Origin of the sequence: Mycobacterium sp. 050128 (genome assembly GCF_036409155.1) — a bacterium.
Classification (GTDB): Bacteria; Actinomycetota; Actinomycetes; order Mycobacteriales; family Mycobacteriaceae; genus Mycobacterium.
In genome coordinates this window covers 282824-396660 of the sequence record NZ_JAZGLW010000004.1, presented here as the reverse complement: position 1 = coordinate 396660, position 113837 = coordinate 282824, and the positions used below count along the sequence as shown (strand labels likewise).

Sequence of the window (113837 nt, the reverse complement as noted above, 5' to 3'; positions counted from 1 at the left end):
CGGCACGGCGACCGTCCGCTGGCCCGCGCCGATTCTGGCCGCGACGCTGGCCGTCGCACTCGTCGGGCTACTCGCACTGCCGGGATACCGAGCCAGCTACGACGACCGCGCGTATCTGCCCGGAGCCATCCCGGCCAACCAGGGATTTGAAGCCGTCGCGCGGCATTTTTCGCAGGCACAGATGAAGCCCGAGGTCTTGATGATCGAGGCGGATCACGATATGCGAAATCCGGCCGATTTCCTGGTCCTGAACAAGCTGGCCAAGGCGATCCTTGCGGTGCCGGGAATTTGGCGGGTCAAAGCGATAACCCGGCCCAGTGGACTGCCACTGGAGCACGCCACCTTGCCATTTCAGATCAGCCTTCGAAATGCCGCGCTGCTGCAAACCATGAAGCAGCAGCAGGACCGCATGAAAGACCTGCTGGCGCAAGCCGATGACATCGCGAAAACGGTCGCCGTCACCCAGCGCCTGTATGACCTCATGCAACAGCTCGCCCACACGACGCATCAGCTCTCCGTCGCCACCCATGACACGGTGGCGATCACGGCGGAACTGCGCGACAACATTTCCGGGTTCGAGGACTTCTTCCGGCCGGTCCGCAGCTACTTCTACTGGGAGAAGCACTGCTTCGACATCCCCATCTGCTGGTCGGTGCGATCGCTGTTTGATTCGTTCGACGGTGTCGACGAGATCAGTGACGAACTCGCCGACCTGGCGGCGGACCTCGATCGCGTCGACGTGATCATGCCGCAGCTGAATGCCGAGTTGCCCGTGATGATTTCGACGATGCAGACGTTGCGAACCATGATGCTGACCATGCACAGCACCATGTCGGGAGTGCTCGCGCAGATGAACCAGCTGGGCGAGAACCCGACGGCCATGGGGCACGCTTTCGACACCGCCCGCAACGACGACACATTTTACCTGCCGCCCGCGGTCTTTGAAAACAAGGATTTTCAGCGGGCGATGAATGGCTTCCTCTCCCCGGACGGGCATGCGGCCCGATTTATCATCGAGCACAAAGAAGATCCCGCCACGGCCGCGGGCATCGCGAGGATCGAACCGATCCGGACGGCCGCCGAGGAGGCCCTCAAGACAACGCCAGAGGCAGGCGCCGGGATCTATCTGGCCGGAACCGCGGCAACGCTGAAAGATACGTCGGAGGGCGCCAAGTGGGATCTGCTGATCGCCGGCACCTCGTCGCTCTGCCTCATCTTCATCATCATGTTGGTCCTCACCCGGGCCTTTATCGCGGCTTCCGTCATCGTCGGTACGGTTGCGCTTTCGCTGGGCGCTTCCTTCGGACTATCGGTGCTGTTTTGGCAAAATCTGATGAGTTTCCCGTTGTACTGGCTCGTGGTCGTGACGTCCGTCATCGTTCTGCTGGCCGTCGGGTCGGATTACAACCTGCTGCTGGTCTCCCGCTTCAAAGAAGAGATCGGCGCCGGACTGAATACCGGCATCATCCGTTCGATGGGCGGCACCGGCAAGGTCGTGACGAATGCGGGCCTGGTGTTCGCCTTCACGATGGCGTCGATGATCGTCAGCGACCTGCGCGCCATCGGGCAGATCGGCACCACGATCGGTATCGGCTTGCTGTTCGACACGCTGCTCGTTCGCGCGTTGATGACACCGTCCATCGCGGCGCTGCTGGGACGCTGGTTCTGGTGGCCACTGAATGTGCGGACCCGACCCGCGAGCGCTCTGCTTCGAGCGGTTGGCTCCCGCTCCTCGGTCCGCGCCCTGGTGGGCGATCTCACACCAATGCCACAGGTAAATTCCATTGAGGAATACCTTTAGCTTCGCTAACGTTCTAACTACCAGCGCAATGTCGCGCAAACAGCCTTAACTTCTCAGCAATGCAAGGAAGTGTCGTGTCGACTCGTGAACAGCGGCTGGAACGCCGCATTGAGAATCTGACCGCTACCGACCCACAGTTCGCCGCCGCCAAGCCGGACCCGGCGGTCGTCGAGGCCCTCGAGCAGCCTGGACTGCAACTTCCGCAGATCATCCAGACCGTGCTCGAGGGTTACGGTGACCGCCCGGCCCTGGGACAGCGTGCCGTCGAATTCGTCGAAGACCCCAAAACCGGACGCACCGTGCTGGGGCTGCTGCCCCGCTACGACACCATCACCTACGGCGAGCTGCGCGAACGCGTCGACGAACTGGCCCGCGCCCTGACCAGCGACGGGCTGGCGCCGGGCGACCGGGTGGCGGCACTGGGCTTCAACAGCGTCGACTTCACCACCATCGACGTCGCTCTGGGAATGGTCGGCGCGGTGGGCGTTCCGCTGCAGACCAGCGCAGCGGTCACGCAGCTCACGCCGATCGTGACCGAGACCGAGCCCGCCGTCTTCGCGGCGAGCGTGAACCAGTTGTCCGACGCCGTCGAGCTGATCTTGAGCACCGACCACCGGCCCGGCAAGCTCATCGTGTTCGACTACCACCCCGAGGTCGACGACGAGCGCGGAGCGGTGCAAAGCGCCCAAGCGCGGTTGGCCGACACCGTGGTGACCGTCGAACCACTCGCTGACCTGCTGCAGCGCGGCAAGACCCTGCCCGCCACGCCGGCGGCGGCCGTCGACAACGACGAGCTTGCACTGCTGATCTATACCTCCGGCAGTACCGGCGCGCCCAAGGGCGCGATGTACCCCCGGCGCAACGTCGGCAAGATGTGGTGCCGGTCGGGTCGCAACTGGTTCGGTGAGACCGTCGCGTCGATCACCCTCAACTTCATGCCGATGAGCCACGTGATGGGCCGCGGCATCCTGTACGGCACGCTCGGCAACGGCGGCACGGCCTACTTCGCCGCCCGCAGCGATCTGTCGACGCTGTTGGAAGATCTCGAGCTGGTGCGGCCCACCGAGATGAACTTCGTGCCGCGCATCTGGGAGACGCTCTACAGCGAATACCAGCGCCGTGTCGACCGCGGCGGCAGCGTGGCCGACGTGATGAGCGAGCTCTCGCAGGGTCTGCTGGGCGGTCGGTTCATCTTCGCGATGACGGGCTCGGCGCCCACCTCCCCGGACCTGAAGGCGTGGGTGGAAGAGCTGCTCGACATGCACCTGCTCGATGGCTACGGCTCGACCGAGGCCGGGATGGTGCTGTTCGACGGCGAGGTACAGCGTCCGCCGGTGATCGACTACAAGCTGGTCGACGTGCCGGATCTGGGCTACTTCGCCACCGACCGGCCCTACCCGCGCGGTGAGCTGTTGCTCAAGACGGAGAACATGTTCCCCGGCTACTACAAGCGCCCGGAGACCACCGCCGGAGTGTTCGACCCGGACGGCTACTACCGCACCGGCGACGTCGTCGCCGAAATCGCACCTAACAAGGTGGTGTACGTCGACCGGCGCAACAACGTGCTCAAGCTGGCGCAGGGCGAGTTCGTCACCGTCGCCAAGCTGGAAGCGGTGTTCGGCAACAGCCCGCTGGTGCGTCAGATCTACGTCTACGGCAACAGCGCGCACCCCTACCTGTTGGCGGTGATCGTGCCCAGCGAGGAGGCGCTGTCACGGTTCGGCGCCGGCGAGCTCAAGGGACGCATCGCCGACTCGCTGCAGACGGTCGCGAAAGAGGCCGGCCTGCAGTCCTACGAGGTGCCGCGTGACTTCCTGATCGAGACCGAGCCGTTCACCCTGGAGAATGGTCTGCTGACCGGGATCCGCAAGCTGGCGTGGCCGAAGCTCAAGCAGCAGTACGGCGAGCGCCTGGAACAGCTCTACGCCGACCTGGCCGCGGGCCAGGCCAATGAGCTCAGCGAGCTACGCCGCAGCGGCGCCACCGCGCCGGTGCTGCAGACGGTGAGCCGGGCCGCGGCGGCCATGCTGGGCGCGGCCAGCACCGAGCTGACCCCCGATGCCCACTTCACCGATCTGGGTGGGGACTCGTTGTCGGCGTTGACCTTTGGCAACCTGCTGCACGAGATCTTCGAGGTCGACGTGCCGGTGGGCGTGATCGTCAGCCCGGCCAGCGACCTGGCCTCGATCGCGGCCTACATCGAAACCGAGCGCCAGGGCACCAAGCGGGCCACGTTCGCGGCGGTGCACGGGCTTTCGAGCAAGGACAGCGCGGGCGAGGTGCGCGCCAGTGACCTCACGCTGGACAAGTTCATCGACTCGGCGACGCTGGCCGCCGCACCGAACCTGCCGGCGCCGGCACCCGAGGTCCGCACCGTGCTGCTGACCGGAGCCACCGGATTCCTGGGCCGCTACCTCGCGCTGGACTGGCTAGAGCGGATGGATTTGGTCGACGGCAAGGTGATCGCCCTGGTACGGGCCAAGTCCGACGCGGATGCACGGGCCCGGCTGGACAAGACGTTCGGCGTCGGGTCTCCACAGGGCGACCCCAAGCTGGTGGCGCACTACCGGGAACTGGCGGCCGATCACCTCGAGGTGATCGCCGGAGACAAGGGCGAGGCCAACCTGGGCCTGGACGCGGCGACCTGGCAGCGGCTGGCCGACACCGTCGACCTGATCGTCGACCCGGCGGCGCTGGTCAACCACGTGCTGCCGTACAGCGAGCTGTTCGGCCCCAACGCGCTGGGCACCGCCGAGCTGATCCGAATCGCGTTGACCGGCAAGCAAAAGCCGTACACCTACGTGTCCACGATCGGGGTGGGAGACCAGATCAAGCCCGGGCAGTTCACCGAGGACGCCGACATCCGGCAGATCAGCGCGACCCGGCAGATCAACGACAGCTACGCCAACGGCTACGGCAACAGCAAGTGGGCCGGCGAGGTGTTGCTGCGCGAGGCCAACGACCTCTGTGGCCTGCCGGTGGCGGTGTTCCGCTGCGACATGATCCTGGCCGACACCACTTACGCAGGCCAGCTCAACGTGCCGGACATGTTCACCCGCACGATGCTGAGCCTGGTGGCCACCGGAATCGCGCCGGGCTCGTTCTACGAGCGCGACACCGACGGCAACCGGCAGCGGGCGCACTACGACGGCCTGCCCGTGGAGTTCATCGCCGAAGCCATCTCGACGCTGGGTGCGCAGAACCTGGACGGTAAGGCGAGCTTCCAGACCTACCACGTGATGAACCCGTACGACGACGGCATCGGGATGGACGAGTTCGTCGACTGGCTGATCTCCCCAACCGAGGGTGCCGGCAACGCGATCCAGCGGATCGACGATTACGGCGACTGGCTGGCGCGGTTCGAGACCGCCCTGCGTGGCCTGCCCGAAAAGCAGCGCAACGCTTCGCTGTTGCCGCTGCTGCACAACTACCAGAAGCCGGAGCACCCGATTCGTGGGTCGATGGCACCGACCGACCGGTTCCGTGCGGCCGTCCAGGACGCCAAAATTGGCCCCGACAAAGACATTCCGCACATCGGCGCGCCGATCATCGCCAAGTACATCAGCGACCTGCGCCTGCTCGGCCTGCTCTAAACGCCACATCAACCGACCGCCAGCCCGTTACGGGCCGGCGGTCGGTTGTGCGCGATGCCTTAGCTCTGAGGATGCGGCCAGCGCAGGTAATTCGCGCCGGCTGCGGGCGCGGCGCCGGCGCGTTGCCTGCGCCATCCGCCGGTCTTCGAGCCCTCGGGCGACTCCACCCGCGGGGTGGTCAGGGCGTCCGGCTCCACCTTACGGTGCGGCTCTTCCAACCCCGACATGTAGACGGGCTCGCCGGCCACCGGCGCCGCCGAACGCACCCGGGCGAGGGCTTCGATGTCACTGGCCAGTCGCACCGCCAGGCGCGCCAGCGCGATGCCGCCCACGAAGACGATCAAGGCGCCCAGGCCGGAGAAGTACGAAATCTCCAGCGCGGCGCGCTTGCGGTCCGTTGCGGCGATCGGATCTCCGGCAGATCCGATACCGAGCATCGGAGCGACCTCGCTGCCGATCACGAACCAGGCGCCGGCCAGCACGGCCAGCCAGCCGCCCACGATCGCGGTGGCCCGGTTCCCGGAAAATACGAGCAGCAAGCCGCCGAGCGCGGTGACGCCGCCGGGCAACACCTCGAGCCAGCCGCGAGCCGTGCTCCACGCCCACTCTCTGTCGGGTGTGTAGGCGAAATTGAAGTGCGGACCGACGAACGGTATCAACGCCCCCCAAGCACCCAGAACAATCAGGATCAACCCACAAACCGCCCCGCGCGAGCGTGGCATCCACAGCCTGCCCGGATGGCCGTCTTGTGCGTACTTCATTACATCCCCCTATTGACGCCGGACTACTTCAGCATCGCGTGGGTACCCTGCGGTTCACGGTTATAACCTCTGGTCGCCCCCACCAGAGGTCAGGCCGTGCCCGGTGTTTCTTGTGTTACGAAGCCAGGCCGAGTACCAGCAGCACGATCGAGATCAACGGGAAAACGCCCTGCGTCACGGCGGCCCTGGCCTTGTCGGGCGCCGACACCACCAGGACGACCGCGGCCGCGGCCATGGATCCGATCCCGGCGAAGACGAGCGCGGCCCCCACCGCCCGGTGTCCCATCGCGATCTCCGCGATCCCGATGCCGGCGACGATCGCCAGGAAAAGGTTGTAGAAGCCCTGATTGAAGGCCAGCAGCTTGGTGGTCTCGGCCTCCTCGGGCGTCGTACCGAAGGTCGCGCGGGTCCGGGCCGAGGTCCAGGTCAGCGACTCCATCGTGAAGATGTAGACGTGCAACAACGCCGCGAGCGCGGCGAATGCCAGTCCGGCGGTGATCATGACGCCTCCTATGCTGACGGTCGCGACCCTCTCGCCGGCAGGCCGCGCTCGCGATCGCTCCTACTCGAACAGCCCCGGTTGCAAGACCCCGGCCGGCGGTGTCATACCCAGATGGGTCCAGGCTTGCGCGGTGGCCACCCGGCCGCGCGGTGTCCGCGCGACCATCCCGGCGCGCACCAGGAACGGCTCGCACACCTCCTCGACGGTGGTCGCCTCTTCCCCGACCGCCACCGCGAGCGTCGAAACCCCGACCGGGCCGCCGCCGAAGCTGCGGGTCAGCGCCGACAGCACCGCCCGGTCCAGCCGGTCGAGCCCGAGCTCGTCGACGTCGTAGACCTCCAGCGCGGACTTGGCGACGTCGCGGGTGATCACCCCGTCGGCGCGCACCTCGGCGAAGTCCCGGACCCGGCGCAGCAGGCGGTTGGCGATCCGTGGCGTGCCGCGCGATCGTCGGGCGATCTCGGCACCGGCTTCGGCGCCCAGCTCGATGCCGAGGATCCCGGCCGAACGGGCCAGCACCCGCTCCAGATCGGCCGGCTCGTAGAAATCCATGTGCGCGGTGAAACCGAAGCGGTCCCGCAGTGGACCGGTCAGCGCGCCGGACCTGGTGGTCGCGCCGACCAGCGTGAACGGCGCCACCTCCAGCGGAATCGATGTCGCCCCAGGCCCTTTGCCCACCACGACGTCGACGCGGAAGTCCTCCATCGCGAGGTAGAGCATCTCCTCGGCCGGCCGCGCGATGCGATGAATCTCGTCGATGAACAAGACGTCGTGCTCGACCAGATTCGACAGCATCGCGGCCAGGTCGCCGGCGCGCTCCAGGGCCGGGCCCGAGGTCACCCGCAGCGAGGACCCGAGCTCGGCGGCGATGATCATCGCCAGCGACGTCTTACCCAACCCCGGCGGGCCGGACAGCAGAATGTGATCCGGTGTGCCGCCCCGGTTTTTGGCTCCCTCGAGGACCAGCTGCAGCTGTTCGCGGACCCGGGACTGGCCGATGAACTCGCGTAGCGAGCGGGGCCGCAGGCTGACGTCGATGTCGCCCTCTCCGACGGTCAGCGTCGGAGACAGGTCGCGATCCGCGTAGTTCTCGGAATCCTCGTCGCTCATTTGGCCTTACCCAGCAACGACAGCGCGGCCCGCAACGCGTCGGAAGTCGTTGCCTGCTCGCCTTTTTCGCGACTGGCCGCCAACACGCTGTCGGTGGCATCCTCGGCCTGCTTGACCGCGAAGCCCAGGCCGATCAGCGCCTCGACCACCGGGCCCCGCACCGCGTGGCCATTGAGACCCGCGCCCGCCGGTACCGCCGCGGGCGTACCGGCGGCATGGATCTTGTCGCGCAACTCGAGAACCATGCGCTCGGCGCCGCGCTTGCCGATGCCGGGCACCCGGGTCAGCGCGGCGACGTCGCCGTCGGAGAGCGCCTGGCGCAGCGCCGCGGCATCGTGCACGGCCAGGGTCGCCATCGCCAGCCGCGGCCCGACGCCGGACACCGACAGCAGCGTCAGGAACAGGTCGCGGGTCTCGTTGTCGACGAACCCGTACAGCGTCTGCGAATCCTCGCGAACGATCATCGCGGTGATCAGGCGGGCTTCGCTGCCGTGCCGCAGCGTGGCCAGCGTCGACGGCGTCGCGTTCACCCGGTAACCGACACCCGCGGCCTCGATCACCACATGATCGAGTGCCACCTCGAGCACCTCACCGCGCACCGAGGCGATCATCGGGCCGCCCCCGCCCTGGCGGCCTTGGCCTTGGCGGCCAACTTGGCGCGGTAGGCCTGGCGTGCCTCGGCGGCCATCGCCTCGGCCGCCGCCATCCGGGCCAGCATCGGCGCTCTCCAGCAATGGCAGATGGCCAGTGCCAGCGCGTCGGCCGCGTCGGCCGGCGTCGGTTTAGCTTGCAGCGCAAGGATTCTGGTGACCATCGCGGTGACCTGAGCCTTGTCGGCGGTGCCGTTGCCGGTGACCGCGGCCTTCACCTCGCTAGGCGTATGGAAGTGCACGTCGATATCGCGTTTGGCCGCCGCGAGCGCGATCACGCCACCGGCCTGCGCGGTGCCCATCACGGTCGACACATTGTGCTGGGCGAACACCCGCTCGATCGCGATGACGTCGGGGTGATGCGTATCCAGCCAATGCTCGACGGCGTCGCTGATGGCCAGCAGCCTTTTGGGCAGCGCGGCATCCGACGCGGTACGGACCACGTCGACATCCAGCGCGACGATGTTTCGGCCGCGCCCGCTTTCGACCACGGACAGCCCGCATCGGGTCAGTCCGGGGTCGACGCCCATCACGCGCATGGCATGCTCCAACTTCCACCGTGTGAAAATACTGTGCCCGAACAGCTGTTCGATAGCCTAGCGGTCGGTTCCCACCGCGCCGCATAGGACACGCGGCCCGGGAGCCGGCAAAAGCTGTTAACTTAAGCCCACGTTCGCTCCACCGCTGCGGCGACGGGAGGGTTTGCGTGGGAACAGTGCTGGTGGTGCTGGCCGCGGTGCTGTTCATCGCGTCCATCGTCGTGCTTGTCGTCGCTTTGCGGCGCCCCAAGGCAGCGGGTCAGCCGCGTGGGCGCCGTGATCCGCTGTCGTTCGACGCGATGCCGCAGTTCGGGCCCCGACAGCTCGGGCCCGGCGCCATCGTCAGCTATGGCGGCATCGACTACGTGGTCCGCGGGTCGGTGACGTTTCGCGAGGGGCCGTTCGTGTGGTGGGAGCACCTGCTGGAGGGCGCTGACCTGCCGACCTGGTTCGCCGTCGAATCCGACGACGGACGCCTCGAGCTCGTCATGTGGGTCACCCGCAAGGACATCACGTTGCAGCCCGGAGATCAGTACCTGGTCGACGGGATGGCGTTTCACGAGACGGAGCGCGGTCGCGCCTCGTACACGACCGAGGGCACGACCGGTCTGCCCGCCGGCGGCGAGATGGAGTTCGTCGACTGCGCCAACGCCGACCAGACCGCGCTGCTGTCCTTCGAGCGCTGGGCACCCGGTACGCCCTGGGAGATCTCGATGGGCAAGCCGGTGTCGCCGGGCGAGCTCACCGTCTACCCGGCGCCCCCGCCGGGTAGCCCGTAGGGCCCGCGGTGCCGCTCTATCAGCTCGCCGTAGCTCCGGCCGACGTGTCCGGGAGCAGGCTGCGGCTTGCCCTCAACGCGCCCGAACCCCCGCTGCTGGCCAGCCATTCGCTGCGACATCCCGACGGCGGCGCGCTGCGGCTCGCGGTGCTCGGCGCCTCGCATCTCGTCACGATCGAGCACGCCGCGGCCACCTTCTCCGAGCAGGTGTCCTGCACCGCCGACAGCGAGGCCGGCACGCTGCCGCAGCGCGCCGAAGCCTCCGGTTATGCGCTGGAATCGCGCACCACTACGCACGACGAAGCGACGTTTCGCCAATTGGCGCGCAAGCTGCGTGACCGATGCCGAGCCGAAACCGCTTGGCTCGGCGGCACTTTCCCCGGCGATGACGCCGCACTCACCGTGTTGGCCGCCGAACCCGACGGCACCGGCTGGCGCTGGCAGACGTGGCACCTGTACCCGCAGCGACCCCTGGTGTCCGGCGGCGTGGTGGTCCACACTGCGAGCCGGTGGCATCCGTGAGCCGCAAACACCTGTTCTGGCTTGCCGGCGGGCTGGCCGCGGCGGCGGTGGTGTCATTGGTGGTCGGAATCATCTTGCTGCAGAAGGACATTGCAGGCTATATCGCGAGCAACTACCGCGAGTACTCGCGCGACGCCAACGCAACGCGGTACCTGTGCAGCGGATCGCCCGATCAGGTCGCCGACGCGCTCGCCGACTATCAGGAACCCGAGGCGCGTGCGGACAACGACAACAACGAGTACCTGCGCTATAGCGACAACATCGTGACCGTCGGCCCAGATGGCAACCACCCGTGCAGCATTCGCGTCGAAAGCCTCGGTGCCGGATACAGCCACGGCTCCTACATCTTCCTCGGCCCCGGGTTCAGTCCCGGGTCCCCGTCGAGCGGCTCCGGCGGTAGCCCCGGCGGGCCGGGCGGAACCAAATAGCAAAGGAGACAACCGTGTACCTCGCCTTCGATATCGGAAACGTGGATCTCGACCCCGTCCTCAAGGGCGTCGTCGCGACGCTGTTGTACTTCGTCGTCGGCATGGCCGTCCTGCTGGTCGGCTTCTACATGGTCGACGCGTTGACCCCGGGCAAGCTGCGCCAGCTGGTGTTCATCGATCGCCGCCCCAACGCCGTCGTGGTCGCCTGCGCGATGTATGTCTCCCTCACCACCGTGATCGTCAGCTCTATCGTCAACAGCTACAGCCAATTGGGTCAGGGACTCGTCGGCGTGGCGGTGTACGGGATCATGGGTGTGATCCTGTTGGGAATTGCTTTGCTGACACTGCATCTGGTGATTCCGGGCAGTTTCCACGAGCATATCGACGAGCCCGAGCTGCATCCCGGGTCGTTCGCGGTCGCGCTGATGTTGTTGGCCGTCGGAGCAGTGACGGCCGCCGCGGTGTCATGACCACCACCCAGGAAGCCGCACGGTCCGCGGAGCCGTCGACCCGCTGGCGCGCCCTGCTGCTCGCCGCGGTCGCGGCCTGTGCGGCCTGCGGCATCATCTACGAACTGGCCCTGCTGACGCTGTCCGCCAGCCTCAACGGCGGCGGCATCGTCGCCACCTCAATGATCGTCGCGGGCTACATCGCCGCGCTGGGCGTGGGTGCGCTGATGGTCAAGCCGCTGCTGAGGCACGCGGGCATCGTCTTCGTCGCGGTCGAGGCGCTGCTGGGCATCATCGGCGGCCTGTCCGCCGCGGCGCTGTATGCGGTGTTCGCGTTCCTGGACGGCACGATCGGGTCGGCGTGGGTGCTGGCGCTCGGCACCGCGCTGATCGGCGGGCTGGTCGGCGCCGAGGTGCCGTTGCTGATGACGCTGCTGCAGCACGGGCGGGCCGGCACCGCCAGGAACACCGCAACCGATACCGGCCGCACGCTGGCCAACCTCAACGCGGCCGATTACCTGGGGGCATTGGTCGGCGGATTGGTCTGGCCGTTTGCCTTGCTGCCGCATCTCGGAATGATCCGCGGCGCCGCGGCCACCGGCGTCATCAATCTGGTCGCGGCGGCCATTGTGGCGATGTTCCTGCTGCGGCGGGTGATCTCCACCGCGCAGTTGGTGACCGCGCTGTGTGCACTCGCCGCCGCCCTCGGGCTGCTGGTCGTGCTGCTGGTGCACGCGCGCGACATCGAAACGACCAGCCGCCAAAGGCTTTACGCCGACCCGATCGTCGCCTACCGGCACACCGCCTACCAAGAGATCGTGGTCACCCGTCGCGACAACGACACCCGGCTGTATCTGGACGGTGGATTGCAGTTCTCCACCCGCGACGAATACCGCTACACCGAAAGCCTCGTCTACCCCGCGCTCGGCAAGGGCGCCCGCTCGGTGCTGGTCCTGGGCGGTGGCGACGGCCTGGCAGCACGAGAGTTATTGCGCCAGAACGGAATCAACAAGATCGTGCAGGTAGAGCTCGACCCCGCTGTGATCGAGATCGCCCGCACCACGCTGCACGACGCCAATGCCGGCGCGCTGGACAACCCGCGGGTTTCCGTCGTGATCGACGACGCGATGCGCTGGCTTCGGGCTCCCCATCCGGAACTGAGTCCGCCCGGGGGTTTCGACGCCGTGATCGTCGACCTGCCCGACCCGGACACCCCCGTTCTGGGCCGGCTGTACTCCACTGAGTTCTATGCCCTTGTCGCGCATGCGCTTTCGCCCAATGGGCTCGTTGTCGTCCAAGCCGGCAGCCCGTTCTCCACCCCGACCGCGTTCTGGCGCACGGTGTCGACGATGCGGTCGGCGGGGTATGCCGTCACGCCCTACCACGTGCATGTGCCGACGTTCGGTGACTGGGGCTTCGCGTTGGCACACCCCGCGCAGGCCGGTGCCGCCGCACCGGTGCCCACCATGCCCGCCGACGCGCCGCCGCTGCGTTACCTCAACCCCCAAGTGCTGCAGGCCGCAACGGTGTTCTCCGACGACATCGCACCGCGTCCGCTCGAACCGTCAACGCTGGACAACCCGCGCATCGTCGACGACATGCGGCACGGCTACGACTAATCAGTCCTCGTCGAGGGCGGCCAGCACCTCATCGGATAGATCGACGTTGGTCCAGACGTTCTGCACGTCGTCGCTCTCCTCCAAGGCGTCGACCAGCTTGAACACCTTGCGGGCGCCGTCGACGTCGACCGGCACACTGACCGACGGCTGGAAGCTGGCCTCAGCAGAGTCGTAGTCGATGCCGGCATCCTGCAGTGCGGTGCGCACCGCGACCAGGTCGGTCGGCTCGGAGATGACCTCGAAGCTCTCGCCGAGGTCGTTGACGTCCTCGGCGCCCGCCTCCAACACGGCCGTCAGCACGTCGTCCTCGGACAGGCCGTTCTTCTCCAGCGTGACGACGCCCTTGCGGGTGAACAGGTACGACACCGAGCCCGGGTCGGCCATGTTGCCGCCGTTGCGGGTCACCGCCACCCGGACCTCGCCGGCGGCGCGGTTGCGGTTGTCGGTGAGGCATTCGATCAGCACGGCCACGCCGTTGGGGCCGTAGCCCTCGTACATGATCGTCTGGTAATCGGCGCCACCGGCTTCCTCGCCGGCGCCCCGCTTGCGGGCCCGCTCGATGTTGTCGTTGGGCACCGAGGTCTTCTTCGCCTTCTGGATGGCGTCGTAGAGCGTCGGGTTGCCGGCGGGGTCACCACCGCCGGTACGGGCGGCGACCTCGATATTTTTGATCAGCCGGGCAAACTCCTTGCCACGGCGCGCGTCTTTGACGGCCTTCTGGTGCTTGGTGGTGGCCCACTTGGAATGGCCGCTCATCTGTGTGTTCTACCTCTTCTGTTACGTAAAGTTCGCCGACGAGTCTACGTGGACGACCGGAGCGGCTCGCCGGGCGACTCCCCTTCCGAATCAGGATCCCCAGACGTCACGGGAAAGGAGGGCGATGTCGGTTCGCGGAAGTGCTGTCGCATGCGATATCGCTTCTGCAGAACACCTCGTAGGACCCCGGCGGGTACAGATGTGACTGGTGTGGGTGGCTTGGCGTCGAGTGTGCGGTGACGGCTTCGAGTGTGCGGTGACGGTGAGAATTGCGGGCAATCGCCGCCCAGGATGCACATTCAACCCCCGCGTTTGACCGCGCGCGATTCGGGCGAACCTAACCTGGTGAATCAGCCCAAAGAGCCCGAGGACGCCAGACAGTCCACCGAAGAGCAGCGTCAGCAGCAGGAAAACCTCGAGCATCAGCACGACGACCCGGACGCGCCGGGTTTGCACCAGTCCCATGGCAACGTCGCCGACGAGAGCACGCGCTAGCTGCGGCCCCGCACCATGTCGACGAACAGCTGGTGGATGCGCCGGTCCCCCGTCATCTCGGGGTGAAACGCCGTCGCCAGCTTCTGCCCCTGCCGGACCGCTACGACGTGTCCCGCGGCCTCGGCCAGCACCTGCACGCCGTCGCCGACTCGCTCGACCCACGGCGCCCGGATGAACACCGCCCGCACCGGGCCGTTGAGGCCCGCGAACTCGACGTCGCCTTCGAACGAATCGACCTGACGCCCGAAAGCGTTGCGCCGCACCGTCATATCGATCGCGCGTAGCGGTAGCGCCTGGCGCCCGTTGGCGCCGGCATCGAGGATCTCGCTGGCCAGCATGATCATGCCGGCGCACGCGCCATAGGCGGCAAGCCCGTCGGCCAGCCGCGCCCGCAACGGCTCGAGCAGGTCGAGGTCTTGCAGCAGGTGGCTCATCGTGGTGGATTCACCGCCCGGGATGACCAGCCCGTCGATCGACTCGATCTCGCCGCGCCGGCGCACCGGAAGCGAGTCGGCCCCGGCATCGCGCAGCGCCGCCAGATGCTCCCTAGTGTCGCCCTGCAGCGCCAAAACGCCGATCCTCGGGCGGCTCACGACTGGTATCCCCGCTTGAAGCGGGTCAGCCCCTCCTGCATGACCGCCGCGACCATCTCGCCGGACTGGGTGAAGATCTTGCCCTGGCACAGCGCGCGGCCGCCGCTGGCCGACGGCGAGGACTGGTCGTAGAGCAGCCACTCGTCGGCCCGGAATGCCCGCATGAACCACATCGCGTGGTCCAGCGAGGCCACCTGCAGATGCTCGCGCACGTCGAGGTGGGTGACCTGCGCCGAACCCAGCAGCGTGAGGTCGCTCATGTAGGCGAGCGCGCAGATGTGCAGCACCGGGTCGTCGGGCAGCGGATCACGGTGACGGAACCACACCTGCTGCTGAGATGCCTTGCCGGGCAACAATTTCAAGCGATCGCGCGGCACGATGCAGACGTCCCACTCCTCGAACTGCTTGAATCCGGCATCGTCGAAGACCTTGATCGAGTCCAGCCCGGGCAGGCCGTCCGGCGGCGCCGCGAACGGCATCGCGTCCTGGTGGTGGATGCCTTCCTGATCGGTCTGGAAGGACGCCCCCATGCTGAAGATGATTTCCCCGTGCTGGATCGCGTTGACCCGACGGGTGGCAAAGGAGCCGCCGTCGCGGGTGCGCTCGACGATGAAAACCGTGCGCTCTTTGGCGTCCCCGGGCCGCAGGAAATAGCCGTGCAGCGAGTGCACCTGATAGCGCGGGTCGACGGTGCGCACCGCCGAGACCAGTGACTGGCCGGCGACATGGCCGCCGAAGGTGCGCTGCAAAAATCCGGACTCCGGGCTGAACACGCTGCCCCGGTAGATGTTGACCTCGAGTTGCTCGAGATCAAGGATCTCTTCGATAGCCACCAACAGCCCTCGGCTTACCAGCCGCGCTGGGCTAGGCGATGCGGCTCCGGGACCTGCTCGACGTTGATTCCGACCATCGCCTCACCCAGGCCGCGAGAGACCTTCGCCAGCACGTCCGGGTCGTCGTAGAAGGTGGTGGCCTTGACGATCGCGGCGGCGCGCTGCGCGGGGTCGCCCGACTTGAAGATGCCCGAGCCGACGAACACGCCCTCGGCGCCGAGCTGCATCATCATCGCCGCGTCGGCCGGGGTCGCGATCCCGCCGGCCGTGAACAGGGTGACCGGGAGCTTGCCGGCCCGGGCCACTTCCACGACAAGCTCGTAGGGCGCTTGCAATTCCTTTGCCGCAACGAATAATTCGTCTTGCGCCAAGGACGTCAGGCGGCGGATCTCACCGCCGATGGCGCGCATGTGGGTGGTCGCGTTGGACACGTCACCGGTGCCGGCCTCACCCTTGGACCGGATCATGGCCGCGCCCTCGTTGATGCGTCGCAGCGCCTCACCGAGATTGGTCGCCCCGCACACGAAAGGCACGGTGAACTTCCACTTGTCGATGTGGTGGGTGTAGTCGGCGGGTGTGAGGACCTCGGATTCGTCGACGTAGTCCACACCCAGGCTCTGCAGAATCTGCGCCTCGACGAAATGCCCGATGCGCGCCTTGGCCATCACCGGGATCGTGACCGCGGAGATGATGCCCTCGATCATGTCGGGGTCGCTCATCCGGGACACGCCGCCCTGGGCGCGGATGTCGGCGGGTACTCGCTCCAGCGCCATGACCGCGACGGCGCCGGCGCCCTCCGCGATTCGGGCCTGCTCCGGGGTGACGACGTCCATGATGACGCCGCCCTTGAGCATCTCGGCCATACCGCGCTTGACGCGCGCCGTTCCGGTCTGGTTGGCCTGGCTCGACTGTGCGCCGCTGTCCACTAGCCCCTTCTCTCCTCGAACCATCGCGCTTCCACTCTAGTGGTGAGCGACAACCGGGTTTTCCCGCCGTTTGTGATGCAAGTTCGACGTCTGTAAAACAGGTGGGTGCGGCGACCGCCACATTGTGCTAAATATTGCGACAGCTATTTGCGCAGGCCGTAGCAGCTGGTGCGAATCAAAGGGACGGGATCCCTGGTCACACCGGTCGTAGCGGTTGGCCGAGAAGAGGTCCCGGATGTTGCCGGATTTCGTGCTGTTGCCACCGGAGATCAATTCCGCGCGCATCTATGCCGGACCGCGCTCGGGAACGATCTGGGCAGCGGCGGCGGCCTGGGACGCGTTGGCCGCTCAGCTGGCGTCGACGGCCAGTTCCTTCCAGACGACGGTGTCGACGCTGACCGGTGGGGCGTGGCAGGGGCCGGCATCGATGACGATGGCCACGGCGGCAGCCCCCTACGTGCAATGGCTGACCGGCACGTCTGCCAAGGCGGAACTGCTGGCCACCCAGGCCCGGCTGTCGGCGGGCGCATTCGAAACGGCGTTCACCGCCACCGTGCCCCCCGAGGTCGTCGCGGCCAACCGCGCCCTGCTGATGATGCTGATCGCGACCAACATCCTGGGTCAGAACACCGCGGCGATCGCCGCGACCGAGGCCGAGTACACCGAGTTCTGGGCCCAGGACGTGGCGGCCATGACGGGCTACGACGCCAGCACCACGGCCGCCGAGGCAGGCTGGACACCCTTCGCCGATCCGCCGCTGACCCTGACCAGCCTGCCCACCCCGACCTTCACCTCATTCGCCGAGCAGCTGATCAACTCGGTGGTCAACTCGTTCGCACAGCAGTTGATGAACCCGATGTCGCAGATGCAGATGCTCTCGACGCCCGCCCAGTTCGCGATGCAGCCCCTGCAAATGGCAATGGGTCAGCTGATGTCCGGCGCCAATCCACTGATGAGCGCGGCCGCCGGCGTCCCCGCGCTCGATCCGGTGCTGGCGTCGGCGGCCAGTCCGGCGGTGGGGGGAACTGGTGCGGCGCAACTCACCAGCATGGTCTCCGCGAGCGCGGGCCGAGCCGCCACGATCGGGCCGTTGTCGGTACCGGCGACCTGGGCCAATGCCACGCCCGCGGCACCCCCCCTCCCCGCGACGGCCGGGGTGGCCGGGGTGGGCACCGCGCCGGTGACCCCGATATCGGCGAGCGTGGGCACCACGCCGTCGCTGCCCTCGATGAATGTGCCCGGGCGATTGATGAGTGCCGTCACTCCAGCGGTCGCCGCGTCGCGCCAGGCGCCACGCCCGGTGCTGGACTAGCCAGGGGCGGGCCCGATGTCATTCGTGATCACCGACCCCGACGCGATGGCAACGGCGGCCGACGAGTTGCAGGGAATCGGCGCGGAACTGGAAGCGACCAACGCATCCGTGGCGGCCCCGACGGCGGGAGTGCTTGCGCCGGGCACGGATTCGGTATCGGTGCGCACCGCCGCTTTCCTGGACGCGCAGGCCGCGCAATATCAGGCGCTCAGTGCGCAGGCGGAGCTGTTCCACACTCAGTTCGTGCAGACCCTGATCACCGCGAAGAACGCCTACGCCGAAACCGAGGCGGCCAACGCTGCCGCCATGCAGCCGGCGTCGCAGCAGAAAATCGCGCTGATCATGGGCGGCACCGGGAACCCGACGCCGGACCTCCACTACATGACGTCCATCGAGCAGACGTATCTGGCCCAGAATTATTCCGGGTACACCCTGGTGAGTCTGCATACACCGGAACAGTTTTGGCCGGTGACCGGCATCAATGACACAACCTTCGGCAGGTCCGTCTACAGCGGTTTTGCGACCTTGAACAGTGCGATCCTGACGCAAACCAGCCAGGGCAATAAGGTTGTCGTGGTTGGCTATTCGCAGAGTGCCACAATCGCCAGCCTGGAAATGCGCTATCTGCAGACACTTCCGGCGGCGTTGCGGCCCGATTCAAACCTGCTGAACTTCGTGCTGCTGGCCGACCCGAACAATCCGATGGGCGGCGTTCTGACGCACTGGATTCCGGGCTTCGGTACATTCAACTGGCCCACGCCGCTGACGACGTCCTATGCGACGTCGATTTTCACACTGCAATACGACGCGATCGCCAACTTCCCGGCGCACCCGTTGTGGCTGCCGTCGGACATCAACGCACTGTTCGGCTTCCTGAATCTGCACTCCACGGTGCCCTACCTGCCCGCGGCACAGGTCGCCAACGCCATTCAAAGCCAGATCGGCAACCTGAGCTTCTACTTCATGCCGACCACGCAGTTGCCGCTGCTCGATCCGTTGCGGATGTTCGTTCCGATCCTCGGAAATCCGTTGGCGGACTTGCTCCAACCGTTCCTCAAGCCGATCGTCGACCTGGGCTACGCGCCCGGGTTGCTGCCGGCTCTCAACCCGCTCAGTGTCGCCGGTTACGTTGGCCAGGGCGCGACGGCCGGCATCACGAACCCGTTGCTTACCGCCCTACCGCCGCTGGCCTCCAATGCCATCGCGAGCGGGTTCTAGCTCAGCGGATCGACTGCATCTGGGGCAATCGGCCCGGCTTATCGTTGTCGGCCAACGCAATTGCCTCGGCAAGCAGTTCGGCCAACTGCCGCGGGTACACGGTCTGACCCGCGGCGACCAGTTCGGCGATGTCGTTGGCGTCGCACCAGCGGTGGCAATGGATGTAGCGGCGTTCCAGCTCGGTCCGTCCCGTGCACACCGGCTCGAAGCGTCGAGCGCGGCGCACGAAAAAGAACTCCTCGCTGTCGATCAGCGCGCCGTTGAACTCGAAGACCTCGTCGCGCCGCCAGATCGGTCCGACCATCTCGGCCGCTTCGAGGAGTAGACCGGTCTCTTCGGCCAACTCTCGCGCGGCGGCCTCGGCCAGCCGTTCGCCCGGGCGCACCTCGCCGCCCACCGTGAACCACCACCGCGGCGCCGATTCCTCGATCGCCGGGTCCGAACCGCACAGCAACAGCACCGCGCCGGTCTCATCGAGTAACACCACCCGCGCCGAGGTCCGGTGTTTGGGCGCCCCGGGCGGGGTGTACGCCAACGCGTGTGGTCGCTCGACGATCTCGAAATAGCTTGGCAGCGCGGCAGTTCCACCGAGCCGAAGGGCACGAACCGGGCCCCGCGCCCCCAGCGCCAGGGTGTCGCGGACCGCGTCGTTGTGGAAGCGGCGGGCCAGCAGCACCCGGGCTTCGGCGTCGGCCAACTCGGCGATCAGGCCGGCCGGCAGCGCCGCGGGATCGACCATCGCCAGTGCCGCCGACAATTCGTTTTCGGCGTTCTCCCGCGATTGCCGGGGTGCGCGTTCGGCGGCGTCGGCCAACGCGGCCAGCCGCCGGCCTTCAGGGCTGTTCGAGGAGCCGCCGTAGGCGTCGATCGCGACGGCGCGCGCGACCACCGCGCGCCGCGCCAGCGCGCTGTCGAGAGCATGCCAGGACAGGTCGTAGCGGATGTTCAGCCGGTTCAGTCGCTGTGCTGTCTGGATCGCCCAGACGCCGATCACCGCCAGTATGGCGAGCAGCACGACCAGCAGGGCGATGACGACGAGCGGCCAGGCCATCAGCCCGCCACCCGAACCTTGATGCCCGAGCCCGCGACCGTCTCGTACACCCGCATGATCTGGCTGGCCACCACCGACCAGTCGTAGCGGGCAACCACTTCGCACGCCGCAGCCACGTAACGCTCACGCAGCGCGTCGTTTTCGAGCATCTCGATCAGCCCGTCGGCCAGGCCGGCGGCGTCGCCGACCGGCACCAGCCGCCCGGCGTCACCGTCGTGCAGCACGCGCCGGAAGGCATCCAGGTCGCTGGCCACCACCGGTGTGCCCGCGGCCATCGCCTCCACCAAGACGATGCCGAAACTCTCGCCGCCGATGTTGGGCGCGCAGTAGACGTCCGCACTGCGCATCGCCGAAGCCTTGCCGGCGTCGTCGACCTGACCGAGAAAACGGAGGTAGCGTGCCAAACCGCCTGCCTCCGCACGCAATTCGTCCTCGTCACCATGGCCGACGACCAACACCTGCAGATCGCCGAAGCGTTCCACCACCCGCGGCAACGCCTCGAGCAGCACCTCCATGCCCTTGCGCGGCTCGTCGAAGCGGCCCAAGAACAACACCGTCTTGCCCGGCCGCGGGTACCCGTCCAGCCGCGGCGCCGAGGCGAGCGAGGCGACGTCGACCCCGTTGGGGATCTCCACCGCATCCGACCCGAGCGCCTCCATCTGCCAGCGCCGGGCCAGGTCGGACACCGCGATGCGGCCGACGATCTTCTCGTGCAGGGGCCGCAGCAGGCCCTGAACCACCGACAGCGTCAGCGACTTGGTGGTCGAGGTGTGAAACGTGGCCACGATCGGGCCCTCGGCGATCCGCAGCGCCCACATCGACACGCTGGGGGCATTCGGTTCGTGCAGATGCAGTACGTCGAAGTCACCCTCGGTCAGCCAGCGCCGGACCCGGCCGTGGACAGCGGGGCTGAACTGCAGCCGCGCCACCGAACCGTTGTAGGGAATCGGGATGGCCTTCCCGGCCGACACGACGTATTCGGGCAGGCTCACGTGTGGCGACGCGGGAGCCAGCACGCTGACGTCGTGGCCCCGGTCGCGCAGCACCTTGGCCAGCTGCAGGACGTGCGATTGCACCCCGCCCGGCACGTCGAACGAATAGGGACAGACCATCCCGATACGCATCAGGCTTCCTTCAGCCGGGCACGTCTGTCGTCGGAGAGATCGGCCAGCCACTGCGGCTGCAGCATGTGCCAGTCCTCGGGGTGGGCGGCAATGTTGACGGTGAATCGATCGGCCAGCGCCTGGGTGATGGCCCGGACATCCCCGCTGGAGCAGTCCAGTGGCGGAAATATCTCGACGGGCCAGGCGTCGGGCTCATTCCAGCAGTGTGCCGGGCACAGCGCCGCGCCGGTTTCGACCGCGAGCTTCGCCGGTCCGGCCGGCATCCGGGTGGGCTCGCCGAAGAAGTCGACCTCGACACCGGAGCGGGTGAGATCGCGCTCGGCCATCAGGCACACCACCCGGTTGGCCCGCAGCCGCTCGCACAACACGTCGAAGGCCGGACGGTCGCCGCCGGACAGCGGAAGTACTTCGAAGCCAAGGCTTTCCCGGTAGGCGATGAAACGCCGGTACAGCGACTCGGGTTTGAGTCGCTCGGCGACCGTGGTGAAGGTGCCGCGCGTCTGCGCCAGCCACAGCCCGGCCATGTCCCAGTTGCCGCTGTGCGGCAGCGCGAGCACCACACCCCTACCGGCCGCCAGGGCCGCGTCGATATGGTCGGCTCCCACGAACGTCTCATCGACCCGGCGGGCCAGCGCACGGTAGTCCATCGACGGCAGCCGGAAAGCCTCGCGCCAGTAGCGCCCGTAGGACGCCAGCGAAGCCCGCATCAAGCTGTCCGGTACCTGGGCCGGCGGCACGCCGACGACCCGGGCCAGGTTCTTGCGCAGCTGGTCGGGACCGCCGTTGCGGGCGGCGTAGCGCGCTCCGGTGTCGAATATATTGCGCGCGGCGAACTCTGGGACCGCCCGCACCGCCATCCAGCCGGTGGCGTACGCCCAGTCGCTCGCCGTCCTGGTCAACAGGTCGCGCGGCGCCGTGAGCGCTTTCAAGCCGGACGGAGTGGAGATCACGGCGCGCTCGTCTCGTCGCTGCCCGGATTGCGCGGCAAGGGTTCCGCGGCGCCGGGCGAGGTCCGCACCGCGTGTAAGCGTTGCACGCAGGTGACCACGCTGGCCGCTGCCAGCACCCACATCGCCACGGGTAGCGCCGGCGGCCAGGCGACGAACGGAAAGTCCGCCACACCCGCGCCCGCCAGCGCGATGATCAGCCGTTCCGGGCGTTCGATCAGACCACCGTCGCCGCGCAGTCCGCTGGCCTCGGCCCGGGCCTTGATGTAGGAGATCACCTGGGACATGACCAGGCAGATCAACGTCGCCGCCGCCAGCGGTTTGTCATGCAGCCCAAAGACAATCCACCACAGCAGCCCGCTGAACACCGCGCCATCGCTGACGCGGTCGCACGACGCGTCCAGCGCCGCGCCGAATCGGGTACCGCCGCCGCGCTCGCGGGCCATCGCACCGTCGGCCATGTCGAAGAGCGCGGCGAACCAGACCACGCAGGCGCCGGCGAACAGCTTGCCCATCGGGAACAACGTCAGCGCCCCCACCACGGCCACGACGGTGCCCAAGATCGTGACGGCGTCCGGCGTCAGGCCCACCCGCAGCAGCGCCCTGGCCGTCGGGGTGGTAAGCCGGGCGAACGCGGCCCGGGACAGGAAGGGCGCCTTACTCATTGGCGCCACTCTTCCCGCGAGCGGGAGGTTCCTTCACACTCATCGCTTGTTTAGCCCACTCCGTCGCCAGCAGCTGACGCGTCTCGCGCAGCAATTGCGGGATCACCTTCGCGCCGCCAACGATCGTGATGAAGTTCGCGTCGCCGCCCCAGCGCGGCACCACGTGCACGTGCAGGTGTTCGGCCAGCGACCCGCCCGCCGACGTTCCCAGGTTCAGGCCGACGTTGAAGCCGTGCGGCCGCGACACGTTCTTGATCACCCGAATCGCCTTCTGGATGAAGGCCATCAGCTCCGCGCTCTCGGCGTCGGTGAGGTCCTCGATTTCGGACAGTTTCCGGTAGGGCACCACCATCAGGTGCCCGGGGTTGTACGGGTAGAGGTTGAGCACGGCATACACGAGTTCGCCGCGCGCGACCACCAGACCCTCCTCGTCGGGCAGTTGCGGAATGTCGGTGAACGGCTCATCGGGCTTGCCCGCAGAGTTGGGGTCGCGCTTGGCCGGCGCCTCGGCCAGGTACGTCATCCGGTACGGCGTCCACAATCGCTGCAGGTGGTCACGCTCACCGACACCCCTGTCGAGAATGGCGTCCTCGCCGCGATCGGCGCTGTCCTGCTCACTCACCGCCGGCTACCTTCACCAGTTCTTGTGTGGGAGCGGCATTCTCGCGGTCGGCGATCCACTTCACGATGGTATCGATCGCGGCGTCGACAGGCACGCCGTTGATCTGGGTACGGTCGCCGAAGCGAAAGCTGACCGCCCGGCCCTCGACGTCGCGGTCACCGGCCAGCAACATGAACGGGACGCGCTGATTGGTGTGGTTGACGATCTTCTTGGCCATCCGGTCGTCGCTGGTGTCCACCTCGACCCGGACCCCTCGCGACCTCAGTTGCGCGGCAACATCTTTCAGGTAACCGGCGTGTTCGTCGGCGACCGGAATGCCGACTACCTGAATCGGTGCCAGCCACGCCGGGAAGGCCCCGGCATAGTGCTCGGTCAGAATGCCGAAGAACCGCTCGATGGACCCGAACAGCGCCCGGTGGATGAGCACCGGGCGCTGTCGCGAACCGTCGGATGCGGTGTATTCCAGCTCGAATCGGTCCGGCATGTTGAAGTCGAGCTGGATCGTCGACATCTGCCAGCTGCGGCCCAACGCGTCCTTGACCTGCACGGAGATCTTCGGCCCGTAGAACGCCGCGCCACCGGGGTCGGGAACGAAATGCAACCCGGAGGCCACGGCCACTTCTCGCAGGACCTCGGTGGCCTCGTCCCACATCTCGTCAGAGCCGGAGTACTTCTCCGGGTCCTTGGTGGACAGCTCCAGGTAGAAGTCGTCGAGCCCGTAGTCGGCCAACAAGTCGAGCACGAAGCGCAACAGCGAGCTCAGCTCGTCGCGCATCTGCTCTCGCGTGCAGTAGATGTGCGCATCGTCCTGAGTCATGCCACGCACCCGGGTCAGCCCGTGCACCACGCCGGACTTCTCGTAGCGGTACACGCTGCCGAACTCGAAGAGCCGCAACGGAAGCTCGCGGTACGAGCGGCCGCGGGACCGATAGATCAGGTGGTGCATCGGGCAGTTCATCGGTTTGAGGTAGTAGTCCTGCCCGGGTTTACGTACCGTCCCGTCCGCGTTGAACTCCGCGTCCAGGTGCATCGGCGGGTACATGCCCTCGGCGTACCACTCGAGGTGGCCCGAGGTGATGTACAGCTGCTCCTTGGTGATGTGCGGGGTATTGACGAACTCGTAGCCGGCCTCGATGTGCTTGCGCCTCGAGTACTCCTCCAGCTCGCGGCGGATTATGCCGCCCTTGGGGTGGAAAACCGCCAGGCCGGAACCGATTTCGTCGGGGAAGCTGAACAGGTCGAGCTCGACGCCCAGCTTGCGGTGGTCGCGCCGCTGCGCCTCCTCGATCAGCTCCAGGTGCTTGTCGAGCGCCTCCTGCGATTCCCAGGCGGTGCCGTAGATGCGCTGCAGGCTGGCGTTGCTCTGGTCGCCGCGCCAGTAGGCGGCCGAGCTGCGGGTGAGCTTGAACGCCGGGATGTGCTTGGTGGTCGGGATGTGCGGGCCGCGGCACAAATCACCCCAGACCCGTTCGCGGGTACGGGGATTGAGATTGTCGTAGGCGGTGAGTTCGTCGCCACCGACCTCCATGACGTCGGGGTCACCCGACTTGTCATCGACGAGCTCGAGCTTGTAGGGCTCGTCGGCCAGTTCCTCGCGCGCCGCGTCCTTGGATTCGTAGACCCGCCGGTCGAACAGCTGGCCCTCCTTGACGATCTGGCGCATCCGCTTTTCCAGTTTTTCCAGGTCTTCGGGGGTGAACGGCTCCGCCACGTCGAAGTCGTAGTAGAAGCCGTCCGCGATGGGCGGCCCGATCCCCAGTTTGGCCTGCGGGAACAGGCTCTGGACGGCCTGGGCCAGCACGTGTGCGGCCGAGTGCCGGATGACGCTGCGGCCCTCGTTGGTGTTGGCCGCGACCGGGACCACCTCGGCGTCGGCCTCGGGCACCCAACTCAGGTCGCGCAGCTTGCCGCCGGCGTCGCGCACCACCACGATCGCGTCGGGCGTGCCCCGGCGCGGCAACCCCGCCTCCCCAACCGCGGCGGCCGCCGTGGTCCCGGCAGGAACCCGGATCGGGGCTGCTGGGACGGACTGTGCGGGGGCGCTCATCTGCGGTGGTCTCCAAGGTTTCTGCGGGAATCGATCGGTGATTAATTCAGGGCCATGCTATCGGGGCGCGCACCAAGGAGCCCACGCCGTTGACACCGTCAGGGCTGGCCCGGCTTGAGTTTCACGAACAACGCCTCGGCCTCGGCCAGCAACGTGTCACCGTCGGTCAACTTGCCCGACACAAAGATTTTGCGGCCGTCCACCTTGTCGATGCCGGCGTCGAACTGCAGCTCCTTTTCGATCGGCACGATGTTGCGGTAGTCGATCTTCAGGTAAGCGGTGCGCTGACGCGGGCTGCCGGTGAGCACCGACGTCGTCAGGCCCAGCACGCTGTCGAACAGCATGCCCAGCGATCCGCCATGCACCGCGCCGTTGCGGCCCAGGTGGAATCGCGCGAAACGCGCCCAGCCCGCCATCCGGCCATCCTCGGTCTTGTGCGCTCCGATCGGCACGGTCAGGATGTTGCCGCGCAGCGGCAGGTCCATCCGGCGGCCCGACGGCGACGCCCACTCGTCGGCGTCGTACGGGCTCAGCAGCGCGGACAGCTTCTCCAGCGTGTCGGCGGCCTCGGTGATGATCTCGTCGGGCGCATCGACGGCACGGGCGTGATCTTGCAGCCTGCGCACCGCGTCGATGAACCGGCCGTAGTCGGGACCGCCCTTGGTCGTGGGTTCGGGTGGGTTGAATCCCCCGCCGGGGTGTTTCTGATGCTCGCCGGCCATCAGAACACCGTATTGGGTGGCCGGTTACCGCGCTCCGGCAGCCGCCATGGTCTCGAACTCCTCGTCGGACAGCGTGATCTCGGCGGCGGCCACGTTCTCCTCCAGGTGCGCCACCTTCGACGTGCCCGGGATCGGCAACATCACCGGCGAGCGCTTCAGCAACCACGCCAGGGCCAGCTGCGACGGCGACGCGTGGTGGTCGGCGGCGATGCGCTGCAGCGGGCCGTCGGCGGCGGCCAGCGGCCCGGCCGCCAGCGGGAAGTACGGGATGAAGCCGACACCCTGTTCGGTCGCGACGTCGAGCAGCGGTTCGGCCCTGCGGACCGTCAGGTTGTACATGTTCTGCACCGACACGATCGGGGTGATCGTCTGCGCCTCGTTGAGCTGGTCGACGTTGACCTCGGACAGCCCGATGTGGCGGATCTTGCCCTCGTTCTTCAGCTTGGCCAGCTCGCCCACCTGGTCGGCGAGCGGCCACTTGGGATCGACGCGGTGCAGCTGCAAAAGGTCGATCGTCTCCACGCCCAGGCGGCGCAGGCTCATCTCGACCTCCTGCCGCAGGTAGGCCGGGAAGCCCATCTCGATCCAGACATCCGGACCGGTCCGCAAAAACCCGGCCTTGGTGGCGATCACGATGCCGTCGTAGGGGTAGAGCGCCTCGCGGATGATCTCCTCGGAGATGTAGGGGCCGTAGGAATCTGCGGTGTCGATCAGGTTCACGCCGAGTTCGACGGCGCGGCGCAACACCCGGACGCATTCGTCGCGATCAGCCGGTGGGCCCCAGACGCCCTTACCGACGATGCGCATCGCCCCGAACCCGAGGCGGTTGACGGTCAAATCGCCGCCGAGGGTGAACGTTCCGGACGCTTCGGCAACAGTTTTGGAGTTTTGTGCGGTCACGTTTACGACCGTACGCTCGGGGGGGTGGACCTAGCAGCGCTCGAGGGACTTCCGCTGAGTTACGCCGAGGTGGGTGCGACCGCCGCGGGCAAACTGCCCGCCGGATACGGCCACCTGTTCGTCACGAAGCAGATCGGGACGGGCCAACAGCGGTTCGACCGGGCGGCCGAGGCCGTGATGCGCTGGGGCATGCAACGCGGCGCCGGGCTGCGGGTCCAGGCCAGCTCCGAGGTGGCCGCCGTCGACACGGTGGTGCTGGTGCGAATGGGTTTTCTGCCCGCACCGTGCCGGGTCATCTACGTGATCGACGAGCCCGACTTCCGGGGTTTCGCCTACGGCACGCTGGAAGGCCATCCCGAATCCGGGGAGGAACGCTTCGTCGTGCACCGGGACCCGGCCACCGACGCGGTCTTCGCCGAGGTGTCGGCGTTCTCCCGGCCCGCGAAGTGGTATAGCAAGCTCGGTGGCCCGGTGGTGTCGCTGGGCCAGCGCATCATCGCCAGGCGCTACCTGCGCGGGGTGTGACGGCTAGCCTCCCCAGCACGCCAACAAGCGCTGCGCGCCCGAACACATCGCGTCGATGACCTCGGCCACCGACGCGTCGTCGCGGATCATGCCGACGCCCTGACCGGCGTCGACCGGGGCGATCCGGCGGTCGTCGGCGTCGATCGCGGCGGCCAGCTCGTCGCAGGCCGGCGCATCGAGCGTGTCTTCCTTGCCCGTGTAGCGCGCGACGAACTCATTGCGCAACACCCGTGACGGGAACCGCGCCGGCCACGGCAGACCCTTGGCGACGTCGAAGGCCCGGGTGACCGCGGTGTCGGTCGACCGGGCCGCGATCAGGGCCTGGCGGCTGCCGTCGCCGGTCAGCGCCTCCGGACAGGCCGCCAGACGAGTGCCCACCCAGGCGCCGCTGGCCCCTGCGGCCAGCACCGCGGCCAGGCTGCGCGCCGAGGCGATACCGCCGCCCGCGAGCACGGGCACCGCCACGGCGTCCAGCACGTCGTCGAGCAGTGGCAGCGTGCCGAGCTTGGTGTCGCCGTGCCCGCCGCCCTCGGCACCGCGCGCGACCAGAATGTCGACGCCCGCGTCGACCGCCTGACGCGCTCCCAGAGCGTCATAAACCTGTGTGACGGTGCGGATTCCGGCGGCGTGCGCCTTGCCGACCCACGACCAGTCGGTACCGAAACTGACCGACAGCAGCACGGGCCGGGCGGCCAGGGCATCGTCGAGCAGCCCCGCCTCGGTGCGCATCACCCAGTCCACCAGGCCGATTCCGAAGGTGCCGTCGACGTGTTGCAGTTGGGCAGCCAGCAGCTCCCTGGTCGCGACACTGCCCATGCCGACCATGCCCAGTCCGCCGGCGGCGCTGACCGCGGCGGCCAGCCGGCCACCCGCGACGCCGCCCATCGGGGCGTTGACGATGGGCACCCGCAGCCCGAGCTCGGATGACCAGGGCGTGGCTAGCATCGCCACTAGTGCGACTGCGAGGGGATGCTCTTCAGCACGGTCAGCATGATCACCGAATCCGCGACCGCGTGCAGGGCATGGCGCTGCCGAGGAACCGCGACATGGTCGCCGGTCTTACCGTCCCAGGAGTCGCCGTCGGTCGTCAGGCGCACGTGACCCTGCAGCACCTGCAGCGTCGCCTCGCCGGAGCTGTCGTGTTCGGACAGGTCGTGGTCGGCGAGCAGGGCCAGCACGGTCTGCCGGAGTTCGTGGTCATGGCCGCCGTGGATGGTGTGTGCGGCTCGTCCGCTGTTCGTCTGTCGGGCTTCGGCCAGCTTTTCGGCGGCCAGGCTGGTCAGCGAGATTGATTCCATTGATACGTCCCCTCGTGCGGCGGTGGGCTGACGATCGACCTTCAGGTATCAAGCGGTCACTAGCAGTATCCCCGCCACGATCAACGCCACGGCCTTGACCACCTCCAAACCAACATAGGCGTAGTGAGCGCGCGAGCGGGGTGCGTCCAGCCCGGCCAGCACCTGGTCGGAGCGGCGGGTCAGTCGGGGACGCACCGCGATCAACTGAATCGCCAGCGCCGCGAACGCGACAGCGAACGCGATGCCGATCCGCATCGGCATCGGGCCGTCCACCAAGACCGCCAGGATGATGATCGCGAACCCGACCTCGACGGTGTTGAGCGCGCGGAAGACCAGGCGCCCGATGCCCAGCCCGATCTGCAACGTGACGTTGGGCGCCCGGAATTTCAGCGGTGCTTCCAGGAACGAGATGGCCAGCACCATGCCCAGCCAGACGAAGGTGACCGCGACGGCGACCGCCATTTCGGTGTTCACTCTCAGGCCTCCTGCAACTCGAGGTGTGCGACACACAGATCGGGTTCGACGAACGCTTCGAGACGATCGACGGCAACCGGGGCCCCCCAGGTTTCCAGCGCCCCTTGCATGAGCCCAAGGTGCACGGGACAGACCACGGCCGTTCGGCTTTCGGCGAGCTCCAGGAACGGGCAGTGCCGCAGGCCGACCTGGTGCGCGCCGTCGGAGCTGCGGCGCTCGGGCGCGAAGCCGAGCTCGTCGAGCACGTCGACCAGGTGGCCGATGGCCTTCTCCTGACTCTGCGCATCTCCCCTCGCCGAATCCAGCTGCCGCCCCCACGCCCGCCCGGCGGCCAGCGCCTTGGCGGCGGGATCCTTCTCGGCCGCGAACGCCATCGTCAGGATTTCGGCGAGCAGCCGATAGTGCCGTATCCCGCCGCGATCCATCTGCCGGACCGCCCGGAACATCAGCGGCGGACGCCCCGGGCCCTTGCGGCCCGGCTCCACCTGTTCCACCTGCTCGTCACCGATCAGGCTGTCGAGGTGGAAGCGAACGGTGTTGGGATGCACGCCCAGCACCTCGGCGATCGCGACGATGGTCATCGGCGCCCGGGACGTTCGCAATATCCGCAGCACCTCCCGGCGGCGCCCGGCGGACTCCCCCGCTGACGTGCCGATGCTTCTCACGCTCCCCGGTCCAGCACATCGATGCGGGGCTTTCCGTTAACGTACGTCACGCGATGGAGTTTACACAACCACTATTGTGAAAACTAGAAGAATCGGGGAAAAGCCATGGCGCCCATGGGTGCTCGCGATCGTCGCGCGTAAGCCGGGGTGACGCGCGAGAGCGGTCAGTAGCGGGCTTGGCTGTGCGGGATGCCCGACGACGACGTCTCGACGCGGTGTTTGATGCCGAGCAACAATCCCCGGGTGCTAAAGGCTATTACCGGCCTGGCCAGTTCCATGGCGAACACGGCACCCGGTCGGCGCAGTGCGATCCTGACGCGGGTAAGGAGTCGCACCCGGTCCTCCCAGTGCGGCTGAACGTGGAACGACCAGACCACATCCGAGGCCGGCTTCGATGTCGTGGCATGGAGCACCAGACACTTTTCGGGCACGATCTCAGTGACGCTGAACGTCACCCCGTCGGGCTGGCCCAGCCAGCCTTCGGGAGCCAGGCGGACGGTATCCCCCACCGCGAGTTGTTGCCATTCCGGGTGCACTCGATCGGTGTGGTGGTAACCAAGACCGATTGCGTTCATCGCGCCCTCGCAGCCGTAGAAGCCGGCGCGGTCCTGGCCGATCTGCAGCAGCCATGGCCAGACCGCTGCCGTGGGGGCGTCGATGTAGATCGCTTCGGTTGACTGGACGGCGGGATCGGCCACCAATTTGTCGCCGGGCAACACCATCCGGCATTCCGATTTGGTGGTGCCCCAATTGCGGTAATAACGTCGGGCGCCGTACAACAACGTAAGCAGCGCCGCTGTCTTGGTGATCGGTCCGATCAGGTGCGTCATGCCGTTCCCACCGATCTTGCGCGAATGGTTCGCCGTACTAGTCGATCTGACCACGTGTGATCGCGCGCCGGTAGGGACCGAAGTCCCCTTTGCTCGGCATCAGCGCACGCCTGCGGCGGATTCGAGTTCGGCCAGGCACTGCTCCGTCAGCGGTATCAGCGTGTCGATATCCGGCACGACGTCACGACCAGCCGCATAGCCGAATCCGATGCGGTCGGCGTACGAGCAGGTCGTGACGTTGAGTGCCATCCCGTCGTAAACGGTCGACACCGGATAGATCTGCTCGACATGCGCACCGTTCCAATACATCTCGACCCGAGGACCCGGCACGTGCGATATCGGGATGTTGAACCCTGTCCGCATCTTCGGCGTGAAAGGCAGCAGCGGAGAAACGACGGTGGCGGCGATGCTCGCCGCATTCGTCAGAAGCGACGCCGCCGATCCCCGTTTCGCGACCCAGTGTTTGCCTTCCGACATCGACCGGTGAATCAGTTGCAATCGCGCGATCGGGTCATCCAGATTTGTGCCCAACGGGCACAACCAAAGCCCAAACATGTTGCCGTGCTGGTCAATTGACGGATCAACGCTGCGATCGCGCACGGTGATCGGGCAGACGCCAACCAACGACTGTTTGGGTAGTTCACCGCGGTCCCCCAGCCAGAGCCGCACCACTGCGGCCACTATTGCGGTTACCACGTCGTTGGCACTGACACCGGCTGTCTCTTGCACCGCCTGGATACGATCCTTGGCCCAGCTGCCCGCGCAGACCGCCCGCTCGGTCCCCAGCCGGCCGTTGAACCGGGTGTAGGGCGCTCCGAAGGGCCACCCGGTCGTGTAACCGATCAGACCGTCCATCAGCGTCGATAGCTCTCCCGTGACGACTCGCTCGATCAGACCGACGCCCGACGCCGTGGTGTCGAGCAGCGCCCGTACCGGCGCAGTCAGACGAGACACCAATCCCGGCGAAGCGGAGGGCGACACGGATCCGTCGCGGTGATCCGCATAGAAGGGCGGCATCAACCGACGCGTCGGGTCACTGCTCAATGCGTCGGCGATCATCCGAAGACCGGCCACACCGTCGATCAGGGTGTGATGCACCTTGATGTAGAACGCGAATCGACGATCCTCGAGACCGTCGATCAGATAGGACATCCACATCGGACGGGACCGGTCGAGGCGTTGCGCGTCCAGCTCGCCGATCAGCCGCCAGAAGGCGTCGTAGCCGCCAGAGACGGTGCGGCGCAAACAGTGTCGACTCACATCAGGTCGCTCGCTGTCCCGCCACACCCAGATGCCGGCGGTGTCGATACCACGATGCGGATATCTGCAAAGCCGGGGATCTATCGATCCGTTTGCGGCCAGTGTCTCCCGATGCAGTTCGTCGACGTAGGCCGGGCCGGCATCCTCGGGCGGCGACAGGATCAGCACGGCGCCGGCATGCATCGGGCTCGACACCAACTCAGCGGCCATCATCGCCGCGTCCAGTGGATCCAGCGGATGCATGTTAACCTCCGCGACTAGGCAGGAAGGTCACGCTGCGTAGCAGTCCCGTCCAGCAGACCGGACTGCCGCAATGCTTCCCACACAAACCGCTGCACGGGCTGTGAGCGGAAGAATCCGGTGTGACCACCGCGGTACCAGACGATCTCCGGTTTACCCCAGTGCTGCCAGAGGCGGGTCACCTGCTTGCGGGGATGCACCACACGGTCGGCGATGCCGGCGTAGATGAAGCGGCCCCTCATGGGCACCAGCGGAGTCAGCGACAACGGCGAGACCATACGGCCGATCGGTTCGGCCAACTCCATCGTCTGCCGGCGCGGGTCGTCGTGACCCAGACCCGAATGGCGCCACAGCAATTCGACCAGGTCTGCCACGGGCACACCTAGGATCGCGCAGGTGAGGCCCTTGTCGAGGCTGGCGACCAGCGACGCGATGTAGCCGCCGAGGGACAGGCTGTTCAACCCGATCAGCGATTCGGGCTCCTGCAAGCGAATCCAGGACAACAGCCGCCGGATATCCCACACCGCCTGAGCTGTCGCGTGCACGTCGTCGAGCACATCCTCCCCGGGAAACACCGCCCCCTTGGGCAAACCGTGCGATCGGGGCCCATGCATCGGGAGAACCGGCATCACAACGTTGAGTCCGAGTTCATCGTGCAGTTTCCATGCCCGAAAGAGAGCGAGATCCAATGCAGCACGTCCCATTTCGGTTCCGTGGATGCACACGAGCCAAGGGCGTGGCTCCGGATGGCGTAGCAGTAGCGCGTACTCGCGATTGTTCGCGGTGTAGCTCATCCATCGTTGCGCCCCCGGTTCACCGGGGTGCGGTGCGTACCCACTGTCGAAGAAGATGCGCTGGAATGAGCGCCTGCGCCCTCTGACCTTTCGGATCTCGACGTCGGAAAGCACCGGCGGCGCGCCGAAGAAGCCCCTGGGCTTTTCCAGCCATCCCCTGTCCCCGTAGAACTGGACCCCGTCAATCACCTCGCGGGTGATGCGCTCGAACACCTCGGGCTGACTGACCGGGCGGCGCGCCTTCAGGCCCACCAAGACGACCTCGTCGCGAAAGGCTTGTGCCGCCAACGCGATAGTTGGCCGTGCGATCGGGAGTTCGTCCGACGCACCACCAAGGTAGTCGCGCCAGGACCGGGTGACGTACTGGCCGGTATGCACGAAGGGGGTAATGGCCTCACCCAAGGCGCCACCGGGCGCGCTTCGATGAGAAGCGGCCCGCTGTTGTGGGTCGTCGCCGGTGGGCGTTGCCATGACCGCACGCTAACACCGTCCCGGGTCGGCCCGTTAGGGACCTAGGGCCCGTCGCGCATCGCGAAAGTCCAGTTGTGACAAGGGACTTTAGTCACTCGTGCCGGTCCGCGGAACACCGTACCGTCATGGGCGACCGCAAGACTTTGTTTCGAGTAGGAGTGGGATCATGACAGAGGCACCCGCAAAATCCGAGCCGCGCTGGGCGGAACTTTCTGACGACGTGCTCGAGTCGGTCGAATCCGGCCGCAAGCAAGCCATCGAGGCGGTACGCAAGTTCGTCGATCAAATCAGTCCTGTGCTCCCGGAGCAGTCGCGACGCAAGACCGTTGTCGACGCCGCACTGGACCTGGCAGAGGAATTGACCACCGCGCGCATCGAGTTCTTCCGCAGTGTGGTGCACAGCGCCGCGGAGGCGACGAGTAAGTAGCGACCAGATGACGCGTTGGCCGGGCGGTTGAGATCCAACTGCCCGGCCAACGGTGTCTTCGGCCAGCCGCGCGCGATCTCTCGACCTGCTTGCGAAGGTGGATCGTAGGGCCGGTCCCTTCGACAGGGACTTAAGGCCCACATCAGGGGGCTAATGGCTCTGGCGGGCTCGCAGTTGCCGTTCATACGTTGACCAGCAGTAAACGAAGACACAACAGCAAAGGTGCGACATGCGATCCGAACGTCTCAGGGGGCTGGTAAAGGCGGAAGGCCCGTTCGCCTCGGTGTATTTCGACGACTCCCACGACGCGGCAGATGCGGTCGAGCAACTCGAAGCGAAGTGGCACGAAATCCGTAAGCACCTTGAAAACATGGGTGCGGGAACTGAACTCATCGACACGCTCGCGGATGCGGTGCGCAACCACCGCCCTGCGGTGGGCCGGCGCGGCAAGGCGTTGATCGCGACCGGCGACCGCGTGCTGATTGACGAACAACTCAGCAGCCCACCCCCGAGCACGGTGGTTCGTTTTTCGGACTACCCGTACGTCCTGCCGCTCATCGAGGGTGCGATGCGGCGACCGGTTTACGTGTTCGCCGCGGTCGACCACACCGGCGCGGACATCAGTCTCTACGACGGCATCGGGGTCAAATCCACTCGTGTGAAAGGCGCCGGGTACCCCGTGCACAAGCCGGCCACCGCCGGCTGGAATGGCTACGGCGATCTCCAACACACGACCGATGAAGCTATCCGGATGAACTGTCGCGCGATCGCTGAGCACTTGACCCGGTTGGTGGACGACGCCAACCCCGAGGTCGTATTCGTCAGCGGCGCGGTTCCGGCACGCGCCGATCTTCTTGCCGAATTGCCGGAGCGGGTTGCCGAACGCGTCTCGCAGCTGCACGGCGGTGCTCAGAAAGGCCGCGCCGACGAAGAAGAGGTCCACCAGGCGACCTCGGCGGAGTTCGCTCGGCGTCATGGCCTCGAAATGACGGCCATCGCAGGTCGATTCGAAGCCGAAATCGGGCGGGGATCCGGCTTGGCAGCCCAGGGACTCGCCGACGTTTGCGCGGCCCTGCGTGACGGCGACATCGACACACTGATCATCGGTGAACTGGCCGACACCGTCGTGGTCACCGGCCACGCGCTCACCACCATCGCGCCCGATGCCGACGCATTGTCCGAACTGGGCGAGCCGGTCGAGCGCATCGCACGGGCCGACGAGGCGTTGCCGTTCAGCGCGATCGCGGTTGGCGCCTCATTGGTCCGGGCCGATAACCGGATCGCACCGACCGACGGAATTGCCGCGTTGTTGCGGTATGCCGTGACCGACCGCCTGGCCAGCCGGCAACCCTAGGATCGGGCCGATCACCATGATAGACAAGGAAATCCGGGTGGCCGTCGGGCCGGCATCCGTGGCCGGCCAGCTCACTATCCCCCCGCACCCCAAGGGTGTCATCGTGTTCGCGCATGGCAGCGGTAGTAGCAGGCACAGCCCCCGCAATCGCTATGTCGCCGGAGTACTCAACATGGCAGGGTTCGCCACGGTGCTTTTCGACCTGCTGACACCCGAAGAGGAACACAACCGGTCCAACGTCTTCGACATCGGGTTGCTCGCGCATCGGTTGATCCACGTCTCGGCCTGGCTTGCCGCTCAACCCGATACCGCGTCATTACCGGTGGGGTACTTCGGTGCCAGCACCGGAGCGGGCGCTGCCCTGGCTGCGGCCGCGCATCCCGGTATCAAGGTCGGCGCGGTGGTGTCTCGTGGCGGTCGGCCCGACCTGGCGAACGGGTTGCTTCGCAAAGTGCAGGCTCCGACACTCTTGATCGTCGGCGGGCACGACGAAATGGTCCTCGAGCTGAACCGGCGGGCACAGGCCGCGATCCCAGTCGAGTGTGAAGTCGCCGTGGTTCCCGGTGCCACCCACCTGTTCGAGGAACCGGGCACGCTCGAACAGGTCGCGGCCCTGGCCCGGGACTGGTTTCTGGGTCACCTCGATCCGGCGGCGCCCTAGGGTTTTGAAAGCGGCGGTCCCGGTGGGGGTAGGAGGAGGCCGGGACCGCCGCGGCTTTCAACTCGGCGACAGGCCTCGTTCAGTGGTGCAGGCCCGTGACCGGCTCGTCCGCGGGACTCTTCTTGGTGTCGTCACTGCTTTTCGTCATCACCAAATCATCCTGTCCCGTTGATCGATGTATAGATGCGACCATCGCCGGTCAGGTGCGAAGTAGGGGCGGAAGTCCCGAGTCGCAAGGTAGTTTGTAGTTTGCGTCGGCTTGCTGCTGCGCCTTTCGCGCGGGGCGACGAATGAATCGATAGAGAAGAAGTGTTGAACTTAATCGACATTATTGTTGGTTTTAATCGACAATTTCCCTGGCATATGTCGATGTACCTCTAGGGTATGTGCCGTGTCCGACCCCTCGGCCTACAGCGGATATGCGCATGCCTCGCGCGGCCGTCGTGCGTCGCATCACTCGGGAGACGACCGCGAGAAGGCGATTCTCGCCACCGCCGAACGGCTCTTGGAAGAGCGGCCATTAGCCGACTTCTCCGTCGACGATCTGGCGAAAGGCGCGGGCATCTCCCGGCCCACCTTCTACTTTTATTTCCGGTCCAAAAATGCGGTGCTGTTGTCGTTGCTGGACCAGATGAACACCAAGGCGCATGCGGCACTCAAGTCGCTGCGCGCCAAGCTGGCCGGTGACCCAGCGACGCTGTGGCGCGACCGAATCGAGGCGTTCTTCGAGGTGTCGGGATCGCACCGGGCGGTCGCCGTGGCCGGCGCCTCGGCCAAGTCCACCAACCCCGAGGTCCGGGCGTTGTGGTCGACGCTGATGCAGACGTGGATCTCGTTCACCACCAGCGCGATCAAGGCCGAACGTGAGCGCGGCGCCGCGCCGGACACCGTCTCGGCCGAGGATCTGTCCATCGCACTCAACATGTTGAGCGAGCGGGTGATGGCCGCGACGTTCACCTCCGAGGAACCGGCGATCCGAGAAGATCGGGTGATCGACACGCTGGTGCACATCTGGCTGGCCAGCATCTACGAGGACGGCATCGCCACTGCCGGACACCCGGCCCTGGCACTACGGACCACTGCTCCGTTTGCCGACTACCCGCTCGGCGCGTCCTAGGCTCTCGTCGATCAATCGGTCGACGCCGCCGAAATAGGTTTGCGACGGCGGCATCCGGGCCAGCTCGGCGATTGTCCGCTGCTCACCGAGAACGTCTGCTGCACTTAGATTCTCGGCCATCCGGGTGGCATGTACCTCCAGCCCGGCCAGCAGCTCGCCGCACTGGGAGCCCGCGATCACGGTCCGCCGGGTCAGGGTCCGCAGCGTGTCCCATTCGGCATGCCAAGCGCCATCGGGGCGTTCGTCGTTGGCCAGCGCCGCCGCGGTGTGCAGGGTCGCGGCCAGTTGCGGTGCGGATATCGCGGCGCGCCGAATCAAGATGGACAGCACCGGATTGCGCTTGTGTGGCATCGACGACGAGCCGCCCCGCTGCTCGGCGGCCGGCTCGCTCAGCTCGCTGATCTCCGGGCGAACCAGCACAACGACGTCTGAGGCGATCCGGCCCCAGCTATCGGTGCACCCGAGGAAGGCATCCGCAGCCGCGGTGACCGGCATCCGGGCGGTATGCCATGGCATACGCACAGCGAGGCCTAAAGCGGCTGCGGCACTGCGCATTACCCGCTCCGATACCTCTGCAGGATCGGTCGCGCCGGTGAGCAGCGCCGCGAGTTCCGTCGTGGCCGACCATGTTCCGACGGCACCGCCGAGCTGAATCGGGGTGCTCAGGCCACAAAGCCGTTCATATGCGTCGACCACACCGTGGCACCACCCGGCCGCCTTGACGCCGAACGTGGTCGGCGCGGCCTGCTGGGTCAGCGTACGGGCCACCATCGGGGTGGCCCGGTGCGTGTTCGCAAGCGCGGCCAATGCCCAAACATGCTCGCGCAGCTGCATTCTCAGCTCATCGGCGACGCCGCGCACACCCAGCATCAGCGCGGTGTCCAGTACGTCCTGGCTGGTGAGTCCGCGGTGGATCCACGGACCGATACCGGGTTTGGCCCGCTTGCGCAGCAGCTCGACCAAAGCGACGACCGGATTGCCGCTGTTCTCGGCGGCGACCGCGAGCGTCTCGACGTCCTCGTCGTCCACCAGGTTTGACAGGTCGGCGCCTGCGGCGTCGGCGGGCGCCAGACCAGCGGAGGCCAGTGCGCTCAGCCAGGCCGATTGCACCGCCACCATCGCGCGCAGCAGCGCCTGATCGGTCATGTGCTCGCCGGCCCGGTGATCGCCCGGCCACAACAGATTGGTCATCCCCCGGCGCCCCGGTAGGCCAGAAACACGGTCTCGCGCGGACCTTGCAGCTGAATGTCGAAGCGGTAACCCCCTTGGCTTTCCGGGACGCACAACAACGTTGCGCGCCGCCCGGCGTCGACGACGGCCAACAGCGGGTTGGCGGCCAGGTCCGCCCCGGGCAGATAGGCGCGAGTGAACAGCCGGTCCAGCAGTCCGCGCGCGAAGACGGCGAGCGCGAAAAACGGCGGGCGTCCCGGCGCCACGGTGGTGAAACCGTAATGCCCGTCGACATCCGTTGCGGCCCTGCCCCATCCGGTGAACCCGTCGCCGGCCTGCCAGAGTTCCACCAGGGCATCCGGCACCGGTGTGCCGTCGCCGTCGTACACCGTGCCGTGCAGTCGGATGGCTCGGGAATCCGAATCCCCCACCAACTCCGGGGCGCAAGGCATTCCGAGATGCAGGAACGGACCGACGGTTTGCCCTGGCGTGCAGGCCAATTCAGTCATGCTCGGCCTCGGTCCAGGAGTCGTCCGCCAGCACGATGTCCCACCGATAGCCGGTCGCATACTCCGGCTCGGTGAGCCCATGGTCGTAACCGGCGATCAGCCGTTGGCGCGCAACGGGATCCACGACCGATTGGAAGATCGGATCCAAATCGAACAGCGGGTCGCCTGGGAAGTACATCTGGGTGACCAGGCGCTGGATGAACGCGGTACCGAACAGCGAGAAATGGATGTGCGCCGGGCGCCAGGCGTTGTGATGATTGCGCCAGGGGTAAGGACCGGGCTTGACGGTCAAGAATCGGTAGGTCCCGTCGGCCCCGGTCAGGCAGCGGCCGGCCCCGACGAAGTTCGGGTCCAGCGGAGCCGGATGCTGGTCGCGCTCGTGGCGGTAGCGGCCGGCGGCGTTCGCCTGCCAGATCTCGATCAGCTGCCCGGCCAGCGGTCGTCCGAACTGGTCGAGCAGCCGCCCGACCACGATGATGCGTTCGCCGATCGGCTCGCCCGGGTGGCCGGCCGTCAGGTCGGCGTCGCGCGGGTCCACATCACGCTCGCCGAAGCACGGTGCGCAGCGCTCGAGCTCGTCGGGATCCACCAGCAGCAGAGGTTGTTTCGGGTGGCGCAGCGCACTGCTGCGGTACGGCGGATAGTCGAGCCGCGGCCGGGTGTCCGAGCCGCCGGCGTGCCGAGCCGCGAATTCGGCGATCTCCGCCGTGATGTCATCCTGCGACGCGACGCGCTCCGGTGCGGCCCTCACGAAGCGTGACGCTACTCGCCGACGGCCCCCGAGCTACAGAGCCCGTACCAGCGCGGCGCGCCCTTTGGTGCGAATCATGTGCACCGCCGAGCCCCGGTATTGCTCGACCCGCGCCGCTCAGTTGTGCGAAGCCTGTGAGTTGCCCTCAAGGATCCTTTCCGGCGACTGAATGCCCTGGCCGGTCGTGTTTGACCAGCCGGGGCGAAATGCGGGATTCTACTGATCGGAGGATATTTCTGTAGAGCAGAGCGATGGGGTGCCCCGTGATAGACGACGTCGAGGACGGCCTGTTCGAGAACGTGCGCCGCGGCCTGATCCCCGCCCACATCTACAACGACCGGCAGCTGTTCACGCTCGAGAAGGAGCGGCTGTTCAGCCGGGCTTGGACGTTCGTGGGCCACGAATCGGAGATCCCGCAGGACGGCGACTACGTGGTGCGCCGGGTTCTCGACGACTCATTCATCCTTACCCGGGACGGCAATGGCGAGGTGCACGCCTTGTTCAATATGTGCCTGCACCGCGGCATGCAGGTCTGCCGAGCCGAGATGGGGAACGCCTCCAACTTCCGCTGTCCGTACCACGGCTGGACATATCGCAACGACGGGCGGCTCACCGGCCTGCCGTTTCACCGCGAGGCCTACGGCGGCGACGAGGGCTTCATAAGGAGCGCCCACGGCTTGCTGCCGGCACCGAACTTCGCCAATTACAACGGTCTGCTGTTCATCAGCATGGATCCGCACGCCGAGCCCCTGCGGGATTTCCTCGGCGACTTCCGGTTCTATTTGGACTTCTACACCAAGCAGAGCACGGGCGGCCTGCAAGTGCGGGGGCCGCAGCGCTGGCGGATCAAGGCGAACTGGAAGATCGGCGCCGAAAATTTCTCCGGCGACATGTACCACACGCCGCATACGCATGCGTCGATAGTGGAGATCGGCCTGTTCCGAGAACCCAAGGCGCAGAAGCGAAAGGACGGCGCCACCTACTGGGCACATCGCGGCGGCGGCACCACGTACAAACTTCCACCGGGCAGCTTCGAGGAACGGATGCGCTACGTCGGCTACCCCGACGAGATGATCGACCGGATCAAAGGCGTGTGGACACCGGAGCAACAGCGGGTGGTCGGCGAGGACGGGTTCATGATCTCGGCAGCCACCTGCTTTCCCAACCTGAGCTTCGTGCACAACTGGCCGCGCGTAAGAGACGTGGTGGACGGTCACCATGACGAGGTGGTGCCCTTCATTTCAATCCGCTTGTGGCAGCCCATCAGTGAGCACGAAACCGAAGTCTGTTCGTGGTTCGCGGTGGACTCCGCCGCGCCGCCGCAGTACAAGCTGGATTCCTACAAGGCCTATCTGATGTGCTTCGGCTCGACGGGCATGTTCGAACAAGACGACGTGGAGAACTGGGTGTCGCTGACCACCACCGCAGGGGGCTCGATGGCGCGACGGATGCTGCTGAACAGCCGGATGGGCCTGCTGTCCGACGATCGTCCGGTGGTCGAGGCGCTGCCCGCCGAGTCGTTCCACGGCCCGGGCCGCGCGCAGGTCGGCTACAACGAATACAACCAGCGCGAGTTGCTGAAGTTGTGGGCTGATTATCTACAGGGGGCCACCGCGTGAGAAAGACCTTGCCGTCCTTGCCCTTTGATGACCCCCGGCATTTTCAGGCGCATCAGTTTCTGGTGGACGAGGCCTACCTGCTGGATGCCCAACAGTACGAGGCGTGGCTGGAAACCCTGACCGACGATGTCCGCTACGTGATGCCGGTGCGCGTCACGACCGCACGCGGCGTCGGGTTCGACACCTCTGCGTTTCCGAAACCCGGGATGGCCCACTTCGACGAGGACAAGTACTCATTGAGCCAGCGGGTGGCGCGAATGGGCACCGAACACGTGTGGGCCGAGGATCCGCCGTCGCGGCTGCGCCACTTCATCACCAACGTGCGTACCTTCGAGTCCGATGATGCCGAACACCTGGTGGTCGAATCCGCCGAACTGCTGTTCCGCAGTCGCGGCGACGTCAACGAGAGCGCGCTGATGTCCTGCGGTCGCGAGGACTTGCTGCGCTGGTGCGATGATCGATGGAAACTCGCGCGGCGCACGATCAGCGCTGACGAGTCGGTATTGCGGATGCAGAACCTGGCGGTGTTCCTGTGAACGACGAACTCGAGCGTTTGACGGCGGGTGCGGTCGGCGAACTGATTACCGTCGCAAACGAATTCACTGAAGTCGTGATACAGCGAGTCGACACCCGCAATGGATCGAGACTGCTGATCCGCGCCCCGAGGACTGGGCGGTGGATCAGCCTGGACGCACTAGAGGTGGAGGCGCTGACGTGGCAGAACGCCCGAACGATGGCGGCGATGGTGGGCAACTCCCAGGCGCCGCTGCTCCCCGACCCGCAGTGACCGCCTGGTTGCGCGGCAAACGTGCCTTGGTCGTGGGCGGCGGATCCGGAATCGGACGGGCCGTTGTGGACGCGTTTGTCGCCGAAGAAGCCAGAGTTGCTGTGCTGGAACGTGATCCAGACAAGTGCGACAAGCTGCGGTCACAGCTAGCCGACGTGCGCGTGGTCGAAGGAGACGCGATCACCAGCGAGGCCAACCGCGGTGCTGTCGCCGCGGCGGTCGATTCCTTCGGCGGGCTCGACATCCTGGTCAACTGCGTGGGGGTCTTCGACTTCTACCGGGGCGTGGCCGATCTCGACGCCGACAACCTCGCGGTCGCATTCGACGAAATGTTTCGCACCAACGTGCTGAGCCACCTGCAGTCCGTCAAGGCGGCGGTCCCGGCCCTGCGCGACGGGACCGAGCCGTCGATCATTCTGACCGAGTCCGCGTCGTCGTACTACCCCGGGCGCGGTGGCGTGCTGTACGTGTCGTCGAAGTTCGCCGTGCGCGGACTGGTCACGTCATTGGCTCACGAGCTGGCGCCACAGATCCGGGTCAACGGCGTGGCACCCGGCGGCACCCTCAATACCGACCTGCGTGGTCTGAACAGCCTGGGGCTCAAGGACACCCGACTCGACGACTACCCCGACCGGGCGCGCGACGTCGCCGCACGTACCCCGTTGAACGTCGCGCTCACCGGCGCGGACCACGCCTGGTCGTATGTGTTCTTGGCCTCCGGCCGGTCCCGCGGCATCACCGGCGAGACCATCCACCCGGACGGCGGGTTCGGCATCGGCACACCGAAGGCACAGCCACGATGACCGGCGAGCTGGACAGCCAACGCACGCTTATCGCCCTGGGCTGCCGGATCGCCGAGGCCCGCGGCCTGGTCGACGGGATGCTCGGCCACCTGAGTCTGCGCGTCGACGACGACCGGTTGCTGGTGCGCTGCCGCAGCGACTCCGATACCGGCGTGGCCAACACCTCGCCCAGCGACATCCGCCTGGTCCGATTCGACGGCAGTGCGGGCGCCGCCGGTGAACTCGACGGGTACCGCGTCCCCAACGAACTGCCCATCCACGTCGAGACCATGCTGGCCGATGCCCAGCACCTCGCCGTCGCGCATCTGCACCCGCCGGCGGTCGTCGCCGCCGATCTGGCTCGCGTCGCGATCCGGCCGATCTATGGGGCGTATGACATTCCGGGCGCGTGGCTCGCGCGCGACGGCGTCCCGGTTTACCAACGCGCCGTGCTGATCCGCACCAGCGGGCTGGCCAAGGAGATGGTGGCCGCGATGGGCGACCGGCCGGTGGTGATCCTTCGCGGACACGGAATCACCAGTGCCGCAGCCACTGTGCAGCAGGCGGTGCTGCAGGCGATCAGCGTCGACGAGCTGGCCCGAATGGCGTTGCGGGTGCTCTCGGCCGGCGGCACACTGCACGACATCGACGACGCCGACTGGGACGACCTGCCCGATTTAGGGCCGGCCTTCACCACCGACGCCGCCTGGCGCCATGAGGTCGCCCGGCTGCGAGCCGACTAACCCCAAAGGTCACAAGTTCATATCTGCCGGCGACACTCGACGGTTACGAGCGGGATTGCCGGGGCGGGCAGCTTAGCCTTGCAAAGGTCTGAACTGGATCAAGGAGTGCACACGTGACCGAATTGGACCGACGGCGGTTCTTGGTCGCGGTGGCGGCAACCGTTGCGGTGACCGGAATCTCGTGGTCGTCCGCCAACGGCCCCAAGGACACGGTCGCGCGCGCCGATGTTCTCGGATCCGCGCCGAACCCGGTCGCCCCGCCGCCGCCCAAGTTGTTGCCCCCGCCCGGCCCGGCGGCGCGGGTGACGCTGCCCGGCGGCGCGGCTCTCAGCAAGCTTCCCGGCAACGGAGATCTGTTGGCCTGGACGGTCGATGACGGGGTCGACACCGACGTGGTGCGGCTCTACACACAGTTCGCCAAGGACACCGGCGTGCGGCTCACCTACTTCGTCACCGGCGTCTTCAAGTCGTGGACGGAGAACGCGCCCCTGCTTCGGCCGCTCGTCGAATCCGGGCAGATTCAGCTGGCCAACCACACCTGGACGCATCCGGACTTGACAAAGCTGTCGCCCAAGCAGATCGCCGACGAGCTGAATAGCACGGATGTGTTCTTGCGCAATACCTATGGCGTGGACGCCGCACCGTACTTCCGGCCGCCGTATGGCCACCACAGCGCCGTGGTCGACGCGGTGGCCGCCGACCTCGGCTACCAGGTACCCACGCTGTGGAATGGCGACTTGCGGGATTCCGCCGTGCTTTCCGAAGACCAGATTGTCCAGATGGCCAACCAGTACTTCACGCCGCAAAGCATCGTGATCGGCCATCTCAACCACGCACCGGTCACCCGCGTGTACGGGCAGCTGGTGGAGATCATCAGGGCCCGCCAATTGCGCACAGTCACCCTCAACGACGTTTTCCTGCGACCGGAAATCCCTTACCGGACACCGAGTTTCGCTAGCTAAGCAGTCGTCTCAGCCGAGCTGGTCGCCAATCTCCTTGGCTGCCTTGACAAGTGCGGCCGCTACCGACGCGTGCTGTGCACCGTCGAGCCGGTGCTGCGGCGCGGCGGCATTGAGCGCAAGCCGCAGGCCGGGCGCGCGAGTCGGGATGGGCACCGCGACCGATGCGACGCCTTCCTCGCTCTCCTCGCGATTGATGGCATACCCGCGCTCGCGGATACGGGCGAGCTCGGCCTCCAACTCGGCGCGGCTGGCGATCGAGCGCGCGGTGATGCGCTCGAGTTGCTCGTCGGGTAGCAGCGCATGCAGTTGCGGCTGTGACAGCTGGGCCAACATGACCTTGCCCGTCGACGTGCAGTGCGCCGGCATCGTGCGTCCCAGACGGGAGGCCACCCGGACCGCGGCGGGGCCCTCGACGGCGGCGACGAAACGGACATTGGCGCCGTCGAGCATGCCGACGTGCGTGGTCTCCCGGAGCTGGTCGGACAGAGCCCGCATGATCGGCGTGGCGGAGCCCTGGATGTCGATGCGGCCGAAGATCGCAAACGCCACGCCGGTGAGCGACGGACCGGGCAGGTAGGCCTTGGACACCGGGTCCTGACGGACGAACCCCCGGTAGGTCAGCATCGCCAGCAGCCGGTGCGCGGTGGACGATGCCACACCCAGATAACGGGTCGCCTCGCTCAGCCGGATCTGCGGCTGCTCGCCCAGCAGGAGCAGCAGCTTGAGCGCATTGTCGACCGATTCGATCGGGTACTGCGGCACAAGCGAATCGGCGGCCGGCTCGCTGCCGGCCTGCTGCTCCTTCTTCGGCACGAGTTCACGGTAGCCCGTTGCGCCGAGTGTGGGGCCTACGTAACAAATCCGCCCTGAACCCGTCCCTAAGCTCCCCACTCGCGAGGCATGCTGCCGGAGGCGACGACGCTTACAACGCGCTGAGCACACCCGCACCGACTAAACCCATCGCGACGACCGCACCCGTTGCCGTCGCGATGGCCTTCCATCCGAAGCTGCGAGCGACCATCGCGACGCCGGGGACACTGATCGCGGGAAGTGTGATCAGGAGCGCACCAAGCGGCCCCGACGAAACCCCCAGCAGCGCCAGGCTCTGCAGGATCGGTATCTCCCCCGCCGTCGGAATGACGAGCAGTGTGCCGACAATCGCCGCGAGCACCACGATCAGCAGACCGTGGTGCGACGGTTGCGTCAACGTCACCAGCCAGCCCCGACCCGCCCCGACGACCAGCACCATGATCGCGTACTCCGGCAACAGAACCAGGCACAGGCAGAGCAGGGCGCGCACGAATCTGCTTGCGGGCCAGCCAGACTCAGCGTCAGGAGGCGTGATCGCCTCGGCCACGGACCGTTCGGCGCCCCGCGCGCCGGTGACCAAACCCACCGACACCGCCACGCAGATTACCGTCGCGATACCGACGAGCGCCCTGGTCAACGTCCATTGCCAGGGCGCGACGAAGAACAGGAAGACCAGTACCGCGGGATTCAGTAATGGGTTCCCCAGCCAGTAGGCGATGGCGGCGGCGCGCGTGACGCCGGTGCGCCGCAACGTGACAGCGACCGGAGCGGCACAGCACGTGCACATCATCGACGGCATGCTCGCGACTCCCCCGGCCAACGCGCTCGAGATCAGCCCGCGCCGGTTCAGCACGCGCGGCAACCACGCCCGCGGCACCAACGCCTGAACCGACGCGCTGATCAGCAGCGCCACCACCAACGCCGGCCAAATCGAGGCAAAGTACGCGTGAAAGAAGGTCGTGGCGGCATGCCATGTCGGGGTGTCCCCGGCGCGCACGCCGCCGACCGCGAGGATGTTCGACCCCGACCAGTGATGAGTCCGCTGCGCCTTCAACGCTTTGGCGAGGTATGGCGTCCACTTCGCCCAGAGCAGCCCCACAACGAACACGGCCACCGTGACGAGAACACCAACCGTGACGCCGACGCGGCCCTGGATCAGTCGTGGCGTCCAGCCCCGTTCAGACATCTTGTGCTGCTTGAGCTTTCGCCCACCGGTAGTCGGCCTTGCCGGACGGCGACCGTTGCAGACGGTCGCGGAAGACAATCGCCTTCGGTAGCTTGTAACGCGCGATATGGCGGGCCGCCTCGGCGATGATGGCGTCGGCCATTTCTTCTTGCGAAGCATGTTCACCGTCGGCCAGCGCGACGATCGCGACGACTTCGTTTCCCCACCGGGTGCTGGGCCGGCCCGTCACGACCACGTCGTACACCGACGGGTGCTCGGCGATCGCGGCTTCGACCTCTTCGGCGAAGATCTTCTCGCCGCCGGAGTTGATCGTCACCGAATCGCGGCCCAGCAGCTCGATCTCGCCGTCGGCGAACCAGCGAGCCCGATCCCCGGGAACCGAATGCCGGATCCCGTCGATCACCGGGAAGGTCCGCGCGGTCTTCTCCGGGTCGCCGAGGTAGCCCAGCGGTATCAGGCCCTGCTGGGCCAGCCAGCCGACTTCGTCGTCGCCGGGCGACAGAATCCGGGTCATGTCCTCGCTGACCACCACCGCGCCCGGGTTCGGGGCGAACCGGCCGCTGGCGCCCTGCTGCCGGCTGGACACCTGCCCCATCTGGTTCCCGGACTCCGACGATCCTCCCGCGTCCAGGATCGTCAACTGCGGCAGCAGATCGAGGAATCGCTGCTTGAGCGGAGCACTCAGCGCCGCTCCGCCGGTGACCAGAATCAGTAATCCGGACAGGTCGTAGTCTCCGGACTCGAGCGCGTCGATCAGGGGCCGCCCGAAGGCGTCGCCGACGAACGACAACGACATCACGCGCTCCCGGCTGGCCAGCGCCCACGCTTCGGCCGGATCGAAGTGGGTGGTCGTCGGGGCCATCACAAACGGCCGGCCGCCGCAGAGGTTGATGAACGCCGCCCACTGTGCCGCGCCGTGCATCAGCGGCGCGCACGTCATCGAGCCGGGTCCGCCGGCGCGCGACCGTTCGACGATGTCGTCGAGGCTGGTCACCGGGTCGCCGCCGAACGGTGGTCGCCCGCCCATGGCGTTCATGTAGATGTCGTGCTGTCGCCATAGCACCGCCTTGGGCATCCCGGTGGTGCCGCCGGTGTAAAGGACGTAGAGGTCGTCTGGCGACAACGCGAGGTCCAGCGGCTCGTCGGTCACCGAGGCCAGCAGGTCCTCGTACCGGACCGCCGAGGGCAACGGATCGTTTCCGGACTCGTCATCGACGTGGATCAGCCGCATCGACTGCAGCCGATCCGGCGCCTGATCCAACGCTAAGGCCAGGGTCGGGGCGAACCGCGCCTGGTACATGACCGCTTCCGCGCCGGCATTGCCCAGCAGATAGACCAATTCGTCGGCGACGTAGCGATAGTTGACGTTGAACGGGGCCACCCGCGCCTGGTACGCGCCGAGCATTCCCTCGAGGTACTCGTTGCCGTTGGCCAGGTAGAGGCCGAGATGGCTTTGACCGGATTCGTGCGGCGCCAGCTCGTGACGTTCCCGCCGCGCGCCCAGGCCCCACGAGTTCAGCGCCCGAGCGAGCCGACGGGCACGTTCGTCAGTTTGCGAGAAAGTGAATCGTCGGTGACCAAATACAATGCAGTCGCGATCGGGATTGGCGGCAGCCACAGCCGAGAACACTTGGGCGAGATTGAATTCCACTAACTCTCCTCACGCCGTGCGGTGCGGCGAGAGCCACGCTACAACAGCGTTTCGCGGCGGATGTCACGCACTGGAAATAGCAACAGGTTTAGTCTCGGCATCGTGTACGGAGCTATGCGGGCCGGATACTCCAGGTTCGTCGCCCTCGGCGACAGCCAAACCGAAGGTCTTTGGGACGGTGACGAAACCACCGGCCTCTTGGGCTTTGCCGATCGACTCGCCGTCATGCTCGATACGCTCTACCCCGGGTTGCAATACGCCAACCTCGCGGTCCGCGGCAAGAAGCTTGGCGACGTACTCACGGAGCAAATTCCACCCGCGCTGGCGATGAAGCCGGATTTGATCACCATCTGCGCCGGGATGAACGACGTCATCCAGCCCGGGCGACAATTCCCGCGAGCGCTGGCCGAGCTCGACTACGTCTATGCGGCGCTGGCCAGATCGGGCGCGACGGTGGTAACCACGACCTTCCCGAACGTCGCTCAATTCCTGCCGTTCGGCCGCATCGTGTCCAAACGGCTGACCCGGATGAACAACGCGATCACCGTCGCCTCCGCCCGCTACGGATTCAAGCTCATCGACCTGTACAACGCGGCCTCGATGCGCGATTGGGACACCTGGAGCTACGACCGCGTGCACGCGTCCTCCAAGGGCCATATCCTGTTCGCCGCCGCAGCCGCCGAGGCCCTCAATTTGCCTGACAGCAGCCATGATTGGGCCGCAGCGCACCCCAATCCCACGCAGCTGTCCATCGCTGACGGCGCCTACGGCAAACTGCGCTGGACACAAGACAATTTCTTCCCCTGGTTGTGGCGACGGATGCGCGGCCTGTCCGCGGCCGACGGCCGATTCCCTAAGCGGCCCGAGCTGGAACCGGTCAGCGGTCCGCACGACGCCGCGCCCAGGGGCGACATTGCGGCACGGGGCGGACGTCCGTCAGGCATCCTTGACCCATGAACGTCGAGGCTTTGCTGCAGTCCATCCCGCCGCTCGCGGTCTACCTCGTGGTCGGGGGTGTGGTCGGGGTGGAAAGCCTGGGTATCCCGCTTCCGGGCGAGATCGTTCTGGTCAGCGCGGCGCTGATGTCGTCCCATCACGACCTTGCCGTCAACCCGATCGGTGTGGGCGTCGCCGCCGTGATCGGCGCGGTGATCGGCGACTCGATCGGCTACTCGATCGGGCGCCGATTCGGCATGGGGCTCTTCGACAAGCTGGGCCAGCGCTTCCCCAAGCACTTCGGCCCGGGGCACGTCATGCTGGCCGAGCGATTGTTCGATCGCTGGGGAATCCGCGCGGTGTTCTTCGGGCGCTTCATCGCCCTGCTGCGGATCTTTGCCGGGCCCTTGGCCGGCGCGCTGAAAATGCACTACAAGCGCTTTCTGGCCGCCAACGTGTCGGGCGCCATCTGCTGGGCGGGCGGCACGACCGCGCTGGTCTATTTCGCGGGAATGGCCGCCGAACGATGGCTGGAGCGGTTCTCCTGGGTCGCCCTCGTCATCGCGATCATTGTCGGCCTGATCGCCGCAATCCTGCTGCGCGAACGCACATCCCGCGCGATCGCCGAACTCGAGGCCGAATACGAGCAGAAGACCGGAAGCACGGCCGCCGACGCTGCTTGACGGTGCGGGCGAGCTAGCCGGTCGCTTCCTCTGTCTCGATCACGGCCGCCGGGCGGTGTTGCTCAATCAGAACAATGGCCATCTTCTGCGCGCGCCGAGCAGCCTCCAGGTCACCCACAGCCGCGAGAACGATGGCCCCCTTCATCAGGATGTGCCATGACGAGGCGAAGTCCTCGACGTCGGTGAGACCGGCGGCCAGCGCGCGGCGGCGCACGATGTCGCGGACGTGGTCGATATGCGCGATGCTGGCCTGCCCGGCGGGGTGATCGGCGCCCAGCTCGAGCAGCACGTTGATGAACGAGCAGCCTTCAAAGCCGTCGCGAAGCTGAAACCACTCGTGCATCACGTCGAAGATCGCCAGCAGCTGTTCCTCCGGCGTCGTGCCGCGTTGCTCCGACTGGGCCTCGATCAACCCGTGCGTCCAGATCTCTTCGCGGCGCTCCAGGACGGCCAGCACGAGGTCGTTCTTCGTCGCGAAATGCCGGTACAGCGTCGCCTTGGCCGCGCCGGCGCGGTCGATCACCTCATCGGTGCCGACAGCACGAATCCCACGCTGGCTGAACAGCTCATATGCCGCATTCAAGATCCGTTCACGGGCAGACGGAGCGGCCGGCACGATGTCGGAATTTTCCATATTTAGGCTTACGATACTCTTAACCGGTACATGTAGACAGACCGCTCTGTCTCGTTATACAAAGGAGATCCGCGCACTTCGCGGAAAGTCTGTCTTCAGACACTAGGACGGACATCCATCGCGGCGCCGACGGCGCCCGTCGATTAGGAGTCCCCATGAAGACAACTGCAGATCATGCTCCCCCCACGTCGGGCCCGCGGCTGATGCTCAGCACGCGACTGGTCTACGAGCTCGGCGACCCGCACAGCACGCTGCGGGCGACCACGGATCGCCGCGGCGCGGCCGTGATCATCTATGCGGGCGGCGAGATCGACGCCTGCAATGAGCAAACCTGGCGCCATCTGGTCAACGAAGCTGCCGGTGTCGTCGCGTCCCCCGGCCCCCTGATCGTCGACGTCACCGGACTGGATTTCATGGCTTGCTGCGCGGTCGAGGTGTTGGCCGACGCGGCAGCAGCCCTGCGCCGGCGCGGAATCGAACTGCGGCTGGTCAGTCCGCAGCGGATCGTTTTCCGAATCGTCGACGCGTGTGGGCTCAGCGGCATGTTGCCCGTCTACCCGACCGTGGACTCAGCGCTGGCTCGTTAGCCCCCCGGGCGCTGGATGCAACACCTACCCAGCTTCGGTGTGGAGGAGGAATTTCTCCTCGTTGACCCCGAAACGGGCGAACCGGCCCCATCCAATAACGACGTGGCCGCGCAGGCCCAGCGCCGGGGGATCGCGCTGCAGCTGGAGTTGAGCAGCTGCCAAGTCGAAACCGCCTCCAGTGTGGCCACGAGCAGCGCGGAACTGCGTGCGGAACTCACGCTGCTGCGGCGCACCGCGGCGCAGGCGGCCGAGGCCAGTGGCGTGCGGCTGCTGGCCCTGGGGCTCCCTCCGGTCACACCGCACGAGTTCCCGATCACCGAAACCGAGCGTTATCAGCGGATCGGGGAAGAGTTCGGGATGATCGCGCACGAGCAAGGCATCTGCGGGTGCCACGTGCATGTCGAGGTACCCAGCCGGGCTGCCGCCATCAAGGTCAGCAACTGGCTACGACCGTGGCTACCGTCTTTGCTTGCGCTGTCCGCGAATTCGGCGCTGTACCGCAGTACCGACACCGGCTATGCGAGCTGGCGCAGCATCCTGTGGCGACGCTGGCCGGCCGCCGGGCCGCCGCCGTTCTTCGCCTCACCGGAGCAGTACGACCGCACCGTGCGGATGCTGCTTGACGGCGGAGTGATCCTGGATCCCAAGATGATCTATTGGGACGTGCGCCCGTCGGCGCAGTTGCCGACGGTCGAGGTGCGAGTGGCCGACGTACCGGCGACGGTCGAGGAGACGGTGCTGCTGGCCACCCTGATCCGGGCCGCGGTGATGACGGCGCTGAAGGTGGACGGCCGCGGCGACGACGGCGGCCGATTGCCACCGGCGGCGCTGCGGGCGGCGTATTGGAAGGCCGCCCACGACGGACTGTCGGGACACTTGCTCGACTCGGCGAACCAGCACCGCGCGGTGCCGGCTCGTCAGCAGCTCGATGCCCTGGTGCAACGGGTGCGTCCGGCGCTCGACGAACTCGGCGAATACGACCGTGCCACCGCCGAACTCGACCGCATCCTGGCGCAGGGCAACGGTGCGATGCGGCAACGCAAGGTCTGGCAACAGCGCGGCGACATGATGGACGTCATCGACTACGCCGCCGCGGCCACGGCAGGCTGACGGCCTACACCGCTAACAGGCGATACAGCCCGATCAGCCCCACCACCACGATCGTGGAGCGCAACGCGTTCGGCGACAACCGGCGGCCGTACTTCGCGCCGACCAATCCACCGACCAGCGAACTCGCGGCGATGATCGCGGCCACCGACCAACTGATGCGGTCCGATGCCACCAACGTATAACCCACCGCCGCAACGATATTCACGACGAGGGCCAACAGATTCTTCGCCGCGTTCATGCGCTGCATCGACTCCGGCAAGAGTGCCCCCATCACGCCGACCAGCAAGATGCCTTGCGCGGCGGTGAAGTACCCGCCGTAGACCCCGACGGCAAACGTGCCGAACACCAGCAGCGCCATCCGCACCGGCGAGACGTGGTCGGCGGAACGACCCTGGGCCTCGGCCCTACGGCGCGCCCAGGATTGAATCCGCGGCCCGGCTACCACCAGCAGCAGGGCCAGCACCAGCAGCGCCGGCACCACTTCGATGAATACCTTCTCGGGCAGGTGCAGCAGCAAGTACGCGCCCAGCGCGGCACCGGCCAGCGACGCCGGGATCTGCCAACGCAATCGATCCCACTGACCATCCAGCTCGGCGCGGTAACCCCAGGTGGCCGAGACACCGCCGGCGACCAGACCGACGGCGTTCGACATCGTGGAGGTGACCGGCGGATAGCCCAGGGCGACGAGCGTCGGGAACGTGATCAAGGTCCCCGATCCGACGAGCGCATTGATTGCGCCGGCGGCGATCCCGGCCAGGCCGATCAAAATGACATGCGAAGCCAACACTTCCAAAAACACTAGCCGCACAACGTAATGCGCCGGCAATCGTGCAGCTCGGCGCGCTTGCGTCAGGCCGGAGGCGCTTCGGAGCCGCGCCCCACACCGGTGCGCAGCTTGACCGACGCCGAGTACGCGAGGCTTCGGAAATGCAGCACGGGGTCATCGGATGGTTCGATGCCGTCGGTCACTCGCATCGGGTCGAAAACGACGATGTCGCCGTCGTGTTCGCGCTGGGTATCGAGTCCGGTGATTTCCAGGGTGCCGACGGTGACCGTCTCGGCGCTTCGCCACGGCGCCGACGGGTCGATCGTCGAGTCCTGCGGCCCGGCGATCTGCACGCGATAGTCGAACCGGACCGGCCCTTGTGCCAGGCGCGTATTCAGCTCTTCGGTCAGGAAGTCCGGGGCCGCACCGCGGGCATCGGCGCCCGAGAGGTAGCTCTCGCCCGCGGCCGGGATCAGGTGGTAGCGAACAAATCTGGCGTTGCCGTCGGCGCTGATCCACCGGAACGCATGCAGGCCGTGGTACTCGATGGTGGCGTAGCTGGCCGGTACCTTGTTGGCGTCGCGCAGCACCGGCAACGCGCCGAGCAGTCGCGGATGGGTGACGAAGTACTTCGCCATTCGCAGCGGTGTCGTCAGGCTGGGCCGCATCGCCTTGAGCAGATCGACGAAACCCTCCGGCTTGCTGGAGACGAACAGCCGGGCCGTCTGGGTCGACACGTCGGTGGTGGATCCGTCGGGCAGGGTGAATTTCACCGCCATCCCGCGCACTCCCGGCGAGCCGTCGGGCTGCTTCGGGTTGCCCGATCCGTTGGAGAACCGGACCAGCGCCGGAACTTCGCTGCCGTCGAGATGCTTTGCCCGGGACAGGGTCGCCCCATCCCGGGTAGCGGTGAATGTGCCGCGGTACAGCGTGCCTTTCGCGTGCAGCGCCCGAGCGCCGGGTTGGGCTCCCCCGGTACCTCGAATCGCCTCGATCGCTTCGTCAGGAGTGACCATGCGCGAATCTTAAGGCGCTAGTCGGGAAAGCCGAAGAGTTTGACGACACCGTGATCGCGACCCGCGGTGTAGCCGCCGTCGACGGCGATGGCCTGGCCGCTGACGAATGACCCGTCGAGCGATAGCAGGAACGCCGCCACGGCCGCGACCTCCTCGGGCCGGCCGAGCCGTTGCAGCGCGTGCTCCTCGGTGATCGAGGCCAGCGGGCCCTCCATTCCCGGCAGCCCGAAAACGCTTTGGGCCATCGGTGTGTCGATGAAGCCCGGACAGATCACGTTTGCCCGGATGCCGCTCGGGCCGTAATCGAGCGCAATGTTCTTGGTGAGCAGCACCACTCCACCCTTGGCCGCGTTGTAGGAGCTGCCGCCCGCGGTGCCCTCCAGTCCCTCGATGCTGGCGACGGTCACGATCGAGCCGCGTTCGCCGTCGACCCTGTCCTGCTCGATCATCTTGGCCAGGGCCGCCTTGGCGACCAGGAAGGTACCGGTGAGGTTGATCCCGATCACTCGATCCCACTCCGCGCGGTCGAGTAGATGGACCGGGCCGCCGCCGGCAACACCGGCCGCGTGGAAGACGCCGTCGAGGCGGCCCGGCACGGCGGCGAACACGGCCTGGATGGCCGTCTCTTCGGTCACGTCGGCCGTGACGAAGTGGAAGTCGGGTCCCAAGTCCGGCGGGGATGCCAGGTCGGCTCCGATCACGGTGGCGCCTTCGGCTATCAGGCGCCGCGCGGTAGCCAGGCCGATGCCCGACGCCGCACCCGTCACGACGACAGTGCGGTGACGAGCGCGATCAACATTGACCATGTGTTGATTCCTTTATCCGAGGGTTTGCCCAGCAATGGTTACATACGTTGTCATCGCGATTCTGCTAGGCCATGACTCCCAGTGTCGCACTACCATTTTCCGTGTGGAGTTGCGTCACCTTCGTTATTTCGTAGCGGTCGCTGAAGAGCTTAATTTCGGTCGGGCCGCGAAGCGCTTATGCATTGCCGGACCGTCACTTTCGCAGCAAATCAAGGTCCTCGAGCGGGATCTGCGGGTGCGACTGTTCGATCGCGACCGGCGCTCGGTCACCCTCACAGCAACGGGAGCGGCGTTGCTCCCGTCGGCCCGCACGCTGCTGGATCAGGCAGATCAGTTGCGCCGGTCGGCAATCGGGCTGTCGCTGGCCGAACCCGTGCGGATCGGCTATGCGCAGTGGCTTCCCCCGGACCTGGCCGATCGGACCTCCGCGGTCGCGAAGGTGCACATCGACACGTGGGTGCTGCCGTCGCACGCGTAGGTCGCCCGGGTGGCCGAGGGCGGCGTCGATTTGGCGATCTGCGGGGTGCGCTCCTCCGACCTGGACCGGCATGGCCTGAACGCGCATCTCATTGGCGCCGAACAGCTTTACGCCGTCAGCGTCGGCTCGGACGCCTCACCGGTCGAGGCGTCCGACGCAGTGGTGCTGCTCGACGCCGACTCCGGCAGCTGGTTCTCGTGGAACCGGTACGGGGAGCAGTTCGCCCGGGAGACCGGAGCTCGCACGGTGCGGATCAGCGACGGGGGGCTTGCTGCCCCAATGTTTTTCGAGCATGTGCGGCGGCTGGGCCGACCGGTGCTTGCGTCACCCAAGGCGCAAACCGCCGCGCGGCCGGCAGATCTCGTGCAGCGCCCGATCGCCGCGCCCGCACCCTATTGGACGTGGTCGCTGGTGTGGCGGCGCATCGAGAACCGCGAGACGGTGCGTGGGGTGATCGACGCGCTGACGGCCGAAGCGGAGGTACCCGGTCTGGACGAGGCCTGGCTGCCCTTCACCGATCCTTACCGGTCGCGAATCACCGTGGCAACCGCGTGATTGCGCGGCTCATACGGTGACGCTGATGCGTTCGGATATTTCGAGGGTCGACCTCCCATCGACCTCCTAGCCGACGCCGGCCTGGAGGATGGAGGCTCCTACTCTCACGAAACTCGTCGTGGACAGGGTGACTAGCCTGGACTTGACTGCATCCGGGGACCCAGGGATTTTCGATGAGCGGAGAACTAATGCCACCAGCCGACGTCAGCACCGGCACGACGGAGACGCTCGTCGGCATGGTCGAGCAGCACGCGGCGCACCGACCCGACGACGTGGCGATCCACTTCGGTGAGCGGCAGTGGTCGTGGGCACAGTGGGCGTCGCGTATTCGCCAGACGGCCGGCGCGCTGCGAGCCGCGGGTTTGCGGCGCGGCCAGGTGGTGGCATTCCTGGACAAGAATCACCCCGCCTGTCTGGAAACCCTGCTGGCTGCCACGTCGATCGGCGCGGTGTCCACGATCGTCAATTGGCGGGTGATCGGCGACGAGCTCGTCCACGTGCTCAACGACAGCGGCGCGCAGGTGCTTGTCGTCGGTGCCGAGCTGGCGCCGGCGGTCGAGGCGATCCGCGCGAAGGTGAGTGGCGTGCAGCGCGTCATCGTGGTGGGCGGCGCCGAGGACGAATACGAATCCCTGGTCGCCGCAGCACCACCCGTCGAGGTTGATCCGGAGGTCGCCGACACCGACGCCGCGATCACGATCTACAGCTCCGGCACCACCGGTCGCCCGAAAGGCGTTCAGCTGACCCAGCGGGCCCTGGTCAATCACATCATCAATCTGTCGCCGCCCTTTCCCTTCTCGGACGGCGACGCCAACCTCGTTGCCATGCCGCTGTTCCACGTCGGTGGTATCGCGTATGCGTTCTTCGGTATCCGGGCGGGCGCACCGACGTTCCTGACCCGCGAGCCCGAGGCCGCGACGCTGATCGGCGCCGTGAAAGCCGGTGCGACGCATGCATTCTTGGTGCCGCCGGTGATCGCCCGATTCCTGGACGCCGGCGAGGCGGCGATCCGCGCGATGTCGGCTCTGCGCTACCTGGTCTACGGCGCGGCCCCGATGCCGGTGCCGCTGCTGCAGCGCGCGCTCGCGGCCTGGCCCGAGATGAACTTCGTGCAGGTCTACGGACAGACCGAGCTGTGCGGCGCGATCGCGGCGCTCGACGCCGACGACCACCGCAATTCCAGCCGGCCCGAACTGCTCATGTCGGCCGGAAAAGCCGCTCAGGGCAACGAGATTCGCATTGTCGATCCCGAGTCGGGTGAGCAGCTGCCACACGGCGAGTCCGGCGAGGTTTGGGTGCGCAGCGATCAGCGCATGATCGGCTACCTGAATCGGCCCGAAGCCACCGCCGACACCATCACCGCCGACGACTGGGTGCGCACCGGTGACATCGGACGTCTCGACGCCGACGGCTACCTGTTCATCGAGGACCGGCTCAAGGACATGATCATCACCGGGGGCGAGAACGTGTACGGGCCCGAGGTGGAAAGCGTGCTCCTCGAGCATCCCGGGATCGCCGACGCCGCAGTCATCGGGGTGCCCGACGACCGATGGGGCGAGTCCGTCAAGGCGATCGTCGTCGGCCCCGGCCTGGAACCCGCCGAGATCATCGAGTTCTGCCGCCAGCACATGGCCGGCTACAAGTGCCCGCGGACGGTCGATTTCGTCGACGAGCTGCCCCGCAACGCCAGCGGCAAGATTCTGAAAAACCAGCTCCGCGAACCATATTGGAAGGATCGCGCCCGCAAGGTATGACGCCGGCTGCACGATCCACGACGAAAGGGCGATATGAGCAGGCCGTTCGAATCCGTCAACACCGGCGTCGCCGCACGCATCGGCAGGTACGCCGACGCGGTACGCGTACCCGCGGGCTCTGAGGTCATCTACACCTCCGGCACGCCCGGGCTGCGTCCCGACGGAACGCTGCCCAAGGACTTCACCGAAGAAGCCACCCAGGCGTGGCGCAACGTCGAGGAAGCGCTGAGCCGGGCCGGGGCGCGATTGTCCGACGTCGTCAGCGTGCGGCAGTGGTTGATCGACGCGGCCGACATTCCGGCCTATGCCGCGGTGCGCTCGTCGGTGATCAGACACGAACCCGTGTTCATGCTCGCGGTGGTCCCGGCGCTGGTCTGGCCGGATATCCGGGTGGAAGTCGAAGTCACCGCGGTCCGCCGATCCGCGATGTTATAGCCTGCTTTTCGACCCGATATCGATTCGATCGCGAAGGCATCAGGGGCGACATGGGCGAGGTAGTCGACGCGAAGCGACGGGACGGCGCGATCGCGGTGCTGGGTGGCCCCACGACGGTGATCGATATCGCGGGCCGCAGGATCGTGATGGACCCGACCTTCGACCCGCCCGGCCCGCATGACTACCTGAACAAGCTCACCGGGCCGGCCGTGAGCGCCGACGACCTCGGGCAGGTCGACGTGGTGCTGATCAGCCACGACGAACACCCCGACAATTTGGACGACGCCGGACGGCGGATGGCGCAGGCCGCGCCGCTGATCGTCACCAATCCCGGTGCCGCCGGCCGCTTCGGCCCGCCGGCGGTGGGGCTGCAGCCGTGGCAGTCGTATTACCTGCCGGGTGGACCCGGACGCGTTGCGGCACAAGCAGTTCCGGCCGTACACGGTCCGGCCGACGGGATGCGCAACATGGAGGGCCACGTCAACTGCGAGGTCACGGGTTTCGTGCTGTACGGGCCGGGGCTGCCCACCATCTATCTCAGCGGGGACAACGCCTCGATGAGCGCGGTCGCCGAGGTGGCCGATCGCATCGGCGAGATCGACGTCGCGGTGCTGTTCGCGGGCGCCGCGATCGTGCCGGCCAAGGAGCGCGGGCGTCCGCTAACCCTGACCTCGGCGCGCGCCGCCGCGGCCGCCGAGGTGCTCGGCGTCAAGGTGGTGATCCCGGCCCACGTCGACGGCTGGGCCCATTTCAGCGAGGGCCCGAGCGAATTAGCCGCGGCATTCGACCAGGCGGGCATCAAGCGAGTGCTGCACACCGCTCCGCACGGCGAGTGGATCGACCTGAAGATCGACTGAAGTTCTAAAGGCGTCCCTCGGTCCGCAACTCCGGATGCACCCAGTCCGGCGAGCGTCGCTCCTTGAACGCGCGGACCCCTTCGCGCGCCTCGGCGTCCATCAGGCTGCTGGTCATGCCGATGCGGTCATACAGGCCCAGATAGCTGTCGATGCTGGACTTGATGACGTTGCGGGCGCGCGGTGCGGTCCGGCAGCTTTGTGCAAGCAGGTCACGGGCCACGTCGAAGAGATCGTCGTGGGGCACCACCCTGGTCACCAGACCCCAGTCGAGTGCTTCCTGGGCGGTGAGCACCCGGCCGGTGAACATCAGATCGCGGGTGCGCACCGGCCCGACCAGGCGCAGCAGCATCTGGCTGTAGTAGGTGTCGGCGTAGCCACGGAACAGCTCAGGCACCCGGAAGGTCGCCCGCTCGCTCACGACGGACAAGTCGCTGCAGAGCGCGATCTGCATGCCGCCGCCCTGGCATAGCCCGTTGACCGCGGAGACGATCGGTTTGGCCGAGGTCCGCACGGCGTCGAACGGGGTGACGTCCATGCCCAGTGCGGCGCCGAAGGTGATCCAGTCGTCGACGCCTCCCCCGCCGGTCATGTCACCACCGGGCGCGAACACGTCCCCGGTGCCGGTGATCAACAGCCCGGCCAGGCCGGGATCCGAATTGACAAGGCCTACGGCGTAACGGATTCCGAAGTACATCGCGGGCGTCAACGCGTTGCGCGCCCCGGGACGATCGATCGTGCAGACCGCGATCGGTCCCTGACGCTCGAACGACAGATACGGGGTGCCCAGCCAATCCCCGTCCGGGGGCAGGGGCGTGCTCTGCGATGTCGTCGGGGTCTGCGCCACGGGGCTCCTCCAGGATCGCGCTCGCTACTGAAACTCTTACAGTATGCGCGGGGCCCTAGACGAACGGCAGCGTGGCGACCTCGCTGGTCTCGGACATGCTCATGACCAGGTTGCGGTGCCTGTCCTGCAGCGTGGTCGAGGCGTCTCCGACGGCCCGGTCGCACTGCGAGCAGCGAATGCTGAACTGCGGCTGGTCCTGCTCGTCCGGCCAGAATCGGCGCGGTCCGACCTGGACCCCCGGGTCGAAGACGACCTGCTGGTGTGGGGCTTCCTTGAGGATTCTGCCGACGGGATGGCTTTGCGGGCACTCGAGTTTGAGAATGCCGATCCCTTCTTGGTTACTCATCGTCTACTCCTTTAGGGGTCTTGGTCTGGCGCTCGGGCTATCTCATTGTTGTCGTCACGCGCTGGGCTTAAACGCGGAGGTCTCGTCGTGGGCGAGGTGGACGAATTTCGTGAGGTCGATGTCCGGGTAGCGGCGCGCAATGTCGGCGAGGTCGTGCTCGCCCTTGCCGATGAAGTAGACATCGCCCTCGTCGAAATCCGGTGTCCCCGTGCTGGTTAGCTCAAAGGGAGGCATGCTGTCCTCTCCGGGTTGAGTGAGGGATGTCGCCGTTTCAGTCTGGGCCAGATGCCGCGGGCGTGCCAGGGTTACGGCTAACCTCGGCCACATGCCCGCAGATGCCAAGCACCCGAGCCCGACCAAGGTTCGCATCCTGCGTGCCGCCGCGGAGCTGATCGCCAAGCAGGGATACGCCGCCACCTCCACCCGGGACATCGCGTCCGCCGTCGGAGTCGAGCAGCCTGCCCTCTACAAGCACTTCAAGGCCAAGAGCGATATCTTCGCGGCGCTGGTCCGGCTGGCTCTGGAGTGGCCGAGCGCGCTGGCCGATGAGCTTGCCGCGATGCCGGTGCCGGCAATCGTCAAGCTGCACCGCATGTTGCGGGAATCTCTGGAGCATCTGCACGCCTCGCCCGAGGTGGTGGTCTCCGTCATCGCGACGCCGGACCTGTGGCAGGACAGCTTCGGTGCGGAGCAGGCACTGGCTTTGAAGATCGAGCACGCGCTCGCCGGGCTGGTCGAAACGGCACAGGCCGAAGGTGACGCGCGTGCCATGGACCCGATCTCGGCGTCGAGGCTCTTGCAGGCGCTGTTCGACGCGCTGACGCCCCAGCTCGCGGTGAGCCCGGACGAGATCCTGGAATTCGCGATGATCGCACTGTTGGCCGACCCGGCTCGTCTACCCGAAATCCGTTCTGCTGCAAATTCTTTGGACATTCAGACCGCCCGGCCGAACATTACCGTCTAGCCGCCGCTCCGGCTTGCGATTGGCCATCACGCGCGGGGCTCGGCCTGCGCGGAACTCCTAGGCCGGGCCCACGGGCCCCGTCGTTCACATTCGCCGCCCAACAACGCTTGACATTCGGTTATCGTTTGATAACCTTTGTCTAAGTTATCAAGCGATAACCACACCGACCGCAGGCAGCAGCCAGGAGACGAATCGCGATGACAAAGACACTGAACGTGGAGCACGCGGAGCTGATCGCCCGTGCCGGCGAGCTGGATGCCCCCATCCCGGGCGTTCCCTCCGAAAACGGCCAGGCGCCCTGCGCTCTCGAGCTGGCCACCAGGGCGGCCCAACAACTCGCCTTCTCCGCCGACAACATGCGGATTTATCTGCACGCCGGCGAACGGGAGCACGCACGACTCGCGCAATCGCTGCGCAACGCGGCCAAGGCCTACGAGGACATCGACGAGTTGGCAGCCGACGCGCTGAACAATGACGCGCCGATGGCCGCGCCGGCGCCCGCGCACACGGAAACCGACGCCGAGCCGGCGATGCTGGCCAGCACGGTTTCGCTGACGGGCCTGGACCCAATCCCCTACAGCCCGGTCAAGGAGGCGGCCAAGGCCCTGATGCAGGGTGACCAAGGCAGATCTCTTCTCGACTTCGCCGAGGAGTGGGCGGCATATCTGCGGACGTTGTCGCAGGCCAGCTTTCGGTTCCGGCCGTTCACGGACTGGGACAGCGAGGCGAGTGACGCCGTCGAGCGGCACTTCGATCTGGATCGGAACTGGTTGGACCACATGGCGAGACTGTGCGGCCAGCTGTCCACCCAGGCCCGGAACCTGGTTGCCGCGCACCGCTGGGCAGTCAGCGAGCACCCCACCCTCGAGAGGCTGCGGCAGCTCGACGAGCGGTGGATATCGAACCAGTCGGTGCCGGGCTGGGAACGATGGGGCAAGCCCGCGCTGCTGCGCGTCTACGCGGAGTACCAGGCGAAGTCGGAGGCGGTGCTGGCCGAATACGAGCAGCGCGTCGCGCTGGGTCCGGTGAATCCGCCGATGCCCCCGGTCGCCTACAAGATCGATGTGCCGTCCGCACCCGACCTCCGGGCAGGTCCCGGACTTGAGCCCCTGCCCCTTCCGGACGGCGGACTGCCTCCGCTCGGGGGTGCCATGCCCGCTCTGCCGTCGGGCGGGACGCCGTCGATGCCGACCGACGCGACGCTGAAGGATGCCTCGAAGAACCTGAAGATTGTGCCCAACTTGCCAAAAGGGGCGGGGATCAAGCCGGCATCGATCGGAGCCGGCGGCGCCGGCCTGCCGGCGATGCCCAAGATGCCATTGCAGCTCGCGCCAGACTCGGCAGCGGTGGCTCGGCCCGGAGCGACCACGGGCGGAGGTGTTCCGGTCCCGGCCGCGTACGCGGCGCTGAACAAGGGCGGTGGCGTGGGCATGCCGATGGGCGCCGCGCCTGCTGGCCAGGGTCAAGATGGCGGCAAGGCCAAGCGCGTGCAACACGGCGACGAGGCGATCTACACCGAGGACCGGGCCTGGACCGAGGCCGTGATCGGTCGACGCCGGGCCTCATAAGCTCGAATCCTGCATGGCCGCGGCCAAAGCCGCGGCCATCGCTGGGTTACGCCTCGCTCTTGAGTCGCCGCCACCGCGCGACCCGGCTCGGGGGTGATGAGTACAGGTCGAAGCCCCGGGTGATGACGGCATCGATGGGGCGCAGGAAGTCGCGCAGCGCTTTGTCGCCGTTGGCGATGATGCGGTCGATCCGTTCCCTCTCCTCGTCAGCCGATTCGGAGGCGGGCAGGGTAAGGGCTTGCATGAAGGCGCCCAGTTTGGTTTCCGCTTCCCGCACGCTGTCGAGTAGCCGGCGGTCGTTGCAGGTCAGTTTCGCGCTGGTGAAGACGCGAACCGTGCTGGCGTAGGCGGCCACGCTCGAAGGTCAGCGCAGCAGCGCGGCGATCTGCGGCAATGCTTCGCGGGCCGCGGCGCGCCCGGCCTCGCGGGCAGCGTCTATCTGGTGGAATTCCAGGAACCCGATGGCACGGATGTCAGGGCGGATAACGACCTGCACCTGTGCCAAGGCAGAATCCACCGCCATCTGACCACCGATCGCCATCGAGCGCATCAGGGTGTCGCCGATGCCTGGCACGTTTGGCGGACCGTCCGGTTGAGTCGGTGCGTCAGGCTCATACCCGACGTGCACCGCGATCAGTGGGCCGTCGGAGCCCAACAGCGCAGCGGCAGGGATGCTCTCCAGCACGGCGCCATCCACATGCAGCTGATCGTTGTAGACCTGGGGCGGGTAGAGACCCGGCACTCGCAGCGAACACCCAACGGCATCGGCGAGTAGGCCCCGGCGGTGCACGACGGCTCGTCGAGAAACCAAATCCACACTGACACAACGGAACTGCTTCGGCAGCTCCTCCACGAGCCGTTCTCCGTAGGCCTTCCGAAGCAGGGCCGCCGTGCGTCGACCACGAATCAACCCCTTGGTCGGCAACGTGTAGTCGCCGACCGGATTTCGTCGAACGAAGCACTCGTATACCTGCGCGTCCACGGCTGCCGCGTCCAGGCCGCCGGCTGCGGACGCCGCAATGATCGCCCCCATGCTGGTACCGGCGAACCGATCGACTGTGACCCCGGCCCGCTCCAGCTCCTCGAGAACCCCGATGTGGGCAAGACCGCGTGCGCCTCCGCCGCCGAGTACCAGCCCAACCGAGCGGCCCGCGATACGCGCAGCCAGCGGGCCCAAGTCGGCTGGCAGGCGCCGGTGGTCGACCGCGTGAACCGATCGGGGCGCAATCAGTTCCTCCCATAGCCGCCGTTGCGCCCGGGTGGCAGGCGGACCGGCCAACAGCAGGTCGGCGCCCATTGCTCGCGGTGGCAGCGGCGCCGGCGGCGGTGCCGGATCTCCCGCGACGAGCACAATCCGATCGGCGACGCGCAGGCAGAAGTCAAGCCAGCCTTCGTCGCTGATCGAAGCATGCAGCACCACCTTGTCCGCGGACTGCTCCGCGCGATCCAGGCCGTCCCGGTCGACCCGGCCCGGATCCACGACCCGCAGCCGCGTCGACAGCGCGGTAACCAGTGCACCGGCCACCGACTGCACGGGCGCGTCGGCTCCGACGCCGATCATCACGACAACCACCTCGGGTGACATGGGAGGAGGCACCGCCGGTGGCGGTGCCTGGTGCAACCGGATTGCCAAGGTCCGGACCAGCGCCGTCAGCGCTCCACGTTCGGCGATCCGGTCAAATTGGGCCTTGGTGAGCCGCACCAGCGTTGAGTCGCGCAAGGCCCGAATCGACGCTGAACGGGGCGCGTCGACGAGCAGCCCGAGCTCGCCGACCACCTCGCCGCGGCCGAGTTCTCTAAGCACGATGTCCTGCTGGAGCACCTGCAGGCGACCCCGGCGCACCACGTACAGCGAGTCCGATACGTCACCCGCGTGAAAAAGATACGAACCTGCCTGCAGTTCAAACTCCTCGGCGTGGTGCGCGAGTTCCGCGACGGTGTCCGTGTCCAGTCCAGCGAACAGGGGCAGGCGCCCGAGCAGATCAGCATCATTGGTTACTGCCGGCACCGGCTCGACCGGGGCGGCCACCGGCAGCGGACCCGAAGGCTCGAAACGCGGCTCGAGCGCGGATGCGGGCTCGATCACCTGGGCATGGTGGTTGCAGGTTCTGCCGAGGAATACCGCACCGATCGAGACCGCGAGAAAACAGCACGCGGCCATAACCCATCCCCGCCGTAGCGCCTCCGCGGAAGCGCCATGCTCGGTCTTCCCGATCAAGATCACCAGCACCGCGACGCCGGTCGCCGAACCGAACAGCCGGGCCGCGCCGTTGACTGCCGATGCAGTGGCATAGTTGGCGCCCTCCGGCAACCTGGCCACCGCGGCACTACCCAGCAGCGGCGATACCGCGCCGAGGCCGATCCCCTGCAGCACTTGGCCGGGCAACCAGACCTGGAGGAAGTCGGGTTCGGGCCCGACGCGAAGCAGGAACCACCCCACACCCGCGGCCCAGATGAGACCACCGACCATGACGATGATCCGATGCCCGTGCCGGTCGGCGACGCCGCCGAGCACCGCCGCGACCACGGCAGCAACCAGCGCGGCGGGCGCGACCGCCAGACCCGCTTTCAACTGCGAGTAACCCCATATGTAGTTGAGGTACAGCACCTGGGTCAGGAAGTAGCTATAGGAACCCGCGACGGCGACGGCTGACAGTAGGTTGGCCGCGACGAAGGACCGGATGCGTAGCAACGTCGGATCGATCAGCGGCACGGGGTGAGACCGCGACCCCACCACAAACCCAACCAGAGCGAGCACGCCGGCCCCCAACGAGCCGGTAACTCCCGCGCTCGCCCAGCCCCACTGCCCGCCCTTGACCAACCCGAGAGCCAACAGCCCGAGCGCCATTGCCAGCAGCGTCGCCCCGCGCAAATCGGGTAGCCGCCGACGCCCCGCAGCACGGCTTTCGACGAGCACCCGCGAGGCAACCATCATCATCGCGATGCCCAGCGGAACATTCACCAAAAACACCCACCGCCAGCCTCCCCACGCCACGAGCAGGCCGCCGATCGGCGGGCCCAAACCTGCCGCGATTGCTGCCGCCGCACCCCACAGGGTCACCGCCTGAGCGCGGCGGGCAGTGCCGAAGCCCTCGATGACCAGTGCCAGCGACGCGGGTACCAGCATCGCCGCCCCGAAGCCCTGGAGCACGCGGAAGCCAACCAACGCCTCGACGCTGTCGGCGGCAGCGCATAAGCCGGACGCGAGCGTGAACAGCGCCACTCCGAACACGAATGTCCGCCTGCGCCCGAGCACATCGGCCAGGCTGCCGGCCACCACCAGGAAGCACGCAAAGACGAGGCTGTAGCCGTTGAATATCCACGACAGGCTGCCGATGTCCGCGGACGGGAAGGATCGTCGGATGTCGGGGAACGCCACGGCAACGACGGTCGTGTCGAGGAAAGTCAGGAAGGCGCCGGAAGAAGCGACCAGCAGAACCGCTGTCGGCGACGGCTGGCGGCGTTCGGTCAGCGCGACCAACTCCTGGGCGGCCCAGCGCGGCTGGCCGACGCGCAGGCGGCGACGGGGTGTGCTCGTGGCGATCGAGGGCGTCGGCCCATCGCTCATCGTTCAACCTTCCTGCGGTTAGCGCGATTTGTCCTCGACTCGAAGGCCTTCGCTATCGCGCGTCGTTCCCACCTTGCCTTGAGTGGATGGGGGTTGACCTGGCGGCAGTCTACGGTTAGACGGCCTCCGTATCGATCCGATTCGCCGGGTCGCTTTGACCGAAGTTGCGCGCGCCCAATGCATTAGGAGGTGAGGGGCCAGCGATCATGACCTGATGAGAATCTCGTCGACGCCGATTCTCGTTGAGGCAGTGCATTGTTCACCTGCACGACACTGTCAATTACCGGAGATGCCGGAGACCGGCAAGGTAAAGTCCCGGCCGTGCAAACGAGATTGCGCTTTGCGGGGTGGTTTCTGCCGTTGTCGATGCCCCTGGGAGTCGGCCCCATGAACAGCAATGCGCGGGTTGAGGCAGGGATGCTGCACGTGAAGATGGGGTGGGCCTTTAAAGCCGACATCCCGTTGACGTCGATCACGAGTGTGAAGGCGATCACGAGGGCCGAGGCGAAGACCGAGCGGATTTACGCGCTCGGAGTGCACGTTTGGGGCGACCGCTGGCTGGTCAACGCGTCGTTGGACGGGTTGGTGGTCCTGACGATCGAGCCACCGGCACAGGCGAAGGCGTGGGGAAAGACGCGCTCCCTCAGCGAGTTGTGGGTCAGTGTGACAGACCCCGATGCGCTCATCGCCGCGTGCAAGGCGAACTAGCCGGACCGCTGAGCATCTCGTTCGTGGCTTTCGTTGCAGCGCAACATAATCCCGTAGGCTAGGGCGCATCCTTCGGCAACAACAGCGAACGGACCAAGGGCCGGGACCCGACGGATCGAAGTAACTGGCTGGCCGGGCGGGGCCGCACTTTTTGCGGCCACCAAAACCATCGCCCGAGCAGCACCGCGGCGCTCGGCGTCATGAAGGAGCGCACGATCAGCGTGTCGAACAGCAGACCCAGCCCGATCGTGGTTCCCATCTGTCCGATGACCCGAAGATCGCTGGCGATGAAGGCGGCCATGGTAGCGGCGAACACCAGGCCGGCGAACGTCACGACCGAGCCCGTACCACCCATTGACCGGATAATTCCGGTTTTCAGGCCGGCGCCGATTTCCTCTTTGAACCGGGAGACCAGCAGCAGGTTGTAGTCCGATCCCACCGCCAAGAGAAGGATCACCGACATCGCAAGCACCATCCAGTGCAATTCGATGCCGAGCAGGTCCTGCCAGACAAGGACGGAGAGCCCGAAAGAGGCGCCGAGCGAAAGCAACACGGTGCCCACGATGACGATCGCGGCCACCACGCTTCGGGTGATGATCAGCATGACGATGAAAATCAGACCGGCCGCGGCCATCCCGGCGATCAGGAGATCGTATTTGGCGACTTCTTGTAGGTCCTTGTTCGCCGAGCCGGTGCCGCCCAGGTAGATCTGGGCGCCTTCCAAGGGGGTTCCCTTGATGGCCTCCTTGGCGGCTCGCTTGATGGGATCGACGTGGGAGATGCCTTCGGGGCTGTCCGGATTTCCCTCATGGGAGATGATGAACCGCGCGGCCTTGCCGTCCGGTGACAGGAACATTTTCTCGCCCCGCTGGAAGTCGGCGTTGTCGAAAACCTCGGGCGGTATGTAGAACGAGTCATCGTTTTTCGCGGCGTCAAAGGCCTTTCCCAGAGCGGTCGAATTCTTGCTCATGGTGTCCATCTCGTCGTAGAACGAGGACATTGTGCTGTGCATGCTCAGCGTCATGTTCTTCATGACCTTCATCGACGCGATCTCCGGTGGGACCTGCGCCTGCAGCTGCGGCATCAGCGAATCGAGGACATCGAAGTCTGTCGTCAGAGCTGCCAGCTTCTCGCTGAGCTTGTCGATGCTGTCCAGTGCGTCGAATATCGACCTCAGCGACCAGCACACGGGGATGTCGAAGCAGTGTTTTTCCCAGTAGAAATAACTTCTGATCGGCCGCCAGACATCTTGGAAATCTTCGATCCGATTTCTCAATTCATCCGTCACCGCCGAAACGTCATGCGTGACGCCGTCCATGTGGTGAGTATTTCTGACCAGTTCGCCCATGACGTTATACATGCGCTCCAATGCATCGATCGCTTGCTGCATCGCGTCCGCTTGCGTCAGCATGTCGGCCATGCGGTCCTTCAGATACTTCATGTTCTCGATCTGGCCCGTGTTTTGCATGCTGATCAAGAACGGTATGGAGCTATGCGCGATGGGAGTGCCCAAGGGCCGGGTAATCGCTTTCACCTGCGCGATGCCGGGGATGTGAAAGACGCCTTTGGCCACCCTATCCAAGATGAGCATGTCTGCCGAATTCCGCATATCGTGATCCGACTCGAGCAGCAGCAGCTCGGGATTTATCCGCGCCGACGGAAAATGGCGGTCCGCTGCCGCGTACGCGATATTAGACGGCGTATCGTCAGGCAAGTAGAAGCGAAGGGCGTAATTTGGCTGGTATCCAGGCAGGGCCAGCAGTCCGATCAGAGCCACCGCCACCGACACCACGAAAATCGGTGCGGGCCAACGAACAATCGCGGTTCCCGCCCGTCGCCATCCCCGAGTGTTCATGTCTCGTTTGGGGTCACAAAGGCGCAGGAAACTGCCCATGGTCAAGATGGCGGGCGCCATCGAGAGGGCGCCGAGGACGGCGACAAGCACGGCAATTGCGCACGGAAAACCCAGGGTTTGAAAATAGGGGAAATGAGTGAAACTGAGACAGAACATTGCGCCGGCGATGGTCAGACCCGAACCCAAGACAACATGGGCTGTGCCGTGATACATCCGGTAGATCGCCGTTTCTCTATCGGTACCGGCCTGACGCTCCTCTTGGTAACGGCCAAGAAAGAATATCGCATAATCAGTGCCCGCGGCGATGATTATCAACACGACCAGGTTAACCGCGAACGTCGAAAGCCTGATGACGTCATAGTGGGCCAGAAAGGCGACCATTCCCCGGGCGGCACCCAGCTCAATAAACACCATAGCCAGGACGACGATCACGGTAACAATAGAGCGATAGAAATAGAGCAACATCAAAAAAAGCACCGCGACACTGATCAGGGTGACTTTCGCGATACTTTTGTCGCCGACCTCGGACTGATCGGCCGTGACCGCCGCGGGGCCCGCGACATAGGCCTTGACCCCGGGCGGTGCCGGCGTGGTGCTCACGATGTGCCGCACGGCCTCGACGGACTCGTTCGCCAGGCTCTCACCCTGGTTACCGGCAAGAAACACCTGGACGTAGGCGGCTTTGCCGTCTGAGCTTTGCGAGCCGGCGGCCGTCAGGGGATCCCCCCAGAAGTCCTGGACGTGCTCGACATGCTTCTTGTCCTGCGAAAGCTTGCGGACCAGCTCGTCGTAGAAACGGTGGGCCGCATCACCAAGCGGCTTGTCGCCTTCGAGCACGATCATGACCGCGTTATCGGAATCAAATTCGTGGAACACCTGGCCGACGCGCTTCATCGCCTGCAGCGACGCCGCCCGCTGGGGGCTCACCCCTACCGTGTGTCCTTTTGCCACCGCTTCGAGTTGCGGCACGGCGATATTCACAATGGCGGTGAGCCCCAGCCAGAACAGGACGATCGGCACCGCAAACCGGTGGATCGTCCGCGACAGCAAAGGTGGGCCCGACGGTGGTTCGGGTCGGTCGCTCATGCCGACTTCACCAGGCAGTACGTCTGAGCTTTCACTCCGTGAATGGCCCTTTCGTCTTTGACGACCCCATTCACGATGATGCGACAGCCGATAAAGTCTTCGTCGCTCTGAGCCACCACGTTGACACTGACTGAGGGCGCCGTCGTGGTTACCGAAAGCGACCATGGAATCGTGGTGTTAAGAATCTGCTGCGGCTGAGCATCTACATCTAAGTAGTTGACGGTTGTGATGGCACCGGTAACGCCGAAGACTTCGTAGGTCACCTGCTTGGGGTTAAACGGCTTGGTGTCATCAGACATGGCACTGACCGCCGGCGGGCGGGGGTCAACGCCGAAGATGCCGCGGACCCGATAGACGGCCAACCCCACGACAGCCACCACGGCCACGATGACCAGTGGGATCCACATTCGTGTTACCGCGCTCGTAACCGAAATGCCTCTCACCCAACGCCTTCCGTTATCCCCTCGATTACTCTTGGCTGGGCTTCCCTTGAAAACACGGGCTCCCTTTACGCTGTCTCCGGTCGTATCGCCGTGATCTTCTCGTAGTCGACGGTTTGCAGCAACCTGGCTGAAACTGCGTCGACGTCGGGCGCCTGTTGCCTCACGTCAAGGTGAACCGCCCCGGCGTGTGCGGTCACTTTGTTTTTGAGCTCCCGACCGGACCGTGGGGCCGGTGTTCACCGTAGTGGGCCGCCTCCGGTTCCGCTGGTGAAAGTCTCGGCACTTTTCGTAATGCCGGTGGCGGTTTGGATCAATGATGCGTCGGCCAGGGGCGTGTTCTTCAGCGCCGTAATTTGGCGGCGGTCTCGGGCGGATGCTCCAGCTGCTACGTGGTGGTGCCATTTGCCCGAATTGGTTCTAATGGCTACCCGATGAGCGCTGTGGACTTGTCGCCGGGGGCCGGGGTGGGTGGGCATGGCCAGCAAAGCCCTTGCGGAGCACCGGCATAGCCCATGGATAACCCATCCGGCGACCAGATCGAGTAAAAATTCACCCTGACCGGCATGAACAGCTTGTGGTCCCGGCTGGGATCGAACCAGCGACCTTCCGCGTGTGAAGCGGACGCTCTTCCACTGAGCCACGGGACCGGCGCCGAGAGGCGAACGACGTCGAAGACTAGCACGAACGGCCGGCTACCAGCACATGACTTATCCGCCCTCAGGGGTCGCCCTATAGCGTAGAGCGACAACGGCCTAGAGATTTGTGCACGCCCGCTCAGGTGGACTATCGTCGTCCTTCGCACCGGGCGACGATCTCGCCCGTTGCGCGCGGATGTAGCGCAGTTGGTAGCGCATCACCTTGCCAAGGTGAGGGTCGCGGGTTCGAATCCCGTCATCCGCTCGAAGGTGCAAGAGGCATCAATCCCAGCGGTGGAGTGGCCGAGTGGTGAGGCAACGGCCTGCAAAGCCGTGCACACGGGTTCGATTCCCGTCTCCACCTCCGAAATTTTCCTCCCAGCGCGATTAGCTCAGCGGGAGAGCGCTTCCCTGACACGGAAGAGGTCACTGGTTCAATCCCAGTATCGCGCACCACAGTTTGCGCAGTTAAAATGCCATACATAGCCTTGCTATTAAAGTGATGCAATAGCTGTCATCTCAAAGCCCTGTCAGACTCTTGGGCCCCAAGGGTCGACCTTGATGTACTTCGTCCGTGAGGATTGACGTGGGTGCTGCTCTGGTCCTGGCCGCCGTCGCGGTCGCGTGCTCATCGCCCGCACCTCCCGTTGCCGCCGACCCTGAGGCGCTGCCGTTTCCGGTAGGTCAGTTGGGGACGGCGATCCACGCGAAGGCCGCGAGCGGCGCGACCGCCGATGTCACCCTCAACAGCGCGACTTGGTTACCGGCCGGCTGTGCTGGCGGCTGGGAGTGCAACGTGATCGAGCTGACCATCGCCGGCACCTCGCCGAGGCCGTTCACGTACGACGACGCATATATCGTGTCCGGATATGGCGGCGGTGACCAGCCATTCACCCATCCGAACGACGACCACTGGCTTGGTGCCGACTACAACGTCAACTACACGAAGATCGGCAAGCTGCCGCCGTTGCGCAAAGGCACGGTGACAGCCGGCCAGACCGCCCACGGGTTCATCGGCTACGGCTGCAATCTGTGCGGCAACCACGACCTCTACATCAAGATGATCGATCCCGATACCGAACATCCACTGACTGCGGGCCCCTTCGGCGTCGTCGAAGCCGGCTGGAAGACCCACACGTGACAGCCCCACCTGGCGGATGCGCCTTTCCGCACTCAACTTGCCGAGATGCAACTGGTTGATATCCGTCTAGCGACTGCAGGAGTTGCCATCTCGGTAATCGGCCTCACACTCTGCTACTGGGCATAAACCGGAATCGCCTATCGAGACGATGCGCTTAGTCGCTGGAAGGCAACTGGGTCGTCCAGCAGATCTCCAGCTCCTTCTCCAGCAGCTTCTTTGCCTGCTCTCCAGAAGCCAGGTTTGCGCGGCTCCTCGGCGCATACGCGACGTAATCTGTCCCAGGTATCAACGTCGTCTTCAACGTTGTCCTTTGATGGGTGCTTCGCTGGTAATCCACTCCGAGCTTGAATGGAACAGCTCCATTCATCGCAAGCCCGATCGACAGTCTTCCGTGAGTTTCTTGCCCGAAGTCCATAGTCCAGTTTCTGGTGTCCACTTTTGGCAGGCGACCCAATCCCCATGGATAGTGAACAAGTTTGACTACTTCGCTATAGGACCGCTCGCAGTCATCATCGGCCTGGGGCACTCTGCGTGTATCCATTTTATTCGGGTCAGCTTCGAACAGCTTCGCCCGGAAACCATATGACACCTCGGTACCGTTGACCAATGTCTTGCCCGGTAGGAGTTGATACTTGGCGGGGATCACCGTCTCGACACAAGCCTCACGCGCGATGTATTCGTCCGTCACACTGACGTCTATCTTGAAACCGGCGCCGGCACCAATTCCAAGTACCTCGACAGTCATGTCGGCGCCCTGGCGATCTCCCCGTTCCGTGGTGTAGCTTGCCACGCAGCCCTCCGGCCTGGGGCGATGCAGGCGCCAGATAGGCACCATAACTGGAACGGGAGCGGGAGGGTCGGGGTCGGGCACGAACTCCACCCGCGCCTTTCCTAAACCCAGGAAACCTCCGCTCCTCCAAATCAATTCGGGTCCAATAATGGTGTCTCCGTAGTTCACACCACCCAAGGACGCGGTCGCCAGGTTTATCCCCACTTCGTCGAGGCCACGGCGTCCGAAGACAATGCGCGTTTCTTCATTAGTTACCCGCGTGATCCCGGTTACCTGCCACTGATCTGCAGGCTGCACCAGCGACGAAGTCAGCTCGTAGCCCCCAGTAAATGTCGCTTGCCACTCATCCGCGCCTGCTCCTAGCTCCTCAATGAGTTGGTCGGTCAGCACCTCGACATCGGCATTTACTTCAACTTGGCTCGGCTCGCGCGCCAAGTCCCCGCCATGCAGTGGAATAAGCACCGAGAGCGACTCGTCCTGACCCGGCACTACTTCGAGATTTTCGATTACGACTGGACCACCGTCCTTGGTCACCGCTCGCACGGTACTCGCGTCCTCGCTTCGTCGCTAGATCCGCAACAACCCTGGCCGCGGGCCGGGAGGTGGCGATGCCGGGGTAATCGCCCCTAGCCGAGCGACCCCGCGCCCGCGACACCGGATAGGGGATAACGCGACACCGGTTTGGGAATAATAGGGGTCTCGGTAAGGGGGTTGCATCGCTGTGTCCCTTAAGCGCGTCGACGAGTTAGAGCCCGGCGACCGGATACGGATGAAGATCGGGCGTGCCACCGTCGTCGCGGTCGAGGCCCTCCCCGACGATCGCACCTTGATCACTTTCGCTTACGGGACGAAAGGCGCTGCCGACAACGATCTGACGGTCGATGTCCTCGACGAGGACGAGTGGGGCTAGTGAAAAGCGGCCGCCCCTGAATCAGTGGCACCGCCCGCCGATCACGGTCGACCAGAATAGCGTTGCGCCGCAGTATAATTCACCCGGTGAGGATCGTCGGGAAGGGAGTGCGATCCGCAGGCAGGTCGGCGGGAAAGCATGGCGAAATCCCTTGCAGTGTCGGCGCATAACCGGGCTGATACCTAGCAACGATCTGCAGGATGTAGCCGTCGGGGGCATAGCCGAATCGGTTGGGCTTGTAGAAGCCGTCCCGCTCGTATACCTGCCAGCCCCAGCTCTTCCAGATATCACCGGCCTTGGCGACAATCATGTTCGTGTCCACGCCGGCCGGCAACATGAGATCGCCATTGGTCGCGAATTCCATTGGTGGCGTCTTTGTTTCGACATCCTTGCACGGGTGCACGGTACCGCCGCCGCTGTAGCGGCTGGCGTCCAGCGTGGTGCCGGGCGGCAACGCCTCCAGGGTCTTCTTGAGGTAGCCGATCACCGTATCCTGAGCCTGCTGTTGGGTTTTCGGGATCACCGGTTCCAGCTTCCATCCGGGCGGCGGTGGTGGTGTTGCTTCCATGGAAGATCCTCCAAGAGCAGTAGCGCCGGTTGGTGTGGGCGGCCCCAGCGGACGGTCGTGGCCGCAGGCGACGACGAGCGCGATCATCACCAGAGCACCGAAAACACGCGCACGGCTCACCGCTTAGCCTCCCCCGCCGTTCGGAATGGCCTGGGGCGGTGGCACACCGGCGATCACGGCGCCCAGATTGAGCAGCGCCGGGTTTCCCTCGCTCCAGTAGCTGCTGTGCGCCGCCACGCTCGGCGTCAGCCCGAGCGGGTCACTGCTCGGTCCGGCAGCCGCGAACAGCCGCGTCGCCCCGAAGTCGTTGGCCGCCGGATCGTGGCCCAGGGTCATGTCGGTCACCAACTCGATGATGTCATTGCGGGCCCGCATCGCATAGACATTCGCACCCGGTTCCAGGTTCAGGTCGCCGGCATGCTGGACGAGCATCCCGGGGCTGCCCACCGCGATGACGTTGTTGGCGTCGAGATGATGGCCTCCGGATGCGGCCGCGCCGACCAACGTTGAGCCGTAACTGTGCCCGATCACCGTGTCGATCGAGGGCGCTCCCACGTGGGACGCGCGCTGCCCGCTCTCGAACGCATCCAACGCGCCCCCGCCCGCGCGGGCCCGATCGGGCCACGCCGCCTCGAAGAGATCCATCGGACGGTCGTAGCCCATCCAGGTCGTCACCGCGACATCGCCCGGCCTCAAGTTCGGGTCGGCCGCCATCGCGGAGTTGTACATGGCCAAAGACTTCAGGTCGCTGCCTTCGAAGGTCGCGAGGTCTTGGCCGGTGCCGGGCACCAAGATCGCATTGCGCCTGGCGTAGTCGGGGTTTCCGATCGCGACCGCTCCGCGGCCCTGGTTATCGATCAGGCCCAGGTAGCGCCGCACACCGTCGTCGCGGTTCAACACGGTCTGCATGGACTGGTAGCCGTCGAGGCTGTGCCGGGCCGCCAGCAGTTGGGGCGCCAGCGCATTGAATTCGCCGGTTGTCGCTTCGTTGTGATCGCCCATGTAGATCTGGGCCGCCAGTGCGTCGACCCGGTGCTGCAGACGGTCGATGTCGGCTTGCGTCTGCTGCGCAAGCTCGGGCAGATGCAGTCGGTTGTAGTAATCCTTGCCGCGGTGATCGGGCGGGTCCCAGGGCATCCCGGGGTGATTCCCGATGTTGTGGTCCTGGCTGTAGAGCCAGTCCTTCTCCTGCGGCGTGAGCTTGTTCCACAGGTCGGCGAACTGCTTGGCATCCTGCGGCAGCGGCTGCTCCAACGCCCGTTGCACGTCGGGCCGGTTGTCATGCGGCCCGGACGGAATGGGCGCGTCGCCGTCGGCCATATTGATCGCCGTCGCCAACTCCTGGTCGACGGCGTTGGCCTCAGCCACGATCGCGTTCAAGCGGTTTTGCAGCTCGACGCGTTGCGTCTGCATCTTCGCCCATTCGGCTGCGGTGTAACGCAATTGGGGAATCGCCAACACCTGACTGGCCGCGGTGTCGAGTTGCAGCCGAGCGGAAGCGACGTCGGCGCGCAACGTCGCGAGCTCGGCCTTGACCTTGTCGATTCCGCCGGCGGCTTTCTCGGCGGCCTGCGCGACGGCGAGCGCTTCGTTGCCATGCGCGTCGAGGTCTTGCCGCACTGCTGCGTTCTGGTGTGCGGCGGCGTCGCGGGATGCGCCCTCCCAGGTGGCGAACACCGAGAGCGTCGCCAATTCACGGGAGGTGCCGAAGGCGCTCAGCGAGCGCGCGGAGGCCGCGTGGAACACCTCGCGCACCGCTTCGGCGTTCCAGCGGTCAACGTCTGCGACCGATAAGGCCATACCCCACTGTTCTCAGCCGCGGCCACCGAGCGCGGCGGCCCTGGTAGCGACCCCGGCAAGTGCACGCGCTCGCTGCGCCTCGGCCGCCGCATGCAGGACCGCGGCGTCTTGCAGCGCGAATCCGTGATCGCCGACCTTGCCCACTAACGCCTGCGCCACCGGCAGCCATCGCGCCGCACGGGCGCTGAGTGCCACCGCCGACCTGCCGGCCCATCCGTACTGAGCCGCCTCGATCCGGTTGTCGGACGTGAGGAGCCCTGCCGCCAGCTCCTCGGCCTGATCGCTCACCTGCCTTCCCGAAACCGTCAGCTGCTCCACATCGATCTTGATGTCAGGCACCGTCGGATCTCCTTCCCGGCAAGCGATCACGCCAGCACTACCTGCCCCCACCGCCAAGCCAGGAGCTCTGCAGCGGTGGCCGCGAGGCTACGCATCTGCGGAGCGTAAGCACGCGGGGCGCCCGGCGCACTTCACCCTTGTGCAGGCGGCGGCGCCTCGGAGACGGCGCGGGTCGGCGCCGGCGGGGACCAACATGCCGAAAGTTGCAACAAACCGGGCGAAGAGAGCCCCCGGGTATGAACTTGGCGGCGATTACAAACTAAAGGCTTTGCTCCTGGCCCGTTGAACACGTGAACAAGAGGAAGGCGGTATGGATTTCTAGGGAAAGGTAAACTCCCGGATTTGTTATAGGGCAATGAGAATTCCGCAGTACGGCTAACAAGGAAATAACAGACTTCAGGATTTATCAATAATTTATTGGTCGCCTCAAATGTCACACCCGCCCCAGGTCACCATTCACTGCGAGCCGAGGCGGACGGCAATTCCGCGGGCGAGCGCGGGTGGGCAAGAGTCGAATGGGTGCGGCCGTCCAAGCCGGCGCCGACCCCCCGGCGGCAGCGGACGAAGATCTGCAAAAGGTACTCCGAACTGCAGATTTCTACTCGAACAGGGTGGCCATGCGGCTCTCGCCGTCCTTGGGAGAATCGCACGAGGTGCACTGCATTCCGGCGCCGTTGCCGAAGCACTGGCTGGTGCAGTCGGCACTACCGATGCCGATCGTCAACAGGAACGCCCCGACTGACGCTACAAAGAGCGCTGCGACCGTCTCCATTTTTTACCTCCCACCCAACCCTGAATTAATTGTGAGCCGTATACCACCAACTCAAGGCGTCTAATCAATAAAAATGGACCTAATTATCACCAACGTCAAGTTCAAATTAAAAATAAATCAAGATCAGTTGCTCGCGACTCTCGAGCGGATCAGAATTTTCAATGATCAGCCCATTCCGGCAAGACGACCCGCCGTGTTGTGCGGTACGTGCCCGGTGATGCGGACGTCTGGCCTGCGCTATCCGGGGAACCGTGGGTCCGGCGCGGCGCCATGAAAGTCGGCGGGTGCGGCAGCAACAGACGCCCGCCTGTCGACCAACGCGCGGCGCGGCCGCACGCGTGGTGTCGGGCACTGAGGGGATGCAAGAGCCGTCGTCACCGAGTCGCCGGGGACCCGTTACGGGTCACCGCAATAGCATTGGGACACAGGCTGATTCGGCCGCCGCGCGCAGGCTTGGGCTACAAAGAGTTAAGGGATGTCGGCCGAAAAATTAAGTGAAGCGGCCACCGAGGATCCTCCCGGTGGCCGCCTCGTCGGCCATTAAATGATGCTAGCTTTCGCCCGCGATTCGCGTGCCGTTTTCGCGAGTTCTTCCAGAGATCCGAAATCGCGTAGCGACCGCCCGCAACGGCGCAGGTCACAGCCCTCGCCAACCGCCGTCGGTCGACGACCTCGAGTCGAGCGGCATCGCGGCGCGTGATGCCGTGTGGCTGCCCGTCTTTCAGCGGGCCAGTGGCTTGTAGAAGACCACGCCGTTGCCCTTGTTGTCGTAGACCACGGCACGGCGCTCGTGGGCATCGTCGTACGGGCCCTTCACGATGCCGCCACCGCTTGCCTCCACAGCCTTGGCCGCCGCGTCGACATCGGCGGTCTTGATCCCGACGACGACCTGCCCGGGTATGGGATGGTCAACGTCCGTCGCCAGGGCGAGAGTGATCGGGCCGCCGTCGAGAGCGGCGAAGTGCGCACCGTCGCGGAATTTCACCGCCATGCCCAGGGTCTCGCTGTAGAACCGGATCGACTCGTCCAAGTCGTCGGTCGACAAGATGATCATCTTCACTTCGTGCTCGCTCACGGGCTGCCTCCTCTACATTGGATCGCTTCCACCCTAGGCAGCGATCGCGCGCGGGTCAGCGGCGGAAGACCACCCATCGCATCGCGCTATACATGTACACCGCTTCGCACATGCCCGCGACGATTCGCGACAGCTGGTACTGCAGCCCCATAGCCGACAGCAGCGTGGTCACCCCGAGGATGAAAGCCAGGTAGTTGACGACGACCACGACGACGTAAACCGCAACCTGGGAGCCGACCGCGCCGTGGGACTGAAAGTTGAAGGTGCGGTTGAGCACGTAGCTCAGCGCGAAGGCGCAAGCGTAGGAGACTGTGACGGCAATCGGTACCGGAAGGTCGAGGCCGTCGCGCAGTGTGGTGAGCAGTACGAGATCGACGCTGAAGGTGAAGCCGTTGATCACGCAGAAACCGAGGAACGTCGGGGCGATGATCGAATTGAGCCCGAACGGAAGCCGGCTGACGACCGCCTCGCAGGACTTGTGGAATCGGTCCACCGCGCGCGATTGGCTGACCCGCGATTCGGCTGTCACGCGGTCACCGTGCCATGAGCGGGTTTCCGCCATGTGAGCACTTGGCCAACTCTTCGTTCGCCGGGTGCATCACTTCGCGGGCAGCTTGACGACCCGGTCGCCCGTGTAGTCCGTGACAAAGAGGTTGACGGCCTTGTCCACCGCGATACCGCTGGGGTGGTTAAGCCCGACGAAGGGCAGCACGCTCTGCCGCTGCGTCCCGGCTTCCATTTTCAGCACCCGGTTGTCGGTGTAGTCGGTGACGAAGATGTCGCCCCCGCTGTCCACCGCGACACCGCTGGGGTCGCCCGGGGTGAACAGGCCGCTGAACGGCACCACGCTCTGGCGGTTTGAGTCCGCCTCCAGCTTCACCACCCGGCTGTTGCCCGAGTCGGCGATGTAGACATTGCGCGCCTTGTCGAGGCCCACACCCTCGGGTGCGTTCAGGCCGGTCAACGGCAGCTCGATCGGGCTGCCCGAGCCGGCCGGTAGCTCCAGCACGCGATTGGCGTCGGTGTCGGCGAGATAGAGAGCGCCTGCTTCGTCCGTCGCCACACCCTGGGGCCGGTGCAGGCCGGTGAACGGCAGCACCATCTGGGTGCTCGAGCCGGCCGGCAGCTTGAGCACCCGATTGTTGTTGGTGTCAGCGACATACAGGTTTCCGGCGCTATCCCCCGCCACACCCTCGGGCGAGTTGAGGCCGGTGAAGGGAAGTTCGATCGGGACGTTGGAGCCCGGCGCCAGTTTGAGCACCCGATTGTTGATGTCGTCGGCGACGTAGATGTTGCCGGCGGGGTCAACCTCCACATCCGCGGGGTGGCCAAGCCCGTTGAACGGCAACGTGACCTGTGCACCGTACGAGGGATCGTGATGTTGATTGGGCTGCTTGGCGTGATCGATCTCGAGCTGCCCGACGATGAAGACGAAGGCGAGCACGACGACGGCCCCTATCGCCAGCGCGGCTGGAATCACGATGACCGGTCGGCGCCACCACGGGCGCCGCGGCGGGGTGTCGGCGTCGTCGGACCACGGTTGCTGGAACGCTTCCAGATCGGACGGTTCGTCGGCGGGTGCTGCATCGACCGCGAGATACGAGGTGACCGGCGGCGGAGGGTCGGCGAGATACGAGGTGACCGGCGGCGGAGGGTCGGCGAGATACGAGGTGACCGGCGGCGGAGGGTCGGCGAGATACGAGGTAACCGGCGGCGCCGGGTCCGCGACGTACCCGTTCGCGGCGGGGTAAGGCTCCGGCTGCGGTGGGGGCGCGGGTTGTCCGTGGCCATCGGGTACCGCGTGTCTGGCCCTGACTGGAGCCCGGGTGGTAGCGGCGATGACGTCGTCAGCGGCGTCGGCCAGCGCGAGCGTGGTGGCATACCGGTTGGCGGGGTCTTTCGCCATGCCGGTGGCGATGACGTCGTCGAGGCGCGCGGGCACGCCGGGCCGGGTGACAGACGGTCGCGGCGGCGGGGTGCTCAGGTGTGCGGCGAAAAGCCACGTATCGCCGGCGAAGGGTGGCTGTCCCGTCAGGCATTCATAGAGCACGCACGCCAGCGAGTAGATGTCGGCGCGGGCGTCGGCCTCGCGAGCCCCGGATCGCTCGGGCGCCATGTAATGCCAACTGACGACCTCGTTGTCGGAATTCGTCAATCGCGTCTCGTACCAGGGCGCCAACCGGGCGATCCCGAGATCGACGAGGTAAGCGAAGTCGTCGCGATCAATCAGGATGTTGGAGGGCTTGACATCGCCATGGACCAGGCCGATCTCGTGCACGGCGTGCAGCGCGTCGGCCACCTGCCCGATGATGCGCACCGCACGAGCCGGTTCGATCGGCCCGTCCGCCAACACCTCTTGCAGGTTGCGCCCGTCGATGAGCTCCATGTCGATGTAGAGCTGCGCGCCGATTTCGCCGTAGTCGTGGATGGGCACGATGTGTGGGTTGTTCAGTCGTGCCGCCGCGGCCGCTTCCCGGCGGAACTGCTCCGCGATCGCGGGATCGGCAGCCAGCTGTGGCGGGAGCAGCTTTATCGCGGCAGTGCGATTGGCGGTCTCGGTGTCATGCGCACGCCACACCTCCCCCAGATCGCCGCGGCCCAACAACTCAACGAGCCGATAGCGGCCGAACTCCCTTCCCTCCACGGGCTCACCATACCCAGCCCGGCCCTCGTTTGAGGGTGAAGTTCTGCTCGCCCGTCTAGGGCGGCTCCGGTATCCGCTTCCCTCGCAGGGTTATTGGGACGGGTGCCGCCGGGCGGACGCACAACACAGACGCCATGGCCACGCCGGCGCGCACAGCAAACTTTCGCGCAAATAACATCACCGTCACCAAAAGCGCCGGACGGCGACGCCAAATGCCAAGAACGATCACGAAACCGGGAGTGACCGGTCTAGGACTTGGGCGGTTTCTGGGCGTCGGCATCCATGTCCGGGCAGAACGCCTCGACCGCGGCGAAGGCGATCACCTTGGTCTGCTGCTGGCTGTACCCCAAGTTCTGAATACGCTGCAGGGCCTGCTCCGGTGTGAGGATGTTGTTGCGCAGCTCGTTGCACAGGGTCGTGCCCACATGGACGATCGTCTCGCGGCTGGAGTAATGAATGTTGTTCTGGTCCAGGTAGTTGATGTAGTCGGGCGTATTCTCCGGGTCGGCGTTGGCGACCGCCGGCACTGAACACAGCAGTGCGGACAGGGCGATGAAAGACGCCGCGAGTGCTGTTTTCATGGACCCGAGCATAGAATCACCCCCGAACTTCCAGGTAAACGATAGGCAAACGGCGATACTCACGGCAAGGCGTAGCAAAACATGGCACGACTGAGCGACCTCGCCGCACCCGCGGCCCGTGCGGCCGTCAAGAACATCGCGGCCGGGGTGCTCTGCGCCGCCGGCGTACCGGCGTTAACCCGCCGGCGCCACCGGGATGCGCTGGCGATCGTGATGTTCCACGGCGTGGAAGAACAATCGTTGTCGCCCGCGTGCTGGCATGTCCTGGACTTGGCTATGTATCGCCGTCAACTCGAGTACATCCGCGAACACTTCACCGTCCTTGCACTCGAGGAGGCCCTGGACCGGCTTGCCGGGGGGACGTTGCCGCCGCGCGCGCTGGCGATCACGTTCGACGACGGCACCCGCAACCTCGCCACGCACGCGGTCCCGGTGCTGCGCGAGCTGGGCCTGCCCGCCGCGGTGTTTCTCGCGACCGGCCCGATGGACAGCGGCGAAACCCTTTGGCCCGACCGGCTTTGGCTCGCGATCGCACACACCACCGCGACCGAGATCGATCTGGCCGCCCTGGGGCTGGGCGCTTGTTCGCTCGAGGGGACAGCCAACCGCGGCGCGGTCTACGCGAGGGCGGTGCAGCGGTGCAAAGACCTGGCTGACGCGCAACGGATTGCGCTGCTGGACAACGTTTTCGGTGCACTGGGCTATCGCGACAGCGGCGACGGGGGACCGTTTCGGATGCTGTCCTGGGACGAAGCGCGGGAGATGGCCCGCGACGGTCTGGTGACGCTATATCCGCATTCGGTCACCCATCCGATCCTGGCCCGCTGCAGCGACGACAAGGTCGAGCGTGAGATCGCGGATTCCTGCGTGGCTCTCGAACGTGAAACCGGCCGAACACCAACGGTTTTCGCCTACCCGAATGGCCGGGCGCAGGATTTCGACGCCCGCGCCCGCGACGCACTGCGTAGCCGAGGGGTGCGCTGGGCGTTGTCGACCACGCCGGGATTCGCCGACCGCCGTTGCGACCCAATGGGGTTGCCGCGGCTGGCGGTGGGCAGCAATTCGTCGTTCGACTACTTCCGGCTCATGGTCTCCGGTGGGCTGCCGCGCCGCTAGCGGCGACCGGCGGTCACCCCGGCGGCCGCAAGCCACACGTCGTGCAGGCCTTCTCGCCAGCGGGCGACGTCGAATTCGCACGCCCGCGTGTAGGCCGCCGCGGCGAGTCGGTTGCGCAGCTCGACATCGACGATCAGCGACTGCAGCGTGTCGGACAGTTGAGCAGCGTCGCCCGGTCGGACCAGCAGTCCGTTCACTTTGTCGGTGACCACCTCCGGTATCGCGCCCACCGCGGTGGTCACCGGCACCACGCCGTTGGCCATCGCTTCCAGCACCGCCATCGGAAGGCCCTCGCTGTAGCTGGGCAATACGAAGATCGACGACTCGGCCAACAGCTCGTCGCGGCGCTCGGGCCCGACCCAGCCGACGACGTCGATGGTGTCGTCGAGTGCGTTGCTGTGGACAAACTCCCGCACCTCGTCCACTTCCCCATCGCCGGCGAGTGTAAGCCGCAACCCGCTGCGAATCTTGTTGGGCAACATGTTGATCGCCCGAACCAGGTCGTAACTCCCCTTATTGGTGCCCAGCCTGCCCAGCGACACCATCCGCAACGGCTGGCCGGTACGCGGCGACGGAACGGTGGCAGGGATGACCACCGGGTTGTAGAGGACCCGGATCTTGGCTTCGTCGAAACCGAGGCTCGAACGGAGCCCCTCGAAGTGGGTATGACCGAGCACCACCGAATAGTCGGCGCGCAACGCCGCGCGCACCGCGAGGCGCCGCGGCCAGGACAGCTCGTCCAGCCACGCGAAGAAGTGGGAGCTGTGGCAATGAACGATGGTCGGGATGCCGCGACGCCGTGCGACGAACAACGGCACCGACTTGCGGACGACGCTGCCGCGCAACGAATAGTGGACGTGCAGCACGTCGACGGAGCCGAACAACAGCAGGGCCGACGCCTTGAGCATCCCCGTAATGCCGGTCCACAGCTGCGCGGGGAGCGAGTCGTCGATATAGGTGGTCACCAGGCGCACGTGGAATCGCGAATCGGTGTCCTCCAGCAGCAGGCGCATCAGCGTCGCCATACCCCCGCGGCTGTTGGGCCCCGCCGGGGCATTCCCGATCAGTAGCACGCGGATCGGACGACGGGCTGCTTCCGTCACCGGCGTGCCTCGATTCCCAGCATCGTGCACCAGAGTTCTCACCGCTCAGGCTAGCTTCACCACAGGACGCTGCGGAACAGCAGAGCATCCGCTACGAGTCCGACACCGACGACCAGAAATAATATGCGCACCGAGATCGGACCGTAGCGAGTCAGGCCGCGCACGATGCCCCGCTGGATGCGGACGGCCCGCTTGGTCTTGCGGGTGGCGAGAAACAGGATCACCAGGGACGGCGTCAGTGCCAGCGTCCAGTAGGCGTAAACCAGCAGTGGCCAGGCCGACGGTCGCGGATGCAGCGCAGCGAGCATGGCCAGCCCGGTGATGTAGGGAATTGAGGTCGGCGCCTGCCCGGTGCCGACCGCGGCGCCGAGGATTCCGAGCAGCCAGGGGCGCTGCCGCATGGCCGCCAGCGCCCAACCGGGCGCCGAGGTTTGCGCGGTCAACGGAAAGTAGGCCAGGCACATCAGCACCACGCCCAGCACTAACTGGCCCCAAAAGTGAAGCGCCGGAGTGATTTTGAAGTCGACCGAGTGCTTCAAGATTCCCAGCCCGAGTACGGTGCAGACGCCGAACGTCGTGGTGATCGCGAACAACCCTGCGATAAAGCTCAGTCCGCCCGGGATCGGTGAGCGGCGATCGAGTCGGCTGGCGTAGACGACGGCTGAGACGACGCCCACGTTGAGGACATTCAGCGAGTCGAGGAAGGCCAGACCGGCAAGCGCCAGCAAAAGAGCTTCCATGATCGCACCGAAGTTACTGCAACCGCCTGGACGTGACGACACAAAGGGGTGTTCAGCGCAGAAAAATATGAAAATGCTAAGAATGCGTGGGTGCATCGGCCGCTGCCTGCCCGGCTTGCGCTCGAGTGCCACGACCGCCAAGGTCGAACAGTCGACGTGTAGGTATTTCCGCGAGTGAGGTCGCCCTGTGAAATTTGCGCTCGCCGGCTACGGCAGCCGCGGCGACATCGAACCCTTCGCGGCCGTCGGCAGGGAGCTGTTGCGTCGGGGTCACGACGTGTCGATGGCGGTCACGCCCAACATGATCGGCTTCGTGGAATCGGCCGGGCTCGCCGCGGGCGCGTTCGGACCGGATCCGCCACAACACAAGGACTTCTCGCACACGACGCTGCAGAATCCGGTCCTCATGATGGCCGCGGTCACGGATCAGATCCGCGCGGCCTGGGCGCAGTGGGGCGCGTCGCTGCTGGAGCTCGCGAACGGCGCCGACCTGGTGCTGACGGGCAAGAGCGAGCAGGGACTGGCCGCTAACGTCGCGCACTACCACGGCATTCCGCGGGCCGCGCTGCACTTCTTCCCGGACGGCGCGGCGGGGACCAATGACATGCTGGCCGGCCTGGCCGCCGAGGCCGAAGACGCCCAGCGCGCCGAACTGGGCCTGGCGCAGGCACCCGGATCGAACGCGCTGGAGATCCAGGCCTATGACAGGCTCTGTTTCCCCGGGCTGGCCGCGCACTGGGCCCAACAGGGTCTGCGTCGTCCATTCGTCGGCTCCCTGACTTTGGAGTTGCCGGCGGATGCCGACGGCGAGGCGTTGGCGTGGATCGAGGCCGGGACGCCGCCGATCTACTTCGGCTTCGGCAGCGGCGTGCGGGTCGCCTCGGCCGACACGGTCTCGGTGATCACCGAGGCCTGCGCACAGCTGGGCGAGCGGGCACTGATTTGCTCCGGCCCCAATGACTTCACCGTCGCTGCGCACTTCGACCACGTCAAAGTCGTCGGCGAGGTGAACCATGCGACCGTATTCCCGGCGTGCCGCGCGGTCGTGCACCACGGCGGCGCCGGCACCACGGCAGCGGGCATGCGGGCCGGAATCCCGGCGTTGATCCTCGGACTCGGGGTCGACGATCAACAGGTCTGGGCCGAGACCGTGCAACGGCTGAAAGTCGGCTCCGGCGGCGAATTTCGGACGACCACGCTGGATTCGCTGGTCGCGGCACTGCGCTGCATCCTGGCTCCGGAGTACACCACCCGCGCCCGTGCGATTGCGGCCCTGATGGCCACGCCGGCCGAAAGCGTCGGCTGCGCGGCCGATCTCCTGGAAGAGGCCGCCCGCGCGGGGCCCTAGCAACAATACAGTCACGGCTGTATTATTCTGCGAATGCTGACGTGTGAAGCGCGGGAATCGGCGCTGGCCCGGTTGGGGCGGGCGCTGGCGGATCCGACGCGATGCCGAATTCTGGTGGCGTTGCTCGACGGCGTGCGCTACCCGGGCGAATTGGCGTCCCAGCTTGGCCTGACCCGGTCGAACGTGTCCAATCACCTGTCGTGCCTACGTGGTTGCGGCTTGGTGGTAGCCAGCTACGAGGGACGGCAGGTCCGCTACGCGTTGGCCGACGCGCACCTGGCCCGAGCGCTGAGCGAGCTGGTTCAGGTGGTGCTCGCCGTCGACACCGATCAGCCGTGCCTAACCGAACCCGCCGCCGGCAAGACGGGTGCGGCGCGATGATCGACGGGGATGCCCCGAACCAGGTCGGCCCCGTGTTGCCGCGGTCGGCACCGGAGACCGACTGCTGCAATGACGGGTGCTGCGGCACCGAGACCACGAACCTTGTTGCGCCGCAACGGCGTGCCGTGCTGTCGCGACGGGTGCGGCTGCTGGTCTCGGCGACGATCACCTACAACATCATCGAGGCGATCGTCGCGCTCTCGGCCGGGGCGGTGGCGTCGTCGGCCGCGTTGATCGGGTTCGGACTGGACTCGGTGATCGAGGTCTCCTCGGCCGCGGCGGTCTACTGGCAATTCTCCGGACACGACCCCGAGACCCGAGAACGCGCGGCATTGCGGGTCATCGCGCTGTCATTCTTCGCCTTGGCGATTTACGTGACGGCCGAATCCATCCGGTCCCTGGCCGGCGGCCAGACCGCTGGAACATCCACTGCCGGAATCGTTTTGGCGGCCGTGTCGCTGGTGGTCATGCCACTGCTGTCCTACGCGCAGCGCCGCGCCGGCCGCGAGCTGGGTTCGGCCAGCGCGGTCGCCGATTCCAACCAGACCCTGCTGTGCACCTACCTATCCGGCGTGCTGCTGGTCGGCCTGCTGCTGAACTACCTGTTCGGCTGGGCGTGGGCAGATCCGGTGGTGGCATTGGTGATCGCGGCCGTGGCAGTGCGCGAGGGCCGCACGGCCTGGCGCGGCGAGCATTGCTGCTGATCTGACATGCGCCGCACTGCCGCGCATGTCGTTGTCTAGCCGGGCAGCCCGGCCTTGATGGCCGCGTCCTGCTTGCGCGCCACGTCGAGCACGATCTCCGGTGGCACCGGGTCATTCGATGCGCCCTCGAACTCGATGAGCGCGACGACCTTGCCTTCGCCGAAGATCACCGACGTCTTCGCCTTACTGCCGTCGGCCGAGGGCCCCGAGATGATCGTGCCGCCGACGCCCACGTCGGCCGGCGCCGGCGTTCCGCCCTTGATGGCGCCGTTCTGCGGGTCGGTGTAGGACTTGGTGAGCGAGTCGCGGTCCTTGTCGGCCGCACCGGGGTCCGGGTACACCAGCAGCGAGTCGACGATGCTACGCGAACCGGCCTGGTTGGTGAACACACCCTCGATGCCCGGCGCCGGGTCGGTCAGTTGGCGTGTTTTGGGCCCGGTGAAACTGTCACCCGGCACCACGATGTCGGTGGCCTTGATCAGCAGGTTGCTGTAGTCCGACGGCTGCGCGGCAGCGCTGGTCGACGCCGGAGCCGCCGACGACGAGGACGCCGCGGACGAACTCGTCGTCGACGATTTCGACGACGACGAGGGACTGGAGGACTTGTCGCTGCCACACCCCGTAACCGCTACGCCGACCACCAAAGTGGTTGCCGCCAGACCAGCTGCCGCCACCGATAGCTTCTTCACGATTGGCTCCCTTGACTGTCGTCCCGATTTGCTAGCGTCTCGCGCAACATAGCGGATCCTGGGTGAACGGAAAATGAATCACCTTAAATAGTTTCCCGATTAACAAACCACACCCCGGCGCGCAGCGCTACCGCGAAGCCGTCGGCGACATTGCGGGAGTGTGAAGGACGCTCGACGGCTTGCGGCCCGCTCAGCCCCGGCGGAACCGGTCGCGCATTTGCGGGTCGTTCTCCCACCACAGCCCCGAGGCAGCGGCCCGTTCGCTCTCGACGGCCTCGGTTCGGTCCAGCTCGGCATCGACCTGGACGGCCTGCGCGCGTTCGTCGCGTGACAACGCCCGCATCAACAGCAGCACAAACGGCAACCCGACCACGTCGCCGAGAATCCACAGCACGCCCGCACCGATGGTCTGGTCGAGCCGCTGATCCGGCCCCCACGAGCGATGCAGCGCCGAGTAGTACGCCGCCGCGATCAACGAGCCCTGCCAGATCACCAGCCCCAGCAGTCCGTCGCCCAGGGTCTCGCCGACCGAGATCAGCAACGAGATCAGTTGCGGGTACCTGCGCGGCACGGGATCCGCCTGCAGCCGGGCGTAGAAGTAACCAAATCCTATGATTACCAAGACTATTCGAGTGGGCGCGCCGATCCATTGGTTTTGCAGGGCCGCGGTGTACCAGGGCGTCAGGTAGAGCAGCCACGGGGTGGCCAGCATCGCCAGCGAGGTCGTCAACGGGTGCACCAGCACTCGAGCCCACCGCGTGCCCAGCAGCCGGTCGATGCGCTCGCGGACGCCCGGCCCCGCCGCGTCACGCAGGACCGTGATCGGTTTGCCTTGCGCGAGAAAGAACGGCACCACATACAGCAACAGCAGTACCTGCAGCGCGCGCATCCAGAACAGGACGTAGGCGTAGCTGCCGATCGCGCTGACGGTCGCCAGGACCCACAGAGCAATGCCGACGCCGAAGCAGCCGGCCTGCGCGACGGACCGGGTACCGCCGCGGGCATTCCGGTAACACCACGCATATGTGCCGGCGACCAACACGATCGCGATCGCGGAGGTGGGATCCAGACACCAGGTCTGGACCAGGGCGCCCCATGTCAGCGGGCCCGGATCAACGGGCATGGCCCACAGCGTATTGCGGCTTAGCCGGCGCTAGTTACGGAGCACCGTCAGGCTTGGGTCCGCGCCCCTCACCGGTCAGGTAATGCGGGCAATACGAGCCGGCCGCGATGGCCGTGAACTTGGCCGCGCCGTTCTCGGCGAATCCCGGATTGCGCAGCTGAAGGTTGTTGACGATTTCCTGGTCGGTATGTCCCGAGTCCACGAGTGCGCACACCGTCTTACCGGCCGATATCGCGGCAGCCGGGTCCTGGAAGGTGAGCCCGGCGTCTTTGAGCTCCTTGAGGAAGTTGGCATCGGCGGCCGGATCCGGTTCGGGGCTGGGACTCGGGCTGGGGTCGGCGTGCGCCGGAACCGCCAGGACAATCGTGAAAGCGAAGCTGAGCAGCATCACGAGACGTCTCATAACTTCCGAATTCTCCCAGAGTTGCTGAAAACACGCATCCCGCCTAGTTGGCCGGGCGAGCCGCGGGCGGATGGTGTTGGCTAGGACGACGTGGCTGCCATCTTGATTGTTCTCGATGTCTTTATCGGCATCATCGCCGTGGTCGGACTGTTTTTCACGTGGAAGCAACTGCGGGCCCGCCGTCGAAGGTCGGGGGCCAAGGGCGTCGTGCTGGTGGTCGATCGGCTCACCCCGCGCCGAAGGAACGTCGCCCGTCTGCAAGTGAGCCTGCGTATGGTCGGACCCACCGTGCGCTATGAGGTGGGCCTGGATCTAGAAGCAGACGGCAAGGCGTTCGAGGTGTCGACGCCCAAGCCCGAGACGCGTCCGTCGATGGGCTGCGAGGACGCCGAAATGTCTTGGGGTTTCGAGATTTCCGAAGACGAGCTCGACAATGTCTGGGTCATCGCCTCTTGGATTTCGACCGAGAACGCCGACCTGCGGATGGCCGCCCTGGCGTCGAACCTGGGCACGGCGCAAACCTACGAGTGGAGATGGGCGGCCGATTTTCGCGTCTCACGCGCCGGCCATTGGCGCAGGCGCCGCAGCCCGACGACTCCCCCACGCGCCGTGGCCGGGCTGGGGCCGCTGGAACTGGGCCGGGCACCCGGCCGGGGTCGCGCAGCGCTGCCCACGGCCGAGCCCTCCGAAGAGGACAACTAGCGCGTCGTTATTGCGGAGCGGCGGTCGAGGTGGTGTGCGGCAGCGATCCGGGGCAATAGGCCGTGGCCGCAATCGCCGCGAACTTCGCCGCGTTCTCCTCGCGCAGCCCGGGGTTACGGTCTTCCACGGTCTTGACGACGTCGACCATCTGCGTGCCCTGGCCGACCGCCTGGCACACCCACTTGCCCGCCGCGATCGCCCGGCCCGGGTCCGGGAAGGTGACGCCGGACGCCGTCAGCGCGGCGAGGAATTGGTCATCCATGGCGTCGGCGTACGCCGGGGCGGCGGTGCCGACCATGGCGACGGCGCTTACCAGCAACAGGAGGCGTCTCATAACCTCATGATCGTCGCAGACCAGCGGCGAATTCGCATCCCACCGCGGGCAGGGATTCCGGGCCTCCAGATCGTCAACCCGCGGTTGACACTTTCGCCGGGACCTGTTTGCCGCGCTCGAGCCGCGCGACGGCGATTAACGGGCCGCCGCGACCGACCCGAGCGGCTGGTCAAGACGGCTGACCGGACGCCGCGACCCCTCCCGCCGGGCGGCGCCGATGTGCAATTATTCGAAGATGCGCCGCTGGCTGATCGTCCTGTCGACCTTGCTCATCGCCGCCGCGAGCACGGCCGGCGTTGCCGCTGGGCGTGCGTCGGCGCAGGACGCGCCGATCGGTCACATCGGCGACACCCTGCGGGTAGACACCGGCACCTACATCGCCGACGTCACCGTCAGCAGCGTGACGCCCTGCGATCCGCCGCCCGGGTTCGGCTACACCCGCAGCGGCGTTCCGATCAAAAGCTTCCCCGGCAGCACCCCTAACCGTGCCGACGTGACGGTCCGCGCGATCCAGGTGCCCAACCCGTTCATCATGGCGACCGCGTTCAGCTTCGACGGGGTGACTCCGTTCGCCGACGCCTACAAGCCGCGCGCCTCCGACGCACCCGACGCTTTGGACAACGTGCTCACCAACGCCCCGAACGGCGCGGTCGTGCGCGGCGGGGTGTATTGGGATGCCTACCGCGATCCGGTCTCCAACGTCGTGCTGCTGGACCGCAAGACCGGCAAGCACCTCGCTCAGTGGAACCTCTGACACTAGCCGTCCAGCGTGTCGCGACGGATTCCGTCGACGTCATAGAACTGGCTAACGTTGCGGCCCTTACCTTTCCGTTGGCATGCCCGCCGACGGCGACGCCGGAGAACATCGCGTCCTTCGTCGACGCGAACCTGTCGCCCGCCCGGTTCGTCGAGTATCTCAACGACCCGCAACGGGCCGTTCTCACCGCGCGCCGCGACGACCGGATTGTCGGCTACGCCATGCTTGTTCACGGCGTCTCCGACCACCCCGGCGTGCAGCTGGCGGTCGAAATCCGCCCTGCCGCAGAGCTATCCAAGTTGTATGTGCTGCCCGACTACCACGGCAGCGGGGCGGCGGCGGCGCTGATGGAAAGCGCGCTGGCCGTCACAGCCGACTGGGACGTGCGCTGCGTGTGGCTGGGTGTCAGCAAGGCAAACCAACGCGCACAACGCTTTTACACCAAGAGCGGATTTAAGATCAACGGCAGAAGGACGTTTCAAGTCGGCGATCACCTGGAAAACGACTACGTCATGATCCGCGAGGTTGGGTAGCCGCGGCCGTCAGCGCCAGCAACCGAGAAATAGCCCGTAAGTACTTCTTTCGGTACCCACCGGCCAGCATCTCGTCACTGAAGACGGTGTCCAGTTTCGCACCGGAGGCCACCACCGGAATGCCGGCGTCGTACAGGCGATCGGTCAGTGACACCAGTCGCAGCGCCACGTTCTGGTCGTCGATGCCGTGCACCCCGGTCAGGAACACCACCGTCACTCCCTCGATCAGCGTCAGGTAGCGCGACGGGTGCATGGTCGCCAAATGCGCACACAGGGAATCGAAGTCGTCCAGTGTCGCACCGGTCACTTCGGCAGCGCGCGCGACGACCTCGTCGTCGGACGGAGGCTGCGGCGCCGGCGGCAGGCCGCGGTGCCGATAGTCCGGGCCCTCGATCCGCACGGTGGTGAAAATGCTTGCCAGCGTGTTGATCTCGCGCAGAAAATCCTGAGCGGCAAACCGGCCCTCCCCCAGCTGCTCGGGCAGCGTGTTGGAGGTGGCGGCTACCGACACTCCCCGCTCGACCAACGACGACAGCAGCCGCGAGATCAGTGTGGTGTTGCCCGGATCGTCGAGTTCGAACTCGTCGATGCACACCGCGGTGTAGTCGGCCAGCAGGTCGATGCATTCGGTAAACCCGAACACCCCGGCCAGCTGGGTCAGCTCCCCGAACGTCGCGAATGCCTTGGGATGCTCCGGCGCACCCGGCCCCGACCCAGGCAGTTGGTAGTAGGCCGAGGCCAGCAGATGCGTTTTGCCGACCCCGAATCCGCCGTCCAGGTAGATGCCGACGCCGGGCAGCACCTCTCGTTTTCCGAACAGTTTTCGCCGGCCCGCCCGCCGCTCCTGGGCCTGGCGGCAGAAGTCCTGACACGCCACCAGGGCGGCGGCCTGGCTCGGTTCCGCCGGATCCGGGCGATAGGTCCCGAAGCTGACGTCGGCGAACGTTGGCGGAGGCCGTAATTGGGCGATCAGCCGTTGCGGCGACACGCTCGGATGCCGATCCACCAGATGCTCCACGCACGCGAGACCATCCGCGGACGTGGACCCGTGCATGCGCAAACTCTAACGGCGTGCTGCAATCGTCCTCATGCCCGAGTCAGGCACCGGCAGAGCCGCCGACATCTCGTTGACCCTGCTCGGATCGGGGCGCGAACTCGGCGACGGCGAACTCCCCGGGCTCTACGCCTACCCGGACGGGGACATGACCTGGGTGCGGGCGAATTTCATCACCAGCATCGACGGCGGCGCCACCGCCGAGGGCAAGAGCGGCTCGATGGCCGGGCCCGGTGACCGGTTGATCTTCTTCCTGCTGCGCGAGCTCGCGGACGTCATCGTCGTCGGCGCGGGCACCGTGCGGATCGAGGGCTATTCCGGCGCGCACGCGAGCATCGCCGAGCGGCAACGCCGGCAGGCCCGCGGGCAGACCGAAGTGCCGCAATTGGCCATCGTCACCAAATCCGGCCGGCTGGAACGGGAGATGGGGGTGTTCACCCGTACCGAGGTGCCGCCGCTGGTGCTCACGTGCACGGCCGCGGCCGACGAGACCCGCCGCTTCCTCGGCGACCTGGCCGAAGTGGTCGACTGCTCCGGACGCGATCCCGACAAGGTCGACGAGGGCGCGCTGCTGGCGATCCTGCGGGCCCGCGGAATGCGTCGCGTGCTGACCGAAGGTGGGCCGATGCTGTTGGGCGCGTTGATGCAACGGGACCTGCTCGACGAGCTATGCCTGACGATCGCGCCGTTTATCGTCGGCGGGCTCGCCCGGCGCATCGCGACGGGTGCCGGTCAGGCGCTGACCCGGATGGACTGCACCCACCTCCTGAGCGACGACGCCGGCTACCTGTACACGCGCTACGTCCGGACTCAGCCCTCTTAGCCCGGTGACGATGCGCCCCGCGCAGCGGGGTGAGGAGAAGGCGGGCAATCGTGCCGAGCCCGGCGAAACCGCGCGGCATGGCTACTGTGGTCGGCATGAGTCGGCACATCAGGTCCGCGACCACCCTGGTCGCGGTCACCGCGCTGCTCACCGCGTGCGTTCCCGGCCTGGCCGCCGACCCGCGCTTCGCCACCAACTCCGGCGCCCGGCCACAGGGCGCCGCCCCCACGAAGCCGCCGCCCGCCGGTCCGCCGCCGATCGCCGCCCCCAAGAACGACTTGTCGTGGCGCGACTGCACGTCGAAGGTGTTCAACGACGCCGGCGTGCGCAATGCCCCGGCCGGCGTGCGGCTGGATTGCGCGAACTACGACGCCGATCTCGATCCGGTCAACGGCGGATCGGGGACGGTTTCGGTCGGCGTGGTGCGTGCCCGGTCGAACCAGACCCCGCAGGACGCCGGCCCCGTCGTCTTCACGACGGGCTCCGACCTGCCGTCGTCGGCGCAGTTGCCGGTGTGGCTCGCCCGGTCGGGCAACGATCTGCTGCAGGCCCACCCGATCGTCGCCGTGGACCGCCGCGGCATCGGCATGTCGGCCCCGATCGATTGCCGGGATCGCGCAGACCGCCAGGCCATGCGCGATCAGGCGCAATTCCAGAGTGGCGACGACCCGGTCGCCAATCTGTCCGACATCTCCAACAACGCGACGACGAGCTGCACCGACGCGATCGCGCCGGGTGACAGCGCCTACGACAACTCGCATGCCGCCTCCGACATCGAACGGCTGCGCAGCCTCTGGGACGTGCCGGCGGTCGCGTTGCTCGGCATCGGCAACGGCGCCCAGGTCGCGCTGAGCTACGCGTCGTCGCGACCCGACAAGGTCGCCCGGCTGATGCTTGATTCGCCAATTGCGTTGGGCGTCAACGCCGAAACTGCCGCCGAGCAACAGGTCAAGGGCCAGCAGGCCGCGCTCGACGCGTTCGCCTCTCAATGCATCGCGGTGAACTGCGCGCTGGGTCCCGATCCCAAGGGCGCCGTCAGTGCGCTGCTGGCCGATGCCCGGGCCGGCCGGGGGCCTGGCGGCGCCTCGCTGGCCGAGGTCGTCAACGCGATCACCGTCGCGCTGGGCTTCCCGTCCGGCGGCCGCGTCAACGCCACGACGAGCCTGGCCAACGCGCTGGCCGCGGCCCGCTCCGGCGACACCAATCAGCTGACCAGCCTGATCAACCACGCCGATGCCCTCCAGGACACCGACGGTCAGTTCGTCAACTCCTGCAGCGACGCGATCAACCGTCCGACCCCGGACCGGATCCGTGAACTCGTGGTTGCCTGGGGCAAGCTTTATCCGCAGTTCGGCACGGTCGCCGCGCTCAACCTGGTCAAGTGCGTGCACTGGCCCACGATCTCGCCGCCGGCACCGCCGAAGGAGCTCAAGGTCGACGTCGTGTTGCTGGGTGTGCAGAGCGACCCGATCGTCGGCTCCGAAGGCGTGGCCCAGACGGCGGCCACGATCATCAACGCGGGCGCGGCCAGCCGGCGGGTGATGTGGCAGGGCATCGGTCACGGGGCGAGCATCTACACGCCCTGCGCGACCCCGCCGATGGTCGGCTATCTCAACAGCGGCAAGCTGCCCGGCACCGACACATACTGTCCCGCCTGAGCTGACGGCCCCACGCCGCGGTGTACGGTGCGCTGGTGACGGCAGCTGACTCGACTCGGACCGGCCTGCGCGATTGGGTGCTGGCCGCCTTCCGTCCCCGCTCCGGGCCCCCCAGCACCGCGACGATTGTGCGGTCCGCGCTGTGGCCGGCGGCGATCTTTTCGGTGCTGCACCGCAGCATCGTGATCACCACCAACGGCAATATCACCGACGACTTCAAACCGGTCTACCGGGCGGTGCTGAACTTCCGGCAAGGCTGGGACATCTACAACGAGCACTTCGACTATGTCGACCCGCACTACCTGTATCCGCCCGGCGGCACGCTGCTGATGGCGCCCTTCGGCTACCTGCCGTTCGCGCCGTCGCGCTACCTGTTCATCCTGATCAACACGATCGCAATCCTGATCGCCTGGTACTTGCTGCTGCGGCTGTTCAAATTCACGCTGGCCTCGGTGGCCGCCCCGGCCCTGCTGCTGGCGATGTTCTGCACCGAGACGGTGACGAACACGCTGGTGTTCACCAACATCAACGGCTGCGTGCTGCTCGCCGAGATGCTCTTTCTGTGGTGGCTGCTGGATGGCAAGCAAAGGCATCAGTGGTGGGCCGGTTTCGTGATCGGGCTAACGCTCACGTTGAAACCGGTGCTGCTCCCGCTGTTACTGCTGCCGCTGCTCAATCGCCAGTGGCGGGCGCTGGTGCCGGCGTTGGCGGTTCCGATCGCCATCAATGCGGCCGCGTGGCCGTTGGTCGCCGATCCGATGGACTTCGTCACGAAAACCGTGCCGTACTTCCTGGGCACCCGCGACTACTTCAACAGCTCCATCGAGGGCAACGGTCTGTACTTCGGCCTGCCCACCTGGCTGATCGTGTTCCTGCGACTGCTGTTCACGGTGTTGGCGTTCGGCGCGATCTGGCTGCTGTACCGCTACTACCGCACCCGTGACCCGCTGTTCTGGTTCACCACCTCGGCGGGCGTGCTGCTGCTGTGGTCGTGGCTGGCACTGTCGCTGTCGCAGGGCTACTACTCGATGATGCTGTTCCCGTTCCTGATGACGGTCGTGCTGCCCAATTCCACGATCCGCAATTGGCCGGCCTGGCTGGGGATCTACGGCTTCATGACGCTGGACCGGTGGCTGCTGTTCAACTGGATGCGATGGGGCCGGGCGCTGGAATACCTCAAGATCACCTACGGCTGGTCGCTGTTGCTGATCGTGGTGTTCACGGTGCTCTACTTCCGCTACTGCGACGCCAAGGCCGAAAACCGGCTGGACGGCGGGATCGATCCCGCCTGGCTGGCGTCCGAGGGCGAGCACGACGCGGCGATCGCAAGCGCGGCTCAGTCGGGCGCGGCGGGTCACCTCCATTAGGGCTAGCGTGGAGACATGACTTCCGACGTGTCGCAGCCCAAATTGCAGCTGACCGACGACGAGTGGCGCAAGAAACTGACTCCCGAGGAGTTTGCGGTGCTGCGTCGCGCCGGCACCGAGCGCCCGTTCGTCGGTGAGTACACCGACACCAAAACCGAGGGCGTGTATGAGTGCCGGGCCTGCGGGGCAGAGTTGTTCCGCAGCACGGAGAAATTCGACTCGCACTGCGGCTGGCCGTCGTTCTTCGATCCGGCCAATTCGGATGCGGTGATCCTGCGGGCAGACCATTCGATGGGCACGACACGCACCGAGGTGCTCTGCGCGAACTGCCACAGTCACCTCGGTCACGTGTTCGACGGCGAGGGTTACCCGACGCCGACGGATCAGCGCTACTGCATCAACTCGATCTCGCTGCGCCTGGTGCCGACCGGGGCCTAACCCGTCGGCTCTTGTTCCAGTGCGCGCTGAGGGCTTTGAGTGTGCGCTGACGCCGCAAAATCGGCGAAATTCGCGCCCTGGTCGCGCACTCGTCGCACGCGTGGCTGCGGTCTCATCGCATGCTTTCGCCGCGACGTCGGCTGCTGTACCGTTGCCCCAACAGTAAGGTCTTACAGCCAAGCATCGGGAAGCGGGCGGACATGACCAAAGACGACATGATCCTGATCAGCGTCGACGACCACATCGTCGAGCCGCCCGACATGTTCAAGGATCACCTGCCGAAGAAATACGTCGAAGAGGCGCCGCGGCTGGTGCACAACCCAGATGGCAGCGATAGCTGGCAATTTCGCGATGTGGTGATTCCGAACGTCGCGCTCAATTCGGTGGCGGGCCGGCCGAAGGAGGAGTACGGGCTGGAACCGCAGGGGCTCGACGAGATCCGGCCGGGCTGCTACAACGTCGACGAGCGGATCAAGGACATGAACGCGGGCGGGATCTTCGCCTCGATCTGTTTTCCGACGTTCCCCGGGTTCGCCGGCCGGCTGTTCGCCATCGAGGACCGCGACTTCGGCCTGGCCCTGCTGCGGGCCTACAACGACTGGCATGTCGAGGAGTGGTGCGGGGCGTATCCGGCGCGGTTCATCCCGATGTGCCTGCCGGTGATCTGGGACGCCGAGGCGTGCGCGGCGGAGGTGCGGCGCAACGCCGAGCGCGGCGTGCACGCGTTGACGTTCAGCGAGAACCCGGCGGTGTTGGGCTACCCCAGCTTCCACGACAGCTACTGGGATCCGCTGTGGAAAGCCTTGTGCGACACCGAGACCGTGATGAACGTGCACATCGGGTCCTCGGGCAAACTGGCGGTCACCGCCGCCGACGCGCCGATGGACGTGATGATCACGCTGCAGCCGATGAACATCGTGCAAGCCGCCGCGGATCTGCTGTGGTCGGCGCCGATCAAGAAGTACCCCGAGCTCAAGATCGGCCTGAGTGAGGGCGGCACCGGCTGGATCCCGTATTTCCTGGAGCGTGCCGACCGCACCTATGAGATGCACTCCACCTGGACGCACCAGGACTTCGGCGGCAAGTTGCCCAGCGAGGTGTTCCGCGAGCACTTCCTGACGTGCTTCATCAGCGACGACGTCGGAGTCCAGCTGCGTCACCAGATCGGCATCGACAACATCTGCTGGGAGGCCGACTACCCGCACAGCGACTCGATGTGGCCCGAAGCGCCCGAACAACTCTGGGACGTGCTCAGCGGCCACAGCGTGTCGGAATCCGACCTCAACAAGATGACCCACGAAAACGCCATGCGCTGGTATTCGTTCGACCCGTTCGCGCACCACCCGCGCGAGCAGGCCACGGTGCGCGCGCTACGCCGCGCCGCCGAAGGACATGACGTCTCGGTGCGCGCGCTGAGCCATCACCAGAAGGGCGAGCGGGAGGCCAACGCGCTGGCCGACGCGGTCCGCGGCAACACCTAGCGCTGAGTGGACTGTGCGCTCACGGCGTCGAGTGGGCATGGAGGGCGTCGGGGCGTGCGCTGAGGGTGGCGGAATCGGTGAAATCCGCGCCCTGGCGTCACGCTCAACGCAAGAAGACGGTCAAACGCCGAAAGCCGGTCAGTCCAGCCGGGTAGCGTGCACTTCCCAGAACGGGGCGTGCACCCGGCCGCCCTTCAGCCAGGGCTCCATCGCGCGGTACCGCTTCAGCATGTCCTCGGCATGCTCGGCCATGTCGGGATTGCGCTTGGCCATCATCTCGATGCTCTCCGCGCTGACGTTGACCTGGTAGGTGGTGGTGCCCAGGTAGGTGATCTCCCAGCCGCCGGCCGGAAGCACATCACGAAAGTCCTTCTCGGACAACGACCGCATCATCGTGAACCCGTTGACGTCGTGCGCGCCGAACTCGAACATGTAGAGCCGCGCGCCCGGTTTGGTGGCCCGCCGCAGCGCGTGCGCGTACGACTGCGCAAGCTCGGGCTCGCTGCTGAAGGTGTGATAGAAGGCGCAGTCGACCACGGTGTCGAACCGGTTCTCCAGGCCTTCCAGCTTGGTGGCGTCGGCCAGCTCGAAATTGACTGTTACGCCGGCCTTTCGGGCGTTTTCGCGGGCCCGCTCCAGGGCGGCTGCCGACCCGTCGATGCCGGTCGCCGAGTAGCCCTTGGACGCGTAGTAGATCGCGTGATGGCCGGGGCCTGTTCCTGGGTCGAGCACCTCACCCTTGATCGCGCCCAGCGCGACCAGCTGCTGGACCACCGGCTGCGGGCCGCCGATGTCCCACGGTGTGGCGGTGGGCAGGCCGTGCGAGGTTCGCTCGTCGCGGTACATCTCTTCGAAACGGGTGGGATCGTTCGGGTCGAAATCGGTTGTCATATCTCCCCCTTCGCTTGTGGATCGCCGGTCAGGGCAGGGCGTTCACCAGCTGCTCGATGGGCACCCGCGGCCCGGTGAAGAACGGCGTCTCCTCGCGGGTGTGCCGGCGCGCGTCGGTGGCGCGCAATTCGCGCATCAGGTCGACGATGCGGTGCAGCTCGGGCGCCTCGAAGGCCAGGATCCATTCGTAGTCACCGAGCGCGAACGCCGGAACGGTGTTGGCGCGGACGTCCTTGTACTCGCGTGCGGCCATGCCGTGTTCGGCCAGCATGCGGCGACGCTCCTCGTCGGGCAGCAGGTACCACTCGTAGGACCGCACGAAGGGATACACGCAGATGTAGGCGCCGGGCTCCTCGCCGGCCAGGAACGCCGGGATGTGGCTCTTGTTGAACTCCGCCGGCCGGTGCAGCGCCACACTGCTCCACACCGGCGCGCTGACCTGGCCCAGGGTGGTGGTGCGGCGGAAATCGGCGTAGGTGGCTTGCAGCGCCTCGACGCGCTCGGCGTGCGTCCAGATCATGAAGTCGGCGTCGGCCCGCAAACCGGCGACGTCGTAGAGGCCGCGCACCACGACACCGCGTTCCTCCTGCTGCTTGAAAAACCGCGTCGCGTCGTCGATTACGGCTTCGCGCTGCTCGCCGAGCTCGCCGGGCTCCACCGAGTAGACCGAGAACATCAGATAGCGAATCGTGGAGTTCAGGGCGTCAAAGTCGATCTTGGCCATGAGACCTATCGTGCCACTTCCGGGTTGGCGGCCTCGGTGGCCCTGATCACACGCTCGACGGCCTTGCCGGCCGCACCGATGCAGGCGGGCACACCGATTCCGTCCAGATAGCTGCCCGCCACGGCCAACGTCTCCGGCAGCCCGTCGCGCAGCTGCGCGACCACCTCGGCGTGACCCGGCCCGTACTGCGGCATCGCCTCGATCCACCGCTGCACGCGGGCATCCACCGGCTCGACGGCCAGCCCGAACACGGTGGCCAGGTCGTCGACCGCCCAGGCCAGCAGCTCCTCGTCGGAGGCGGCGGCGGCCAGGTGGTCGCCGAATCGCCCGAACGACACCCGAAGGAATTGCAGGTCACCCGGGATGCCCCATTTCCGCGACGACAGGGTGATCGCCTTGCCCCGCAACTGCTCACCGCTGGCGGCCAGCACACCCGAGCACTCCGGGAACGCGGTATCGCCGGGCACGGCGAGCGCCACCACCGCCGCCGATGCGCTCGTGATGCGGCGCGCGGCGGCGACCGTCTGCGGTGCCACGCCAAAGATCAAGCGCGCCAGCCGCGGCGCGGGGATCGCCAGGATCACGGCGTCGGCATTCCAGACCGCCCCGGCGTCATCGCGCAGCGTCCAGCCCGGTCCGCCACGCTCGAGCCGGTCCACCGCGGCGCGAACCCACCGCGGCCGGGCGCGCGCGACCAGCTCGTCGAGCAGCACCTGATAGCCGCCGTCCAGCGCACCGAACACCGGCGCCCCCGTGGCCGGCGGCAACCCCTGCCGTACCGCGTCGGTCAAGCTGGTGGCGCCACGATCCAATGCCGCCGCCACGCTGGGGGCCGCGGCGCGCAGCCCAATCGTGGCCGCCGAGCCGGCGTACACCCCGCTCAGCAGCGGGTCGACGGATCGCGCGACGGTTTGCTCGCCGAACCGGTCGCCCACCAATTCCGCTGCGGCCGGGTCGCTTCCGGGCCGCCAGTCCAGCGGCCGGCCCGGTTCGGCGTCGATGCGCGCGACGGTGGCGTCGTCGACCAGTCCGGCCACCGAGGCCGCCGACGATGGAATCCCGACGACCGTGCCCGCCGGCAGCGGGTGCAGCCGTCGCTGGCTGTAGATCAACGGCCGGGCACCGGTGGTGCCGATCTGACGATCGGACAGGCCCAGCTCGGCCAGCAGTTCGGGCACCTCGGGCCGGCGCAGCACGAACGCCTCGGCGCCCAGGTCCACCGGCCGCCCGCCGAGCTGCTCGGTGCGCAAGATCCCGCCGAGGCGCTGGCCCGGATCGAACAGCGTGATGTTCGCGTCGTCCCCCGCCGCCATCCGCAGCCGGTAGGCCGCGGTCAGGCCGGAAATTCCGCCGCCCACAACACAATACGACCGCGAGGTCATAGCGAATGGACCAACGACACCACGTCGGTCAGCACGCCGGGGTCGGTCTCGGGCAGCACTCCGTGGCCCAGATTGAAGACATGGCCCCCGGCCCCGGCGTCGACGGCGCGACGGCCATCGTCGACGACGGCGCGCGCCGCGCGTTCCACCACCGGCCAGCCCGCCAGCAACACCACCGGATCGAGGTTGCCCTGCAGCGCCGTGCCGGACCGCACCCTGGCCGCGGCGTCGGTGAGCGAGGTGCGCCAATCGACGCCGACGACCGTCGGGCCCGCTTCGCCCATCGCGCCCAGCAATTCCGCCGTCCCGACCCCGAAATGGGTCATCGGCAAGCCGTATTCGGCCAGGGCCGCGAACACCCGGCTGCTGTGCGGCAGCACGTATTGGCGGTAATCGGCCAGCGACAACGTTCCCGCCCACGAGTCGAACAGCTGGATGGCGTCCACCCCGGCGCCGATCTGGCCGCGCAGGAATTCCACGGTGAGATCGGTGAGCTTCGACATCAGCGCGTGCCAGCTGGCCGGCTCGGCCAGCATCATCGCTTTGGTGCGGGCGTGGTTGCGGCTGGGGCCGCCTTCGACCAGATAGGACGCCAGCGTGAAGGGCGCACCGGCGAAACCGATCAGCGGCACCGCGCCCAGCGCGTCGACAAGCAGCGAAACCGCCCGGCAGACCGGCTGAATCGCTTGCGGCTCAAGCGGTTTCATCGCCTCAATATCGGCGTCGGTGCGGATCGGGTGTGCGATCACCGGTCCGACGTCGGGGACGATGTCCAAGTCGATGCCCGCGGCGCGCAGCGGAACCACGATGTCGGAGAACAGGATCGCGGCGTCGACGTCATGGCGCCGAATCGGCTGCAGGGTGATCTCGCAGACCACCTCGGGCTCGAAACACGCCGCCAGCATGCTGTGTTGTTGACGCAGGGCGCGATATTCGGGCAGCGAACGCCCGGCCTGCCGCATGAACCACACCGGCACCCGGCCGGGTTTGCGGCCGGTGACGGCAGCCAGGTAGGGCGACTCGGGAAGGTCGCGACGCGTACTCATCGACCTCAATGCTGCCACGGGGGCCCGGCGACGGCCCCTGGAGCACCTGGCCACGCTGCGTAACATCAACCCAGTGTCAGTCGCACCGATCTCCGTCAACTACGACGAATTCCCCAGCCTGCGCTTCGAACACGGCGAGAACGGCGTCCTCACGGTGGTTCTCGACGCCCCCGGGCTGAATTCGGTCGGGCCGCAGATGCACCGCGATCTCGCCGACGTCTGGCCGGCCATCAATCGCGACCCCGCCGTACGGGCCGTCCTGATCCGCGGTGAGGGCAAGGCGTTTTCGTCCGGCGGCAGTTTCGACCTGATCAGCGAGACCATCGGCGACTACGAGGGCCGGCTGCGCATCATGCGCGAGGCCCGCGATCTGGTGCTCAACATCGTCAACTTCGACAAGCCGATGGTTTCGGCGATCCGGGGACCCGCCGTCGGCGCCGGCCTGGTGGTGGCGCTGCTCTCCGACATCTCGGTGGCCGGGCGGACCGCCAAGATCATCGACGGGCACACCAAGCTCGGAGTGGCCGCGGGCGACCACGCGGCGATCTGCTGGCCACTGCTGGTCGGCATGGCCAAGGCCAAGTACTACCTGCTCACCTGCGACACCCTGCTGGGCGAGGAAGCCGAGCGGATCGGCCTGGTATCCCTGTGTGTCGACGACGACGACGTGCTCTCGCGAGCGGTCGGCATCGCCAATGATCTGGCGCAAGGAGCCCAAAACGCGATCCGGTGGACCAAACACAGCCTCAACTACTGGTATCGCATGTTCGCCCCCGCCTTCGAGACGTCACTCGGCCTGGAGTTCTTGAGTTTCAGCGGCCCCGACGTGCAGGAAGGGCTGGCGGCGCATCGCGAAAAGCGCCCGGCCCGATTCAACGGCTGAATAGCCCCTGAGCAGGCTAAACAGCGAATGAAGACGACGTGACACAACCTGGTAACAGCTTGATCGCGACGGGTTTGGAAATCGGCGCGCCTGTCGCGGCGTGTCGGGCGATGGGTCTAGCGTCGAACGCTGTGACCCGCGCATACGACGATGCGGAGCGGGAGCGATGTGGGGGTACCGCCCGCTTGCGGGAGACAGGAGTTGCGCCAGTGACCTCAGTCGAACCAGGCCCGTTCCGCGAGGCGGTGGCGGCCATGAACGCCGTCAACACCCGGCCGGAGATCGAGCTGGGGCCGATCCGGCCGCCGCAGCGCCTGGCGCCCTTCAGCTACGCGCTGGGGGCCGAGGTGAAGCACCCCGACCTCGAGATCGTGCCCGAGCGGTCGGAGGGCGACGCGTTCGGCCGACTGATCCTGCTCTACGACCCGGACGGCGCCGACGCCTGGGACGGCACCACCCGCCTGGTCGCCTACATTCAGGCAGACCTGGACTCCAGTGAGGCCGTCGATCCGCTGCTGCCCGAAGTGGCGTGGAGCTGGCTGGTCGACGCGCTGGAAGCCCGGACGGACCAGGTCACGGCGCTGGGCGGCACCGTCACCGCCACCACCTCCGTGCGCTACGGCGACATCTCCGGGCCGCCACGCGCCCACCAGCTCGAGCTGCGGGCCTCCTGGACCGCGACCACACCCGCCATCGGCGCACATGTCGAAGCGTTTTGCGAGGTGCTGGAGCACGCCGCGGGCCTACCGCCGGCCGGGGTCACCGACCTGAGCTCGCGGTCACGCGCCTGACATGCCCGAGCCGGAGGACCCTGGGCCCGACGGCGCCGTGCCCGACAGCAGCGCGCCCGGCAGCGCCGAACCCGAACCCACCCCGCTTCTGCAGCCGGCCGAGGGCATTCCCGACCTGGCGGTGACCGTCGGCCAGATCGCGGACGCCGCACAGTTCCTGGACAGCGGGCACGGGCCGTTCGCGGTGGACGCCGAGCGGGCGTCGGGTTTCCGCTACTCCAACCGGGCCTACCTGATCCAGATCCGGCGGGCCGGTGCCGGCACCGTGCTGATCGACCCGGTCAGCCACGGCGACGATCCGCTGACCGCGCTGCGGCCCGTCGCGGAGGTGCTCAGCACCGACGAATGGATCCTGCACGCGGCCGATCAGGATCTGCCGTGTCTGGCCGAGGTCGGCATGCACCCGCCGGCGCTGTACGACACCGAGCTCGCCGGGCGCCTGGCCGGGTTCGAGCGGGTGAACCTGGCAGCGATGACCGAACGGTTGCTGGGGCATGGTCTGGTCAAGGGTCACGGTGCGGCCGACTGGTCGAAGCGGCCGCTGCCCACCGACTGGCTCAACTATGCGGCCCTCGACGTGGAACTGCTGGTCGAACTGCGTGCGGCGATCGCCGCCGAGCTGGCCGAGCAAGGCAAAACCGATTGGGCTGCACAGGAATTCGACTACTTGCGCGGCGTCGGCAGCAGGGAGGCCACGCCGCGGCGCGAGCGCTGGCGGCGCACGTCGGGCATCCATAAGGTGCGCGACCGCCGCGGTTTGGCCGCGGTGCGTGAGCTGTGGACGACGCGCGACAACATCGCCCAGCGCCGTGACATCGCGCCGCGGCGCATCCTGCCGGACTCGGCCATCATCGAGGCCGCGATCGCCAATCCGAAAACGGTCGAAGACCTGGTCGCGTTGCCGGTGTTCGGCGGGCGAAACCAGCGGCGCAGCGCGGCGACGTGGTTGGGCGCGCTGGAAGCGGCCCGCACCAGTCCGGACCCGCCGGAGGACGCCGAGCCGCCGAACGGTCCGCCGCCGCCGGCGCGGTGGAGCAGGCGCAAGCCGGAAGCGGCCGCCCGGCTGGAGGCGGCCCGGGCCGGGCTATCGAAATTGTCTGAGCAGGTCAAGGTTCCGACCGAGAACCTGGTTTCACCCGACCTGGTGCGGCGACTGTGCTGGGACTGGGCCGAAGCGCCGGACCCGGTCGAGGCCGTCGAAGAGTTCTTGTGCGCCGGGCACGCGCGGGCCTGGCAACGCGAGCTCGTCGATCCGGTGCTGGCGGCCGCGCTGCAGCCGCCCCCCAAAACCGACGGCAGCTCAGCGCCGTAGGCGCTGGCCGGTGTGTACTCGACGCCCGCCAGCGGTCCGCTAACGACTCGTCGACTTTCGTCGTGGCGTTATGCGCGGTTGCAAAAAGTAGCGCGAACCTTACAATAAACTGTGAAAACCTGAAAATTAACTGTAGAAATTCCTGACTGCCGGAAAATTGGTGCACCGGACACGTTCGCGGTGCCGTTAAGCTTGCGATAAGAAGAAAGTTCCCACCCGGAGAAGGGTCCGTTGAAATGGCTGTTGCAGCATCAGAAATTGGCGGCCTTGTGGGTAGTCTCGCCGGCATTGGCAGGAATATCGCCGCCAAAGATTGGATTGCGACGGGCATAGGCGCCGGCGCATTCGGCATGGAAACCACCAAAATTATTGTTAAAGGCATCGCCGAGCGAAGAATTAAGGCTGAAATAGAACGTGGCCTTCAGGAGCGGACCAACCCCTGGGCGGCAGAGGTGCCGATTATCGAGTGGGGCATCGTCGCCATTACGGTCTTCGAATACTGCCTTGGTCTTGGTGACGCAACCAAGGGAGTCGAATTCGACAATGCCCGTTCGAAACTCGACTCGCCCAAGCGGGACTTGGAGTTGGCCATCCCCGACAGCAGGTGGGAGTCCACCGCGTCGCAAGAGTATGCCAAGCAGAACCAAGCCCAACTGAATCGCGTTTCCCTGATGCGAACCCAGGATCAGGCGATGATGGATGTGCTGGCCGCTGAAGTCGCTCAGCTCACTGAAATACGCCGTGCGGTCGCGGGAATCAAAGACGGACTTACCGGATGCATATTTGTTGCCCTACTGATCAAAGCGTATGGCAGCGAGGCCTCGTCGTTGGTGTTTCAGAAAGTGGTGACCCTGGCCGCGATCGCTGCGACGGTAAGCGCACTCGGTTACATGGAATTCTATTCGGGCACCGAGACCAGACCGAAGATAAAGGAAGTGGTCGAAGAATACGAGAAGATTATCGCGGAAATGACCACTTACCTCTCGGATTCTCACCTCGCGCCGACCGTCGTCACGGCGCCCGCGAAAGGCTCTAAAGTCTCCGATTTCTCCAGCAGGACCGCCGCGATGACCATGCCCGACCCGGCCACGTCATCGGGCGAGGCCGCGCCGACCGAATCGACGATTGTTCCTGGCCTAAGTCAGCAGAGCCAAATGCCGGAACAACCGGTGAGCGCTATGCCCGGCCTGATCCCGCCGATCCGCGAGTCCGAACGGGACGAAGACCTGCCGGGCCAGCAAACTTCGCCCGTTCCGAGCAGCGTCACGCAGCCGCCGGTCACCACCGCTCAGCGCAGCAAGACGGCCCCGGCCGCCGGCGAACCCACCGCTCCCGGGAGCGCCGCCCCCGAGGAAGCCACCGGGAGCGAGGACATCGAAGTCGCGGGTGCGGCCGCGGGCACCGAGGCCACGGAGCGCCCGCCCGTCGAACTCACGGCACCTGGAGCTGAGCAGGCGCAGGGGCCGGTAGCGGCGAACTAGACATCGCGAACCAGACATCGAGGAGAATCCGATGACAAATCTGAGCGTCACCTCAAAATATCTCGTCGACGTGCTCGCGGCGGCGCAGCAGAGAACCACCGAAGACTTCAAGAAATCGGCCACCGCGGTCGAGGGAGTCGGCGTCAACGCATGGGTCAGCCATGGTGTGGCCTGCGGACCCGGCAACGATGCGGTGGTCGAGGTCGAGGCTCGCCGCACCCAGGCGCTCGGTCTGATGATCAAGGTTGCCGACGACCTCGCCACGAAATTGCGTGCGGCCGCCCAAGCGTACGAGGGCACCGACCATAAGGCCGCTCAAGATCTCGACACCCAGCTGCGCCCCGGCTGAGCAAGCACGGCGAACAGCAGCCATTCCACGACAGCCGCGATGAGAGTAGGACGCTATGCCCCAGGATCGGTATGACAGCGAAGACGGCGGCAATGACCTCTTCGCCGCGATGGACTTCTCCGCCGCCGGTGAACCCGCCGACAGCGGCACCGACGCGTCGGCCGCCCTTGACTTCTCCGCCGCCACCGCAGACGTCGGGGAAAGGTCAGCGAGCGAAGCCGTCGACATGTCACCCGTATATGCACCGGCCGCGCCCGAGGAGACCGCGACAGTGCTGGAGGCCATCGATTCGGTGACACACGCCCCCGAGGAAGCCGAAGACGTCATTGCGCTGTTCACCGTGACCAATCCTCCTGGGACAGTATCGGTTTCGGCACTCGGGGACGGCGCGATCGAGCGGGTGGCCCTGTCCGCAGACGTGACACGCCTTACCGAATCGCAGCTGGCCGAGGAGATCCTCGTCATTGCACACCTGGCGGCCCAAAAGGGGCAAGCCGCCCAGCATGAGTTCCTGTTCGAGACCATGTGCGAGCTGGGGGCGGGTGATCCCGATGCCGTCAGCGACCTGCTGGAGAAGGGCATGGAGTTGGCGTCGCCGCAGCGAGCCACCGAGACACAGGCCCGCATGTTCGCGACCCGATACAACAATGGCTGATCGCCCACCGCGCCGGCGACTCTGAGCCGCCCTTCGCGGTCAGGCCAAGCCCAACGTGTCCGTCATCGACGCGGCAATGCCGGCCAGGGACTCGATCAGCCGTTGCTGCTGGGCTTCGTTGGCTGCATTCACCACGGCCGCCGCGTTGCGCAAGGCCTCGTTGACGCGCTGCTCGACCGTTTCGGCACCCAGCCGCAGCAGGCCATCTTCGATACGGAGGTCGGTGACGTTGCGGCGCCCGTTCACCGTTACTTCGACGGTCTTGGCTTCGTCGGTGGCCGTGAAGGTTTCGGTGTGCGTGCGGTACAGGTCGTCCTCGAGGGCCGATTGCAATTGCTGTCCGTATTCCAGCGCCTGAGCCATTTGTGGGTGGCGGTCTGTGCTCATTGACCAGGTCCTTCTCGTCGGGGCTTGCGGTCGGGTGGGCAAGCACCGATTGTGTCCTTGATCCACTATTTCTATTGTATTGCTTTGGCCGGGGGCCGTTTGCACCAAATTTGTTCTAGTCCAGGTGCTCGCGGATCTCGGCTTCGGATTCGTTACTGGCTTGGGCGGCAACCCAACCGGTGATCCGGCGGGCCACATCCTGGTCGGTCAGCCCGACGTCGGCGAGCACCTCACCGCGTGAGGCGTGCTCGTAGAACTCTTGATCCAGGCCGACGTCGCGGCACGGCATGTCGATGTCGGCGCGGCGCAGCGCGGCCGAAACCGCCGACCCCACACCACCATTGACGCCGCTGTCCTCCAGCGTGACGAGCAGCTTGTGCTGCACTGCCAATTCGAGTACACCGTCGCAGACCGGCAGCACCCACCGCGGGTCGATCACGGTCACCCCGATCCCCTGGTTGTGCAGCCGCTTGGCCACCTCGAGCGCCATCGACGCGAATGCACCGACGGCCACCAACAGCACATCGTGGTTGAGCCCGTCGGCGGGCACCGCGAGCACATCCACTCCCGACCGTTGTTCCAGGGCCGGAATGTCTTCGCCCACATCGCCTTTGGGGAACCGGAGCGCCGTGGGGCCGTCGTCGACCTCCAGCGCCTCGCCGAGTTCTTCGCGCAGCCGGGTGGCGTCGCGCGGGGCGGCCACCCGCATGCCGGGCACGATGTTCAGCATCGACAGATCCCACATGCCGTTGTGGCTGGCGCCGTCGGAACCGGTGACCCCGGCACGGTCGAGCACGATGGTGACGGGCAGCTTGTGCAGCGCCACATCCATCATGACCTGGTCGAACGCCCGGTTGAGGAACGTCGAGTAGATGGCCACCACCGGGTGCATCCCACCCATCGCCAGCCCGGCCGCCGACGTCAGCGCGTGCTGCTCGGCGATGCCGACGTCGAACAGCCGATCCGGGAACCGTTGCCCGAACGCCGACAGCCCGGTCGGGCCGGGCATCGCCGCCGTGATCGCCACGATGTCGCGACGTTTTGCGCCGTATTCGATCAGCGCGTCGGAGAAGGTCGCCGTCCAGCCCGGGCCCGCGATCTTGGTGGCCTGGCCGGTGGCCGGGTCGATCACGCCGCACGAGTGCATCTGTTCGGCCTCGTCGTCCTCGGCCGGGGCGTAGCCCATGCCCTTGCGGGTGGCGACGTGCACGATCACCGGGCCGCCGAAGCCGCGGGCCCGGCGCAGCGCGGCCTCCACGGCGCGCTCGTCGTGACCGTCGACCGGGCCGACATACTTCAGGCCGAGATCGGTGAACAGCAGCTGCGGGGCCAGCGAGTCCTTGATGCCCGCCTTGACGCTGTGCATGAAGTGGTAGCAGATCTCGCCGATCAGCGGCACCGCACGCACCACGTCACGACCCTTTTCCAGCGCCTGCTCGTAGGCCGGCTGCAGCCGCAGCATGGCCAGGTGGTCGGCGACACCGCCGATCGTGGGTGCATAGCTGCGGCCGTTGTCGTTGACGACGATCACCACCGGACGACCCGACGCCGCGATGTTGTTCAGCGCCTCCCAGCACATGCCGCCGGTCAGCGCACCGTCGCCGACGACGGCGACCACATGCCGGTTGCGGTGTCCGGTCAGCTCGAACGCCTTGGCCAGGCCGTCGGCGTAGGACAAGGCCGCACTGGCGTGGCTGGACTCCACCCAGTCATGCTCGCTCTCGGCGCGCGACGGATACCCCGACAGGCCGCCCTTTTTGCGCAGCGTCTCGAAGTCGTGGGCGCGTCCGGTCAGCATCTTGTGCACATAGGCCTGGTGACCTGTGTCGAAGATGATCGGATCGTGCGGTGAGTCGAACACCCGGTGCAGCGCCAGCGTCAGCTCGACGACGCCGAGGTTCGGCCCAAGGTGGCCCCCGGTCGCAGCCACCTTGTGGATCAGGAACTCGCGGATCTCGGAGGCCAGATCGCGGAGCTGCTGTTGGGAAAGGTGCTGCAGATCGGCAGGGCCGCGGATCTGTTCCAACATCACGTCAGTCTACGCAGCCAACGCCGGATGTAGCTGCCTACGAAGTGCCGAACAGTTCGGCCAGGCTGTCGCGAAGCTCGGGATCGGCCAGGACGACGACCTCGTCGCCGGCCTCCAGTTCGGTGTCGCCGCGCACCGGCACCAGGCCGGTGGCGCGCACCACCATGCTCACCCAGATGTCTCCGGCACGGTCGCCGAGACCCTCGATCGTGCAGCCCTCGGCGGCTGACCCCGGGGCAACGTGCAGGCGATGGATCCCCTCGGGTTCGTCCTGCAGCCGGATACCGATCTCCCACGGCTGCGTCTCGACGGTACGCATGGGCAGCCGCAGCAGTTGTGCCACACCGGGCACCGAGCTGCCTTGCACCAGCACCGAGAAGATCACGACGACGACCACGATCCCGTACAGCCGCTCCGCGTCGGCGACGTGCGCGGCCCGCAGGAACTCGCCCAACAGGATCGGCACCGCACCCTTGAGGCCGGCGAAGAGGATGAAGATGCGTTCGTTTGGCTGCAGCCGGACGGGAAGCAGGCAGGAGCCCACCGCCAACGGCCGAATCACCACGGTCAGGGCCACGCCGAGGACGAGCCCGGGAATCCATACGTCGGGGTGGGCAAGGACGTTGAGGTCGACGGTCAACCCCAGGACGGCGAACGCGACGATTTCGGCCAGGCCCGCCAACGCCGCGTGGAATCGCTTGATGTCCGGCTTGTAGGGCGCGCGAGCGTCGCCGATCACGATGCCCGCGACGAACACCGCCAGAAATCCCGAGCCGTGCGCCAGCGTGGCGATGCCGTACAGCATCAGGCTCGATGCCAGGGTCCGCAGCGAGTAGAGGCCTTCGCTCGGCAGTGCCACGCGGCGCATGAACACGAGCAGGGCGCGGCCGCCGATCACCCCGACGGCCAGGCCAATCGCCATTTGCAGAACGAATTGCGTTCCGACGCTGACGAAGCCGGCAACGCTGAGGCCACCGGCGGCGACCAGGCTGGCCATCAAGGCGATGCCGACCGGGTCGTTGGCACCGGACTCGCCCTCCAGGATGGTGCTGCTGCGACCGGCGATCTCGCGTTTGCCCAACACCGAGAAGACCACCGCCGGGTCGGTGGGAGCCACGGCGGTGGCCACGAGCACCGCAGGGAACCAATCGATTCCGCATAAGTAGTGCAGGATCACCGCGGCGCCGGCGGCGGTCAGCGCGGTGCCCATGACGCCGACCGAAAGGATCGGGGCAGCGGCCGCGCGGAAGCGCGCGGGCCCGATGTGCATGCCGCCGTCGAACAGCACCAGCACCAGCGCGATCGTGATCACCCGCTCGACGGTGGGCTCCGACGGTGACTGCACCGCGGGCACGGTGTGCGCCGCGACCGCGGCTCCGACCAGAACCAACAGGGGCACCGGGATTTTGACCCGCTCGGTCAGCCGGTTCGCCAACACCGCGATCAAACCGACGGCACTGGCGAACAAGACCAACAATGCGTACCGGAGAGTTTCGTTCACGGCGCCGACCCGTGGGTGAGCATGAATCGGACGGTCGCGGAGCGTTGTTCGGCGGCAGCCACCCGAGCCTCTCGATCGTTCGACAACGAAATCGCCGACCAGACTTCCCGGCACACCGCGACGGAGTCTAACCTGCCGCGGGAATCCCCGCAGCGGCATTGCACCGCTAGCGGGTCAGCAGCGCGATGCATTCGGTGTGATGAGTCAGCGGGAACGCGTCGAACACCTTGATCTGCTCGACGGTATAACCATGACCGAGGTACAGGCCGATGTCGCGAGCGAAAGACGCTGCCTCACAACCGATGTGCACCACCCGCGGAACGGCGGCGGCGGCGAGGAGGTCGATGACGTCGCGCCCGGCGCCCGACCGCGGCGGATCCAGCACCGCGACGTCGGCGCGGGCTTTCTGCGTCGAGACCGCGCGACGCACCGAATCGGTGATGACGTCCACCTGCGGAAGATCAACCAGAGCGGCCCGCGCGGCCCGGGTCGACGCGCGCGCGGTGTCGACACAGAGAACCCGTCCGGACTCCCCCACCGCGCCGCCCAGGGCGGCGGCGAAAACGCCGACGCCGCCGTAGAGATCCCACACGCTCATGCCGGAGCCGGGCTGTGCCCAGTCGGTGACCAGAGCGCTGTACACCCGCGCCGCATCCCGGTGCGCCTGCCAGAACGCGGTCACCGGCACTTCCCAGCTGCGCCGCCCGACGCGTTGGGTCGCCTCGTAGTTGCCCTGCACCACATTGGTCGCCGTTCGCCCGCCCGCACGCAGGGTGCGCACCACATGGCGGCATCCGTCGTCATCGACGGCGACGTGCAACTGTGCGTTCGGGGACAGGTCGCCCGGAGAACACGCTTGGACCAGTCCGTCCAGCATGCCCGGCGGCAGTTGCGCACACCGCAAGTCGGTCACCAGCTCGTCGCTGTGGTAGCGGTGAAACCCGGGGCGGGCGTCCGCGCCCACCTCGAGGCGCACCCGGGTGCGCCAACCGGTGGGGCCGCAATCTGAAAGTGGTTGCGCCTCACCGTTCCAGCGATGCCCGCCGATGCGCTCCAGCTGATTGGCCACGACCTGACCCTTGAGCGTCCGCACCGCTTCCGGGGCGGCGAATGCCAGATCGCAGCACCCGGCGCCCTCGACGCCCGCGATCGGGCACAACGAATCGGTCCGGTCCGCCGACGCGTCCAGGACTTCGACAACCTCTGCGTGCCAATAGGATCCCCGGTCCGCGGTGACCCGCACCCGCACCCGCTCGCCGGGTAGGGCGTAGCGAACGAACACCACCCGGCCTTCGTGGTGGGCCACGCAGCTACCGCCGTTGGCGGGAGCGCCGGCGATCAGCGTCAGCTCCCCGGGTGGCAGCGAGGGCTCGGCACTCACGACATTGTCCTCGTCGAGTCGCTTAGTCGAAGATTCCGCGGCGGGCGTCACCGGGAGCAGCGTGCGGCTGCAGGGTCTTGAGCCGCTCCGACGAACTCAATTGCCACGGAACCGAAGTCACCATCACGTTCGGCATGAACAGCAGCCGGCCCTTGAGTCGCAACGCGCTTTGGTTGTGTAGCACCTGCTCCCACCAGTGGCCGACGACGTACTCGGGAATGAACACCGTCACCACGGTGCGCGGCGAGTCCTTGCTGACCCGCTTGACGTAATCGAGCACCGGACGGGTGATGTCGCGGTAGGGCGAGGCGATCACCTTCAGCGGCACGCTGATCTCGCTGTGCTCCCAATCATGCACCAGCGCACGGGTTTCCGTGTCGTCGACGCTGACAGTGACGGCCTCGAGCACATCGGGGCGGGTCGCGCGCGCGTAGGCCAGAGCACGCAGCGTCGGTAGATGCAGCTTCGACACCAGCACCAGGGCGTGGTTGCGGCTGGGCAGTACCACGTCGTGCTGGGCGGCGGCCTGCTCCTCCAGTTCCCGCGAGACGGTGGCGTAGTGCCTGCGGATCATCTTCATGATGACGAACAGCGCGCCCATCGCGACGATCGCGATCCAGGCCCCGGCAAAGAATTTGGTGACCAGCACCACCAGCAGAACCGCGCCGGTGGATAGCAGACCGACCGTGTTGATCACCCGCGAGCGCTTCATCTTGGCCCGCACCTTCGGGTCGGTCTCGTTGCGCAACAGGCGAGTCCAGTGCCGGACCATGCCGATTTGGCTCAGCGTGAACGATATGAACACGCCGACGATGTAGAGCTGGATCAGCGCGGTGACCTCACCGCGGAACGCGATGACGAATGCCAGAGCCGCGGCCGACAGAAACAGGATCCCGTTCGAGAAGGCCAGGCGGTCACCGCGGGTGTGCAGCTGGCGCGGCAGATAGCTGTGCTGCGCCAGCACCGAG

Annotated in this window: 116 protein-coding genes, 4 tRNA genes and 3 pseudogenes (2 of these 123 running past the window's edge); 55 read left to right on the top strand and 68 right to left on the bottom strand. The window is 66.5% G+C overall.

Annotation, left to right across the window (positions count from 1 at the left end):
* Window positions 1–1801 carry the 3' portion of an MMPL/RND family transporter gene (locus tag SKC41_RS25370; protein ID WP_330980438.1) on the top strand. Its footprint begins 1073 nt before the window's first position, so 1801 of the gene's 2874 nt are visible here — the last part of the coding sequence; its start codon lies off the left edge, out of view; its stop codon occupies window positions 1799–1801.
* A 59-nt stretch (window positions 1802–1860) separates the two neighbouring features.
* Window positions 1861–5394 carry a carboxylic acid reductase gene (gene car, locus SKC41_RS25365; RefSeq protein WP_330980437.1) on the top strand — a complete coding sequence of 1178 codons (3534 nt, stop codon included), beginning with the start codon at window positions 1861–1863 and terminating at the stop codon, window positions 5392–5394.
* Window positions 5395–5453: 59 nt separating this feature from the next.
* On the opposite strand, the gene SKC41_RS25360 is transcribed toward car, so the two are convergent.
* The 5 genes from SKC41_RS25360 to ruvC form a co-directional block, all read right to left on the bottom strand.
* Window positions 5454–6155 (bottom strand): hypothetical protein, encoded by a 702-nt coding sequence (locus tag SKC41_RS25360; RefSeq protein WP_330980436.1) that lies wholly within the window; start codon window positions 6153–6155, stop codon window positions 5454–5456.
* A 115-nt stretch (window positions 6156–6270) separates the two neighbouring features.
* Window positions 6271–6657: a DUF1304 domain-containing protein gene (locus SKC41_RS25355; protein ID WP_330980435.1), complete on the bottom strand. Its 387-nt coding sequence runs from the start codon at window positions 6655–6657 to the stop codon at window positions 6271–6273.
* Window positions 6658–6717: 60 nt separating this feature from the next.
* On the bottom strand, window positions 6718–7767 hold the full coding sequence (gene ruvB / locus SKC41_RS25350; RefSeq protein WP_330980434.1) for a Holliday junction branch migration DNA helicase RuvB: 1050 nt from the start codon (window positions 7765–7767) through the stop codon (window positions 6718–6720).
* Complete coding sequence (gene ruvA / locus SKC41_RS25345; protein ID WP_330980433.1) at window positions 7764–8378, bottom strand: Holliday junction branch migration protein RuvA; 615 nt, start codon at window positions 8376–8378, stop codon at window positions 7764–7766. Before ruvA ends, ruvB begins: the two co-directional genes overlap by 4 nt.
* Window positions 8375–8956: a crossover junction endodeoxyribonuclease RuvC gene (gene ruvC / locus SKC41_RS25340; protein WP_330980432.1), complete on the bottom strand. Its 582-nt coding sequence runs from the start codon at window positions 8954–8956 to the stop codon at window positions 8375–8377. The genes ruvA and ruvC overlap by 4 nt, the downstream gene beginning before the upstream one ends.
* A gap of 167 nt (window positions 8957–9123) precedes the next feature.
* On the opposite strand from ruvC, the gene SKC41_RS25335 reads away from it, so the two are divergent.
* The 5 genes from SKC41_RS25335 to SKC41_RS25315 are packed head-to-tail and all read left to right on the top strand — an operon-like array spanning window position 9124 to window position 12752.
* On the top strand, window positions 9124–9735 hold the full coding sequence (locus SKC41_RS25335; protein WP_330980431.1) for a DUF4178 domain-containing protein: 612 nt from the start codon (window positions 9124–9126) through the stop codon (window positions 9733–9735).
* Window positions 9736–9743: 8 nt separating this feature from the next.
* Window positions 9744–10256, top strand: coding sequence for a DUF2617 family protein (locus SKC41_RS25330; protein WP_330980430.1), 513 nt, complete (start codon window positions 9744–9746; stop codon window positions 10254–10256).
* On the top strand, window positions 10253–10684 hold the full coding sequence (locus tag SKC41_RS25325) for a DUF4247 domain-containing protein (RefSeq protein ID WP_330980610.1): 432 nt from the start codon (window positions 10253–10255) through the stop codon (window positions 10682–10684). The genes SKC41_RS25330 and SKC41_RS25325 overlap by 4 nt, the downstream gene beginning before the upstream one ends.
* A gap of 14 nt (window positions 10685–10698) precedes the next feature.
* Complete coding sequence (locus tag SKC41_RS25320; RefSeq protein ID WP_330980429.1) at window positions 10699–11154, top strand: DUF350 domain-containing protein; 456 nt, start codon at window positions 10699–10701, stop codon at window positions 11152–11154.
* On the top strand, window positions 11151–12752 hold the full coding sequence (locus tag SKC41_RS25315; RefSeq protein WP_330980428.1) for a polyamine aminopropyltransferase: 1602 nt from the start codon (window positions 11151–11153) through the stop codon (window positions 12750–12752). The genes SKC41_RS25320 and SKC41_RS25315 overlap by 4 nt, the downstream gene beginning before the upstream one ends.
* Here the strand turns inward: SKC41_RS25315 and SKC41_RS25310 are convergent, their stop codons facing one another.
* Window positions 12753–13508 carry a YebC/PmpR family DNA-binding transcriptional regulator gene (locus SKC41_RS25310; RefSeq protein ID WP_330980427.1) on the bottom strand — a complete coding sequence of 252 codons (756 nt, stop codon included), beginning with the start codon at window positions 13506–13508 and terminating at the stop codon, window positions 12753–12755.
* Between the two features lie 345 nt (window positions 13509–13853).
* Between SKC41_RS25310 and SKC41_RS25305 the strand changes: the two genes are divergently transcribed.
* Window positions 13854–14003, top strand: a complete 150-nt coding sequence (locus SKC41_RS25305) for a hypothetical protein (protein WP_330980426.1) — start codon at window positions 13854–13856, stop codon at window positions 14001–14003.
* Here the strand turns inward: SKC41_RS25305 and pdxT are convergent.
* Genes pdxT through pdxS form a run of 3 tightly spaced genes read right to left on the bottom strand, consistent with a single transcriptional unit; the run spans window position 14000 to window position 16355 of the window.
* Window positions 14000–14596 (bottom strand): pyridoxal 5'-phosphate synthase glutaminase subunit PdxT, encoded by a 597-nt coding sequence (pdxT, locus tag SKC41_RS25300; protein WP_330980425.1) that lies wholly within the window; start codon window positions 14594–14596, stop codon window positions 14000–14002. The two genes, SKC41_RS25305 and pdxT, sit on opposite strands and share 4 nt — an antisense overlap.
* Entirely contained in the window at window positions 14593–15429 is an 837-nt protein-coding gene (gene tesB / locus SKC41_RS25295) for an acyl-CoA thioesterase II (protein ID WP_330980424.1), read from the bottom strand. Before tesB ends, pdxT begins: the two co-directional genes overlap by 4 nt.
* 14 nt (window positions 15430–15443) lie before the next feature.
* On the bottom strand, window positions 15444–16355 hold the full coding sequence (gene pdxS, locus SKC41_RS25290; RefSeq protein WP_442931787.1) for a pyridoxal 5'-phosphate synthase lyase subunit PdxS: 912 nt from the start codon (window positions 16353–16355) through the stop codon (window positions 15444–15446).
* 235 nt (window positions 16356–16590) lie between these two features.
* On the opposite strand from pdxS, the gene SKC41_RS25285 reads away from it, so the two are divergent.
* Together SKC41_RS25285 and SKC41_RS25280 are read left to right on the top strand one after the other, a co-directional pair.
* Window positions 16591–17667 (top strand): PPE family protein, encoded by a 1077-nt coding sequence (locus SKC41_RS25285; protein WP_330980422.1) that lies wholly within the window; start codon window positions 16591–16593, stop codon window positions 17665–17667.
* A 15-nt stretch (window positions 17668–17682) separates the two neighbouring features.
* Window positions 17683–18885, top strand: a complete 1203-nt coding sequence (locus SKC41_RS25280) for a PE-PPE domain-containing protein (protein WP_330980421.1) — start codon at window positions 17683–17685, stop codon at window positions 18883–18885.
* Window position 18886: 1 nt separating this feature from the next.
* Here the strand turns inward: SKC41_RS25280 and SKC41_RS25275 are convergent, their stop codons facing one another.
* The 8 genes from SKC41_RS25275 to SKC41_RS25240 form a co-directional block, all read right to left on the bottom strand.
* Window positions 18887–19936 carry an NUDIX hydrolase gene (locus SKC41_RS25275; RefSeq protein WP_330980420.1) on the bottom strand — a complete coding sequence of 350 codons (1050 nt, stop codon included), beginning with the start codon at window positions 19934–19936 and terminating at the stop codon, window positions 18887–18889.
* Complete coding sequence (locus SKC41_RS25270) at window positions 19936–21060, bottom strand: glycosyltransferase family 4 protein (protein WP_330980419.1); 1125 nt, start codon at window positions 21058–21060, stop codon at window positions 19936–19938. Before SKC41_RS25270 ends, SKC41_RS25275 begins: the two co-directional genes overlap by 1 nt.
* Entirely contained in the window at window positions 21060–22010 is a 951-nt protein-coding gene (locus SKC41_RS25265) for a phosphatidylinositol mannoside acyltransferase (protein ID WP_330980418.1), read from the bottom strand. The genes SKC41_RS25270 and SKC41_RS25265 overlap by 1 nt, the downstream gene beginning before the upstream one ends.
* Entirely contained in the window at window positions 22007–22672 is a 666-nt protein-coding gene (pgsA, locus tag SKC41_RS25260) for a phosphatidylinositol phosphate synthase (protein ID WP_330980417.1), read from the bottom strand. The genes SKC41_RS25265 and pgsA overlap by 4 nt, the downstream gene beginning before the upstream one ends.
* Window positions 22665–23294 (bottom strand): HIT family protein, encoded by a 630-nt coding sequence (locus tag SKC41_RS25255; RefSeq protein WP_330980416.1) that lies wholly within the window; start codon window positions 23292–23294, stop codon window positions 22665–22667. The genes pgsA and SKC41_RS25255 overlap by 8 nt, the downstream gene beginning before the upstream one ends.
* Window positions 23287–25341, bottom strand: coding sequence for a threonine--tRNA ligase (gene thrS, locus SKC41_RS25250; RefSeq protein WP_330980415.1), 2055 nt, complete (start codon window positions 25339–25341; stop codon window positions 23287–23289). The genes SKC41_RS25255 and thrS overlap by 8 nt, the downstream gene beginning before the upstream one ends.
* A 98-nt stretch (window positions 25342–25439) precedes the next feature.
* Window positions 25440–26066, bottom strand: coding sequence for a PaaI family thioesterase (locus tag SKC41_RS25245; RefSeq protein ID WP_330980609.1), 627 nt, complete (start codon window positions 26064–26066; stop codon window positions 25440–25442).
* Between the two features lie 21 nt (window positions 26067–26087).
* A complete protein-coding gene (locus tag SKC41_RS25240) occupies window positions 26088–26963 on the bottom strand; it encodes an aldo/keto reductase (protein ID WP_330980414.1) in 876 nt (291 codons plus the stop codon).
* Window positions 26964–26987: 24 nt separating this feature from the next.
* On the opposite strand from SKC41_RS25240, the gene SKC41_RS25235 reads away from it, so the two are divergent.
* A complete protein-coding gene (locus tag SKC41_RS25235) occupies window positions 26988–27488 on the top strand; it encodes a DUF1990 family protein (RefSeq protein WP_330980413.1) in 501 nt (166 codons plus the stop codon).
* A 3-nt stretch (window positions 27489–27491) separates the two neighbouring features.
* Here the strand turns inward: SKC41_RS25235 and SKC41_RS25230 are convergent, their stop codons facing one another.
* The 7 genes from SKC41_RS25230 to SKC41_RS25200 form a co-directional block, all read right to left on the bottom strand.
* Window positions 27492–28433 (bottom strand): NAD(P)H-dependent flavin oxidoreductase, encoded by a 942-nt coding sequence (locus SKC41_RS25230; protein WP_330980412.1) that lies wholly within the window; start codon window positions 28431–28433, stop codon window positions 27492–27494.
* 5 nt (window positions 28434–28438) lie between these two features.
* Complete coding sequence (locus SKC41_RS25225) at window positions 28439–28786, bottom strand: cupin domain-containing protein (protein ID WP_330980411.1); 348 nt, start codon at window positions 28784–28786, stop codon at window positions 28439–28441.
* A gap of 48 nt (window positions 28787–28834) precedes the next feature.
* Window positions 28835–29248 (bottom strand): hypothetical protein, encoded by a 414-nt coding sequence (locus SKC41_RS25220; RefSeq protein WP_442931802.1) that lies wholly within the window; start codon window positions 29246–29248, stop codon window positions 28835–28837.
* Between the two features lie 14 nt (window positions 29249–29262).
* Window positions 29263–29925, bottom strand: coding sequence for a helix-turn-helix transcriptional regulator (locus tag SKC41_RS25215; RefSeq protein WP_330980409.1), 663 nt, complete (start codon window positions 29923–29925; stop codon window positions 29263–29265).
* 164 nt (window positions 29926–30089) lie between these two features.
* Window positions 30090–30755, bottom strand: coding sequence for an SRPBCC family protein (locus SKC41_RS25210; RefSeq protein ID WP_330980408.1), 666 nt, complete (start codon window positions 30753–30755; stop codon window positions 30090–30092).
* Between the two features lie 99 nt (window positions 30756–30854).
* Window positions 30855–32258 carry a wax ester/triacylglycerol synthase family O-acyltransferase gene (locus SKC41_RS25205; protein WP_330980407.1) on the bottom strand — a complete coding sequence of 468 codons (1404 nt, stop codon included), beginning with the start codon at window positions 32256–32258 and terminating at the stop codon, window positions 30855–30857.
* Window positions 32259–32272: 14 nt separating this feature from the next.
* Window positions 32273–33520, bottom strand: a complete 1248-nt coding sequence (locus SKC41_RS25200) for an alpha/beta hydrolase family protein (RefSeq protein ID WP_330980406.1) — start codon at window positions 33518–33520, stop codon at window positions 32273–32275.
* A gap of 166 nt (window positions 33521–33686) precedes the next feature.
* On the opposite strand from SKC41_RS25200, the gene SKC41_RS25195 reads away from it, so the two are divergent.
* From SKC41_RS25195 to SKC41_RS25180, 4 genes and pseudogenes are all read left to right on the top strand, one after another.
* Complete coding sequence (locus tag SKC41_RS25195) at window positions 33687–33947, top strand: hypothetical protein (RefSeq protein WP_330980405.1); 261 nt, start codon at window positions 33687–33689, stop codon at window positions 33945–33947.
* A gap of 229 nt (window positions 33948–34176) precedes the next feature.
* The gene (locus SKC41_RS25190; RefSeq protein ID WP_330980404.1) at window positions 34177–35301 is read left to right on the top strand and encodes an Rv2629 family ribosome hibernation factor; all 1125 of its coding nucleotides are present in this window, start codon (window positions 34177–34179) and stop codon (window positions 35299–35301) included.
* Between the two features lie 22 nt (window positions 35302–35323).
* Window positions 35324–35962 (top strand): annotated as a pseudogene (locus SKC41_RS25185) (dienelactone hydrolase family protein); the annotation flags it as partial.
* A 391-nt stretch (window positions 35963–36353) separates the two neighbouring features.
* On the top strand, window positions 36354–37079 hold the full coding sequence (locus tag SKC41_RS25180) for a TetR/AcrR family transcriptional regulator (protein ID WP_330980403.1): 726 nt from the start codon (window positions 36354–36356) through the stop codon (window positions 37077–37079).
* On the opposite strand, the gene SKC41_RS25175 is transcribed toward SKC41_RS25180, so the two are convergent.
* The 4 genes and pseudogenes from SKC41_RS25175 to SKC41_RS25160 all read right to left on the bottom strand — a co-directional run.
* Window positions 37032–38270 (bottom strand): lyase family protein, encoded by a 1239-nt coding sequence (locus SKC41_RS25175; RefSeq protein ID WP_330980402.1) that lies wholly within the window; start codon window positions 38268–38270, stop codon window positions 37032–37034. The genes SKC41_RS25180 and SKC41_RS25175 overlap by 48 nt on opposite strands.
* Window positions 38267–38758: a protocatechuate 3,4-dioxygenase subunit alpha gene (locus SKC41_RS25170; protein ID WP_330980401.1), complete on the bottom strand. Its 492-nt coding sequence runs from the start codon at window positions 38756–38758 to the stop codon at window positions 38267–38269. Before SKC41_RS25170 ends, SKC41_RS25175 begins: the two co-directional genes overlap by 4 nt.
* The gene (gene pcaH, locus SKC41_RS25165; RefSeq protein WP_330980400.1) at window positions 38751–39509 is read right to left on the bottom strand and encodes a protocatechuate 3,4-dioxygenase subunit beta; all 759 of its coding nucleotides are present in this window, start codon (window positions 39507–39509) and stop codon (window positions 38751–38753) included. The genes SKC41_RS25170 and pcaH overlap by 8 nt, the downstream gene beginning before the upstream one ends.
* Window positions 39510–39542: 33 nt before the next feature.
* Window positions 39543–39626: pseudogene (locus tag SKC41_RS25160) on the bottom strand (hemerythrin domain-containing protein); the annotation flags it as partial.
* A 146-nt stretch (window positions 39627–39772) separates the two neighbouring features.
* Here SKC41_RS25160 and SKC41_RS25155 point away from each other — a divergent pair.
* The 6 genes from SKC41_RS25155 to SKC41_RS25130 all read left to right on the top strand — a co-directional run bounded on the left by SKC41_RS25155 (window position 39773) and on the right by SKC41_RS25130 (window position 44402).
* On the top strand, window positions 39773–41128 hold the full coding sequence (locus tag SKC41_RS25155; protein ID WP_330980399.1) for a Rieske 2Fe-2S domain-containing protein: 1356 nt from the start codon (window positions 39773–39775) through the stop codon (window positions 41126–41128).
* Window positions 41125–41664 (top strand): 3-phenylpropionate/cinnamic acid dioxygenase subunit beta, encoded by a 540-nt coding sequence (locus tag SKC41_RS25150; RefSeq protein ID WP_330980398.1) that lies wholly within the window; start codon window positions 41125–41127, stop codon window positions 41662–41664. The genes SKC41_RS25155 and SKC41_RS25150 overlap by 4 nt, the downstream gene beginning before the upstream one ends.
* Window positions 41661–41915 carry a dihydrodiol dehydrogenase gene (locus tag SKC41_RS25145; RefSeq protein WP_330980397.1) on the top strand — a complete coding sequence of 85 codons (255 nt, stop codon included), beginning with the start codon at window positions 41661–41663 and terminating at the stop codon, window positions 41913–41915. The genes SKC41_RS25150 and SKC41_RS25145 overlap by 4 nt, the downstream gene beginning before the upstream one ends.
* Entirely contained in the window at window positions 41912–42718 is an 807-nt protein-coding gene (hcaB, locus tag SKC41_RS25140) for a 3-(cis-5,6-dihydroxycyclohexa-1,3-dien-1-yl)propanoate dehydrogenase (RefSeq protein WP_330980396.1), read from the top strand. Before SKC41_RS25145 ends, hcaB begins: the two co-directional genes overlap by 4 nt.
* A complete protein-coding gene (locus SKC41_RS25135) occupies window positions 42715–43440 on the top strand; it encodes a class II aldolase/adducin family protein (protein ID WP_330980395.1) in 726 nt (241 codons plus the stop codon). Before hcaB ends, SKC41_RS25135 begins: the two co-directional genes overlap by 4 nt.
* Before the next feature lie 122 nt (window positions 43441–43562).
* Entirely contained in the window at window positions 43563–44402 is an 840-nt protein-coding gene (locus SKC41_RS25130; protein WP_330980608.1) for a polysaccharide deacetylase family protein, read from the top strand.
* 9 nt (window positions 44403–44411) lie between these two features.
* Here the strand turns inward: SKC41_RS25130 and SKC41_RS25125 are convergent, their stop codons facing one another.
* The 3 genes from SKC41_RS25125 to SKC41_RS25115 form a co-directional block, all read right to left on the bottom strand.
* The gene (locus SKC41_RS25125) at window positions 44412–45215 is read right to left on the bottom strand and encodes an IclR family transcriptional regulator (RefSeq protein WP_330980394.1); all 804 of its coding nucleotides are present in this window, start codon (window positions 45213–45215) and stop codon (window positions 44412–44414) included.
* A gap of 109 nt (window positions 45216–45324) precedes the next feature.
* The gene (locus tag SKC41_RS25120; RefSeq protein WP_330980393.1) at window positions 45325–46398 is read right to left on the bottom strand and encodes a permease; all 1074 of its coding nucleotides are present in this window, start codon (window positions 46396–46398) and stop codon (window positions 45325–45327) included.
* Window positions 46391–48049, bottom strand: coding sequence for an acyl-CoA synthetase (locus SKC41_RS25115; protein WP_330980392.1), 1659 nt, complete (start codon window positions 48047–48049; stop codon window positions 46391–46393). Before SKC41_RS25115 ends, SKC41_RS25120 begins: the two co-directional genes overlap by 8 nt.
* Window positions 48050–48151: 102 nt before the next feature.
* Between SKC41_RS25115 and SKC41_RS25110 the strand changes: the two genes are divergently transcribed.
* Window positions 48152–49006, top strand: a complete 855-nt coding sequence (locus SKC41_RS25110) for an SGNH/GDSL hydrolase family protein (protein ID WP_330980391.1) — start codon at window positions 48152–48154, stop codon at window positions 49004–49006.
* Window positions 49003–49668: a DedA family protein gene (locus tag SKC41_RS25105; protein ID WP_330980390.1), complete on the top strand. Its 666-nt coding sequence runs from the start codon at window positions 49003–49005 to the stop codon at window positions 49666–49668. Before SKC41_RS25110 ends, SKC41_RS25105 begins: the two co-directional genes overlap by 4 nt.
* A 13-nt stretch (window positions 49669–49681) precedes the next feature.
* Here SKC41_RS25105 and SKC41_RS25100 read toward each other — a convergent pair whose 3' ends face one another.
* Window positions 49682–50302 (bottom strand): TetR/AcrR family transcriptional regulator, encoded by a 621-nt coding sequence (locus SKC41_RS25100; protein ID WP_330980389.1) that lies wholly within the window; start codon window positions 50300–50302, stop codon window positions 49682–49684.
* Between the two features lie 155 nt (window positions 50303–50457).
* On the opposite strand from SKC41_RS25100, the gene SKC41_RS25095 reads away from it, so the two are divergent.
* Both SKC41_RS25095 and SKC41_RS25090 read left to right on the top strand, forming a co-directional pair.
* The gene (locus SKC41_RS25095) at window positions 50458–50889 is read left to right on the top strand and encodes an anti-sigma factor antagonist (RefSeq protein WP_442931786.1); all 432 of its coding nucleotides are present in this window, start codon (window positions 50458–50460) and stop codon (window positions 50887–50889) included.
* A 15-nt stretch (window positions 50890–50904) separates the two neighbouring features.
* Window positions 50905–51999 (top strand): glutamate--cysteine ligase 2, encoded by a 1095-nt coding sequence (locus SKC41_RS25090; RefSeq protein WP_330980388.1) that lies wholly within the window; start codon window positions 50905–50907, stop codon window positions 51997–51999.
* Window positions 52000–52003: 4 nt separating this feature from the next.
* Here SKC41_RS25090 and SKC41_RS25085 read toward each other — a convergent pair whose 3' ends face one another.
* From SKC41_RS25085 to SKC41_RS25075, 3 genes are all read right to left on the bottom strand, one after another.
* Window positions 52004–52786, bottom strand: a complete 783-nt coding sequence (locus SKC41_RS25085; RefSeq protein WP_330980387.1) for a sulfite exporter TauE/SafE family protein — start codon at window positions 52784–52786, stop codon at window positions 52004–52006.
* Between the two features lie 62 nt (window positions 52787–52848).
* Window positions 52849–53781, bottom strand: a complete 933-nt coding sequence (locus tag SKC41_RS25080) for a catalase family peroxidase (RefSeq protein WP_330980386.1) — start codon at window positions 53779–53781, stop codon at window positions 52849–52851.
* A gap of 17 nt (window positions 53782–53798) precedes the next feature.
* The gene (locus tag SKC41_RS25075; RefSeq protein ID WP_330980385.1) at window positions 53799–54587 is read right to left on the bottom strand and encodes an SDR family NAD(P)-dependent oxidoreductase; all 789 of its coding nucleotides are present in this window, start codon (window positions 54585–54587) and stop codon (window positions 53799–53801) included.
* A gap of 103 nt (window positions 54588–54690) precedes the next feature.
* Between SKC41_RS25075 and SKC41_RS31895 the strand changes: the two are divergent.
* The 4 genes and pseudogenes from SKC41_RS31895 to SKC41_RS25050 all read left to right on the top strand — a co-directional run bounded on the left by SKC41_RS31895 (window position 54691) and on the right by SKC41_RS25050 (window position 58666).
* Window positions 54691–55620: pseudogene (locus SKC41_RS31895) on the top strand (LysR family transcriptional regulator).
* A 188-nt stretch (window positions 55621–55808) separates the two neighbouring features.
* Window positions 55809–57374, top strand: coding sequence for a long-chain-fatty-acid--CoA ligase (locus SKC41_RS25060; protein WP_330980606.1), 1566 nt, complete (start codon window positions 55809–55811; stop codon window positions 57372–57374).
* 33 nt (window positions 57375–57407) lie between these two features.
* Complete coding sequence (locus tag SKC41_RS25055; RefSeq protein ID WP_330980383.1) at window positions 57408–57809, top strand: RidA family protein; 402 nt, start codon at window positions 57408–57410, stop codon at window positions 57807–57809.
* Window positions 57810–57859: 50 nt separating this feature from the next.
* Entirely contained in the window at window positions 57860–58666 is an 807-nt protein-coding gene (locus SKC41_RS25050) for an MBL fold metallo-hydrolase (protein WP_330980382.1), read from the top strand.
* 4 nt (window positions 58667–58670) lie between these two features.
* Here SKC41_RS25050 and SKC41_RS25045 read toward each other — a convergent pair whose 3' ends face one another.
* From SKC41_RS25045 to SKC41_RS25035, 3 genes are read right to left on the bottom strand one after another with little or no spacing between them, the layout of a single operon-like run.
* Window positions 58671–59510: an enoyl-CoA hydratase/isomerase family protein gene (locus SKC41_RS25045; RefSeq protein WP_330980381.1), complete on the bottom strand. Its 840-nt coding sequence runs from the start codon at window positions 59508–59510 to the stop codon at window positions 58671–58673.
* A 55-nt stretch (window positions 59511–59565) separates the two neighbouring features.
* A complete protein-coding gene (locus SKC41_RS25040) occupies window positions 59566–59856 on the bottom strand; it encodes a hypothetical protein (RefSeq protein WP_330980380.1) in 291 nt (96 codons plus the stop codon).
* A gap of 54 nt (window positions 59857–59910) precedes the next feature.
* Window positions 59911–60090, bottom strand: a complete 180-nt coding sequence (locus SKC41_RS25035; protein ID WP_330980379.1) for a hypothetical protein — start codon at window positions 60088–60090, stop codon at window positions 59911–59913.
* Window positions 60091–60181: 91 nt separating this feature from the next.
* On the opposite strand from SKC41_RS25035, the gene SKC41_RS25030 reads away from it, so the two are divergent.
* On the top strand, window positions 60182–60820 hold the full coding sequence (locus SKC41_RS25030; RefSeq protein WP_330980378.1) for a TetR/AcrR family transcriptional regulator: 639 nt from the start codon (window positions 60182–60184) through the stop codon (window positions 60818–60820).
* A gap of 197 nt (window positions 60821–61017) precedes the next feature.
* The gene (locus tag SKC41_RS25025) at window positions 61018–62388 is read left to right on the top strand and encodes a PPE domain-containing protein (RefSeq protein WP_330980377.1); all 1371 of its coding nucleotides are present in this window, start codon (window positions 61018–61020) and stop codon (window positions 62386–62388) included.
* Between the two features lie 46 nt (window positions 62389–62434).
* Here the strand turns inward: SKC41_RS25025 and SKC41_RS25020 are convergent, their stop codons facing one another.
* Together SKC41_RS25020 and SKC41_RS25015 are read right to left on the bottom strand one after the other, a co-directional pair.
* Window positions 62435–62743, bottom strand: coding sequence for a hypothetical protein (locus SKC41_RS25020; protein ID WP_330980376.1), 309 nt, complete (start codon window positions 62741–62743; stop codon window positions 62435–62437).
* Window positions 62744–62752: 9 nt separating this feature from the next.
* Complete coding sequence (locus SKC41_RS25015; protein WP_330980375.1) at window positions 62753–65956, bottom strand: MFS transporter; 3204 nt, start codon at window positions 65954–65956, stop codon at window positions 62753–62755.
* Window positions 65957–66322: 366 nt separating this feature from the next.
* On the opposite strand from SKC41_RS25015, the gene SKC41_RS25010 reads away from it, so the two are divergent.
* On the top strand, window positions 66323–66664 hold the full coding sequence (locus SKC41_RS25010; protein WP_330980605.1) for a hypothetical protein: 342 nt from the start codon (window positions 66323–66325) through the stop codon (window positions 66662–66664).
* A 58-nt stretch (window positions 66665–66722) separates the two neighbouring features.
* Here SKC41_RS25010 and SKC41_RS25005 read toward each other — a convergent pair whose 3' ends face one another.
* The 3 genes from SKC41_RS25005 to SKC41_RS24995 all read right to left on the bottom strand — a co-directional run bounded on the left by SKC41_RS25005 (window position 66723) and on the right by SKC41_RS24995 (window position 70695).
* On the bottom strand, window positions 66723–69605 hold the full coding sequence (locus SKC41_RS25005; RefSeq protein ID WP_239722758.1) for an MMPL/RND family transporter: 2883 nt from the start codon (window positions 69603–69605) through the stop codon (window positions 66723–66725).
* On the bottom strand, window positions 69602–70012 hold the full coding sequence (locus SKC41_RS25000) for an MmpS family transport accessory protein (RefSeq protein WP_330980374.1): 411 nt from the start codon (window positions 70010–70012) through the stop codon (window positions 69602–69604). The genes SKC41_RS25005 and SKC41_RS25000 overlap by 4 nt, the downstream gene beginning before the upstream one ends.
* Before the next feature lie 611 nt (window positions 70013–70623).
* Window positions 70624–70695: transfer RNA gene (locus SKC41_RS24995), tRNA-Val, on the bottom strand.
* Window positions 70696–70875: 180 nt separating this feature from the next.
* Between SKC41_RS24995 and SKC41_RS24990 the strand changes: the two genes are divergently transcribed.
* The 4 genes from SKC41_RS24990 (at window position 70876) to SKC41_RS24975 (ending at window position 71824) form a co-directional block, all read left to right on the top strand.
* Window positions 70876–70948 (top strand) — tRNA-Gly (locus SKC41_RS24990).
* Window positions 70949–70976: 28 nt separating this feature from the next.
* Window positions 70977–71047 (top strand) — tRNA-Cys (locus tag SKC41_RS24985).
* 17 nt (window positions 71048–71064) lie between these two features.
* A tRNA-Val gene (locus tag SKC41_RS24980) sits at window positions 71065–71139 on the top strand.
* Between the two features lie 130 nt (window positions 71140–71269).
* The gene (locus tag SKC41_RS24975; RefSeq protein ID WP_330980373.1) at window positions 71270–71824 is read left to right on the top strand and encodes a hypothetical protein; all 555 of its coding nucleotides are present in this window, start codon (window positions 71270–71272) and stop codon (window positions 71822–71824) included.
* Between the two features lie 154 nt (window positions 71825–71978).
* On the opposite strand, the gene SKC41_RS24970 is transcribed toward SKC41_RS24975, so the two are convergent.
* Complete coding sequence (locus SKC41_RS24970) at window positions 71979–73148, bottom strand: hypothetical protein (RefSeq protein ID WP_330980372.1); 1170 nt, start codon at window positions 73146–73148, stop codon at window positions 71979–71981.
* Window positions 73149–73335: 187 nt separating this feature from the next.
* Here SKC41_RS24970 and SKC41_RS24965 point away from each other — a divergent pair, with 187 nt between their 5' ends.
* Window positions 73336–73524, top strand: a complete 189-nt coding sequence (locus tag SKC41_RS24965; protein WP_330980371.1) for a hypothetical protein — start codon at window positions 73336–73338, stop codon at window positions 73522–73524.
* 79 nt (window positions 73525–73603) lie between these two features.
* On the opposite strand, the gene SKC41_RS24960 is transcribed toward SKC41_RS24965, so the two are convergent.
* The 8 genes from SKC41_RS24960 to SKC41_RS24925 form a co-directional block, all read right to left on the bottom strand.
* Entirely contained in the window at window positions 73604–74179 is a 576-nt protein-coding gene (locus SKC41_RS24960; RefSeq protein ID WP_330980604.1) for a hypothetical protein, read from the bottom strand.
* A gap of 36 nt (window positions 74180–74215) precedes the next feature.
* Window positions 74216–75892 carry an alpha/beta hydrolase gene (locus SKC41_RS24955; RefSeq protein WP_330980370.1) on the bottom strand — a complete coding sequence of 559 codons (1677 nt, stop codon included), beginning with the start codon at window positions 75890–75892 and terminating at the stop codon, window positions 74216–74218.
* A gap of 12 nt (window positions 75893–75904) precedes the next feature.
* The gene (locus tag SKC41_RS24950; protein WP_442931784.1) at window positions 75905–76231 is read right to left on the bottom strand and encodes a WXG100 family type VII secretion target; all 327 of its coding nucleotides are present in this window, start codon (window positions 76229–76231) and stop codon (window positions 75905–75907) included.
* Between the two features lie 598 nt (window positions 76232–76829).
* Window positions 76830–77003 (bottom strand): hypothetical protein, encoded by a 174-nt coding sequence (locus SKC41_RS24945; RefSeq protein WP_165796344.1) that lies wholly within the window; start codon window positions 77001–77003, stop codon window positions 76830–76832.
* A 721-nt stretch (window positions 77004–77724) separates the two neighbouring features.
* Entirely contained in the window at window positions 77725–78078 is a 354-nt protein-coding gene (locus SKC41_RS24940) for a VOC family protein (protein WP_330980369.1), read from the bottom strand.
* 55 nt (window positions 78079–78133) lie between these two features.
* Window positions 78134–78607 (bottom strand): GtrA family protein, encoded by a 474-nt coding sequence (locus SKC41_RS24935; protein WP_330980368.1) that lies wholly within the window; start codon window positions 78605–78607, stop codon window positions 78134–78136.
* A 69-nt stretch (window positions 78608–78676) separates the two neighbouring features.
* Complete coding sequence (locus tag SKC41_RS24930; protein WP_330980367.1) at window positions 78677–80722, bottom strand: protein kinase domain-containing protein; 2046 nt, start codon at window positions 80720–80722, stop codon at window positions 78677–78679.
* Between the two features lie 248 nt (window positions 80723–80970).
* Window positions 80971–81303 carry a DUF732 domain-containing protein gene (locus SKC41_RS24925; protein ID WP_330980366.1) on the bottom strand — a complete coding sequence of 111 codons (333 nt, stop codon included), beginning with the start codon at window positions 81301–81303 and terminating at the stop codon, window positions 80971–80973.
* An 81-nt stretch (window positions 81304–81384) separates the two neighbouring features.
* Between SKC41_RS24925 and SKC41_RS24920 the strand changes: the two genes are divergently transcribed.
* Window positions 81385–82419, top strand: coding sequence for a polysaccharide deacetylase family protein (locus SKC41_RS24920; RefSeq protein ID WP_330980365.1), 1035 nt, complete (start codon window positions 81385–81387; stop codon window positions 82417–82419).
* On the opposite strand, the gene SKC41_RS24915 is transcribed toward SKC41_RS24920, so the two are convergent.
* The gene (locus tag SKC41_RS24915) at window positions 82416–83522 is read right to left on the bottom strand and encodes a glycosyltransferase family 4 protein (RefSeq protein WP_330980364.1); all 1107 of its coding nucleotides are present in this window, start codon (window positions 83520–83522) and stop codon (window positions 82416–82418) included. The two genes, SKC41_RS24920 and SKC41_RS24915, sit on opposite strands and share 4 nt — an antisense overlap.
* Before the next feature lie 56 nt (window positions 83523–83578).
* Complete coding sequence (locus SKC41_RS24910; RefSeq protein ID WP_330980363.1) at window positions 83579–84262, bottom strand: GAP family protein; 684 nt, start codon at window positions 84260–84262, stop codon at window positions 83579–83581.
* Between the two features lie 187 nt (window positions 84263–84449).
* Between SKC41_RS24910 and SKC41_RS24905 the strand changes: the two genes are divergently transcribed.
* The 3 genes from SKC41_RS24905 to SKC41_RS24895 are packed head-to-tail and all read left to right on the top strand — an operon-like array spanning window position 84450 to window position 86695.
* Entirely contained in the window at window positions 84450–85610 is a 1161-nt protein-coding gene (locus tag SKC41_RS24905) for a glycosyltransferase (RefSeq protein ID WP_330980362.1), read from the top strand.
* A 33-nt stretch (window positions 85611–85643) separates the two neighbouring features.
* Complete coding sequence (gene cmtR / locus SKC41_RS24900) at window positions 85644–85991, top strand: Cd(II)/Pb(II)-sensing metalloregulatory transcriptional regulator CmtR (protein ID WP_330980361.1); 348 nt, start codon at window positions 85644–85646, stop codon at window positions 85989–85991.
* Window positions 85988–86695, top strand: a complete 708-nt coding sequence (locus SKC41_RS24895) for a cation transporter (protein WP_330980360.1) — start codon at window positions 85988–85990, stop codon at window positions 86693–86695. The genes cmtR and SKC41_RS24895 overlap by 4 nt, the downstream gene beginning before the upstream one ends.
* 35 nt (window positions 86696–86730) lie before the next feature.
* Here the strand turns inward: SKC41_RS24895 and SKC41_RS24890 are convergent, their stop codons facing one another.
* The 3 genes from SKC41_RS24890 to SKC41_RS24880 all read right to left on the bottom strand — a co-directional run bounded on the left by SKC41_RS24890 (window position 86731) and on the right by SKC41_RS24880 (window position 88910).
* Window positions 86731–87384, bottom strand: a complete 654-nt coding sequence (locus SKC41_RS24890; RefSeq protein WP_330980359.1) for a hypothetical protein — start codon at window positions 87382–87384, stop codon at window positions 86731–86733.
* Between the two features lie 190 nt (window positions 87385–87574).
* The gene (locus SKC41_RS24885) at window positions 87575–88507 is read right to left on the bottom strand and encodes a cytochrome c oxidase assembly protein (RefSeq protein ID WP_330980358.1); all 933 of its coding nucleotides are present in this window, start codon (window positions 88505–88507) and stop codon (window positions 87575–87577) included.
* A gap of 34 nt (window positions 88508–88541) precedes the next feature.
* The gene (locus SKC41_RS24880) at window positions 88542–88910 is read right to left on the bottom strand and encodes a DUF732 domain-containing protein (protein ID WP_330980357.1); all 369 of its coding nucleotides are present in this window, start codon (window positions 88908–88910) and stop codon (window positions 88542–88544) included.
* Between the two features lie 90 nt (window positions 88911–89000).
* Here SKC41_RS24880 and SKC41_RS24875 point away from each other — a divergent pair, with 90 nt between their 5' ends.
* The gene (locus SKC41_RS24875; protein ID WP_330980356.1) at window positions 89001–89612 is read left to right on the top strand and encodes a hypothetical protein; all 612 of its coding nucleotides are present in this window, start codon (window positions 89001–89003) and stop codon (window positions 89610–89612) included.
* 7 nt (window positions 89613–89619) lie between these two features.
* Here SKC41_RS24875 and SKC41_RS24870 read toward each other — a convergent pair whose 3' ends face one another.
* The gene (locus SKC41_RS24870) at window positions 89620–89946 is read right to left on the bottom strand and encodes a DUF732 domain-containing protein (protein WP_330980355.1); all 327 of its coding nucleotides are present in this window, start codon (window positions 89944–89946) and stop codon (window positions 89620–89622) included.
* A 235-nt stretch (window positions 89947–90181) separates the two neighbouring features.
* Here SKC41_RS24870 and SKC41_RS24865 point away from each other — a divergent pair, with 235 nt between their 5' ends.
* Both SKC41_RS24865 and SKC41_RS24860 read left to right on the top strand, forming a co-directional pair.
* Entirely contained in the window at window positions 90182–90700 is a 519-nt protein-coding gene (locus SKC41_RS24865; RefSeq protein WP_330980602.1) for a hypothetical protein, read from the top strand.
* Entirely contained in the window at window positions 90688–91236 is a 549-nt protein-coding gene (locus SKC41_RS24860; RefSeq protein ID WP_330980354.1) for a GNAT family N-acetyltransferase, read from the top strand. Before SKC41_RS24865 ends, SKC41_RS24860 begins: the two co-directional genes overlap by 13 nt.
* Here SKC41_RS24860 and zapE read toward each other — a convergent pair.
* Window positions 91214–92290, bottom strand: coding sequence for a cell division protein ZapE (gene zapE / locus SKC41_RS24855; RefSeq protein ID WP_330980353.1), 1077 nt, complete (start codon window positions 92288–92290; stop codon window positions 91214–91216). The genes SKC41_RS24860 and zapE overlap by 23 nt on opposite strands.
* A gap of 34 nt (window positions 92291–92324) precedes the next feature.
* On the opposite strand from zapE, the gene SKC41_RS24850 reads away from it, so the two are divergent.
* The 5 genes from SKC41_RS24850 to SKC41_RS24830 all read left to right on the top strand — a co-directional run bounded on the left by SKC41_RS24850 (window position 92325) and on the right by SKC41_RS24830 (window position 98057).
* Window positions 92325–93113 (top strand): pyrimidine reductase family protein, encoded by a 789-nt coding sequence (locus tag SKC41_RS24850; RefSeq protein ID WP_330980352.1) that lies wholly within the window; start codon window positions 92325–92327, stop codon window positions 93111–93113.
* A gap of 77 nt (window positions 93114–93190) precedes the next feature.
* On the top strand, window positions 93191–94771 hold the full coding sequence (locus tag SKC41_RS24845) for an alpha/beta hydrolase (protein ID WP_330980351.1): 1581 nt from the start codon (window positions 93191–93193) through the stop codon (window positions 94769–94771).
* A gap of 20 nt (window positions 94772–94791) precedes the next feature.
* The gene (gene aftC, locus SKC41_RS24840; RefSeq protein WP_330980350.1) at window positions 94792–96138 is read left to right on the top strand and encodes an arabinofuranan 3-O-arabinosyltransferase; all 1347 of its coding nucleotides are present in this window, start codon (window positions 94792–94794) and stop codon (window positions 96136–96138) included.
* A 27-nt stretch (window positions 96139–96165) separates the two neighbouring features.
* Complete coding sequence (gene msrB, locus SKC41_RS24835; RefSeq protein WP_330980601.1) at window positions 96166–96576, top strand: peptide-methionine (R)-S-oxide reductase MsrB; 411 nt, start codon at window positions 96166–96168, stop codon at window positions 96574–96576.
* Between the two features lie 200 nt (window positions 96577–96776).
* Entirely contained in the window at window positions 96777–98057 is a 1281-nt protein-coding gene (locus SKC41_RS24830; RefSeq protein WP_330980349.1) for an amidohydrolase family protein, read from the top strand.
* Window positions 98058–98195: 138 nt separating this feature from the next.
* Here the strand turns inward: SKC41_RS24830 and SKC41_RS24825 are convergent, their stop codons facing one another.
* The 4 genes from SKC41_RS24825 to hemE are packed head-to-tail and all read right to left on the bottom strand — an operon-like array spanning window position 98196 to window position 102100.
* Window positions 98196–98948 (bottom strand): class I SAM-dependent methyltransferase, encoded by a 753-nt coding sequence (locus SKC41_RS24825; RefSeq protein ID WP_330980348.1) that lies wholly within the window; start codon window positions 98946–98948, stop codon window positions 98196–98198.
* A gap of 28 nt (window positions 98949–98976) precedes the next feature.
* Window positions 98977–99672, bottom strand: coding sequence for a hydrogen peroxide-dependent heme synthase (gene hemQ / locus SKC41_RS24820; protein ID WP_330980347.1), 696 nt, complete (start codon window positions 99670–99672; stop codon window positions 98977–98979).
* Between the two features lie 5 nt (window positions 99673–99677).
* Complete coding sequence (locus SKC41_RS24815; RefSeq protein WP_330980346.1) at window positions 99678–101054, bottom strand: protoporphyrinogen oxidase; 1377 nt, start codon at window positions 101052–101054, stop codon at window positions 99678–99680.
* Window positions 101051–102100 carry a uroporphyrinogen decarboxylase gene (gene hemE, locus SKC41_RS24810; RefSeq protein ID WP_330980345.1) on the bottom strand — a complete coding sequence of 350 codons (1050 nt, stop codon included), beginning with the start codon at window positions 102098–102100 and terminating at the stop codon, window positions 101051–101053. The genes SKC41_RS24815 and hemE overlap by 4 nt, the downstream gene beginning before the upstream one ends.
* A gap of 88 nt (window positions 102101–102188) precedes the next feature.
* On the opposite strand from hemE, the gene SKC41_RS24805 reads away from it, so the two are divergent.
* The 6 genes from SKC41_RS24805 to SKC41_RS24780 all read left to right on the top strand — a co-directional run bounded on the left by SKC41_RS24805 (window position 102189) and on the right by SKC41_RS24780 (window position 107571).
* The gene (locus SKC41_RS24805; RefSeq protein ID WP_330980600.1) at window positions 102189–102983 is read left to right on the top strand and encodes an enoyl-CoA hydratase/isomerase family protein; all 795 of its coding nucleotides are present in this window, start codon (window positions 102189–102191) and stop codon (window positions 102981–102983) included.
* Window positions 102984–103114: 131 nt separating this feature from the next.
* Window positions 103115–103774, top strand: a complete 660-nt coding sequence (locus SKC41_RS24800) for a DUF3000 domain-containing protein (RefSeq protein ID WP_442931783.1) — start codon at window positions 103115–103117, stop codon at window positions 103772–103774.
* Between the two features lies 1 nt (window position 103775).
* A complete protein-coding gene (locus tag SKC41_RS24795) occupies window positions 103776–105086 on the top strand; it encodes a ribonuclease D (RefSeq protein ID WP_330980343.1) in 1311 nt (436 codons plus the stop codon).
* A gap of 236 nt (window positions 105087–105322) precedes the next feature.
* Window positions 105323–106567, top strand: a complete 1245-nt coding sequence (locus tag SKC41_RS24790; protein ID WP_330980342.1) for an EspA/EspE family type VII secretion system effector — start codon at window positions 105323–105325, stop codon at window positions 106565–106567.
* A 31-nt stretch (window positions 106568–106598) separates the two neighbouring features.
* Complete coding sequence (locus SKC41_RS24785; protein WP_330980341.1) at window positions 106599–106916, top strand: ESX-1 secretion-associated protein; 318 nt, start codon at window positions 106599–106601, stop codon at window positions 106914–106916.
* 55 nt (window positions 106917–106971) lie between these two features.
* Complete coding sequence (locus tag SKC41_RS24780; protein WP_330980340.1) at window positions 106972–107571, top strand: hypothetical protein; 600 nt, start codon at window positions 106972–106974, stop codon at window positions 107569–107571.
* A 39-nt stretch (window positions 107572–107610) separates the two neighbouring features.
* Here SKC41_RS24780 and SKC41_RS24775 read toward each other — a convergent pair whose 3' ends face one another.
* The 5 genes from SKC41_RS24775 to SKC41_RS24755 form a co-directional block, all read right to left on the bottom strand.
* Window positions 107611–107958 (bottom strand): YbaB/EbfC family nucleoid-associated protein, encoded by a 348-nt coding sequence (locus SKC41_RS24775; protein WP_330980339.1) that lies wholly within the window; start codon window positions 107956–107958, stop codon window positions 107611–107613.
* Between the two features lie 115 nt (window positions 107959–108073).
* Window positions 108074–109987: a 1-deoxy-D-xylulose-5-phosphate synthase gene (gene dxs / locus SKC41_RS24770; RefSeq protein WP_330980338.1), complete on the bottom strand. Its 1914-nt coding sequence runs from the start codon at window positions 109985–109987 to the stop codon at window positions 108074–108076.
* Window positions 109988–110024: 37 nt separating this feature from the next.
* Window positions 110025–111488 (bottom strand): cation:proton antiporter domain-containing protein, encoded by a 1464-nt coding sequence (locus tag SKC41_RS24765; RefSeq protein WP_330980337.1) that lies wholly within the window; start codon window positions 111486–111488, stop codon window positions 110025–110027.
* Window positions 111489–111654: 166 nt separating this feature from the next.
* Complete coding sequence (locus SKC41_RS24760; RefSeq protein ID WP_330980599.1) at window positions 111655–112851, bottom strand: class I SAM-dependent RNA methyltransferase; 1197 nt, start codon at window positions 112849–112851, stop codon at window positions 111655–111657.
* Window positions 112852–112891: 40 nt separating this feature from the next.
* Window positions 112892–113837: the 3' portion of an APC family permease gene (locus SKC41_RS24755; protein ID WP_330980336.1), read on the bottom strand. The gene runs 1049 nt beyond the window's last position; 946 of the gene's 1995 nt are visible here — the last part of the coding sequence; its start codon lies off the right edge, out of view; its stop codon occupies window positions 112892–112894.

Coding starts and splice junctions, on each gene's coding strand:
- car (WP_330980437.1), top strand. CDS start 1,861: ATGCAAGGAAGTGTCGTGTCGACTCGTGAACAGCGGCTGGAACGCCGC.
- SKC41_RS25360 (WP_330980436.1), bottom strand. CDS start 6,155: ATGAAGTACGCACAAGACGGCCATCCGGGCAGGCTGTGGATGCCACGC.
- SKC41_RS25355 (WP_330980435.1), bottom strand. CDS start 6,657: ATGATCACCGCCGGACTGGCATTCGCCGCGCTCGCGGCGTTGTTGCAC.
- ruvB (WP_330980434.1), bottom strand. CDS start 7,767: ATGAGCGACGAGGATTCCGAGAACTACGCGGATCGCGACCTGTCTCCG.
- ruvA (WP_330980433.1), bottom strand. CDS start 8,378: ATGATCGCCTCGGTGCGCGGTGAGGTGCTCGAGGTGGCACTCGATCAT.
- ruvC (WP_330980432.1), bottom strand. CDS start 8,956: ATGCGCGTGATGGGCGTCGACCCCGGACTGACCCGATGCGGGCTGTCC.
- SKC41_RS25315 (WP_330980428.1), top strand. CDS start 11,151: ATGACCACCACCCAGGAAGCCGCACGGTCCGCGGAGCCGTCGACCCGC.
- SKC41_RS25310 (WP_330980427.1), bottom strand. CDS start 13,508: ATGAGCGGCCATTCCAAGTGGGCCACCACCAAGCACCAGAAGGCCGTC.
- SKC41_RS25285 (WP_330980422.1), top strand. CDS start 16,591: ATGTTGCCGGATTTCGTGCTGTTGCCACCGGAGATCAATTCCGCGCGC.
- SKC41_RS25280 (WP_330980421.1), top strand. CDS start 17,683: ATGTCATTCGTGATCACCGACCCCGACGCGATGGCAACGGCGGCCGAC.
- SKC41_RS25275 (WP_330980420.1), bottom strand. CDS start 19,936: ATGGCCTGGCCGCTCGTCGTCATCGCCCTGCTGGTCGTGCTGCTCGCC.
- SKC41_RS25270 (WP_330980419.1), bottom strand. CDS start 21,060: ATGCGTATCGGGATGGTCTGTCCCTATTCGTTCGACGTGCCGGGCGGG.
- pgsA (WP_330980417.1), bottom strand. CDS start 22,672: ATGAGTAAGGCGCCCTTCCTGTCCCGGGCCGCGTTCGCCCGGCTTACC.
- thrS (WP_330980415.1), bottom strand. CDS start 25,341: ATGAGCGCCCCCGCACAGTCCGTCCCAGCAGCCCCGATCCGGGTTCCT.
- SKC41_RS25230 (WP_330980412.1), bottom strand. CDS start 28,433: ATGCTAGCCACGCCCTGGTCATCCGAGCTCGGGCTGCGGGTGCCCATC.
- SKC41_RS25225 (WP_330980411.1), bottom strand. CDS start 28,786: ATGGAATCAATCTCGCTGACCAGCCTGGCCGCCGAAAAGCTGGCCGAA.
- SKC41_RS25220 (WP_442931802.1), bottom strand. CDS start 29,248: ATGGCGGTCGCCGTCGCGGTCACCTTCGTCTGGCTGGGCATGGTGCTG.
- SKC41_RS25210 (WP_330980408.1), bottom strand. CDS start 30,755: ATGACGCACCTGATCGGACCGATCACCAAGACAGCGGCGCTGCTTACG.
- SKC41_RS25205 (WP_330980407.1), bottom strand. CDS start 32,258: ATGCATCCGCTGGATCCACTGGACGCGGCGATGATGGCCGCTGAGTTG.
- SKC41_RS25200 (WP_330980406.1), bottom strand. CDS start 33,520: ATGGCAACGCCCACCGGCGACGACCCACAACAGCGGGCCGCTTCTCAT.
- SKC41_RS25195 (WP_330980405.1), top strand. CDS start 33,687: ATGACAGAGGCACCCGCAAAATCCGAGCCGCGCTGGGCGGAACTTTCT.
- SKC41_RS25190 (WP_330980404.1), top strand. CDS start 34,177: ATGCGATCCGAACGTCTCAGGGGGCTGGTAAAGGCGGAAGGCCCGTTC.
- SKC41_RS25175 (WP_330980402.1), bottom strand. CDS start 38,270: ATGACCAATCTGTTGTGGCCGGGCGATCACCGGGCCGGCGAGCACATG.
- SKC41_RS25170 (WP_330980401.1), bottom strand. CDS start 38,758: ATGACTGAATTGGCCTGCACGCCAGGGCAAACCGTCGGTCCGTTCCTG.
- SKC41_RS25135 (WP_330980395.1), top strand. CDS start 42,715: ATGACCGGCGAGCTGGACAGCCAACGCACGCTTATCGCCCTGGGCTGC.
- SKC41_RS25120 (WP_330980393.1), bottom strand. CDS start 46,398: ATGTCTGAACGGGGCTGGACGCCACGACTGATCCAGGGCCGCGTCGGC.
- SKC41_RS25105 (WP_330980390.1), top strand. CDS start 49,003: ATGAACGTCGAGGCTTTGCTGCAGTCCATCCCGCCGCTCGCGGTCTAC.
- SKC41_RS25100 (WP_330980389.1), bottom strand. CDS start 50,302: ATGGAAAATTCCGACATCGTGCCGGCCGCTCCGTCTGCCCGTGAACGG.
- SKC41_RS25095 (WP_442931786.1), top strand. CDS start 50,458: ATGAAGACAACTGCAGATCATGCTCCCCCCACGTCGGGCCCGCGGCTG.
- SKC41_RS25090 (WP_330980388.1), top strand. CDS start 50,905: ATGCAACACCTACCCAGCTTCGGTGTGGAGGAGGAATTTCTCCTCGTT.
- SKC41_RS25080 (WP_330980386.1), bottom strand. CDS start 53,781: ATGGTCACTCCTGACGAAGCGATCGAGGCGATTCGAGGTACCGGGGGA.
- SKC41_RS25075 (WP_330980385.1), bottom strand. CDS start 54,587: ATGGTCAATGTTGATCGCGCTCGTCACCGCACTGTCGTCGTGACGGGT.
- SKC41_RS25060 (WP_330980606.1), top strand. CDS start 55,809: ATGCCACCAGCCGACGTCAGCACCGGCACGACGGAGACGCTCGTCGGC.
- SKC41_RS25055 (WP_330980383.1), top strand. CDS start 57,408: ATGAGCAGGCCGTTCGAATCCGTCAACACCGGCGTCGCCGCACGCATC.
- SKC41_RS25050 (WP_330980382.1), top strand. CDS start 57,860: ATGGGCGAGGTAGTCGACGCGAAGCGACGGGACGGCGCGATCGCGGTG.
- SKC41_RS25040 (WP_330980380.1), bottom strand. CDS start 59,856: ATGAGTAACCAAGAAGGGATCGGCATTCTCAAACTCGAGTGCCCGCAA.
- SKC41_RS25035 (WP_330980379.1), bottom strand. CDS start 60,090: ATGCCTCCCTTTGAGCTAACCAGCACGGGGACACCGGATTTCGACGAG.
- SKC41_RS25030 (WP_330980378.1), top strand. CDS start 60,182: ATGCCCGCAGATGCCAAGCACCCGAGCCCGACCAAGGTTCGCATCCTG.
- SKC41_RS25025 (WP_330980377.1), top strand. CDS start 61,018: ATGACAAAGACACTGAACGTGGAGCACGCGGAGCTGATCGCCCGTGCC.
- SKC41_RS25015 (WP_330980375.1), bottom strand. CDS start 65,956: ATGAGCGATGGGCCGACGCCCTCGATCGCCACGAGCACACCCCGTCGC.
- SKC41_RS25010 (WP_330980605.1), top strand. CDS start 66,323: ATGCCCCTGGGAGTCGGCCCCATGAACAGCAATGCGCGGGTTGAGGCA.
- SKC41_RS25005 (WP_239722758.1), bottom strand. CDS start 69,605: ATGAGCGACCGACCCGAACCACCGTCGGGCCCACCTTTGCTGTCGCGG.
- SKC41_RS25000 (WP_330980374.1), bottom strand. CDS start 70,012: ATGTGGATCCCACTGGTCATCGTGGCCGTGGTGGCTGTCGTGGGGTTG.
- SKC41_RS24960 (WP_330980604.1), bottom strand. CDS start 74,179: ATGATCGCGCTCGTCGTCGCCTGCGGCCACGACCGTCCGCTGGGGCCG.
- SKC41_RS24955 (WP_330980370.1), bottom strand. CDS start 75,892: ATGGCCTTATCGGTCGCAGACGTTGACCGCTGGAACGCCGAAGCGGTG.
- SKC41_RS24945 (WP_165796344.1), bottom strand. CDS start 77,003: ATGGAGACGGTCGCAGCGCTCTTTGTAGCGTCAGTCGGGGCGTTCCTG.
- SKC41_RS24925 (WP_330980366.1), bottom strand. CDS start 81,303: ATGAAAACAGCACTCGCGGCGTCTTTCATCGCCCTGTCCGCACTGCTG.
- SKC41_RS24920 (WP_330980365.1), top strand. CDS start 81,385: ATGGCACGACTGAGCGACCTCGCCGCACCCGCGGCCCGTGCGGCCGTC.
- SKC41_RS24910 (WP_330980363.1), bottom strand. CDS start 84,262: ATGGAAGCTCTTTTGCTGGCGCTTGCCGGTCTGGCCTTCCTCGACTCG.
- cmtR (WP_330980361.1), top strand. CDS start 85,644: ATGCTGACGTGTGAAGCGCGGGAATCGGCGCTGGCCCGGTTGGGGCGG.
- SKC41_RS24895 (WP_330980360.1), top strand. CDS start 85,988: ATGATCGACGGGGATGCCCCGAACCAGGTCGGCCCCGTGTTGCCGCGG.
- SKC41_RS24885 (WP_330980358.1), bottom strand. CDS start 88,507: ATGCCCGTTGATCCGGGCCCGCTGACATGGGGCGCCCTGGTCCAGACC.
- SKC41_RS24880 (WP_330980357.1), bottom strand. CDS start 88,910: ATGAGACGTCTCGTGATGCTGCTCAGCTTCGCTTTCACGATTGTCCTG.
- SKC41_RS24870 (WP_330980355.1), bottom strand. CDS start 89,946: ATGAGACGCCTCCTGTTGCTGGTAAGCGCCGTCGCCATGGTCGGCACC.
- SKC41_RS24865 (WP_330980602.1), top strand. CDS start 90,182: ATGCGCCGCTGGCTGATCGTCCTGTCGACCTTGCTCATCGCCGCCGCG.
- zapE (WP_330980353.1), bottom strand. CDS start 92,290: ATGCACGGGTCCACGTCCGCGGATGGTCTCGCGTGCGTGGAGCATCTG.
- SKC41_RS24850 (WP_330980352.1), top strand. CDS start 92,325: ATGCCCGAGTCAGGCACCGGCAGAGCCGCCGACATCTCGTTGACCCTG.
- SKC41_RS24845 (WP_330980351.1), top strand. CDS start 93,191: ATGGCTACTGTGGTCGGCATGAGTCGGCACATCAGGTCCGCGACCACC.
- SKC41_RS24830 (WP_330980349.1), top strand. CDS start 96,777: ATGACCAAAGACGACATGATCCTGATCAGCGTCGACGACCACATCGTC.
- SKC41_RS24825 (WP_330980348.1), bottom strand. CDS start 98,948: ATGACAACCGATTTCGACCCGAACGATCCCACCCGTTTCGAAGAGATG.
- hemQ (WP_330980347.1), bottom strand. CDS start 99,672: ATGGCCAAGATCGACTTTGACGCCCTGAACTCCACGATTCGCTATCTG.
- SKC41_RS24815 (WP_330980346.1), bottom strand. CDS start 101,054: ATGACCTCGCGGTCGTATTGTGTTGTGGGCGGCGGAATTTCCGGCCTG.
- hemE (WP_330980345.1), bottom strand. CDS start 102,100: ATGAGTACGCGTCGCGACCTTCCCGAGTCGCCCTACCTGGCTGCCGTC.
- SKC41_RS24795 (WP_330980343.1), top strand. CDS start 103,776: ATGCCCGAGCCGGAGGACCCTGGGCCCGACGGCGCCGTGCCCGACAGC.
- SKC41_RS24790 (WP_330980342.1), top strand. CDS start 105,323: ATGGCTGTTGCAGCATCAGAAATTGGCGGCCTTGTGGGTAGTCTCGCC.
- SKC41_RS24785 (WP_330980341.1), top strand. CDS start 106,599: ATGACAAATCTGAGCGTCACCTCAAAATATCTCGTCGACGTGCTCGCG.
- SKC41_RS24780 (WP_330980340.1), top strand. CDS start 106,972: ATGCCCCAGGATCGGTATGACAGCGAAGACGGCGGCAATGACCTCTTC.
- SKC41_RS24775 (WP_330980339.1), bottom strand. CDS start 107,958: ATGAGCACAGACCGCCACCCACAAATGGCTCAGGCGCTGGAATACGGA.
- dxs (WP_330980338.1), bottom strand. CDS start 109,987: ATGTTGGAACAGATCCGCGGCCCTGCCGATCTGCAGCACCTTTCCCAA.